This is a genomic window from Luteibacter sp. dw_328 (genome assembly GCF_018449605.1).
Taxonomy (GTDB): Bacteria; Pseudomonadota; Gammaproteobacteria; order Xanthomonadales; family Rhodanobacteraceae; genus Luteibacter.
Window position 1 is genome coordinate 173015 of sequence record NZ_JAAVUW010000006.1, and the last position, 114467, is coordinate 287481.

Below are 114467 nucleotides of genomic sequence, written 5' to 3' on the forward strand. Positions count from 1 at the left end.
CCTGCGCAGCGACACCGTCACCCGGCCCACCGACGCCATGCGCGAAGCGATGCTGCGCGCGCCCGTTGGCGACGACGTCTACGGTGAAGATCCCACGGTCAACGCCCTGCAGGAGCGTCTCGCCGGCGAGTTGGGGTTCGCCGCGGCGCTGTTCGTGCCGACGGGCACGCAAAGCAACCTGATCGCCCTGATGAGCCATTGCGAACGCGGCGACGAATACATCGTCGGCGCGGACGCGCATACCTATCGATTCGAAGGCGGCGGCGCCGCCGTTCTCGGCTCCATCCAGCCCCAGCCCATCCCGCAGGATGCCGACGGCAGCCTGCCCCTGGACAAGGTCGAGGCGGCGATCAAGCCCGTGGATCCGCACTTTGCACGGTCACGGCTGCTGGCGCTGGAAAATACCTGGCACGGCCGCACGCTCGAATTCGGCTACATGGCTCAGGCCCGCGAACTGGCCACCCGTCGCGGCCTCGGGTTGCATCTCGACGGCGCCCGGCTCTACAACGCCGCCATTGCCTATGGACGACCGGCGCGCGAGGTCGCTGCCGGCTTCGACAGCGTTTCGGTCTGCCTTTCGAAGGGACTCGGTGCACCCGTGGGCTCGGTATTGCTCGGCAACGCCGCACTCATCGAGCGTGCCCGTCGCTGGAAGAAGGTCACCGGCGGCGGCTGGCGCCAGGCCGGCATGCTCGCTGCCGCGGCGATGCATGCGCTGGATCATCACGTCGAACGGCTCGCCGACGATCATGCGCGTGCCGGCCGACTTGCCGAAGGCTTGCGTCGTATCGACGGCCTCACTGTCACGGCCTGTCACACGAACATGGTGTTCCTCGACGTGCCGGCAGCGCGCCTCAAGGACCTCGCCGCACATATGGCGGCCGCCGGCGTGCGCCTGAGCATCGGTTACCTTCCGTCGATCCGGCTGGTGACGCATCTGGACATCGACGATGCCGCCGTCGAGAAGACCATCGCGGCCTTTGCGTCGTTCTCGATGTAGGAGGCTTCAGCGCGGTGACATCAGCTTGCGCTGCAGCGAATACAGGATCGCGGCGTCGGTGGCATCGAGCGTATCGGTTTCCATCGCGCGGTAATGGCGATGGAAGGCGATGATCGCATTGCGGGGATTGCTCACGTCGTAACCCACCAGACGCATGGCCGCGAGCGTGTCGAAAGCCGGCGGTGCGGGGATGAGCGCCGCGTCCGGCCAGAGCCCGAATCCGTAGCGTGCCAGCGTCGCCCACGGAAACTGCACGCTGGGATCGTTCTTGCGGCCGGGGGCGATATCGCCGTGACCGACCACGGCATCACGCGGAATGCCCAGCCGGGAAGTGAGGTCCGCGAGCAGGTTCACCAGTGCCTGGATCTGCGGCTGGGTGAACGGCGAGTTGCCGTCGTTGTCGATCTCGATGCCGATGGACGACGAATTGATGTCGGTCATGCCGGCCCAGCGCGAGGCGCCGGCGTGCCAGGCGCGTGCGTTGTCATCCACGAGCTGGTCGATACGACCGTCCGCTTCGACCAGGTAATGCGCGCTGACGGGACCTTCGCTGTTGCGTGTGCTCAGCACGCGCAGCGCTGCCGTGGCGTCGCCGATGGACGTATGGTGAAGCACGATGAGCTGCGCCTTGCGCACATTGAAGTTCGGCGACGGTGTCCAGTGCGCAAGCGCGCTGCGTTGTGGTGCGACGGATGGCGCGGTGGCGCAACCCGTCATCGCGAGCAGGGCAAGGGCGACCGTCGCAAAGCGCGCTTGCCTGGCGACGGTGCTAGCCCGGTGTGTCATTCGACGCGGAAGTCGCTGCTGGTGATGACCCATTCGATCTCATCACCGACATCGCCGGCGTCTTCCCGGGAGGCGACGACGACCTGCAGGTCCACGCAGTCGTGTCCTTCGGAAAGCCACTGGGTCTTCTCCAGCGCCATGCCCGAGTTCTTCAGGGCGACACGCAAGTCGGGGAGGGTGGTGGCGACCAGCTCGATGCCTTCATGGACGAGGTTGCCGCCCATGACTTCGATATCGCAGAGTTTGTCGTCGAGGAAGCGCAGGCGGAGCCAGTCGTTGCCGTCGGGCGTGCTGTACTCGTCTTCGTCGTCCCACATGTTCTCGCCCCCGGCCTTCCAGCCGAGTGCGTCGCGAAGCTTCTTGCGTGGCATGCCGAAGAAGATGTCGGTGGTGTCGCGGCGGATGCCGCGACCGGGAACCAGTTCGCAATGTTCCATGGTGTCCTCGTCAGGTGGCGCGGGAGACCCGCCCGTAAAGCATGAAGGTGATGGGCGGCAAGCGAACAGGCGTCCGCGTCCGCGCCAGATCAGGGTTTATGGTCACGGCCAAGGTAGTCCTCGCTCTGCATCTCGATGAGACGCGATTCAGTGCGTCCGAACTCGGCGCGAACCTTGTTGCCATCGTACAGTTCGGTGATCGGCGCGGCGGCGGAAAGTACCAGCTTCACGTGCCGGTCGTAGAACTCGTCGACCAGCAGCACGAACCGTTTGGCTTCGTTCTCGGAGTACACGGTGAACTGCGGCACGTTCGAGACGATGACCGCGGGAAAGGTCCGCGCCAGTTCGATGTAATCGGCGACCGCGCGCGGTCCTTCGCACAGGGCGGCAAAATCGAACCAGACGATGTTCTCGGCACGCTTGCGCACGGGAACCTCGCGGTTGTTCAGCGCGATCGAACCGCCGTCCACGGTATCCCCCTGCGCCTGGCCGGTGAAGATACGCGCAAGCGAGCGCTCGGCTTCCGCCCCGGGCGGCACCATGTAGACCGATGCCTGGCTCAGCGCACGCAAGCGCCAGTCGCGTGGCGAGATCATTTCGTGCACAACGCACTGCGCCTCGATCGCGGCAATCGCGGGCAGGAAACGCGCGCGCTGCAGGCCATCCTTGTACAGGCCCGACGGCGGCGTATTCGACGTGGTGACGAGGGACACGCCGCGCGCGAACAAGCCATCGAGAAGGCCGGCAAGAATCATCGCGTCGCCGATGTCGGATACGAGGAACTCGTCCAGGCACAGTACGCGGCACTTCGCGGCGAGGCGCTCGGCCACTTCGTCGAGCGGGTTCTGCCGATCGCCAAGCTCACGCATCATCGCGTGGACCTCGAGCATGAAACGATGGAAGTGACGACGCAGGGCCAGCCCCGGCGCGAGGCTGGAGACAAACAGATCCATCAGGAAGGTCTTGCCGCGTCCGACGCTGCCCCAGAGATACAAGCCAGGGACTGCCTTGCGCGGCTCGCTGCCGAGCATATTTCTCAGTCGCCCGAAAAGACCGGCGGCCGGCGGCTCCGGCGTGCAGAGCGCGGCATGGAGGCGGTCGAACTCGGCGATGACGGGCAGCTGCGCGGGATCGGATTCCCAGCGGTGCCCGGCAATGCCGTCCCGGTAGCGTTCGCCCGGCGTCGATTCCGTACAGTTCATGCGGCGCGCGGTCCCGGCAGCCAGCCCTTCACGGCGTTCTTGATCGCACCGCGCAGATCCATCAGGCGGCGATGGAAGAAATGGCTGGTGTCTTCCATGCGCACCAGCTGCGGCCGCCGATTCTCCGGCAGGCTGTCGATCCAGGCGTAGACGGCCTGCGGGTCGACGATCTCGTCGGCGTCGCCCATGACGACCAGCCAGGGGCAGGTCGGCAGTTCGAGGGGGCCGAAGTCCCAGCCCCGGCCAGCGGCGGGGGGCGCGATGCCGATGAGTGCATCGGCTTTGAGTGGCACGGCGTTGCGCAGGGTGACGTAGCTGCCGAACGAAAACCCGGCAAGCCACAGTGCGGCGCCGGGACGCGTCTTGCGGGCCCAGGCGACGACGGCGGCGAGGTCGTCGCTTTCGCCGTTACCGCTGTCGAACTCGCCTTCGGATCCGCCGACGCTGCGGAAGTTGAAGATCACGGTATCGACGCCAGCCTCGCGCAGTGAGCGCTCGATCATCGTCACCACCTTGTTGCGCATGCTGCCGCCATCGGTGGACAACGGATGGCAGATGACGGCGATGGCGTTGCGGGCGACATCGGGGGCAGCGGCCCGGGCTTCGCATTCCAGCTTGCCCGCAGGGCCCGCGAGCGCGAAGCTGGCGGTCTCGTCCGGAAAATGCTCCGGCGCTTCAGATAAATGTTCGCTCATGCCCTTCATGATACCCGCGCCATGAACATCCTGGCCCACGCCCTGCTGGCGGGCGATGACGCGGCACTGCGGCTGGGCGGCGTCATGGGCGATTTCGTCCGTGGCACGCCCGATCTGTCGCTGCCGGCGCGGGTGCGCGATGGGATCTACCTGCACCGGGCCATCGACGTCTTCACCGACAGCCACGACGAGGTGCGCGCGGCCCGCGAGCGCCTGCCGGCACCGTTCCGTCGTTATGCCGGCATCCTGCTGGACATGTGGTTCGACCATTGCCTGGCAAGGGATTTCACGAAGTGGTCTGGTCGTCCCCTCGACGAGTTTTCGACCGCGTTGCGCGTCGAGATGCACGCGGCGACGCCGATCCTTCCTGACTCGCTCAAGCGCTTCCTCGGTTACATGGACGCCAACGACCTGCCGGCCGGCTATATCGAGCCCGAGGCGATCGGCAAGGCTCTGCGTGGCATCTCCCAACGCCTGTCGCGCGCCAACCCGGTGGCCGAGGCCATGCCGCTACTGCTAGCCGAGGACACGATGCTTCGCGGCACCTTCGAGAGGTTCTTCCCGCAGTTGAGGGATTTCGCCCGCGAGTGGGTCACGACTCGAGGCGAGCTTTTGTAGGAGCCGATTCATCGGCGATCCCGCGGCAGCGGGCCAGACCCAGGGCAGCGGGCCGCCCTGGGGCAAGCACCCATTCGCCGATGAATCGGCTCCTACAAAACGAAAACGCCGCCCGGAGGCGGCGTTTCGGCAGACAGGCAGCGCTGCCTTACTTCGCCTGGTCGACCATCCACTTCACCGTATTGCCGACCTGCTCGTCGGTCAGGGACGGATTGCCGCCCTTGGCCGGCATCTGGTTGCCGTCCGGGCCCTTGTAGCCCTCGATGGCGTGCTTGGTCAGCGTGGCGATGCCCTCGGCGATACGGGCGCCCCAGGCGGACTTGTCGCCGAGCTTCGGCGCGCCGGCCACGCCAGCGGTGTGGCAGCTGTGGCAGAGGTTGTCGTAGATGGTCTTGCCGTCGGTGCTGCCACCGTAGGCGACCTGCGACGCAGCGAGCTTGGTGGCGGCTTCCTGGGCCGCCAGCATGGCGGCACGGCCCGTGTCACCGGCATAGACCGCGCCGACGGGGGCGATCCGGGCCTCGGTCCGCTTGGCAACGGCGGGGTCCTGGTCTTTCGGGATGTTGCTGTAAATGAAGTATGCCAACACCATCAACAGGACGGTCAGGACACTGAGGCCGGCGCTCAGCATTGAGAACTGACGCAGGAAGTTCTGGTCGGACTTGCTCGGAGAACCGCTCACGCATTGACTCCACTGAATTTGGGTGTGCCGTCCCCCTCCCCGGGATCCGGCGTGCCTGCGGCCGCGATGCGGCGTCGAACCGGGCGAGTATAACGGAACCCTTGCTTGAGTCAGCGGTCTTGAGATCGGCGCTGGAACGGTTCATGGGAAAGGGGCTAAACATGCCGTCAGTCATGGGGGACCCCTGTCAACCGGCATTGTTCAATTCCGTTCCCCAACACCTAACATTGGCGCCGTCGATCCTTAACCTCCGGGGGGTATAACCCCCTTGGCGCACGGCGCGCCCGGTCGGAGCGGTGCCTTCGAGCGGTTATTCATCTGGGAGTTTTACATGTCGCGTTTCTGGAAAATCGCGCTGGCCGTCATTGTTGTCGTGCTGGTCGCGGGCTTCTTCATCGTCAGGAGCCACCATGCCAAGGGGGCCGATGCCGCCGCAGGCGCGCAGGCCAACGGTGAGGGGCAGGGCAAGGATCAACCGCCGGTACCGGTCACGGTCGTTCCGGTGGCCAGCCAGGATGTGCCGGTCTACCTCACGGCCCTCGGCACCGTCCAGGCGCGCAACACGGTTACCGTGCGCCCGCAGGTGGGTGGCCAGCTGATGAAGCTGAACTTCCAGGAAGGCCAGGAAGTGAAGAAGGGCGACGTCATCGCGGAAATCGATCCCCGCACGATCCAGTCCCAGTACGACCAGTCCGTGGCCAAGCTCAAGCAGGACCAGGCCCTCGCGGCCACGGCAAAGAACAACCTCGACCGCTCGACGAACCTCGTCAGCAAGGGCGGCCAGCAGTACGTGTCCAAGCAGGACCTGGACAACCTGAAGAACAGCCTCGACCAGGCCGTGGCGACCGCCAATGCCGACCAGGCCGCCATCCGCGCGGCGCAGGTGCAGCTGGGCTTCACCAAGGTCATCGCGCCGATCGACGGCCTCGCCGGCATCCGCTCGGTGGACGCCGGCAACATCGTGGCCACCACGGACGCGATCGTGACGCTCACCGAGCTGCACCCGATCTACGTCATGTTCTACCTGCCGGAGAAGAACCTGGACCTCGTCCGCGGTTCGACCACCGACGGCTCGCTGTCCGCGCTGGAAGTCTCCGCGCTCGATCGTGTCGACGCGCACGCCATCGCCATGGGCCACCTGGACGTGCTCGACAACACCATCGACACCAGCACCGGCACCTTCCGCCTGCGCTCGCTGTTCGACAACGAGAAGACCCAGCTGTGGCCGGGCCAGTTCGTCAACGTGCAGCTGAAGGTGCGCACGGTGAAGAACGGTCTCGTGGTGCCGGCACAGGCGGTGCAGCGTGGTCCGGACGGCGACTACGTGTATCTCGTGCAGGGCGACAACACGGTCAAGATGCAGACGGTGGAAACGGCCACCGAAGTCGGCGATAGCCACGTCATGCTGAGCAAGGGCGTGAAGGTGGGGGACAAGGTCGTCACCGAAGGCCAGTTCCGCCTGAAGCCGGGTTCGAAGATCCAGCCGCTGGCACCGGGTCAGGTGCCCGAGGCCCCCACCGCCGAAGAACTGCAGAAGTCGAAGACGGCCGGCAAGCAGGGTCGCTCGGGCGCCAAGCGCGGCGGTTGATCAAGCAGCGCGCGGCGCGTCCATGACGGACGCGTCGCCCACGGACCGCAAGGTCCAGACACCAGGACACAAACGTGGGCTTTTCGACACTCTTCATTCGCCGACCGATCGCGACTTCGCTGCTCATGGTGGCGGTGCTGTTGCTCGGCATCCTCGGCTACCGCCAGCTGCCGGTGTCGGCACTGCCGGAGATCAGTGCGCCGAGCATGGTCGTGACCACGCAGTACCCGGGTGCCAGCGCCACCACGATGGCCGCCCTGGTAACGACGCCGCTCGAGCGTAACTTCGGCCAGATTTCCGGCCTGACCTCGATGAGCTCGGATTCCTCGGCGGGCCTGTCGACGATCGTGCTGCAGTTCGCCATGGATCGCGATATCGACATCGCGGCGCAGGACGTGCAGGCGGCGATCAACCAGGCGCGTGGCACGCTGCCCAACAACCTGCCTTACCCGCCGGTTTACAACCGCGTGAATCCGGCCGATGCGCCGATCATGACGCTGATGCTCACCTCGGACAGCCTGCCGCTGCGCGACGTGAACAACTTCGCCGACTCGATCATTGCGCAGAAGCTGGCGCAGGTGCAGGGCGTGGGCCTGGTCTCGATCGCCGGCAATGTGCGTCCGGCCGTGCGTATCCAGATCAATCCCGCGCAGCTGGCCAACCTTGGCCTGACCATGGAAGACGTGCGCAGTTCGCTCACGCAGGCCAACGTCAACGCGCCCAAAGGCACGCTCAACGGCAAGACCCAGTCCTACAGCATCGGCACCAACGACCAGCTCGCCGATGCCGCCGAATACAAGGGCACCATTATTGCCTACAAGAATGGCGCCCCCGTGCGTCTTTCCGATGTAGCCAACGTGATCGACGGTGTCGAGAACGACCAGCTCGCCGCCTGGGCTAACGGCAAGCCTGCCGTGCTGCTCGACATCCGCCGTCAGCCCGGCGCGAACATCGTGCAGACCGTGCAGCAGATCCGGCAGACCATTCCGGACCTGCAGAAGGTGCTCCCGGCCGACGTGCACCTGAAGGTGTTCTCGGACCGCACCATCACCATCCGCGCCTCGGTCGAAGATGTCCAATACACCCTGATCCTGACGATTTTCCTGGTCGTGGCGGTGATCTTCGTCTTCCTGCGCCGCCTGTGGGCCACGGTGATCCCGTCGGTCGCCGTGCCGCTGTCGCTGGTGGGTACCTTCGGCGTGATGGCGTTCGCCGGCATGTCGCTGGACAATCTCTCGTTGATGGCGCTCGCGGTGGCCACGGGCTTCGTCGTCGACGATGCGATCGTGATGATCGAGAACATCGTCCGCTACATCGAGCAGGGTCACGACGCCAAGACCGCCGCGGAAATCGGCGCGAAGGAAATCGGCTTCACCGTGCTGTCGTTGACCGTCTCGCTGATCGCGGTGTTCCTGCCGCTGCTGCTGATGCCTGGCGTGACCGGTCGCCTGTTCCATGAGTTCGCCTGGGTGCTGACGATCGCCGTCGCCATTTCCATGCTGGTGTCGTTGACCCTCACGCCAATGATGTGCGCCTACCTGCTCAAGGCCGACGAACTGCCGGACGCGGAAGACGCGCACGAGCACGCTTCCGCCTCGGGCAAGCACACCACCTGGTCGCGCATCGTGGACGGCTACGGCAGCAGCCTGGATTGGGTGCTCGATCATCGTCCGCTGACCATGATCGTCGCCGCGCTCACCGTGGCGTTGACGGTCGTTCTGTACATCATCATCCCGAAGGGCCTCCTGCCTGAGCAGGACACGGGCCTGATCACGGCCGTGGTGCAGGCCGACCAGAACGTCGCCTTCCCGCAGATGGAGCAGCGCACCAAGGCTGTCGCCGACGCACTGGGACGGGATCCGGCCGTCGCCGGTGTCGCCGCCTTCATCGGTGCGGGCTCGATCAATCCCACGCTCAACCAGGGTCAGCTGTCGCTCGTGCTGAAGGACCGCGGCGACCGCGCGTCACTGGACGAACTGCTGCCGCGCCTGCAGAAGACCGTGGAGAACATCGCCGGCGTGGCCCTGTACCTGAAGCCCGTGCAGGACGTCACGCTCGACACCCAGGTATCGGCGACCGAGTACCAGTACTCGCTGTCGGACGTTAACTCGACCGAGCTTGCCGGCTACGCTCAGCAGATGACCTCCGCGCTGCGCAAGCGCAAGGAGTTGTCGGATGTCGACAACAACCTGGCCGACCAGGGCACGGCGCTGAAACTCACCATCGATCGTGACAGTGCCAGCCGCCTCGGCGTGCCGGTTCAGACCATCGACGACACCTTGTACGACGCGTTCGGCCAGCGCCAGATCTCGACCATCTTCACCCAGTTGAACCAGTACCGCGTGGTGATGGAAGTCTCGCCGGAATTCCGCACGAGCTCCGATCTGCTGAACAAGCTGACGGTGCGTGGCAATGGTAACGGCGCCCTCACGGGCTCCAACGCCACCAGCTTCGGCCAGCTGGCATCGAGCAACTCGGCCACGCCGGCCGGCATCGGTAATACCGGTAATGTCGGCTTCCAGGTCGGCGGTGGCGGCACGATTCCCATCACCGCGCTGGCCAGTTCCGTCGTCACGAGCGCGCCCCTGGTCGTCACGCATCTGCAGCAGCTGCCGGCAGTGACGATTTCGTTCAACCTCGCGCAGGGCAAGTCACTCTCCCAGGCGGTCGCGGCCATCCACGAGGTGGAGCAGCAGCTCAACTTCCCGCCGCAGGTGCGTGGGCAGTTCATCGGCAAAGCCGCGGAGTTCTCCTCGTCGGTTGGTGACGAAGTGCTCCTGCTGCTGGCCTCGATCATCGTCATCTACATCGTGCTGGGCGTGCTCTACGAGAGCTACATCCACCCGCTGACGATCATCTCCACGCTGCCCCCCGCAGGCGTCGGCGCCTTGCTCGCCCTGCTGATGTGCGGCATGACCCTGTCCGTCGATGGCATCGTCGGCATCGTGCTGCTCATCGGTATCGTGAAGAAGAACGCGATCATGATGATCGACTTCGCGATCGAGGCGAAACGTACCGGCCTGAACGCGCAGGAGGCCATCCGCCGCGCCTGCCTGCTGCGTTTCCGTCCGATCATGATGACCACTGCCGCCGCACTGCTCGGTGCGTTGCCGCTCGCGCTCGGTACCGGCATCGGCTCGGAGCTGCGCAAGCCGCTCGGCGTGTCCATCGTCGGTGGTCTGCTGCTCTCGCAGCTGGTCACCCTGTACACCACGCCAGTGATCTATCTCTATATGGAGCGATTCTCCGACTGGCTCGCGGAGCGCAAGGCGCGACGAGAGTTGTTGCTAGCCGATGCCCGGCCCGCTTCCTGATGGGAAGCGTCACCGGGGGAGATCGCACCACCCTCATTCGCCGGACGGTTCGCCGCCCGGCGAAACCTTTTTCCGGGATACGCGTTAAGACAGGGACGATCCGCGCGATCCAGTACGAGACAAGCCGTCCCACTGCATGAATATTTCCGGCCCGTTCATTCGCCGACCCATCGGCACGTCACTGCTCGCCATTGGCCTCTTCGTCGTCGGCATGATCTGTTACTCGCTGCTCGGCGTCGCAGCGCTGCCGAACATCCAGTTCCCGGCGATCTTCGTCCAGGCGCAGCAGTCAGGCGCCGATGCGAGCACGATGGCCTCCACCGTGGCCGCTCCCCTGGAACGCCATCTGGGCCAGGTGCCGGGCGTGGAGTCCATGCGTTCGAACAGTTCCGAGGGCAGCACCTTCGTGCTGTTGTTCTTCCAGAACGGGACCAACATCGACGCCGCCGCGCGTGACGTTCAGTCGGCAATCAACGCAGCGCAGCCGGACCTTCCGGCGGGGCTGCTCAATGCGCCTTCATACCAGAAGGCCAACCCCAACGACGATCCGGTGATCGTGCTGGCGTTGACGTCGGACACGGTCGCGCCGACCGAGCTCTACAACGTCGCCGACTCCATCCTCGCGCAGCGCCTTCGTCAGCAGGAAGGCATCGCCTCGGTCGACATCGCCGGCAGCGCCACGCCGGCCATTCGTGTCGATGTGAATCTGCGCGCGCTCAATGCGATGGGCCTTTCTCCCGATCAGCTTCGCAACGCGCTCACCGCCGCCAACGTCACCTCGCCGCAGGGCTTCCTCACCGACGGGTACAGCAACATCGCCGTGACCGCGACGGACTCCCTGCATACGGCGGAAGAGTTCGGTAAGCTGGTCATCGCCGTCAAGAACAGCGTGCCCATCCGCCTGTCCGATATCGCCAACGTCTACGACGGTCAGCAGGACGCCTACCAGGCGGCGTGGTTCAACGGTAAGCCCGGCATCCTGATGTACGTGTACCGCAAGTCGGACGCGAACGTCATCGAGACGGTCGACCGGATCAAGGCGCAGATTCCGACCATGCAGGCCTGGCTGCCTGCGGGCGTCAAGCTGCACTCGTTTTTCGATGGCACGCCAACCATTCGCGCGTCGTTGCATGAAGTGCAGGCGACCCTGCTGATCAGCCTCGGCATGGTGATCATGACGATGGCGTTGTTCCTGCGCCGTCTCGCGCCAACGCTCATCGCTGGCCTCGCCGTGCCGCTGTCGCTGGCTGGCGCGTTCGTGGTCATGTATTGCTTTGGTTACACGTTGAACAACCTGACCCTGCTGGCGCTGGTGATCGCCATCGGATTCGTCGTCGACGATGCCATCGTGGTGATCGAGAACGTCATCCGGCACATGGATGAGGGGATCTCCCGGTTCGACGCAGCCCTGCTCGGCGCACGCGAGATCGGTTTCACCATCGTATCGATCACCGCGTCACTGATCGCCGTCTTCATTCCCTTGTTGTTCGCCGGCGGCATCACCGGCATGTTCTTCAAGGAGTTCACCGTCACCCTGGTTGCCGCGATCGTCGTGTCGGCCCTGGTCTCGCTGACGCTCACGCCTTCGCTTTGCGGCCACTTCCTCACCGCACATAAGAACGACAAGCCGGAGTCGAAACTGGGCCGTGCGCTGGAGCGAGGCCAGGAGCGACTCATCGGTGTCTACCGTCGTGCGCTCGACTGGTCGCTGCGGCATGCGCTGCTGATGGCGCTCACGCCTCTCGTGCTGGTGGGAATCACCTTCGTGCTCGCAGGCATGGTCAAGGGTGGCTTCTTCCCGCCGCAGGACACGGGCCTGATGGCAGCGCGCGCGACGGCCAGCTCCACCGTCTCGTTCGGTGAAATGAAGGTGCGCCAGGCGCGCCTCACCGAGATGCTCCTCGCCGATCCGGACGTCAAGTCGGTGGGCTCACGTCTGGGCACCAGTCGTACCGGTTCGACCGGCTCGTTCAACATCGAGTTGAGGACCGTGGCGGATGGGCGTGAGGACACCACGTTCGATGCACTCGACCGTATCTCCGCCAAGGCCAATAAATACCCGGATCTCAACCTCCGCCTGCGTCCGATCCAGGACCTCCCCACCGGCGGCGGTGGCGGCACTTCGCAGGGTGGCCAGTATTCGGTCTCGCTCAAGGGCAACGACGTCGAAGAGCTGCAGGAGTGGCTGCCCAAGCTGGTCGATGCACTGAAGAAAAACAAGATGCTCAAGGACGTCGGCAGCGATATCGATGCGGCCGGCCTGCGCCAGAACATCGTGATCGATCGCGATACGGCGGGCCGTCTCGGCGTTTCGATCGGCGATATCGATGGCGCGCTGTACAACGCGTTCGGCCAGCGCGCGGTGTCGACGATCTACTCGGACATCAACCAGTACCGCGTGATCGTCAACGCCTTGCCGCAGATGGCGGCGACGCCGGAATCGCTGAACCAGATTTACGTCAAGGCCGCTTCCGGCGCCATGGTGCCGATGAACGCGGTCACCAAGCAGGTGCCGGGCCTTGCACCGACCCAGATCGTGCACGAGGACCAGTACACCAGCATGGGTGTGAGCTTCAATCTCGCCCCTGGCGTGAGCATGGGCGAGGCGATGGAGATCATCCAGAAGACCATCAGCGGCATGCGCATGCCGGGCGACATCCGCCTCGATGCCGGCAGCGACTTCCGGCGCTTCCAGCAGTCGCAGAGCGACATGCCGCTGCTGATCCTGGCCGCCATCATCGTGGTCTACCTGCTCATGGGCATGCTGTACGAGAGCCTGATTCATCCGGTGACCATTCTTTCCACGCTGCCCGCCGCCGGCGTGGGTGCCTTGGCCGCGCTGGTGATTACCGATACGGAGCTCTCCGTGGTGGCGATGATCGCGCTGGTCTTGCTCATCGGTATCGTGAAGAAAAACGCGATCATGATGATCGACTTCGCGCTGGTGGCCGAGCGTGAGCATCACCTGAGCTCGAAGGAAGCGATTCGCGAGGCCTGCCTCGTACGTTTCCGCCCGATCATGATGACCACCATGGTGGCGATCCTCGCGGCGCTGCCGCTTGCGATCGGCCTGGGCGAGGGCTCCGAACTACGCCGCCCGCTGGGTATCGCGATGATCGGTGGCCTGATCATCTCGCAGAGCCTGACCCTTCTTTCGACGCCGGCCCTGTACGTGATCTTCGCCTGCCTGTCGGAGCGCTGGAAAGCGCGCAAGGCCCGCCGCCGCGAGGCACGCCTGCTGCGACTGAGCGCCCGGTAGGAGCCGATTCATCGGCAACCAGTACATGTGGGAGCCGCTTCAGCGGCGAAAAGCCAACGGAGCGGGGAAGCTGCAAGGCAAATCGCCGACAAATCGGCTCCCACATAACTGCCATGCTGCGGGGCGGCTTTCCCGTTTCGAGCGGCCGCGCCACAATGGACCGGTTTCCCGCTCGCCGGTGCGCCCTTGAGGCTTGCGCCGGTGGGCCCCATGACCTGGCCCACTCAAGCATAAGGCTCGCCGAATCATGTCCAGCTCGCCCAAAATCATCTACACGCTTACCGACGAGGCACCGTTCCTCGCCACCGCTTCGTTCCTGCCGATCATCGAGGCCTTCGCCGGCACCGCCGGCGTGGCCGTCGAAACCCGCGATATCTCTCTCGCCGGCCGCATCCTCTCGCAATTTCCCGATTACCTCACGGATACGCAGAAGATCGGCGATCATCTGGCCGAGCTCGGCGCCCTGGCAACCACGCCGGACGCGAACATCATCAAGCTGCCGAACATCAGCGCCTCCGTGCCGCAGATGAAGGCCGCTATCCGTGAGTTGCAGTCGCAGGGCTACAAGCTTCCGGACTACGTGGATGCACCCGCAACCGACGAACAGAAAGACACCAACGCGCGCTATGGCAAGGCCATGGGCAGCGCCGTGAATCCCGTGCTTCGCGAAGGTAATTCCGATCGCCGCGCGCCGCTCTCGGTGAAGAACTTCGCTCGCAAGCATCCGCATCGCATGGGTAAGTGGTCGGGCGAATCGAAATCGCACGTCTCCCACATGGACGGTGGCGATTTCTACGGCAGCGAAAAGTCGGCCACGCTCGATAAGGCCGGCAACCTGCGCATCGAATTCACCGCCGTCGACGGCAGTGTGAAAGTGCTCAAGGACAAGGTCGCCGTGAAGGCCGGTGAGATCGTCGACGCCGCCGTGATGAGCAAGAAGGCGCTCGCCAGCTTCATCGATGCGCAGATCGCGGACGCGAAGGCCAAAGGCGTGCTGTTCTCGCTGCACCTGAAGGCCACCATGATGAAGGTCTCCGACCCGATCATGTTCGGTATCGCCGTGCGCGAGTTCTACAAGGATGTGCTGGGCAAGCATGCCGACGCCCTCAAGCAGATCGGCTTCGATGCCAACAACGGCATCGGCGATCTCTATGCCCGTCTCGACAAGCTCGATGCCACCACGCGCGCGGCCATCGAAGCCGACCTCAAGGCCGAATACGCCCACCGTCCGTCGCTGGCCATGGTCAACTCCGATAAGGGCATCACCAACCTGCACGTGCCCAGCGACGTCATCGTCGACGCCTCCATGCCGGCGATGATTCGCGACTCGGGTGGCATGTGGAACGGCGAAGGCAAGCTTCAGGACGCGAAGGCGGTCATCCCGGATCGCTCCTACGCCGGTGTTTACCAGGCGGTGATCGAGGACTGCATCGCGCATGGCGCCTTCGATCCGGCGACCATGGGCAGCGTGCCCAATGTCGGCCTCATGGCGCAGAAGGCCGAAGAATACGGTTCGCACGACAAGACATTCCAGATCCTGGCGGACGGCAAGGTACGCGTCCTCGCCGACGACGGCAGCATCGTTTTCGAACACGCCGTGGAAACAGGTGACATCTGGCGCATGTGCCAGACCAAGGACGCGCCGATCCAGGACTGGGTGAAGCTCGCGGTACAACGTGCCCGTCTGTCGGCGACGCCGGCGGTGTTCTGGCTGGACAAGCACCGCGCGCACGATGCGCAGGTGATTGCCAAGGTCGAGCGCTATCTCAAGGATCACGACACCAGCGGCCTCGACATCCGCGTTCTCGATCCGGTCGCTGCGACCAAGCTGTCGTTGGATCGCATCCGCAAGGGCGAGGACACCATCTCGGTCACCGGCAACGTGCTGCGCGATTACCTGACCGACCTGTTCCCGATCATGGAGCTGGGTACCTCGGCCAAGATGCTGTCCATCGTGCCGCTGATGGCGGGCGGCGGTCTGTTCGAAACCGGTGCGGGCGGTTCGGCGCCGAAGCACGTGCAGCAGTTCGTCGAAGAGGATTACCTCCGTTGGGATTCGCTCGGCGAGTTCCTCGCGCTGGCGGCGTCGCTCGAGCACCTGGGCGAGCGCTATGACAACAAGCATGCCCGCGTGCTGGCGAAGACGCTCGACATCGCCAACGGTCGCTTCCTGGACAGCAACAAGTCCCCGGCGCGCAAGGTCGGCGAGATCGACAACCGCGGCAGCCATTTCTACCTCGCCATGTACTGGGCCGAAGCGCTCGCCGCGCAGAACGACGATGCCGACCTGAAGGCGAAGTTCACCGTCGTAGCGAAGACGCTGGCCGACAACGAGGCAAAAATCATCGGCGAGCTCAACGGTGCCCAAGGCAAGCTGGTCGAGATCGGGGGTTACTACCACCCCGACATGGCGCTGGTCAGCGCCGCCATGCGGCCCAGCCCCACCTTCAACGCGGCACTCGATGTATTGAACGCATCGCGTTGATCGGGTCGGGCGGCCCGTCCTTTGACGGGCCGCCCACGGTCGAATCAACGTATCCGGGGTCGTATCAGCGCAAGCCCCACGTCGCGGGCGTCGCCTCGATGGCCCATTGGGCCATCAGCTCGTGCACCCGTGTTGTGGGATGCAGCGTGTCCCAGAAAACGTACCTGGAAGGATCGACGCAATCCGCGCGGCGTTTCTGCGCCTTGATGTACGAGGTTGAGCTCGGCGAGTCGATCGCCAGGCAGGAGTCCTTCGTATTGGTGATGCCGAAGCGTCCGGGCGTCGTCAACACGTCGTCGAAGTAGGCGCGAACGTTGACGATGCGGACGTCGGCAGGCGTCGTGGCGTTCACCCGTTCGACCAGCTGGACGAGGTGATGGTTGTAGTACTCCACCTTGCCCAGGACGCCGTTCGCATCCGTCCGGCCCAGGCGGAATACCGGGGCGACGGAGACGTTGGGCAGATTGACGACAAGGATCTTCCGCGCGCCCTTTTCGACAAGGCGACGCAGTGCGATTTCCTGGTCCTCGATGATCTTCGGCGCCGTTTTCGTGTCGTTGACGAAGTCGTTGCCGCTGATAAGGAAGGTGAACAGCGTGCGCGACGGGTCGTAGCCCTTTGCCTTGGTCGCATAGTTGAAAAAGCCGTCGATCTGCGTGCCGATCCCGTGGATGATGCCGAACTTGGCGTCCTTGGTCTGCGCGCCGCCGATGGCCCAGTTGTTCAGGGTGAGGCCGGTACGCGCCGCCATGTGCTCGATCCACGTCGGGCCGTTGCTGAAACGTCCGAGGTACCACGACGCACCGGGTAACTTCCACTGCGATTCGTTGAACATGTTGCCGGTGTCGCTGAGGCTGTCGCCGAACGAGACGATGCGTTCGACCGGTTTTCCCTTCGCAAGGTCGCCGTTGTACCAGATCTCGTAGTTGTAACTCTGCGCATTGTCCGCGGCACCGATCATGGCCAGGCCATTGGCGTCGGGTATCGTCGAAATCTTCTTCATGCAGGCAGTGCGCAGTGTCGCCGGCGCGGCGTCCGTGAAGAACATGCTGCGCGACTTGAGCATCGATGCGTTGTGCCATTGCCCGCGGAGAATGTGGTCGGCTGCAACGAAGCGCGTGGCGACGCCGGTCGGGTCCGACTTCAGGCGATAGTGGCAGCGTAGGCCGGTATTGATCTCGCTGAAGGGGCCGCCCTGAACGGCGGGCGCCTGCGGCGCGGCATGCGAGACAAGAGCGAAGCCGGCGAGAGCACAACCGGCGGCGTAAGCGAAGGCGCGTCCAATCGGGGACATGAGGAACTCCTGTGGGGATGGGGTGCCGGAAGACTCTCTTCCGACGCCGACATCGTGCCCCTGCGCCATGTGCTTGAATGTCGGCCATCGCTGGGGGATGGGCCGGGGTTCTCCTTCACATATCTAGGCTTTGAGGTGAGGCGCTATCGGTCGGAGACCGATAGCGCCTCTGCGGGAAGCAGCTCAAGCCGCGCTGGCGTCCCGGAGTTTCTTCAGTTCGTCGTCACCCAGCACGAGTGCCGCCGACTTTGCCAGTTCATCGAGTTGCTCCACGGTGGTCGCGCTGGCGATCGCCGCGCTGATCGCAGGCTGTGCCATCACCCAGGCCAGCGCCACCTGTGCCGGCTTCGCGGCGTGTGCCTCGGCCACCTCGTCGAGCGCAGCGAGCACGCGATGGCCGCGCTCGGTGAGGTACTTCTTCACCGAACCGCCGCGGGCCTTGCTCTTTTCCAGGTCCGCCTCGCTCCGATACTTGCCACTGAGGAAGCCGCTGGCCAGCGAGTAATAGCTGATGACGCCAACGTCTTCCTTGACGCACAACGGCTGCAGGCCTTCTTCGAAGCCGGCGCGATCCATCAGGTTATATTCCGGCTGCAGCGACTCGTAGCGCGACAGCCCCTTCGATCCGCTGGTAGAGAGTGCATCGGCAAGGCGGTTAGTACTGTAATTGGAGGCGCCGATCACGCGCACCTTGCCGGCCTTGACGAGGTCGTCGAAGGCACGCAGGGTTTCTTCCAGCGGCACTTTCGCGTCATCCTCGTGCGACTGGTACAGGTCGATGTGATCGGTTTTCAGGCGGCGCAGCGAATCTTCCACGGCTTCCTTGATATTGGTCGGCGCGAGGCCCGGATAGCGTGCCCACTTGCCCACCTTGGTGGCGATGACGACGCGGTCGCGCTTGCCACTCTTCTTCAGCCAGTTGCCGATGATGGTCTCGGACTCGCCGCCTTCGTTACCCGGCACCCAGGCTTCGTAGACATCCGCCGTGTCGATCAGGTTGAAGCCGTGGTCGACGAAGGCGTCGAGAAGCTCGAACGAGCGTGGCTCGTCCGCGCTCCAGCCGAACACGTTGCCGCCAAAGGCGAGCGGGGCGACCTGCAGGGATGAACGACCGAGGGGGCGAAGCTTCATGCGTCTCTCCGGGGAGGGCGGAAACCCCCATTTTGAGGCACACGAAGTTCAGACGATGTATCCGTCAGCAGGTGGCGCAGGCCGGACAGGCGGGAACCTCGTTCGATGCCTTACGCTCTGCCTTGCGGGGCGTCGGCACGGCTTCCGGTGCGCCCGCGCCGCGGTCGCCGGCGAGTTCCTCGCGGCCAAGGCGGAAGATGAGTTCGCGGTCGACGATGTGCCCGTGCATGAAGGCGAGGCCGGTAAAGATCGAAGCCATGACGTACTCCTTGCGGATGGAGTCGCAACCCCTTGCGACTATCGGTGTAGTTAAGGGTGCCCGTTCCGTAGCCCGCCAAAAAGCGATATGTTTGCAACCTGGACTTGAGGATTTTTCACATGTCTCGCTTGCCGCTCGGTCAGCTTCAGGGGTTCGTCCTGGTCGCCCGGACCGGCAAGCTGTCGCTCGCCGCCGAGCAGCTCAATCTCACGGTGAGTGCCCTCAGCCACCAGATTCGCAATCTCGAGGAGCGGCTCGACCGCTCGCTGTTCGATCGCGGTCCCCGGGGTGTCACGCTCACCGCCGATGGCAACAACCTGCTCGACTCGATCGGCCACCACTTCGACGGCATCGAGCACGCCCTCAATCGCTATGCGAGCCGTCACCAGGACACCGTGACCCTGAGCGTGCTGCCCTCGGTCGCATCGAGCTGGCTCGTGCCGCGTCTGCCGCGACTGGTCGGTGCCCACCCGGAGCTCGAGCTCAGCCTGGCCTCGTCCGTTTCCGTCGTCGATTTCGACCGCGAGCCGACGATCGACGTTGCCTTCCGCTATGGCCTGGGCTCCTGGCCGCGGACCAAGGCCGACAAGTTGTTCGCCGAATACATCGTGCCCATCGCCAGCCCGTCACTGGTGCGCAAGATGGGTGGCCTGCCGACTACCTCGCTGGAAGGCTGGCCCTTGCTCGGTGATCCCTCGGGACGCTGGAACGATTGGGCCGAAGCCTTCGGTATGCCCTTGCCCTCACGTTACGTCGCGCGCTTCGACAACACCGAACACCTGCAGCGCGCCGTGCTGGAGGGCATGGGCGTGGCCCTGGGGCGGCTTGTCATGGCGCGTTCGCTGATCGAATGCGGGGCGCTCACCGTGCTGTGCAAGGAGCGACTGCGTGTGGCCGAGGCGTATTACCTCGTCTATCCGAAACGGTCGGAGTCGCATACGGGGGTGGCCCGTTTCCGAGACTGGTTGCTGGGCGAGGCCCGGGAATATGAGGCAGGAATCACGGCCGGAGTGGCCTGATTCTTCTGTAGGAGCCGATTCATCGGCGATGGGGTTTGCGGCAACCTTGTTATCGCCGATGAATCGGCTCCTACAAAGAGTGGGTGAAGACCGCTCTTAGCGCTTGACCGATCCTCGCTGCGGCGCGACAATTCCCGGGCTACCGCTCAGCACTTCTCGCGCGGTGGCACCCTTCTTAGTTTACCCAGGCTTATGGACGTCTACCCTAGTCGACGCGCCGGCTTCCGCTCGCATCGGAGCCCGGCGCTGGCAAAACTCATCGCCCGCGGCGACCGCACCCGGTCTGTCGGCGCTTTCCTCCGCTAGGGAAAGTCCGGCTCTCCTCGTCGGAAGCTCGCGAGCTTCCGTTATTCGAGGATTGAGCCATGTACATCCAACTCGAAAAGACCGGTCCGCGCATGTTCGGCCGCCGTCTCGCTTTCGCTCTCGCCCGCCGTCGTGCCACCGAGGCCTCCCCGGCCAAGCGCACGATCACCGTTCCGCGCTCGCTTGACGCCACTGAAAGCAATCTGAAACAGGCTGGCGGCAAACTGCCGCAGGCATGAACAGCGACATAGACTCTACGGCGCGGCTTTCGCCGTCCGCCGTCACGATTACCCGGAAACCGAACGTCGGCTGCGCGCCGGCGCGTACGCCTTCAGCTGCCAGCTGAGAGCCGCTCGCGCCCGCCCGGAGACGTCGTCCGGAAAGGCAGTGAGCCATGAAGAAGCACATCTCGCAGGCGGCCGTCGCCGCCAAAGCCTTCACCAACGCCAGTGCCGACGCCTACCGTCCGGCCGATGAGCTGCTGCGTTCGCTGGACGCTCGACTGGACGGCCTGGACGAGGCGGCCATCGCCGAGCGGCTGGACCGCGACGGCATCAACGAAGTAGGCCACGAGAAGCCGCCGCACTGGTCGATCCAGCTGCTGCACGCCTTCCGCAACCCGTTCATCATCGTGCTGCTGGTGCTCGCCGTGGTCCAGCTGGTCACGGATTCCGATGACCTCACGGGCCCGGTGATCATCGCCGTGATGGTCGGTATCAGCGTCCTCCTCTCCTTCACCCAGGAGTTTCGCTCGTCGCGGGCCGCCGAGAAGCTCAAGGCCATGGTGCGCAACACCTCCACGGTGACCCGCCGCGCCGAGGACGGCCACGCCGAGCGTATCGAGGTGCCGGTCGAAGAACTGGTGGTAGGCGATATCGTCCATCTGGGCGCCGGCGACATGGTGCCGGCCGACCTGCGCCTGCTCGCGGCCAAAGACCTGTTCATCAGCCAGGCGATCCTTACCGGTGAATCCCTGCCGGTAGAGAAGGCCGCGCCGAACGCCACGACCGGCGCGGGTTCCGCCGACGGCCCGCTGGACCTGCCGACCGTCTGCTACATGGGCACCAACGTCGTCTCCGGCACGGCGACGGCGGTCGTGCTGGCCACCGGCGCGCGTACCTACCTCGGCTCCCTCGCGCACACCCTCTCGGGCGAGCGCGTGCAGACCAGCTTCGACCGGGGTATTTCCTCGGTCAGCTGGCTGCTGATCCGCTTCATGGCGGTGATGGTGCCGGTGGTTTTCCTGATCAACGGCTTCGATAAGCACGACTGGGTCGAGGCCTTCATGTTCGGCCTCTCGGTCGCCGTGGGCCTGACGCCGGAGATGCTTCCTCTGATCGTCACCGCGAATCTCGGCAAGGGCGCCATCGCCATGTCGAAGCGCAAGGTGGTGGTCAAGCGCCTCAACGCCATTCAGAACTTCGGCGCGATGGACGTGCTTTGCACGGACAAGACCGGCACGCTCACGCTGGACAAGATCGTGCTCGAGCGCCATGTGGATCTCAACGGCGACGACTCCGACGACGCCCTGGAATACGGGTACCTCAACAGCCGTTTCCAGACCGGTCTGCGCAACCTGATGGACAAGGCGGTGCTCACGCACCGCGACCTCGAGCCGATCGCCTCGCGCTTCCATGTGGTCGACGAGATTCCGTTCGACTTCCAGCGCCGGCGCATGTCGGTGGTGGTCTCGGACGGGCGCGGCGAACAGCTGCTCGTCTGCAAGGGTGCGGTCGAGGAGATGCTGCAGATCTGCAGCGAGGCACGCATCGGCGATGTCGTTGAGCCCATGACGTCGGAGAAGCGCGCCGAGATTCGCGCCATGACGAACGAGCTCAACGAAGACGGCCTGCGTGTGCTCATCGTGGCGATTCGTCGCGATCCCGCCGGCGAGCGGGCCTATGGCGTGGCCGACGAAACCGGCCTGACCGCGGTCGGCTGCCTGGCCTTCCTCGATCCGCCGAAGGACTCGGCTGCCACGGCCATCCGGGCACTCAATCACCACGGCGTCGCGGTGAAGGTCATCACCGGCGACAACGAAGCCGTGACACGGAAGATCTGCACCGAAGTCGGCCTCGATGTCACGGCGTCCGCCCTGGGTCGCGATATCGAGCAGCTCGACGACGACGCGCTCGATGCGATGGTCGAGAAGACCACGGTCTTCGCCAAGATGTCACCGGTGCAGAAGGCGCGCGTGGTCAAGGCGCTGCAGCGTCGCGGTCACACCGTCGGCTTCCTTGGTGACGGCATCAACGATGCACCGGCGCTACGCGAAGCGGATGTCGGCATTTCGGTCGATACCGCGACGGATATCGCCAAGGAGTCGGCGGACATCATCCTGCTCGAGAAGAACCTGATGGTGCTGGAGGAGGGTGTGATCGAAGGTCGCGTCACCTTCGGCAACATCATGAAGTACATCAAGATGACTGCCAGCTCGAACTTCGGCAACGTGTTCAGCGTGCTTGTCGCGAGCGCCTTCCTGCCGTTCCTGCCGATGCTGCCGTTGCAGATCCTCGTGCAGAACCTGCTGTACGACCTGTCCCAGCTGTCGATCCCGTTCGACCGCATGGACGAGGAATACCTGCGCCATCCGCGCAAGTGGGACGCCGGCGATATCGGTCGTTTCATGGTCTGGATCGGACCGGTCAGCTCGGTGTTCGACATCACCACGTTCTGGCTGATGTGGCATTACTTCGGTGCCAACGATGTTGCCCACCAGTCGCTGTTCCAGTCGGGCTGGTTCATCGAAGGCCTGCTCTCGCAGACCCTCGTGGTGCACATGATCCGCACGCGGCGGGTGCCGTTCCTGCAAAGCGTGGCCTCTGCCCCCGTGTTGGCGCTGACCGGCGCGATCATGGTCATCGGCATGCTGATTCCCTACTCGGGGCTCGGTGCGCGCATCGGCATGGTGCCGCTGCCGGGCATCTACTTCGCGTGGCTGGCGGTGACGTTGGTGAGCTACTGCGTACTCACCCAGCTGATGAAGACGATCTACATCCGCCGCTACGGACGTTGGTTGTAAGACTACGAAAAGGCATGGGCGTCGATGGACAGACGCCCATGCGCGAACGCGGTGTCATGTGTGCTCCCCAACCAAGGAGACACCACGATGCTTCGTAACACCCTTGCTGCCGCTCTGCTGTTCATTCCGGCCATCGCCATGGCACAGACCGAGACGGCACCGAAACCGGCACCGGCGCCCGCCGCCGAGCGCTATGTGGACGCGATGAACTGGCCGGCGTCGGAAGCCGGCATGGAACGCTTCGAGAAGCTCACCGAACACCTCTCCGGCGCGTTCAGCGCCATCTGCGGCGACACCTTCTGCGAAGGCGACTACGGCAATCTGCGGCCGATGGAGCTGCGCTGCTCGGTCGATTCCACCAAGGGCACGATGAAGCAGTGCCTGTGGACCTTCGCCGGCAGCTATACGCAGATCAACGGCAAATCCGGGGCCGTGCAGGTCAACGCCAAGCTGTTCAAGTGCAAGCTGGCCCTTGCCAAGGACACGCCGGTGGAATCGTTCTACGAGGCGCTGATGTCGTCGAAGGAACCGCTGGAGGTGAAACTCCCGATGACCCGCAAGACTGTCTTTGACGGCCTCAACGCCTGCCTGTAACCGGCTCATCGCAGTAACGGAACGCCCTGCCGCGAGTTCCCTTGCGGCAGGGCGTTTTTATTGGTCCTCTCGGGATACCCACCCACTGAGGTCTCCCGCATGCGCAACGCGCTCCCCGTCGCCGTGCTCCTGCTTTTCATCGCCGCGCCTTGCCTTGCCGACGAGTCGCCCAAGGCGCAGGTCCAGCAGGTGGTCGACAGCTTCCAGGTATCACTCAAGGCCAAGGACGCCAAAGCCCTCGGCGACCTCTTCCTGCCGGAGAGCAAGGCGTGGATCACCACCCTGGGCGAACCATCCTTCACCAACGTCAAGGCCAAGCACCCCGAGGTAACCCGCTACAAGGCGGGTAGCTGGCAGGAGTTCGCCGATTTCGTCGGCAAGGCCAAGGGAAGCGTCGAGGAACGTTTCCACAACGTACGCATCGAAACCGATGGTTCGGTGGCATCGGTCTATTTCGATTTCGAGTTCCTGATGGACGGCAAAGTCGGTAACCATGGCGCGGAGACCTGGCAGCTGGTCCGCACCGACAACGGCTGGAAGATCGCCGCCATGCTCTACTCCTCGAACTTCTGACCGATACAATCGGCGGTGGCAGTAGGGAAAGGGTCGTCATGCAGGAAGATCGGAACGTCACGGTATCGCCGGGCATGGCCTGGATCGCAGGCCTGCCGATTTTCGGCTGCATGGTGATCATGGGTTTTCCCTCGTCGGTCACCGACCCGAAGGCGCTGGCGTTCCGCCTGTTCTACACCTTGTCGTATCTTGCCTGGATCGTGCCGCTGGGCTGGATACAGCGTGTGCTGTGGCGGCGTGGCGCCAGCTGGTGGACGATGGCGGCGGTGCTGCTCCCGGTGAGCTATGCCATGTCCGTGCTCAACGCGGTGATCGCGCTGGAGAACCTGGCCAGCGCGGAGATGCGCGCGAAGGTCACCTGGGTGTGGATCTTTGGCGGTCTCGACGGTTGCTGGCTGGCCCTCATCGCGTTCTGCGGTTTGCAGGCGATGGTGTTGCATCGTGCCGCGTTGCGCGCCGAGGGCGAGCGCCTCGTACTCGCCGCGCAGGCGACACGCGACGCCGAACTGCGTGCGCTGAAGTACCAGCTGCAGCCGCATTTCCTGTTCAACACGCTCAACGCCATCTCCGCGCTGGTCAACGACGATCGCAAGCGCGACGCCAGCCGCATGATCGCCCGTCTCGGCGATTTCCTTCGCACCACGCTCGAAGAAACGCATGGGCACGAAGTAACCGTCGGTGACGAGGTGGTGTTCACCTCCGCCTATCTGGACATCGAGAAGGCGAGGCTGGGCGACCGCCTGCGCATCGACATTCATACCGGACCCGGCGCACTCGATGCGCTGGTGCCGCACCTTCTGCTCCAGCCGCTGGTCGAGAACGCGATCCGCCATGGCATCGCGCCGCGCGGGGAGGGAGGCACGGTGTCGATCCGCGTGCAGCGTGAAGCCGACATCCTGCGCGTTCAGGTGGAGAACGACAGGCTCGACGGGGTCGCGAGCGACGGGCACGGCGTTGGCCTAGCCAACGTACGCGCCCGTCTCAATGCCTTGCATCCGAATGCACACGGGTTCGAAGCGGGTCCTGTCGGCGCGCAATGGCGCGTGACGGTTGAATTGCCCTGGCGGTTGTCGTCGCAGCCGAAGGTGGCGGAATGATTCGCGTGGCCGTGGTCGACGATGAACCTCTGGCGCGCAGCGGCGTGCTCGCGCGTCTGCGCGCCGAGCCGGACGTCACCGTCGTGGCCGAATGCCGCGATGGTCACGCGCTGGCAGCGTTGCGTAAGGATGCGGTCGATGTAGCCTTCGTTGACGTTCAGATGCCCGGTTTGAGCGGGCTCGACGCACTGGCCGCGATCCCCGCCACTGAGCGCCCCTTAGCCATTCTGCTTACCGCTCACGACAGCTTCGCCTTGCGCGCCTTTGAACTGAACGCGATCGACTACCTGCTGAAACCGATCGATGACGAACGCTTCGCTGAATCGATCGATCGCGCGCGCCGGCAACTCGGGCGTGCGACGACGAGCCACTGGCCGGAACGCTTCGGCATCCGCATCGGCGCACGGTTAAGCTTCGTCGAGGCGGTGGACATCATCTGGATCGAAGCCGATGGGGACTACGCCGCGTTGCACGTGAACGGGCAGCGCCACCTCCTGCGCGAAACCCTGACCACCCTGTCGCGCAAGCTCGATCCGTCGCGCTTCCTGCGCGTGCATCGATCGGCCATCGTCCGCGTGGACCAGGTGGCGGAGTTCCAGCCCCGGCCCAATCGTGATGCTGTACTTCGGCTGCGCGACGGTACGACCCTGCGTGCGAGCCGCACCTATATCGACGCCTTGCTCGCCGCGCTTCATCAGGAGCGCTCGTAGCCTCGTCAGTCGCCATGGCACCGCGCCTTCGAATTGCCACTTTCCCGCCCCACGCCGCGCTCCGCTATCGCGCACATTCACCATGAACCATGCAAAGGAACGCCCATGTCCCGCCTTGCAGGACTCGACACCCTTCGTGCCGCCGCCATCGCGTGGGTCATCCTTTTCCACAGCTACCTGATCGGCGGCCTGGGTGAAGGCTACGGGTTGTTCCAATGGTCCGGCTGGATGGGCGTGGACCTGTTCTTCGTGCTCAGCGGTTACCTGATCGGAACGCAGGTGTTCAAGGCCTTGCAACGGACCGGGACGCTCGATTTCCCGGCCTTCTACAAGCGCCGTTTCGTCCGCATCCTCCCCGCGTTCTTCGTCGTGCTCGCACTGTACGAACTCTGGCCGGCGTGGCCCGAAACGAAGGGCATGCAGCCGCTATGGCAGTTCCTCACCTTCACCTTCAACCTTCAGTACACCAACGACGACAACTACGCGTTCTCGCATGTGTGGTCGCTCTGCGTCGAAGAGCATTTCTACCTGGTGTTTCCGTTCCTCGCCTACGCGCTGACGCGCAAGCCAGCCGCGTGGAAATTCGCCGTGGTCGCCGCCATCGTGGTCGTCGGCGGCATGCTGCTGCGTGCGTGGCTCTGGACACATTTCGTCGGGCCTGCCGGAAACAGCGTGGGTGGCGCGGCGGACGATCGCGGCCTGCGATACCTGCGCTATCTCTACTACCCGACCTGGGCGCGCCTTGATGGCCTGGTCGCCGGCGTCGCGCTGGCTGCCTGCGGTGTCTATCGCCCTACATGGTTCGCCTGGGCCCACGCGCGCGTGAACCTGCTGCTGGCGCTGGGCGTCGCGCTGCTCGCCGCTGCCATCGTGTTTTTTGACGCGGCACGTGCCGACTTCTGGCCTTGCGTCGCCGGCTATCCGTTGGTCGCTCTGGCGATGATGGCCTTCGTCGCCGCCGGCACCGGGGCCACGTGGTTCGCACGCTTGAAGATTCCCGGCGCGGGCTGGCTGGCATCGGCGTCGTACAGTTTGTATCTCAGCCATAAGGGCGTCTTCATGCTCGTCCAGGCGGCCCTCGTTGGCCGGCTGGCGGACGACGGCCTGCTGCGCTTCGCGATCTATGTCGTGGCGACGCTGGCAGGTGGTGCGGTCCTGCACTACGCGGTGGAACGGCCTTTCCTGCGTTGGCGGGACGCACAAACGAAGACGGCGCCCGAAGGCGCCGTCTTGTCGAACTGATGGGAAGCCTGAGCGTGGTGATGCTGAGGCAACCGGGCAATCGCCGATGAATCGGCTCCTACAGGAGCGGTTTCGGTATCAGTAACGCGGGACGGTCGGATCCACTTCGCGGGACCATGCGTCCATGCCGCCTTCGACATTGAACAGCTGCGTGAAGCCATGCGCGGCGAAGCGCTCGGCGGCGGCGCGGCTGGAGACGCCGTGGTGGCAGATGAAGGCGATGGGTGCGTCCTTCGGCAGCTGGGCCAGCGTTTCGTAGCCTTCCTCTTCGAGGATGCGCGCGCCCGCGAGTGGTGCGGCCATGACGCGGGCGTGGGCGGGGCGCACGTCGACGAGGGTGATGTCCCCGGCGGCGAGGCGGTCCTTCAGCTGGTGGACGTTGAGCGTGCCGATCTCGACAGCGCCGGGAAACTTCAGGCTGAGGCCTTCGCCCTGCACCGTGGTGACCCAGTCGATGACGACGCCCTTGGCGCGCGCGGCACTGCCCGGATCGAAGTGGACTTCGATACCGCTGGCGACTACGACGATGTCGAAATCACCCGCCGGGGCGAGCTGGAAGCCCGCGCTGTGGTCCGGACCGATTTCGAGGTGCAGCGCCATGCCCTGGGCATTGGCCATGCCACCACGGATGGCTTCGGCCGCCTTCTCGGTGATGGTGATTTCCGGCGGCGTGCGGTCCGGCGCGCTGGCGCCAAACAGGGTGTAGAGCTCACCGCTGGTGTACATCTGGCGGATGATGTCCGAACCACCGACCAGCTCGCCCTTCACGTAGAGCTGCGGAATGGTCGGCCACTGGCCGTATTCCTTGATGCCCTCGCGGATTTCCGGATCTTCCAGCACGTTGACCGTGTGGTAGGTCGGGATGATGTCGTTGAGCGTGTTCGTCGCCGCGGCCGAGAAGCCGCACATCGGCTGCTGGCGCGTGCCCTTCATGAAGAGCACCACCTGGTGCTCGGCGAGGAGAGTTTCGATGCGCTCGCGGGTGGGTGTATCGAGGGCCATGGGGTCACCGCGGAAAGAGAGGGGGCCATTTTACCGGCATCCGTGGCACATGGGCCCCCTTCGAGTCCGTTTCAACCCGCTAGTGACACTTCCGCCGTCAATTCCGTGAGATCGGCCCGGCAATCGACCAGCGGAGCGAAGCCGAGGACGGCCTCGGGCGAGGGCAGCACGGTCTCACGGCTGGCGCGACCCAGGTGGGTGCGGCGCTCGGTCCAGTGGATGAGCTCCATCGCCCCGGTGGCATCCTCGACGAGGGCGGTGCAATGCTCCACCCAGTCGCCGTCGTTCATGTAGAGGATGCCGTCCAGCGACCGAATATGGCCGAAATGGATGTGGCCGCAGATGTGCCCGTCGAAGCCTCGCTCGCGGGCGTCGGAGGCCACCCGCTGCTCATAGTCCCGGATGTAGGCGAGGGCGGCGCCGACGTGCGACTTCAGGATGATCGACAGGGGCATGTACGGCAGCTCGAGGCGCTTGCGCACCGCATGCACACGACGGTTCGCCCAGCAGATGAAACGATGCAGGTTGTCGCCCAGCCAGGCGATCCAGCTGCGACCGATATGCTCGGGGTCGTACTCGTCCCCGTGGCTCACCCGGTAACGGCGGCCATCGGCACCTTCGTGCACCGCGTCGAGTTCCACGCGTATACCCGCGATGGTCGAGCCGGCGAGACCGCGCATCTGGAAATCGTGGTTGCCCGGCAGGTAGGTCACCTTCGTGCCCTTCGCGGCGATGGCGACGAGCTCGGCGATGACCGCGCTATGGTCGGGATGCCACCAGTGGCGCTTGGCCAGCGCTTCCAGATCGACGATGTCGCCGACCAGGTACAGCTGCTCGCAATCGAGATTCTTGAGGAAGTCCAGGAGATAGGCTGCCTTGCAGTCCGGCGTGCCCAGATGCACGTCGGAGATGAAGGCGCTGCGGCAGGAGAGCTTGGCCATGACGTCGGTTTCCCGGGTTGTCCCGGGACATCAGTCTCGACCTGGCAGGTAACCGCGGCGTGGCGGGGGTGTTTCAGGTGTGTTGCGGTAGAGCATCGCCGCTGAAGCGGCTCCCACTAGTGAATCGGGGTCCCACAGGGGTCAGGTCGCGCCGGATTTGTGTGGGAGCCGATTCATCGGCGATCAGCGATGAAGCTCCCGCAATGCCGCCTGGGCCTCCGGCAAAATCACATCGACCCACGTCGCGTACTGCGCGGCCGACGGGTGCAGCCCATCCTCCACCAGCATCCCGGGCGTCGCACCCGCCGCGCGCGAGGCCGGCGTCACGTCCGCCCATCGCGCATGGGCGCGAATGGTCTCGTCATGCGCGATGGCGTTGAAGGTGTCGATGTCGCTGGCGATCGCCGCGCGATCCCGGCCTTCGGCAAAGGCGGTGACGCCCCAGTCGGGAATCGACACCACGATCACCCGGCGCGAATCGCCGGCCAGCGCGATAGCGCGATGAAGCAGGGTGAGGAATTGTTCGCGGTACTCGCTGGCGGAGCGGCCGCGGTATTGGTTGTTCACCCCGATCAGCAGGGTCACCAGGCCGACGCTGCCGCGAAGGGCGGCCTCGTCCATCGCGATCGACAACTCATCGGTCGTCCAGCCCGTGGTGGCGATGATGCGCGGATCGCCGACCATGACGCCACGCTCGCGCAGGCGCGCGACCAGTTGCACCGGCCATCGTCCCTGGACAGGCACGCCTTCGCCGATGGTGTACGAATCGCCGAGGGCGAGAAAGGTGGCTTCGGTCACGGCTCAGGCGACCGCGCTGGCCGCGGGCGTGGCCTCGTCTGCCATCCGGCCGAGCACGCGATCCATGCGCACGAACACCTCGGCCAGCTGGGCAGGCTCGGGCAGCAGGGTGAGTCGCAGATGACGGCTCGCCGAGAGGTTGAAGCTGGTGCCTGGTACGACCAGCACGCTCTCTTCCTCGAGCAGGCGGAGCGCGAAGGCGGTGTCGTCGAAATGGGCGATGGCATCCGCGCGGATCTGCGGAAAGGCATAGATGGCACCGCCCGGGGCGACCACGTCGAGGAACGGGCTGGCAGCGACATGGTCGAGCACCGTCTGTCGCGCCTGGTACAGACGGCCGCCGGGCGAGGTCAGGGCACCGATCGTCGGCGCGTCGAGCAAGGCCGGGCGCACGGCCCACTGCGCTGTCACGTTGGCGCACAGGCGCAGGGCGGCGAGCAGCTGGAGGGCATCCCGGTACTCGGCGGTGCGACGCGGGTCACCGGAGAGACTCATCCAGCCGACGCGATAGCCGCAGGCACGGTGCACCTTCGAAAGTCCGCCGAAGCTCACGCAGGGATGGTCACCGGCAATCGCCGCCAGCGGCTGGAACGGGGTGTCGTCGTAGAGGATCTCGTCGTAGATCTCGTCACAGAGCAACAGCAGCCCATGGCGCCGGGCGACCTCGACGATGCGTTCGAGGAGGGCCTTCGGGTAGACCGCGCCCGTGGGGTTGTTCGGGTTGATCAGCACCAGGGCGCGCGTGCGCGGGCCGATCAGGGATTCGATCTCGTCGGGGTCGGGGAGGTGATCATGCTCGGCAAGGCAGCGGTAGTAGCGCGGGCTGCCATCGTTGAGGATGGTCGCGGCGCTCCAGAGCGGATAGTCCGGGCTGGGCAGTAACACCTCGTCGCCTGGCTGGAGCAGGGCGCGCAGGGATATGTCGATGAGCTCGCTCACGCCGTTGCCGATGAAGACACGCTCGACATCGATGCCGACCGATCCGCGGGCCTTCTGCTGGGCCACGATGGCCTCGCGGGCCTCTTCCAGGCCCTGTTCGTGACCATAGGCTTCGCTATCGGTCAGATGGGCGCCTATCGCTTCGCGGAGATGGGGCGGGGTGGCAAAGCCGTAGCGGCCAGGGTTGCCGATGTTGAGCTTGATGATCGGCTGGCCGGCCGCTTCCATGTCGCGGGCACGCCGGGTGAGGGCGCCGCGGATTTCATAGCGCACTTCCGCCAGGTGCGCGCTGGGCTTGATCGAGGACACGTGCAGGACTTCCGGTGCTTGCCGCCGGGCGCGTTCCCGGCGGTCGTCGTCCGATCCTAACAGCGTACGAACGGGCTCGCGAGGCGGAAACAGGGTCGGAAGCGGGCATAATCACGACTATGACCGACTCATCGGACCTGGCGCGCCTGCGCCATATCGGCTGGCGCGACCCCGCCCTGCCCGACGATCCACGCCGCCTCGCACGCGTCGTGGCGCAGCATCGTGCCGGCTACGAAGTTCACGACGGCTCGGTGGCGTTCAATGCACAGCCTGCCGGGCACTTCCTAAAGCGTGGCCTCGATCCCTCGCTGCGACCGTCTGTCGGCGACTTCGTCCTGCTCGACCATGCCAATCATCCGGTGATCGAGGAGATCCTGCCTCGGCGGTCGGTCCTGACGCGTGCGGCGGCCGGCGAGCGCTACGAGCGCCAGATCATCGCGACCAATATTGACTACGTGCTGGTGATCACCGGTCTCGACGGCGATTTCAATCCGTCGCGCATCGAACGCTACCTCACGCTGGTCGAAGGCTCCGGCGCGCGTCCCGTCGTCTTGCTGACCAAGGCCGACACCGAGGTTGACGTCGAGGGTGCCGTCACTGCCCTGCGCGAACGGCTCCCCGATGATGCGGCGGTGCATGCGATCAACGCGAAAGACCCTAGCACCGTGGCCCTTCTGAGTGCCTATCTCGGCCCCGGATCCAGTGCCGTGCTGGTGGGTTCGTCGGGCGCAGGCAAGTCGACGCTGACCAATACGCTGCTGGGTTATGACCGCATGGCCACCGCCGCCGTGCGCTCGCACGATAGCCGCGGCAGGCACACGACGACCCACCGCGCACTGCTCAGTCTCCCAACGGGTGGTTGCCTGATCGACACGCCGGGGATGCGCGAGCTGAAACTTACCGGCGAAGAGAACCTGGACCTGTTCGCCGACATCGAAACCCTGTCGTCGCAGTGTCGCTTTGGCGATTGCGGACACAGCAACGAACCGGGCTGCGCCATCCAGGCTGCGCTTGCCTCGGGTGAGCTCTCGCCGCAACGCTGGCGCAACTATCTCAAGCTGCACGACGAACGCGAAGAGCAGGCCGCCACGCTGGAAGCACGCCTGAAACGGAAGGCCGGTCCAAAGCCTGTCGGCAAGCCCAAGCGTGGCGAATGGCGCCGCGGCGACGGCTGACTCACGGAGCGACAGCTCCCGACATACGCGGTGTGCGCCGATAACTAAGTTGCTTTCCTCATCGACAAAACGAGGAAGGCATCATGGCCGTGTATTCGTATGGGCGCAGCGCGCTCGCCCTGGCATTGTTCGGTGCGCTGGTCGTCCCGGCGCGGGGCACCCACTATCCCCACAGCGTCGTCGTGAACGACGGTGAGGCCTTTTCGCTGGACCCTGGCGACAGGATCACCATCGACGGACCCGGCGTCGGCCGCGCCGTCGAGGTCAGGCGACGCGGTTCGTTCGACGCGTACGACGTGGATATCATCAATCACAGCTCAGGCAATGCCGCGCGCCATGCGTACGGTCTGCTGGCTTTCGGCGAGGCAAGTGCGTTCGTTGGTGACAGCCGCATGGTTGGTAGCGGCACACGTTCCATCGGCGTCCATGCCCAGGATATCTCCAGGATCACCCTTCAAAATGTAGCGCTGACCATGAGCGCGGCGGATAGCATCGGGATCTCATCGCGTTCGGGTAGCCGGGTCACCGCGAATGGTGTGAGGTTGCGCGTCGATGGTGAGAACGCGATCGGGGTTCTCGCCGCGGGAACGGATACTCGTATCGTCGGCTCGGGACTTTCCATCGTCCACGCGGGGAAACGCGGCGGCGCGGGTAAGGCGTTCGAGGTGGCGGAGGCCATCGCCATCAGTGGTGGCGCAAACGTCGCACTCACCCACAGTTCCCTGCTGACAGAACAGCCTGCCGTGGACACGGTATCGATCCGGGGTGCCACGTCGATACTCGCCGTGGGCGACACGCGGATCATCGCCCAAGGTGTTGGCGCCTCCGCCATCGCCCTCGCGGGTGGCACGGTGACCGTCGACGGTGGCGAAGTGCGTGGCGCAGGTCACGCTATCCGCGCCGTGCATGGTGATCCAGGCGATGTCGCCGTCACCGTGAGCGGCGGTGCGCAGATCGCCGGTCGCATCGAGAACGCGGATCAGCTGCTGACCTTCTCCGCCGAGAACAGCCATGTGCACGGTGACATCGTCAGCACGGGAAGCGGCCCGCTACGTGTGAGGCTGGCCAATTCGTCGTGGATTGGCAGGGGCGAGCGCGTTGCCGAACTCACTGTCGCCGACGGCTCCTGGAAAGCGACCGGCGACAGTTCGGTGCAACACCTGGCCTTGCTCGGGCATGGACGGATCGCCTTCGACGAGGCCTCGCCAGCGAGCAGCCTGCATGTCGGCACGTTCGCCAACCCCGGCAACGGAGGTAGCGTGACCTTGCGGGCCCGGCTGGATGTCGGCGGCGCAGCCGGCCAACTCGCCGACCGGCTACTGGTCTCCGGAGACGCCACGGGATCCACGACTCTGCATATCGTCAACGCGGGGGGGTGCCGGTGCGGATACGTCGCCGCTGTCGCGCGAACCGCACGCCGGTGACGGGATCAGTGTTGTGCAGGTCGGTGGGCAGGCCGGCACGGATTCCTTCCAGCTTGCGGGTGGGTATGTGGCCGCCGGTCCCTGGCAATACGGCCTCGTTGCCTATGCACCGGGCTCGTCCGATGCACGGCAGCGTCTGGTCGTCGGCGAGGGCAACGACCACTGGGACTATCGGTTGCAGAGCAACCGTATCGATGCTTTCGGCAACCCGGTAAACGACGAAGCCTCCGTGCGCGGTGCCGCCACGCGGGCACGACTGGTGCCCCAGGGACCTGCCTATCTCGTGCTTGCCCATGCGCTCTTCGGCTACGGACGCGCGTCCATGGATGCCTGGCGTCCGGACGACCCGGCCGCGACGCGAGATCCGGCATGGCGCGTTCGTTCGTTCGGTGGTCATGCAGCCTACCGAAGCACCCTGCCGTTCCAGCGCTACGCCACCGACTACGTGCGATCGGATCGTGGCCTGCAGATAGCCGGCGACGTGCTCGCATGGTCATCGGGTGCCATGACGATGCGTGCTGGGCTGGGCCTCACCACGGGGTCGACGCGTATCGCACCACGCGATGTCGATGGCGTGAGTCGCGCGAGGGCCAACGCGCGCGGTATGGTGGCCACTTACGTGCTGGATACCGAAGATGGCTGGCATGCCACAGCGTCGTACGGGTATACGCATCATCGCATCGATGTGAACACGCCCCTGCGTGGCGAGGTACTAGGACGGTTTCGTGCCAACGCCAATGAAGCGTCGATCGGCAGTGGCTTCCGTTGGCATCCGGTCGAGCGCCTGGTACTCGAGCCTGCGGCTTCCCTGCTCTGGCAACGTCTCCGCTTTGTCAGTGCCACGGATCGCGATGGCCTGCTCGTACGGCCGGGTTCACCCAGCCGCGTGACCCTGCGCAGCGGCGCGCGAGCGTCCATGCGGTTCGAACCCAGGGGCGACGTGCTCGCCGCCTGGTCGCCGTACATCGACACCCGCTACGTCATCACACGCGGTTCGGGAGAGTCGGTCGATGTCTCGGGCGTCCGGCTGGCCACGGGCAGCGCGGGAAGAGCCACTGAACTCGCGGCGGGCGCGGCATGGCAGTTTCGCCATGACCTCACGGCGTATGTCGATGTCACCGCGCGTTCGCGGGTCGGCCACGGTGGCGAGTCCGGCATGAGCGCCCGCGCCGGCGTGATCTACCCGTTCTGAGAACCGGGACGACCGTGGTGGCCGGTCAGTACGTGACGGTCACCATGATGATGTCGCTGTAGATGGCCGCCCTGGCGGCGGCCTGTGCCGGAACCCGGCCGTACACCGTCATGGTCTGCTCACTGCCCGAGCCGGTGCCGGTTGCCGTGTCGGTGTTCAGCGTGCTTCCCCAATGCAGTGTGCGCTGGGAATCACGGTAGAGGTCATATGTCACGAAACCGCTGCCGGATGACATTCGCCGCGTGGTACCGAGGGCATTCTGTCCATTGTCGAGACCGACCTGATACGCCGCACGGTTGGTGCAGGTCATGCGCACCAGGGAGGTCTTGTCGGTGGCCGTCTTCAGCAATCCGGACACGCTGCCAAAATCCAGGTCGGTCGCCGTGCCCACGGTGCACTTCGCCGACACGGACGCCGTGATGCCCACCGAGGGTGCGGTCACGGTGATCGGACCACCCGTGCCGCCGGCCTGGCAGGTGGTCGGCGCCACACCCAGGCTGAGCAATGCCTCGTTGTAGCTGTAGGTCAGCGCATTGCTGGTGAGTGCACTGGCCAGGGTGGCGGCATAGCTACCGGGCGAGAGATTCGATTGAAGGGCAGGTACGCGGCCATAGATCGTCAGGTTTCCGGACACCGCCGCGCCGTTGGACAGGATGCCGATGCTCATGTTGAAGGTTCGTGCGGTGTAGGTGGCGTTGGCGACCGTGCCCCAGGCCGTCGTGCGCGTCGAATCCTTGTAGAGCTGGTACTGCATCCGGTCGCCACTGGGGTCGATCATCGTGCGTGGCGAGAGGTTGCCAAGGTCATCGGCACCCAGGCTGGCGCACGCCGTGACGTAGGTGCCGTAGAGGGCACCCAACAGGCCGTTATACGTGCAGCTGTAATTGAGTGTGGCGGTAGTGTCGACGAAGCTTCCCGTCGGGTCCACGGTGCCGAACGCCACGTTGGTGATGCTGGTGACCGTGCACGTCGTCGTCGCTTCGGCGCGTCGCGATCCGCACAGCGCCGCCAGGGTGATGAGCAGGAGCGCCAGCCATTTCATGGCACCGTCGTCCGGCAGACCAGCGGCCCGATCAGTGGCAGGTTACGTGCGCTGGCCGGGTAGGTGAGCGACGCGGCGCAGTGGTGGCCATCTGGCAGGCTGACGTGAAGATCCGTGCTTCCGTGGAGGTTGTCGAGGTAGACCATGCCGTCATAGCCGACATACGCAGGTGGCTCATCGTCGGCGTTGACCACGGAGCCCACGGGCAACGGCGTGCCGTTTTCGTCGACCAGGATCGCCGAGGCCGCTCGTACGCGCTTCACCGGAAAACGGACGACAACGCCGGAGCGGTCCGACGGCGCGACGATGCTCTCGACGCGCTGCACGCGATCGTCGGCAGGCAGGTCGAGCGGATCGATGGCGAGTCGGTTGTCCTGATAGGCATTGAGGCGGGACACCAGAAGCAGCCCGTTGCTGTCCGTGACTCCCGTACGTCGGTTCTCGAGCAGCACGGGAATATCCGGTGTGCCCTCGGTGCTGACCAGGGCGAAGGCATCGTCGATGCGCCGCGCGGCGAACGCATGGCCACCCATCAGTACGACAGCGCCGTTGGCATCCGCGTAGCTATACGACGAAGGCCCGACATTGCTCGCGCCCACCGTCAGCTGACCGCGGTTGCCGAGCCAACCCAGTTCGGCGAGGCCACCGCCGTCACTTCCGCTGCGCCCCTGGACATGCCAGCCGAACCCGCCGTCACCGTCGACCGGCCGGCTCGCGTCCACGGTCGCGAAGGTCTGGTCGCGGTCGCGTTGTGCCGAGACACTCCACGTGGCGAGCTGGTCGAGCGACATGGTGACGCCGAGGAAGATGCTACGGTCGCTGGACGCGTCCAGGTTCTGGTTGTAGCTGAGATTGACCGACACACCGCGGCCGAGATTGCGCAGCACGAACAAACCTGCATAGCGCGAGGCGGATTGCCCCGCGTAGCGCAGTCGAACGAAGTTCGCGCCGAAGCTGGATTCACGTACGTTGAAGCCGATGAGCGCACGGTCGCTTGCGCGGGGCGGCGGTGAACCATAATTGGAAGCGACGTCACGATAGCTGGCGTCGCTGCGCACGGTGTCCAGTGAGGCGTTCACATAACGCCCCGTCCAGGCATAGCCAAAACCATACTGCGAGCCGCCACTGCGCGAGCCCGCCATCGAGGCGTTGAGAACGCTGGCGCCCGCCGGATTCCATACCGCACCCACGCCGGCGGTGCCGCGGCCATCACCTGCTTCGGCATGCGTCTCAAGCGTCAAGGTATCGCTCACGCCGTGGCGCCAGGTGGCACTTCCGATCGGCGCGTTACCGTATTCGAACGACGCGATGCCGTATGCCTCGCGCACGGTACCCACTTCGACGGACCAGTCGTCCAGGCCACCGCGGAGCAGCTGACGCGCGGAATAGAAAGGGAACGTCACCGTGCTGCTGCGTCCGAGCGCATCGGTAAGGACCACCTGGGCCTGGCCGGACTGATCCACGCCCGGCACCGCGGTAAGCTGGAACGGGCCCGCCGGGACGCGACCGTTGTATTGGCGGATGCCGTCGACATATAGCTCCACCGCCGAGGGAGCGGTGGCCTGGCCGAAGAACTGCGGTAGCGGCGTAGTCACGCGATACGGCTGCAGCGCGAAATCGGTGCCGAAGCCGATACCGCCGATGCGCGTTGCGCGCGTCCAGGAGAGATAGCCCGTGAAGGTGTCACCGACCGTCAGGGCCAGCGACTGCGCGGGAAACGCGAGCCGCCACTGCGTGTCCAGGCGCACCGTGTCACCTTGCCAGCCCTGTCCGGGCGTCTGGTAGCGTCGAGTCAGTTCGGTGCTGCTCAATACACCGAGGCCGTCGCTGAAGGCGCGCAGTTCGGTCAGGGCGCTGACGTTGCCGACTCCACCGCCTTCGGCGGCATAGATATCGTAATTGAGCAGCACGCCGGTCCCGCTGGTGGGCGGCGTGGCGCTGCGTTCGGCCTTGTTGAGGATCTGCCGTGGGAGGTTGAGCTGGTCCAGAGGCGCATCCACGGTGACGCGTTGCTGGCCTACGTCGTAGGTGTAGTGAAGTCCGGGAATGTCGGGCAGGCAACGTTCGTCGTCACCCGGGGGAAGAGCGAAGCCGATGCCGCGCAGGTCGGTGGCCGTGGCGCAGAGTGCTTCACCGCGGCGAGTGAAGTGGACGAGGCGCTCGGTCGCGCTGCCATTGAGCACCACCTCGAGGTAAAGCTCTTCGCCCACCAGGCGCACGCGTGGCTGCACGGTCGCCGGCGGTGGCACCGGGTCGGCATCCTTCGCTGTGGCGTGCATGGTGGCGGCGTCCAGCACGAGGAGGCTAGCGGCCGTCCGGGTCCACGACCAGCGTCGACTCGGACGTTTCACCATTGATCCTCGCCTTGATCGCGCCATCCGTCGGCGAGGCGCCTTGTGGCAGATGCCAGCTCATGGTGCTGCCAGGCAGCGCGTAGCCCACCAGGCCGGCAAGCAGCACCGTGTGTTGTCCCTCCGCACCACGCCATACGACGTCGGCGATTTGCGCATGGCCGTTTCCTGCGTTGCTGACGCGCAACATCGGGCCGTCGGGTGCGTTGTCCCAGCTCGCCTGCAGCGCCACCTTCACGGGAGGGTCGCCCACGGGCGCCAGGAAGACGGGTAGGGAGTAGCGAAGGATGAACTTCAGCCCCGCGCGATCGCCTGCATCGATCGGCAGCTCGTCGACGATGACCCGGTACGACGCCTCGGTTGCCGGGGGCGCAGGCACCTGCCGGATAACGCGCACCATCTGCCGGTCGCCCGGAGCGATGGTGACCATGGGCGGGCTCACAACAAGATCGCGCGAGGGCTCGAGCACATCCTTGCCGTCGACTTGCGACCAGTGGAAAACGCGCACCTGTGCGTGTACAGGCTCGCTGCCTGTATTGGTCAGCCACAGTGCGTCCGCTTGCGCGGTGCTGGCCAGACGCAGGCCGATCGGTGAGACCTGCAGGCCGCTCGCCGGTGCCGGAGGCACGAGCAGGAACGCTGCGGCCAGCGCGCAGGCTATTGCCACGCGTCGTGGCCACGGGCACACCGTCAGTACGTGATCGTGGCGGTGATGACGTCGGCGTACGAACCCGCCGGGAAGTTCGTGGTGGGTACGCGACCGTAGACCGGTACCGTCTGGACCGTGCCCGTGCCCGTGCCGGCGTAGATGTTGCCACCGGTGCCGGTGGTGCTGCCCCAGATGTCCGCTGCCGTGCGCGTGGCCAGGCGGTACAGCTGGTAGGGTACCTGTGCGGTGCCGCTGCTCATCTTCCGGGTGTTCGCGTCTGTCCCGTTCTGCCCGTTGTCCAGTGAGATCGTGTACGGCGAGCTCGGCGTGCAATTGACGTTGAGGGCGCCCTGGTTGTCGACATTCGTCGCCGTGGACGGTTGCGTGCCGAAGTTCACGTCGGTGGGTGCGGTCGTGCTGATGTCGCACGCGGTGGTGATGGTGATGCGGACATTGAACGTGGTGGTGGCGGTCGCGGCCTGGGCGCCGCCCGACGTAAGGCCGAGGCCGATCAGTGCGGACGTGATGAGCAGACGGAAATTCATGGTGGATCTCCTGTGACGTGTGTCCGTCGGCTGCAAGGATCGGGGGAGTGAAGCCGTCACGCGTGTGAATTCCGGCGGTCGCTGCCGTATCGACTTAGCGATGCCGAATCAGCTTAGCGTTATGTCAAGGATGCTTGACATGGCCGGGCGTTCGGCCCAGGATGATGTCAAGCGTGCTTGACACGCTGCCTGGTCATCTGGAGGTTCGTCATGTCGTACCGCGTCGCTTTCCGACTCGCCGCGCTCGCTCCGGCCGCCCACCATGCGCACTGATTGGTGGACTGGCATGCGCCCGGTACACAGGCGCTATATGCGAGAGTTTTTTCCGGCCATGCTTGCTTACGTCATCGTTCTCCTCCTCTCGACGGAGTGGCTCAGGACCCTGGAAGGTACGGCTGCCCGTGCGGTTGTCACGCTGCTGCCGGTACTCCCGATCGCGTTCGTCATCCGAGCCATGGTTCGTGTGATCCGCGACCAGGACGAGTTCGAACGTCGAATCGACCTCGAAGCAGTTGCCCTGGCTGGGGGCATTGGGGGGTTCGGTTTCTTTACCTACGGCATGCTGCTTAGTGCAAAGGTCGTTGCCGCGCCGCCGGCAGAAGCGATCGCCATCTGGGTGCTTCCCGTGTTGATTGCCTGCTTCGGCGTATGCAAATGTGCTGTCCGGGTTCATTACCGCAGCCGATGAAAAACAGCGTTCGCGAACTACGTACCGCGCTGGGCTGGTCGCAGGCCGACCTCGGCGAAAGGCTCGATGTCTCCCGGCAGACGGTGAACGCGATCGAGACCGGCAAGTACGATCCGAGCCTGCCGCTCGCCTTCAAGATCGCGGCGCTCTTCGCGCTTTCGATCGAATCCATTTTTACGCCAGAGGCCTGACGGTATGAAACGCGCGCAACGTATCGCCATCCTTCTCGTTATCGTCGCGGGGGCTTTCGCCACCCGGCAGCTCATGCGTAAACCGGTCGCTGACGACGCGGAAAAGCCCGTCGCCGCCGTTCCCGCCGCCACGCGTCCGGCGCCGCCGCGCGTGTGGAAACTCGGTTCACTCGAGCTTCGCCCCTGCGAGCTGGCGCAACCTCATTCGGGAACCTCGGTGGCCGCCTGGTGTGCGCCGTTCGACGTGCCGGAGGATCGCGAGCACCCCGAGGCTCGCAAGCTCAAGATGCGCCTGGCCGTCATCCGCAGCAGCGCCCAGGTGCCCGCGGACGACATGGTCGCCTTCATCGCAGGTGGTCCGGGCCAGTCGGCAGTGGAGAGCTACCCGGCGATCGCGCCGGCCATGGCACCGCTGCTCGCCCATCGCAACGTGCTCCTGCTCGACCAGCGCGGTACCGGCGGCTCGCATCCGCTGAGCTGTCGTGACGACGAGCCCGGTGCGCCCGACGGCGCGCCGGCGGCGCATGGTTCCGAGACGGATGCGGTCCGCAAGGAAACCCGCCAGTGCCTCGATCAGCTCTCGCCGGATGCCGACGTGCGCTTCTACACCACGACGGACGCCGTCGCCGATCTCGAAGAGGCACGCCACGCGCTCGGCTCGCCGAAGTTCGATCTGCTCGGCGTGTCCTACGGCACACGCGTGGCCCAGCAGTACGCCATGCGTCATCCCGAGGGTCTACGCACGCTGATCCTCGACGGTATTGCGCCGAACCAGCTTGTCCTTGGCGAGGACTTCGCCGTGAACCTCGACGCCGCACTGAAAGCCCAGTTCGCTCGCTGCGATGCGGACAGCGCCTGCCATGCACGTTTCAGCGATCCTTACCAGACGCTGTTCCAGTTGCGCGACGCGCTGCGCGCCAATCCGCATAAGGTCAGCTTCCGCGATCCACAGAACTACGCTTCCGTGCAACGCGTGCTGAGCGAGCATGCCCTGGCCACGGTCGTCCGCATGTTTGCCTACTCACCGGAAACCGCGGCACTGCTGCCGCTCTCGATCGACGCCGCCGCGCATGGCGACGTCGGTCCCTTGCTGGGGCAGGCCAAGCTGCTCACGGGTGACCTGGGCGACACCATGGACGGCGGCATGCAGTACTCGGTCATCTGTTCCGAAGACGCGGACCTGCTCACGTCGCGCCCGCAGGACAAGGACACGATCCTCGGTGACGGCATGATCGAGGCGTTCCGCGCCGCCTGTTCGGTCTGGCCGCACGGCAAGCGTCCGGCGGATTTTCACCAGCCCTTGAAGAGTCCGGTGCCGGCCTTGCTGATGTCCGGTGAGTTCGATCCGGTCACGCCACCGCGCTACGGCGAACAGGTGCTCGAAGGCTTGCCCAACGGCCGCCACTTTGTCCTCAAGGGGCAGGGACACAACGTCGTCGCGCGCGGCTGCATGCCGCGCCTGCTCGATCAGTTCATCGACAGCGCCAACGCGAAGTCCCTCGACGCGCGTTGCCTCGATCGTCTCGCACCGCTGCCGGTGTTCGTCGGATTCAACGGAGCCACGCCATGATCGAAGTCAGGGACCTGCACAAGGCCTTCGGTGACGTACGCGCCGTCAACGGCGTGAGCTTCACCGCGCGCGATGGCGAGATTACCGGCCTGCTCGGTCCGAATGGCGCCGGCAAGACCACGACGCTGCGGATGCTTTATACCTTGATGAAGCCCGACGCCGGCCAGGTCCTCGTCGACGGCGTCGACGCCTATACCGATGCCCTTGCCGTGCGCCGCCGTCTCGGCGTACTGCCCGATGCTCGCGGCCTCTACAAGCGACTCACCGCCGCCGAGAACATCGATTACTTCGGCAAGCTGCATGGCATGGAGCCGGCACTGCTGGCGCAACGCCGCGAAGCCTTGATCGACGGCCTGGACATGCGCGACATCGCCACCCGCCGCACCGAAGGCTTCTCGCAGGGCCAGCGCGTGAAGACGGCCATTGCCCGCGCGCTCGTCCATGATCCTCGCAACGTGCTTCTCGACGAGCCCACGAACGGCCTGGACGTCATGGCGACGCGCGCCATGCGCCGATTCATGCGGCAATTGAAGGACGAGGGTCGCTGCGTGCTTTTCTCCAGTCACATCATGCAGGAGGTTGCCGCCCTCTGTGATCGCATCGTGGTGATCGCGCATGGCCGCGTCGTTGCCGACGAAACCCCTGCCGCACTTCTCGCGCAGACCGGAGAGAGCAGTCTCGAGGATGCCTTCGTGAAGATCATTGGTACCGACGAGGGCCTCGCCGCATGAGCGCCTTCACCGCCGTCTACTGGAAGGAAGTACGCGAGAACCTCCGCGACCGTCGCACGCTCATCAACGCCTTGGTGACCGGGCCGCTTCTCGGGCCGGTCATGTTCATCATGCTGATGAACGTGACGATCAACCGCGAGATCGCCAAGGCCGATCGCCCCATCGCCGTGCCCGTGATCGGTGCCGAGCTGGCGCCGAACCTCGTGGCGGCGCTGAAGAGTGCAGGCATCGATGCGCAGCCGGCGCTGGCCGATCCCGAGAACGCTGTCCGCGAACAGCGCACCGACATCGTCGTACGCATCTCGCCCGATTACGCGAAGGCCTGGAACAAGGGTCAGACGGTACAGGTGGAATTGATCTACGACTCGTCGCGACGGGATGCCTCCACGCCTGTGATGCGCGTGCGCAGCGTCGTCGAGAGCTACGGCCGGCGCGAGGGTGCCATGCGCCTGATCGCACGCGGGCTGTCGCCTTCCACGGCGTGGCCGGTGCAGGTGGCCGATCGCGACCAGGCCACCTCGCAGTCTCGCTCGGGACTGATGTTCTCCTTCCTGCCGTACTTCTTCGTTCTCACCGTGTTCCTCGGCGGCATGTACCTCGCCATCGACCTGACGGCGGGCGAGCGCGAGCGGCAATCGCTGGAGCCCTTGTTCGTCAATCCGGTCGCACGCTGGAAGATCCTTGCCGGCAAACTCGCGGCGATCTGCACGTTCTCGCTGGTCAGCCTGCTGCTTACCGTCGGCGCCTTCATGACGGCACCGTGGTTCATTCCGACCGAGAAGCTCGGCATCGCGCTGGATCTGGGCTGGCGTTTCAGCGGTCAGGTCATCGTGCTGATGCTGCCGCTGATCCTGCTGCTGGCCGCGTTGCAGTCGCTGGTCTCGGCCTTCGCCAAGAGCTATCGCGAAGCGCAGACGTATCTGTCGATCCTGATGATCATCCCGATCCTGCCGAGCGTGCTGCTCTCGGTGATTCCCGTGCGAGCCGAGCCGTGGATGTATACGGTTCCATTGCTCGCCCAGAACCTCGGCATCGTGCAGTTGCTGCGCGGCGATGGCGTGCCGGGCTGGCAGCTGGGCCTCTGCCTGGCCGGCGGCTTCGTGGCGGCGGTGTTGGCGGTGTGGGGCGCCGCCATGCTCTACCGTTCCGAACGTCTCGCCATCTCCGGCTAACCGGGAATCATCGCCACGTCAGGTCCACGCCGACCAGAAAGCTTCGGCCGGGAGCCGGTTCGTAATAGCGGCCGTTACCGTCGTTGACGATGACTGAGCCGATCACGTGCCGATCGGCAAGGTTGTCCACGCGGGCGAAGGTGTTCACGCGCCACGGGCCCTGGTCGAACACGTAGCCGCCGGAGAGACCGAACAAGGCATAGCCCGGCGCGGACTCCGTGCCGAGGTCGTTGACTGACGTCGATCCCATCGTCTGCACGTCGAAGGTGCCCTGCAAGCCACGATCGCCGCCGTACTTCAGTGCGGCGTAGCCGGTGGAGCGCGGTGCGCCCGGGATGCGTGTCCCGGCAGGTACCGGCGTGTTGGGCGCGCCGCAGCCGGTGGACACGCAGGTGAGGAACGGCGTGCGGAAGCTGGCCTGGAGGTGCGTATACGACGCAACGAAATGGACATCGCGGGCGAGTTCGGTGTTGAAGGACGCTTCGATGCCCTGGCGACGCGAACGCGCGATGTTCTGGTAAGTCGTCCTGCCCCCGATATTGGTCGCCACCGCCAGTTCGTTGTCGCTGTCCGCACGGAACAAGGCGATGCCCGCCTGTGTCTTGTCGGAGGGCTGCAGCTTGATGCCCACCTCTTCGTTATGCGAACGCGAGGGCTGCAGGTTGAATGCGAGGCCCGGGCCATTGTCGGCGCGGTAGCCGATTTCAGAGAACGTCGGCGTTTCGAAGCCACGGCCCCAGTTGGCGTACACGTGCGCCCAGGACGCCGCGCGCCAGAGCACGCCGAAGACAGGCGTGGTGGCACTGTACGACTGCGTGCCGCTGTCGTCGGGATTCCCCGCCACGATATAGCGGTCTGTCGAGCTGAAGTGCACGTCGCTGTGCCGTACGCCTCCCATGAGTGTCCAGTCCTCCGCCACACGCCATGTCGCTTGGGCGTACTGGTCGAAGTCGAACACACGGTCGATTTCGTCGCGGCGCAGGTCGCCGCGAACACCGAGGGTGTCTCCCTCGAAATTGTTGTAGCCAAGGCGATGCTGGTGCTGGTTGTCGTAAGCGATGCCCGTGGCTATCTCGAACGGACGTCCCGCCAGGGTGTTGCTCCAGGTCCAGCGCGCATCGCCACCGCCGTACTGGCTGGTGAGATCGACCACGCCGCCGGAATTGCCCGGCTGGGACACCTGCGTGGCCTTGGGAATGGAGAGGTACTGGGTGATGTCGCGCTGGCCGTAGTAGGTCATCACGCGCAGGCTGTTCGACTCGTCGATGCGCTGGTCGTAGATCAAACCGGCCTGCTGCTGGTTCGCCGACTTGCGCGTGTCGTAGGTGTCGGCCACCGAGGCGACCTGTCGCGGGTTGGCCTGGTACTGGGCCCGGGTCAGGCCGAGCGGATCCTGGGCGCCGGGGACGTCCACCGTGTTGAGCACGAGGGTGAGCTTGCGATCGTCGTCGATCTTCCAGCCGAGCTTTGCGTTACCGGACTCGCGCCGGGCTGCGCTGTGATCGCGATACCCGCTGGTGCGGAAGTGGCTGAGGTCCACGTTGTAGTCGACCGGACCCTCGACGCCGCGCGCATTGACCGAGGTGCGGAAGTTGCCGTTGCTGCCGCCGGCGATGCCGACGCGCAGTTCGGGCGGCTCGGTGCCGTCAGCGGTGAACAGCTGGACCACGCCACCCGAGGCATTGCCGTAGAGCGCGGAGAACGGCCCGCGCAATACTTCGACGCGGTCGGCCGAATCGAGGTTGAAGTGCGACACCTGTCCCTGGCCGTCGGGCATCGTGGCCGGGATGCCGTCGGTGTAAAGGCGGATGCCGCGGATACCGAAGGTCGAGCGCGCACCGAAACCACGAATGGATATCTGCTCGTCCTGCGCGTAGTTCTGCCGGTCGCGCGCGACGATGCCCGGGATGGTCTGCAGCCGCTCGGACAGGTTCACGTCGAGGCTGCCGTCCGGAGGTGTGGCCACCACGTCGATCGCCGCGGGGACGTCGTACGGCGTCTGGGCGGTCCGCGTGGCGGTCACCACGACAGGCGCGAGCTTTGGCGCGTCCTGCGCGGTGGCGGCGCCGGCCAGCGCAAGGAGAACGGCGCCAGTCAGCGGGCGTAGAGAGGGGAGTGTCATGCGGGGACCCTGCAGGAGATACGACATGATGCTCAAGAGAGTGTATGCGTTATCTCAAGACCGAAGCTTGTAGCGGGGATCGACCGGTTCGTCGCAAGCACCCATCGCCGCTGAAGCGGCTCCCACAGGGTCGTGCTAGCCTTCCCGCCCACATCCCCTCTACCCCGGTGACGCCATGAAGAAGCTCGCTCTCGCCTGCGCTGGTCTGTTCGGTCTGACCGTCTCGTTTGCTTCCCTGGCGGCCACCGAGGTCGATCAGCCGGCCCAGGCTACGCCGCCGGCCAGTGCCGGGCAGCTCACTGCCTCGCAGCTGGACAAGGCCATCGCCGGCAGCTGGCGTTCGCCGGCGAACAAGGCGCGCGATCAGTACCGTCACCCGAAGGAAATGCTGACCTTCTTCGGCATCCGCCCTGACATGACCGTGATTGAAATCTGGCCGTCCGGCGGCTGGTTCACCGAGATCCTCGCGCCGTTCCTGCATGACAACGGCCATTACATCGGTGTGATCGAAGACGGCTCGAAGGGCATGGCCGCGCTGCAGAAGAAGTTCTCCTTCGCGCCGGCGCAGTACGGCAACGCCAAGCTCGTCGAGGTGAACCACAAGGCGCCCGTGCTCGGTGCGCCGGGCTCGGCCGACATGGTGCTGACCTTCCGCAACGTCCACAACTGGGCCGCGGACGGTACGGCGGAGGCGATGTTCAAGTCGTTCTTCACCGTGCTCAAGCCCGGTGGCGTGCTCGGCGTGGAAGACCACCGTGCCGATGCGGGCAAGAAGCTCGACGACGTGGTCAACTCCGGCTACCTGCCGACCGAGTACGTGATCAAGCTCGCCACCGACGCCGGTTTCAAGCTCGATGCGCAGAGCGAGATCAACGCCAATCCGAAGGACGACCACAACCACCCGAAGGGCGTCTGGACGCTGCCGCCTTCGTACGACATGGGTGAGGTCGACAAGGCGAAGTGGACGGCCATCGGCGAGTCGGACCGCATGACCCTGCGCTTCGTGAAGCCTGCCACCGCCAAGTGACATGCTGGTCGCACTGAACAAACCCTTCGGTGTGCTCTGCCAGTTCACCGACGAAGCCGGCCGGCGCACGCTGGCCGACTTCGTTCCGCAGAAAGGCGTGTATGCGGCGGGACGGCTGGATCACGACAGCGAAGGGCTGCTCCTGCTGACCGACGACGGCAAGCTGCAGCATCGCCTTGCCAGTCCGACGCACAAGCAGCCGAAGACGTATGTCGTCATGGTCGAGGGGGTTCCTACCGAGGAAGCCCTCGAGCGGCTGCGTCGCGGCGTCACGCTCAACGATGGGCCGACGTTGCCTGCGGGCGTCGAAGCGATCGACGAACCCGAGTGGTTATGGCCGCGCGATCCGCCCGTGCGGTTTCGCAAGACAGTGCCTGATGCGTGGCTGCGTATCGTGCTGCGCGAGGGGCGCAACCGGCAGGTGCGGCGCATGACGGCCGCCGTTGGGTTGCCGACGCTCCGGCTGATTCGCGAGGCGGTGGGCGGCTATCGCCTGGATGGTTTGGGGTTGGGGCAAGTGCGCGTCATCGATGCGAACCCTGGTCGGTAGGAGCCGATTCATCGGCGATGGGTGCTCGCGGCAACCTTGCCCGCTGCCGCGGGATCGCCGATGAATCGGCTCCTACACAAAGGCCGTTCTTACCATTCGGCGACCGATCCATCCGGGTGCCGCCACAGCGGATTCCGCCAATCGGCCGCTTCACGGCTGCGCTCGATCACCAGTTCCTCGTTCACTTCGATACCGAGGCCGGGTCCGGTAAACGGCTGCGCGTAGCCGCCATCGTCGAGCTTCAGCGCGTCCTTGTTGAGCACGTAGTCGAGGACTTCGCCGCCCTTGTTGTAATGGATGCCCATGCTCTGTTCCTGCAGCGTGGCATTCCAGCTGACGAAGTCCACATGCAGGCAGGCCGCGAGCGCGATGGGACCGAGCGGGCAGTGCGGCGCGAGCGCCACATCGTACGCTTCGGCCATCGCGGCGATCTTCACGCATTCGGTGATGCCACCGGCGTGCGAGAGATCCGGCTGCAGGATGGAAATGCCACCACGTTCGAGCACGTGCTTGAACTCGTAGCGCGAGTACATGCGTTCGCCCGCGGCGATCGGAATCGAGGTCTGCTCGGCGATGCGCGGGTAGTACTCGGCCTGCTCGGCGAGGACGGGTTCTTCGATGAAAAGTGGGCGGAAGGGCTCCAGTTCTTTCACCAGCACCTTGGCCATCGGCGCCGAGACGCGGCCATGGAAATCCAGGCCGAACTCGATGGTGTTGCCGAAGGCCTCGCGAATTTCGGCCACGCGCGCGACGGCGGCGTCGACCGCCTTGCTCGAAGCGATGATGCTCAGCTCTTCGCAGCCGTTCATCTTGAACGTGTCGAAGCCGTGCGCCATGCGCTCGCGGATCTGCGCGATGACGTCGGCCGGACGATCACCGCCGACCCAGCAATAGGTTTTCATGCGGTCACGCACGCGGCCACCGAGCAGCTCGAACACCGGGGCATTCAGCACCTTGCCCTTGATGTCCCAGAGCGCCTGGTCGATACCGGCGATGGCGCTCATGAACACGGCGCCGCCACGATAGAAGCCACCGCGATACATCGCCTGCCAGAGGTCGTTGATGCGCGAAGGGTCCTTGCCGATGACGAACTCGGAGAGCTCCGACACGGCGGCTTCGACGGTGCGTGCGCGGCCTTCGATGACCGGCTCGCCCCAGCCGACGACACCCTCGTCGGTTTCGACCTTGAGGAACATCCAGCGGGGCGGGACACGGTAGGTGGTGAGCTTGGTGATCTTCATGGTCAGTTCGAGCGATAGGCTTTGACGAAAGCGGCGGCCTGTTCGCGGGTGCGCGAGACGGGCTGGCCGGGCTTGTACAGGTCGCCGCCCAGGCCCGCGCCGATGCAACCGGCATCGAGGAACTGGCCGAGATTCTCGGGTGTGACACCGCCCACAGCGAGCAGGGGCACATCCGGCGGCAACACCGCCCGGATCGCCTTGATGTACGACGGACCGAGATTGGACGACGGGAACAGCTTGAGCGACTGCGCACCGGCGGCCAGCGCGGCGAACGCTTCGCTCGGCGTCATGAAGCCGATGGCGGTGTAAAGACCGCGGCGCCGTGCATGACGGATGACGTCGGGATCGGTGTTCGGCGTGACCATGAGATGACCGCCCAGGTCGGCAACCTGGCCGGCGAGATCCACGCTGAGTACCGTACCCGCACCGACGAGCGCGCGATCACCGGCTGCGCGCACGGCCAGCGGGATGCTGGTCTGCCAGTCCGGCGAGTTGAGCGGGATCTCGATGGCGTCGAACCCGGCTTCGATCAGTGCTTCGACGTGCTCGACGACATCCCCGGGCGTGATGCCACGCAGGATGGCGATGAGCGGTAGCGCGGTGGGCCAGGCCATATCAGTTCTCGTGGTAAAGCTGTGAGCGGCCGCCGTCGATACGGATATCGGCGGCGTTGATGTAGCGCGCCTCGTCGGAAGCGAGGAAGAGTGCAGTGTAAGCAACTTCTTGCGGTTCGCCGATCCGCTTGTTCGGCAGGATATCCGTCTGGCGTTTCCGTTCCGCGGCGGGATCTGGCGCGGCAGCGAAGCCGGCCTCGGCGATGGCGGTGAGGATAAGGCCCGGCGAGATCGAATTCACGCGGATGCCGCGGGCGGCGTACTCGATGCCCAGTGCCTTGGTCAGGCCGATCAGGCCATGCTTGGCAACGGGATAGGGAAAACAGTGCGGAATGATCTTGTGGCCGTGCACGGATGCGATGTTCACGATGCTGCCGTGACCTACCTCGAGCATGCCCGGCAGGACGGCCCTGGCGCAATTCCAGGCGCCTTTGAGGTCCACGTCGAAGCAACGTGTCCACTCGTCCTCGGTAAGCGACAGCGGGTCGTTGAAGACGTTGATGCCGGCATTGTTGATGAGGACGTCGGGCGGGCCGAACCGTTCCGTGGCCGCGGCGACCATGCGGGCGATGGCTGCGGCGTCGGTCACGTCGGCCTCGAACAACATGGCGTCGTCCGTGTTCAGACCGGCCAGCGTGGCACGTGCCTGCGCGTTGTCCTCAAGCACGTTGAGCACCACTTTCGCGCCATGGGCGGCGAAGAGCTTTGCTGTTGCCGCACCGATGCCCTGCGTGGCGCCGGTGACGATGGCGACCTTTCCAGCCAGTCGCGGGAGGGGTGTCGTGCGCGGATCGGCTTGTGTCGCAGTGCTCATGCCTGGGTTCCTTGCCCGTAGCGGGCCTCTGGCAGCCCGCGCCCTCGCGCCGGCGTACCGATGAATATAGCGCCGTTCAGCGGTTCGGCACGGACGACAGCGTCGTCGAGGCCCTTGCTGGCTGACGTGATGACCAGGCGGTCGAGCGTGGGACCAATGAAGGCCACGCAGCTCGGCTGACGGGCAGGCAGCTCGATGGTCATGTCCACGCGTCCGTCCGGCGCATAGCGCAGCACGCGCGATCCACCCCACTGGGTGTTCCAGACGAAGCCTTCGGCATCGACCGTCGAGCCGTCGGGCTCGAGGCCCTTCTCAAGCTGGACGAACTCGCGAATGTGCTCCACCTCGCCACTGGCCGCGTCGTAGCGACAGGCCATGATCTTCGCCGTGGGCGAGTCGGTGAAGTACATCGTTTCACCGTCCGGGCTGAAGCAGATGCTGTTGGTGATGGCGGCCTTGGGCAGGGCGAGCCGGGCCAGCTTGCCCTCGCGCGAATACCGCCAGAACGAGGCGACCTGTTCCGGCCCGCGCTCGTTGAGCGTGCCGAAGATCAGGTTGCCGCCGCGATCGCAGCGACCGTCATTGGCGCGCGTACCCGGCAGCTCCGGCTCGATGTCCTCGAGCACCACCAGGGACCCGGCGACACGCGTGTCGAAGCGGGCGAGTTGCTTCTCGAGGGCGAGCAGCAGCACGCCGGGCTCGTCGGTCAGGGCGAAACAGCACAGGCGAGCGGGCAGGCTCGTCTCGGTCGTGGCCCCGGTGGTCGGGTCATACGTGTAGAGCCGCGACGCGCCGATGTCGGTCCAGCGGACCAGGCCCATCAAGTCGTCCCAGATCACGCCTTCGGCGTGGGCCTGTCGATGGGCGGAGAGGGGAATGAAGGTGTCTGTCATCAGCGGGATTGCCTGCGGTTCTTGAGCTGGTCCACCAGCACCGCAATCAGCAGGATCGTGCCGCGGACGAGGTACTGGTAGAAGGCGTCGATGTTCATGAGACTCATGGCATTTTGCACAGTCCCCATGATGAGGACGCCAACGAGCACACCGCTGATACTCGCACGGCCGCCCATGAGCGACACGCCGCCCAGCACGCAGGCCGAAATCACGTTCAACTCGAAGCCCTGGCCGGCGTTCGGCTGGCCGCTGGTCATGCGCGAGGCGAGGATGATGCCCGCCAGTGCCGCCACCAGGCCCTGGATCAGGAAGATGGCGATACGTACGCGGTCCACCGAGACACCGGCAAGGCGCGCCGCGTCCGGATTGCCGCCGATCGCCAGGGTATTGCGGCCGTAGATCGTCTTGTTCAGCAGGACACCGAAGACCACGAAGCAGGCCAGGGTGACCCAGACCGGTACAGGCAGGCCGAACAGCTCGGCGCTACCCAGGGTGAAGAAAGCTTCGCTGGTGACACCGACCGCCTGGCCCTGCGAGGTGATGAAGGCGAGGCCGCGGACGATTTCCATGGTTGCCAGCGTCGTGATCAGCGCGTTGATATTGAGCTTGGCGATCACCACGCCGTTGACGAAGCCGATCAGCGCACCGGCGACCAGGCTGGCGGCGATGCCCAGCGCGACACTGCCGGTGGCGTTGGAGACGATGGCGCAGCAGACGCCGGCGAAGGCGACGGTCGAGCCGACCGAAAGATCGAAGTCACGCGAAGCCAGGCAGAACATCATCGTGCAGGCGACCATGCCGATCTGCGAGACCGACAGGGCGAGGCCAACGATGTTGTCCCATGAGAAGAAGTACTGCACCGTGGCGCTCAGCACGCCGAACAGCACGATGAAGATGCCGATGAGGCTGTAATCGTCGACGACGCGCCAGAACATGGCGCGTCGTCGCGCGTCGGGCGTTTCGGCTTGCTTCGCGCCGATAGCGGCGGCGTTGGTCTCGGTCATGGCTCAGGTGTTCCTCATCGGGGTGGCGCTGGCGCCTTCGGGAAGCGCGGCGGCGAGCACGTCCGCCTCGTTCGCCTCGGTACGTTGGAACTGCGCGGTGATCCGGCCACGGCACATGGTGACGACGCGGTCGGACACACCGAGCACTTCGGGCAGTTCGCTGGAAATGACCACCACGGCCACGCCACGTTCGGCGAGTTCGTAGAGGACGTTATAGATCTCGTTCTTGGCGCCCACGTCGATGCCACGGGTGGGCTCGTCGACAATGAGCACACGCAGGTCTTTCTCAGCCAGCCAGCGCGAGAGCACGGCTTTCTGTTGGTTGCCGCCCGAGAGCAGGCGAATCTCCTGGCGTCGGTTCGGCGTACGAATGCGCAGGCGATCGATATAGGTGTCGGCGACTTTCGCCTCGTTACGGTCGTTGACGAACAGGCCCGCGACGAGGTGGTTGCGCCGCGCGCTGATGTTGATGTTCTCCGACACCGAGCGCACGCCGATGATGCCGTCTTCCTTGCGGTCTTCCGGGCAGAACACCAGGCCATGCTGGATCGAGTCGCGGATATGCGAGGCCTTGATCGCCTCACCGTCCACGTGCACCGCACCCGCGGTGCGCCGGTCCGCGCCATAGATCACGCGCATCACTTCGCTACGACCCGCACCGACGAGGCCGAAGAAGCCGACGATCTCACCCGCCTTCACCTCAAAACTGACCGGTGCCGGGACGGCACGTCCCGTCACGCCCTGCACGGCGAGACGCACCTTGCCGTGTTCGCGCGGTCGGTAACCGAAGATGTCACTGATCTCGCGGCCGACCATGCGCTGCACGAGCTGGTCGCGGGTGACGCCTTCGAGCGTGTCGAAGTCGGCCACCTTGCGGCCGTCGCGGAAGATCGTCGCTGCGTCGCAGAGTTCGAAGATCTCGTCGAGCCGATGCGAGATGTAGATCATCGCCTTGCCCTGCGCACGCAGGTCGCGCACGAGGCGGAAGAGGACTTCGGTCTCGCGGTGGGACAGCGAGCTGGTCGGTTCGTCGAGGGCGAGGATCTTCGCGTCGCGAAGGATCGCCTTGACGATCTCGACCATCTGGCGCTGGCCGATCGAAAGCTGCTTGAGCTTCGCGCGTGGATCGAGATCCACGCCGAGGGCATCGAGTTTCTCGCGGGTCCAGGCGAGCGCCTTGCGGCGGTCGACCAGGCCGAAACGTGTGGGTAGCCGGCCGATCAGCAGGTTCTCCATGACCGAGAGTTCCGGTACGTACTGGAGCTCCTGGTGGATCACTGCCACACCGGAGGCAATGGCGTCGGCGGCCTTGCGGAAATGCTTCGCCTGGCCGTCGATCGCCACCTCGCCCTCGTCGGGGATGTACTCCCCGCCGAGGATTTTCATCATCGTGGACTTGCCTGCCCCGTTCTCACCGAGCAGGCCGTGCACGCTACCGGCGCGCACGGCGAAGCTGACATCTCCGAGCGCACGCACGCCCGGAAAGGTCTTCCCGATATGCCGGAATTCCAGGCGTGGTGCGTCGGTCATCGTCAAAGACCCATTTCCTTACGGATTTCGGCGACATTGGCGCGGGTGGTGAGCATGCCGGTGGTCAGGGTGAGCGGCGGCGGAGCTTTGCCGTTCTTGACCCACTCGTACATGTTCACCGAGGTCTCATAACCATGACGCTTCGGGCTGATCAGCACGCTGCCGAAGAAACCCGTGGGTTCGGCCTTGGCGAACTCGTTAAGCGCCGACTTGCTGCCGCCGATGCCCACGCCGATCATGTTGTCGGCGCGGAAACCGCGACCTTCCGCGGCACGCACAGCACCGAGCACAGCTTCGTCGTTCAGGCCGAAAGCGATCCAGTGCTTGAACTTCGGGTTCTGCGTGATCGCGATGTTCGCCGCGTTGAACGCGTTCTCGGTATCGGTCTTGGCTTCGGGCGCGTTGATCACGTTGGCCTTGGGGAACCCGGCCGCGGTGAGCGCAGCCACGGCGCCATCGGTGCGGTCCTTGGCTGTGGGCAGCTGGTCGTAGGAGATGCGCAGCGCACCGGTCTCTTCCGGCTTCCAGCCACGCTTCTTCATTTCGGCGGCGATAGCCTGGCCGACCTGCTCACCAATCTTGCTCGCCGAGATGCCCATGTGCGGCACGGCTTCGATCGGCTTGCCGGAACCGTCGATAAGGCGGTCGTCGACCGTCATCAGCTTGAGGTTGTCGATTTTGGCTTTGGCCACGATGGACGGACCGAGCTTCACGTCCGGCGTGCAGATGATGAAACCCTGCGCGTGCTGAGCCTTCAGGTTGTCGATGGCGGTGAGCACCGTGCCACCATCGGGCGCGGCGATCTTGACCAGGGTGAAGCCCTTTTCCTTGGCGGCCTGCTCGGCGTACTTCCACTCGTCCTGGAACCAGGGTTCCTCGGCCTGCTTGACGACAAAACCGATCTTGACCGGCTCATCGGCCGCGAAGGCCGGTGCGGAGGCCATGGCCAGTGCCACGGCAAGGGCGCGTAGGCCCAGGGCAATCTTCATCTTCATGCGTTCCCTCCTCGAATGACTCGTTGTTTTCAGTCGACCAGGCCGCGACGACGGGCAACGGCAATGGCGCCGTATCCCGCAAGGTCGCGCTGTTCGTCATCGCCCAGCACCGTGACGGTGCCGGAGAAGAAATCGTCGCCCTCGACCAGCCGCGCGATCGCTTCGCGCAGGATGGGCTTGCCGCTGACGACGAAGCGTGTACCCGGACTCATCCGGATCGCGCTGGAATTCTTGAGCGTGAGCAGGTCGGAGCCAAGCACCGCGCCGAGCAGGAAGTTCGCGCGCGCGTTGGCGTCGTACACGGCGAACTGGTCGAGGATGCGCACGCTGAAGCAGGCGCGGCCCAGACCGATCTTGTTCGCCGAAGCAGCGCCAGCCAGCAGCATTTCAGGATCGATGCGCTTGGCGAAGCCTTCTTTCAGCGAGCCGGCAAGAATGGTGTCATGCGAGATCACGTGCAGCAGCTCACCCGCCAGCGTGGTCACGCAGCCATCGATGCGGCGGTCCTTGTCGATGCTGACGAACTTCGAATGCGAGCCCGGCAGCACCACCACTGTCGGTTCGTTGAGGCCGAGGCGCTCGACAAGGGCGAACGACTCGACCTCCTCGCCACGCATCATGTCCATCGCTTCGCAGTTGTGCAGGCCGATGTGCTCGACCGCGTTGCGTACGCCGGGAACGAACCAGATCGGCGCATGCCAGACGTTCTCGACACGGTGTTCGCGCATGGCCCTGGCCATATCATCGATCCCTGCCGGGGCCGGTACGTGCGGAATTTCGCACAGCCCGACATTCGAGGTGATCATGCCGGAGGCCACGGCAAGGCCGATATCGGTGCGTTCGAGCTGGGCCGAAACCAGCGCCTCGGCGATGGTTTCGCGGAGGCTATCCTCGAGTTTCTTCGTGCTGCCGGTGATCGCGGTATCGCGCACACCGACCTGCCGCGCGGCCTGCGCGACCACCTCGCCGTCGGTCCAGACGGTGACGCGGGTGTTGGTGGTACCGGTGTCGATGGTGAGGATGTTCATCGCGGGTCCGTTCGAAAGCGCCACGGATGATTGGCGGCACCTGTCGAGACAGGCAAACTAGAATTTCTCCGGGGCTTCCCCAAGTTTTTTTGAATGAGTCCGCAATGAAGCGCTCGTTACCTCTCAACGCCGTGCGAGTCTTCGAACTTGCAGCGCAACATTTGAGCTTCACCAAGGCCGGTGAAGAGCTCTCGTTGACGGCGGCTGCGGTCAGTGCGCAAGTCAAATTGCTTGAGGGGTACTTGGGCACAGCTCTTTTTGTGCGTAGCAACAATCGACTCTCGCTGACCGCCGCCGGGGAGAACTATTTCCCGCGAGTCCGCGACGTTTTTCGTGCACTGCAACACGCCACGGACCAGGTGATGGGCGAGCGCAATGCCTCGTTGAGGGTCTCCGTACCGCCGACCTTCGGTACGAAATGGCTGGTACCGAGGCTTTTCCGCTTCTTTTCGAGGCACCCCGATATCGCCGTCGAGGTCGTCACCGACGGGGCGGACGAGGCAAGTTGGGACCTCGCCATTGACGATCGCCTGAGCGAAGGGGGTGACCAGTCCATCCTGGCCACCAGTGGATATACCCCCGTCTGCGCGCCGTCCCTCGCCGAGCGCATCCACGGCCCGGCCGACCTCGCCGACCACCTGTTACTGCACGAGCGGCCCGGTCGTCGCGCCGCGTCGGCAGTCAGTTGGGAGCAGTGGTTCGAGCGCGCCGGCCTGGAGACCGCCGTGGTCTCGCGCGACATGGGCTTCGGCGACGGCACGATGATGCTGCAGGCGGCGATCGAAGGGCAGGGCGTGGCGCTGGCGCAGAACCTGCTCGTCGCCTACGACCTCGCCGCAGGTCGACTCGCCGAGCCGTTCCGGATCGATGTGCCGCTTCAGCACACCTACTACCTGGCGATCTCGCGCGACGCGGTATCGCGTGAAGAGACCATGGTGTTCCGCGAGTGGCTGTTCGCCGAAGTGGGCCAGGGCTCTCTGTAGGAGCCGATTCATCGGCGATTGTGGGAGCCGCTTCAGCGGCGATAGCCAGGCCGCCTCAACCCCATCGCCGGCATAGCCGGCTCCCACACAAAGCGGGCTCTCACAAAAGCCTCAGCAGTCCCGAGTCGCCTTCTTGCGGCGCCACCACAACGCGGCGAGCGCGATCAGCGCAGCGGCGATGGCCAGCCAGATGCCGGTCTGTCCACGGTGGATCCACATGGCCAGCCATTCGTGGTTATGCGCACCGAAATAACCCAGGTACACCCACAGCGGCACGCTGATCGCCGCGGCCAGTCCGTCGAGCAGAAGGAAGCGGAAGAAACCCACGCGGTGGGTGGCGCCGGCGGTGATGAACACGGCGGTGCGCATGCCCGGCAGAAAGCGGGCGACGAACATCATGCGGTTGCCGTAGCGCTCGAACTTCTCCTGCACCTTGGCGTAGCGTTCGGGAGTGAGCAGGCGGGCAACGAAGCGCCAGCGCAGGATGCGCGCGCCGAAATGGCGCCCGAGCAGGAACATCGTGGAATCGCCGACCAGCACGCCCGCCATGCCGACACCGACCATCGTATGGACGTCGCCGTAACCGAGGCCGGTGATGATGCCGCCAGCCACCAGGGTGATGTCTTCCGGCAGGGGCGCCCCTGCTCCGCAGAGCATCAGGGCGAGGAAAACAGCTGCGTAGCCGTTCTGCCCGAAAAGATCGACGAGGTGATTCAATAAATCCATCAGCGACGCGCAAGTCCGGTCCCGGCCGGTCCCTTCAGGGTACGAGGGTCGGATGATCCCACGGATCGCGTTAATCTCGCGGTGCAGCGCATCATTCGTCCACCGGGGTCGGTGCGGAGCGCGCAGCCAGCAGGACGCGTAGTTCGGCCTTTTCCGTATCGTCGAGAACGCCTTCGCGGCTACGGCCGATAAGGTACTCGCGGCGTTGTGTCACGGCCTGGCGTTGCATCTGGTCCAGCGAACCAAGGAACTCGACTCGCTGCATATCGGCGTCGCCCACCACCTCGGCCTGCATGAGCTTTTGCAGAGAGGCGTACTCGGGCCGGTCAAGAAAATACTCAACCAGCACGGCGGGATTGATCCCTGGCCGGGAGCGCGCCACGTCGATCAGTTCCGACAGCAGGTTCACGCCGGGACGGTCCAGGCGCAGGAAGGCGTACGGCGGCTCGACCTCATCGGCCAGCGCCGGCTGCGCCAGGAGCAGGGTGATCGCGCTACGAACCAGGCTGCGCTGCACGTTGGCCGGGCGTACCTGGTTCGAGCGATTCGGCGCCGGCTCGGGCTCGAGCACGGCCTTGGCGCCCGTACGCCGCTCCAGCTCCTGGCCCATGAGGTCGCGGAAGGCGCCGTCAGGCAGTTTGGCGATGAGCGGGCGGGCGCGTTCAGCGAGGCGGGCGCGGCCGTCCAGGCGGGTGACGTCGACGTCCCTGGCGAGCTCTTCGAAGAAGTACTCGGACATCGGCATCGACTCCTTCATGCGCTTCTCGAAGCCGTCCTTGCCTTCCTTGCGTACCAGTGTGTCGGGATCTTCGCCGTCGGGCAGGAACAGGAAGTGGGCCTGGCGGCCGTCGCGCATGCGCGGCAGCACGGATTCCAGTGCGCGCCACGCCGCTGCCTTGCCGGCGCGGTCGCCGTCGAAGCAGAAATAGACATCGGGCGCCGTACGGAAAAGCACTTCGGCATGTTCGGGCGTGGTCGCTGTGCCCAGTGTGGCGACGGCGATCGGCAGCCCCGCCTGGTGCAGGGCGATGACGTCCATGTAGCCCTCGACCACCATGATCCGGGTGACGGTCTGGTTCGCCTGTTTCACCTGCCACAGGGCGAACAGCTCCTTGCCCTTGTGAAAGAGGGGAGTCTCGGGCGAATTGAGATACTTGGGGCTCTGGTCCGACGACAACACGCGGCCGCCGAAGGCGATCACGCGGCCGCGGCGGTCGAGGATCGGGAACATCACCCGTTCACGGAACCGGTCATATTTGTTGCCGCGCTCGTTGCTGGCCACCATGCCGGCTTCATTGAGCAGCTGGCGCCGGCGATCGTTCGTGCCCAGGGCCTTCATCACGCCGTCGAAGCCCGCGGGTGCCCAGCCGATGCGGAAGCGTTTGACGATCTCGTCGTCGAGGCCGCGGCGGTCCACGTAGGACGTGGCCTCGGGGCTGTTCCCCAGCTCACGCTGGTAAAAGCTGGCGGCTTCGTCGAGCAGGGTATAGAGGTCGCTGCGATCTTCCCGCGGCTTGTCGTCGCGGTTGCCCTCATAGGGCACCTTCAGGCCCGCTGACTGAGCGAGCTCCTCGATCGCGTCGGGGAACTCGAGGCGGTCGTAGTCCATGAGGAACTTGATCGCACTGCCATGCGCGCCGCAGCCAAAGCAGTGGAAGAACTGCTTCTGCGGGCTCACGTAGAAGGAGGGCGAGCGCTCGTTGTGGAACGGGCAGCAGGCGGTCCACTCGCGTCCCGCCTTTTTCAGCGGGACGCGACGCTCGATCACGTCGACGATGTCGACGCGGGTCAGCAGTTCGTCGATGAAATTGTCGGGAATTCGGCCACGCATCAGTCGCCTAGGATGCCATGCATCCGCGTCCGAATGGAGACCGAATCACCGTTTAGAACGCCAGGTGGAAGACACCGATGACGGCCAGGATCGCGATCACGAACAGGATCAGGAAGATGGCGAAACAGACCTTGGCGATCGTCGCGGCGAAGCCGGACACGCGGCTGAAGCCTAGCGCGCCGGTAACCAGCGCGATGAGGCCGAAGATGATGGCGTACTTGAGCATGGGATTCCTCCGTCAGCGCCGGAGGAACGTCCGCCAGCCGCGCGGCGGAGAATGATGACAAGCGTGTGGCGCCCTTGTGAAAGCCGATGCTGGGGCACCTGATATCGGGTGGCATCTTTTGTGGGAGCCGATTCATCGGCGACTGGGTGCTCGCGACACCCTGGCCCGCTGCCGCGGGATCGCCGATGAATCGGCTCCTACATGGCGGTGGCTCGCTTACGCGAGCTTTGCCTTAACTTTCCCTGCCACGGCAGCCATGTCCGCACGACCCGCCGCCTTTTCCTTGATCAGCGCAACCACCTTGCCCATGTCGCGTGCCGTGGTGGCACCCGATTCGGCAATGGCGGCGGCGATGATGGCGTCCAGCTCGGCTTCGTCGAGCTTGGCCGGCAGGTAGGCGCCGATCACGCCCATCTCGTAACGCTCGATGGTGGACAGGTCGGTGCGACCCGCCTTATCGAACTGCTCGATGGAGTCGCGGCGCTGCTTCTGCATCTTTTCGAGCGCCGCCAGGACCTGGGCGTCGTCCAGCTCGATCCGCTCGTCGACTTCACGCTGCTGGATCTGGGCCTGGATCAGGCGGATCACGGCCAGGCGGTCCTTTTCACCGCTTTTCATGGCGGCTTTCATGTCTTCGGTGATCTTTGCCTTGAGACTCATGCGCTTTCTCCGGGACGACGAAAAGCCGGCTTTACCTTTCGGCAAAGCCGGCTCGGGATTTCCGCTCTGAATACACCGGGCAGCGCGCAGGGCGCCTGCCGAGGTACCATACCCGGTCGCGAAGGACCGGGATGGGCATCAGTACATGCGGGTCCGGCGCGTCGTGTCGCGGGACAGACGGCGCAGGTGACGCTTCACAGCAGCGGCGCGCTTGCGCTTACGCTCCTGGGTCGGCTTTTCATAAAATTCGCGCTTACGCGTTTCGGCCAGCACGCCAGCCTTCTCGCACGTACGCTTGAAGCGGCGGAGGGCAAGCTCGAAAGGCTCGTTCTCGCGGACTTTAACGCTCGGCATGGAAACTCCACTTGATTAAACTGACCCGGAGTACCCGGGCGAGCCGTGGATTATAACGTGATCGATTCGAAAATTTCAAAGCCTGTTTTGGGCGTGGAAACCTCCTGTGATGAAACAGGGGTGGCCCTGCTGCGCTGGGACCCTGAAAAGCCGGGCCGCGGCCTGCTTTCCCATGCCCTTTTCAGCCAGATCGCCCTGCACGCCCAATACGGCGGCGTGGTGCCCGAACTGGCCAGCCGGGACCATGTCCGCAAGCTGGTTCCCTTGGTACGTGAGGCTCTTAAGGAGGCCGGGCTGACCCCGGCCGACCTCGGCGGGGTCGCCTATACGGCCGGGCCCGGCCTGGTCGGGGCCCTCCTGGTGGGCGCCTCGGCGGCTCGCGCCATGGCCTGGGCGCTCGGCGTACCGGCCATCGGTGTCCACCATATGGAAGGTCACCTGCTGGCGCCCCTGCTCGAAGACGATCCGCCGGCAACCCCATTCGTGGCCCTGCTGGTCTCCGGTGGTCACTCGATGCTGGTCGAGGTCAAGGCGATTGGTGAGTACACCATCCTCGGCGACACCCTCGACGACGCCGCGGGCGAGGCCTTCGACAAGACGGCCAAGATGATGGGCCTTCCTTATCCGGGTGGTCCGGCCCTGGCCAAGCTTGCCGAGCAGGGCACCCCGGGCAAGTTCCGCTTCTCGCGCCCCATGGTCGACCGGCCGGGGCTGGATTTCAGCTTCTCCGGCCTGAAGACCCAGGTGCTGCTGGCCTGGAAGGCGAGCGACCAGAGCGACCAGACCCGCGCCGATGTCGCGCGGGCCTTCGAGGAAGCCATCGTCGACACGCTGGCGATCAAGTGCCGGCGTGCGCTCGAGGCGACCGGTGCGAAGCGCCTGGTGATCGCCGGCGGTGTCGGTGCGAACAAGCGTCTTCGCGAGCAACTGGCCGAAGCCGGGGCAAAGGACGGGTTCCGGGTGTATTTCCCGCGTCTGGCCTTCTGCACCGATAACGGCGCCATGATCGCCCTCGCCGGGGCGATCCGTCTGGCGTCCGGCCAGCATCAGGACGCCACGATCGAAGTGCATCCACGCTGGAGTCTGGAAAGCCTGCCCGCGGCCTGACAGGAGGGGCCTTACTTGCGCCGCTTTACTTGCGCGGCTCTACTTGCGCAATTCAAGTCGGTCGCGGACTCTGTAAGGCCCTCTTTAGCGCACCACGCCCCCTCCATGGATATCGTCTTCATCGAAGACCTGCGTATCGACGCGGTCATCGGCATCTACGACTGGGAACGCCGGATCCGGCAGACCCTGTCGTTCGATCTGGAAATGGCCTTCGACAACCGCCGGCCTGCCGCCAGCGATGACATCGCCGATACGCTCAACTACAAGTCGATCTCCAAGCGCCTGCAGTCGTATGTGGAAGCGTCGAGCTTCGGCCTGGTGGAGACCCTGGCGGAGCGCTGCGCCGACATCGTGCGCGAGGAGTTCGGCGTGGCCTGGCTGCGTTTGAAACTATCCAAACCCGGCGCCGTGCGCGGTGCCAAGGCGGTGGGTGTCCGCATCGAACGCGGCATCCGACCGGAATGACCGCAACCGGCCGTGCGTACCTGAGCCTCGGCTCCAACATCGACGCGGAGCGCTGGCTTGCCGCTGCCGTTGCCGAGCTTCGTGCCCGCTTCGGCAAGATCGATGTCTCGCCGGTATACCGCAGCGCCGCGGTCGGCTTCGACGGCCCCGACTTCCTCAATCTGGCCGTGGCCATCGACAGCGATCTCGCGCCCGAGGCGTTGAACGACTGGCTGCATGCGCTCGAAGATCGCCACGGTCGCATCCGCGGCGGTGCGCGCTTTGGCTCCCGCACGCTCGACGTGGACATCGTGCTTTACGACGATCTGGTCCTGAGCGGCAAGGGACATCTGAAGCTGCCGCGCGGGGAGCTGCGCCATGCCTTCGTGCTCAAGCCGATGGCGGACATCGCACCGTCCGTTCGCCATCCCGTCGATGGCCGGACCATGGCTGAGTTGTGGGCGGTTTTCCCGAAGGAACGCGAGCCGCTGACTGTCGATGATGCGTGCACCACGGCGGTCGGGGCTTCCCGCTAGGCGGTCCGCAGGCGAATGGCTCTGGCGAACTCCTGCCCCAAGGTGCTACAACGCGTTCCACCAAGGGGCCAAAGGGAATAGGGAAATGGGTAAGTTCGCACGCAGTTGGGCGCTCATGAAAGCGAGCGCCAACATCCTCCGTCAGGACAAGGAGCTGATGCTCTTTCCGCTGTTCGCGGGTCTGGCTTCGCTTGCCGTGATCGCCACCTTCGCGTGGCCGGTATTCACCCTCATCGCACATCACCGCGCTGGCTTCGAGGGCGAGCGTGGGCATGCCTCACCGATGTTCATGCTGGTGAGCTTCCTGTTCTACTTCGTCCAGTACACCGTGGTGATTTTCTTCAACACCGCGCTGGCGTCGGCCGCGATGATCCGCCTCGATGGCGGCAACCCGACCGTCGGCGACGGCATCCGCCTGGCCATGGGCAAGCTGCCGAACATCATCGGCTACGCGCTCATTGCCGCCACCGTGGGCATGATCCTTCGCGCGCTGCAGGAACGCTTCGGCATCATCGGTCGCATCGTCGTCGGCATGCTTGGTTTTGGCTGGACCGTGGCCACCTTCCTGGTCGTGCCGGTGCTCGCCGCGCAGGACGTCGGTCCCATCGACGCGATCAAGCGCAGCACGTCGCTGTTGCGGAGCACCTGGGGTGAAAACCTCATCGGTAACGCCGGCATCGGCGTGGCAGGCGGTCTGCTGACCTTTGGCCTGATCCTTATCAGCGCCATGCTCTTCTTCGGTGCCGTCGCGACACACTCCGTCGCGCTGATGTTCGTCGTCGGCGCCGCGGCTGTGATCGGCCTCGTCGCCCTCAGCCTGTTCCAGACCGCGATGCACGGCGTCTATTCCGCTGCGTTGTATCGCTTCGCCGAAGAAGGCGATCCGGGGCAGGGCTTCGATCGCGCCCTGCTGGAATCGGCGTTTCGCCCAAAGAAGTAATCGCCGGTACCTCTGGCGAACAAGGCCCCGACACACGTCGGGGCCTTGTCGTTTTGTAGGAGCTGATTCATCGGCGATCCGCGCCAAAGGCGCGGCCCGCTCGCGACACCCCTCAAATACTCAACGCCCTGCCACCATCCACCCGAATGACCTGCCCCGTCGTGTAATGCGCATCCAGCAACAACCAGCGCACCGCCTCGGCCACGTCGTCCGGCTCGCCTTTGCGCGCCAGCGGCGTCTTCGCGATCAGCGCTTCCGCAGCTTCTTCAGGCTTGCCTGATGCGGGCCAGAGAATGGCACCCGGCGCGACGGCATTCACGCGCACCTGCGGTGCGAGGTCTTTGGCGAGCGCCTGCGTCAGCATGACCAGCGCGGCCTTTGCCATCGAGTAGACGGTGTGCCCGGCAAGCGGTCGCTCGGCATAGATGTCGACGATGTTGACGATCGCCCCGCGCGCTCCACGCAGGGCTGGCGTCGCGGCTTGCGCGAGAAAGAACGGCGCGCGCGCGTTCGCGGCGAAGAGATCGTTCCAGTGTGCAGCGGTGGTTTCGCCGATCGGCGTCGGGTAGAACGCCGAGGCGTTGTTGACGAGGCCGTCGAGCCTGCCGAAGTGTTCGAGCACGGCGGCGATCAGTGCGCCAGGTGTGGCGTCGTCTTCAAGTGCACCCGGGAAAATAGCGGCACTGTCAGCCCGCGCGGCATTGAGTTCCCGGGCAAGCGCTTCGGCTTCGTCGGCCGAGCTCCTGAAGTGGATAGCGACGGCACAGCCGGCAGCATGCAGATGCCGCACGATGGCGGCACCGACGCGGCGCGCACCTCCGGTGACCAGGATGACCGGCTGCTTGTTCATCGCGACTCCCTTTTAATCCGCAGGGAGCTTGCCGCAAACAGGAGCGCGCGTCACGTTGCGGCTTTCGGTCTGCGCGTCGTGGATTTTTTGGCGGGAGCTCGGCGAGCGGTGGCTTTCTTGGCAGGAGCTCGGCCGGCTGTGGCTTTCTTCGTGGCTTTCTTTGCCGCTTTCTTCGGGGCCGGCTTAGCCGTGGTGGACGTCGCGACCTTGGTGCCTGCGGACTTGCGGGCGACGGCCTTCTTGGTGGTGGCGCGTTTTCGGATGGCGGCGGGAGTGGTTTTGCGGGCGGCCGACTTCGTGGCGGGATTATCGCCGGCAGAGCCGGCTCCTACCGAGCGCGTAGCGGCGACCTTGGTCGTTGAGGCTTCGGCCGCGCGCGGCCTTGCCTTTTTGTCGGGCTCGCTACCGTCGGGCTCGTCGTCGATGTGGATTTCGCCGCTGAAGAGGTCGATGGCGGTCTTCGCCACCTGGCCGGTGTCGTAGTAGGCATAGGCGCCCACGCCAAGTGCGCCGACGACAGGTAGCCAGCGGGAAATGCCTTTGCCGACGGCGCGCTTGGACACGCTCACGCCGATGCGTCCGGCCAGGCGCTGCAGCACGCTGGTGGCGGTGGTGCGGAAGACGAGGCGGTCGCCCACGCGGATGGCCACGTCACGGAAGGCCTGCGCAGCGGTGTGGCGAAACAGGCACCAGAGCATCTGCTCGCGGCCGAGCTTGGGGGTCTTGCCGTAAGCGGCGGCGATGTCGCTGACCAGTTGACCCTGGATGCGCCAGATGGCGACGAGTTCGGGCAGGACGGTCAACCAGCCGAACGGGCCGGGGGGCAGGGCGAGCGTGCCCGCCGTCAGGGCGGCCTTTTGCGCCGCGGAGGCAGCGAGACGGCGGCACTCTTCGGCGGCGTCACCTTTCACCCGGGGAATATCACTCGCGGGAATGCGGCTGACGAACTCGAGGATCGCCTTGGCGACGGGGCTTTCGCCTCGGTCGGCAGAGACGGGAACGATTTCCTTCGAGGTCGAAGCGGAAGCGTCCTTTTTGGACATCGGTCTCTCCAGGCATGCGATGGGAGACATCCTCGCGTGGGCCACGTGAGTCCGCCATGAAGCGAAAGGACCATGAAACCCCTCGCGCAGATAGTGACTTTCGACGGATTTCCCCGATCCTTCGACTTCGTTATGATACGTTATAACATCGCTACCCCAAGAAGAGTCCCCGATGACCCCCGCACGCCTCGCGCTCTGCATCGCCCTAGCCCTGTCCGCCGCTCCCGCGTTTGCGGACGACACGACCGATACCACTGACCCGCAGAAGGCCACGAACCTTGGCGCGGTCGACGTCAGCGCGCGACTCGACGAGGCGCGCAACAGTCTCTCCCCGGACACGGGAAGCAGCCAGTACGTCATGGACCGCCAGACGATCCAGGCGCTGCCGCTGGGCGACTCCACGCCGCTGAACCAGGTGATCCTGCAGGCGCCCGGCGTTGTCCAGGATTCCTACGGCCAACTGCACGTGCGCGGCGACCACGCCAACCTGCAGTACCGCATCAATGGCGTGCTCATCCCGGAAAGCATCGGCGGCTTCGGCCAGACGCTGGACGCCCGCATGATCGACAACGTGAAGCTGCTCACCGGCGCGCTCCCCGCGCAGTACGGCGAGCGCACCGCGGCCATTGTCGATATCACCACGCGCACCCCGACGGACGGCGTGGGCGGCACCGTCGGTATCACCGGGGGCCAGTTCGGCACGCTGAACCCGAACGCGACGCTCTTCGGGAAGTCCGGCGACTGGAGCTGGTTCCTGACGGCCAACTACCTCGAGAACGATGTCGGCATCGAGAATCCCACGTCCAGCCGCAAGCCGATCCACGACCACACCAACCAGGTGAAGGCGTTTGGCGATGTCTCCTACCTGATCAATAACGACACGCGCCTGAGCTTCATGTTCGGCGTCACCAATAATCGCTTCGAGATCCCGAACAATCCGGGCCAGACGCCCCAGTTCGGCTACCTCGACGTGACCAACTTCGATTCGGCGCAGTTGGACGAGCGCCAGCAGGAGAAGACGCGCTTCGGCGTCCTCAGCCTGCAGGGCAAGATGGGCTCGACCGCGTACCAGGTGTCGGCGGGCGAGCGTTACAGCAGCCTGGATTTCACGCCGGACGACATCGGCGACCTGATGTTCAACGGCATCGCCTCCGATGTGCGTCGCGCCAACCGCGCGTCGACCCTGCAGGCCGACTTCTCCACGCCGCTGGGCGACAATCACACGCTGCGCTACGGCCTGTACGGTTCATTCGAGCGTGCGTCGTCGAGCAACGATTCGCTGGTCTTCCCGGCCGATGCCGACGGCAACCAGACCTCGACCACGCCACTGAACATCCTCGATTCCAGCCGCATCCTGGCGCGCACCTATGCGGTGTACCTGCAGGATGAATGGAGCATCGGCGACAAGTGGACGGTGAATTACGGCGTTCGCGGCGATCGCTATGAAGCTTTCCGCACCGAGAGCCAGTTGAGCCCGCGCCTGGGCCTGGTCTACCAGCCGACCGACAGCACGACCATCCACGCGGGTTACTCGCGCTACTTCACGCCGCCGGCCAGCGAGCAGATCAGCCCGACCTCCATCGCGAAGTTCGCCGGCACGACGAATGCGCTGCCGGACAATGGCGACGATACGCCGTTGGCCGAGCGCTCCAGCTACTACGACGTGGGCATCTCGCAGAAGATCGGCGACAAGTGGACCGTGGGCCTGGACAGCTACTACCGCAAGGTCTCGCGTATCCAGGATGAAGGCCAGTTCGGTACGGCGCTCGTGTATTCGACCTTCAATTACGACCAGGGTCGCATCAAGGGCGACGAGCTTACGGTGAACTACACCGATGGCGCGCTCACCGCGTACTTCAACTTCGCGTACAACCGCTCGGTAGGCAAGCGGATCATCACGGGTCAGTACAATTTCAATCCCGACGATCTCGCTTACATCTACAACAACTACATCCACCTCGATCACGACCAGAAGTACACCTCGTCGGGCGGTATCAGCTACGCCTTCTCCGAGGGCACCCGCGTGGGTGCGGACTATCTGTTCGGTTCGGGCCTGCGTCGCGACGGCGCCGTGCCGAACGGCGATACGCTGCCGGGCTACTTCCAGCTCAATCTCAGCGTGGCGCACGACTTCGACCTGACCAGCGTCGGCAAGACCCATGCCCAGCTGGCCCTGGTCAACGCACTGGATCGCACCTATGAAATCCGCGATGGCTCCGGCATCGGTGTGGGCGCCCCGCAGTTCGGTCCGCGCCGTGGCGTGTTCCTGTCGTTGCAGCAGGATTTCTGATCGGCCCCGGATGCCGCGCCCCTGAAGCGGGGCGCGGCATCCGTTATCCTGATGGCATGAACGCCAAGCTTCCCGAACCCGGCGCCGACGAGCGCGCCCACTCCGATCATCTCGCCGCCCTCCTGCGCGAGGAGATCGCCTCCCACGGCCCGATGGCTTTTTCGCGTTTCATGGAGCGCTGCCTGTACACGCCGGGCCTGGGCTATTACAGCGCGGGCAAGGCCAAGTTTGGCGCGGACGGCGACTTCGTCACCGCTCCGGAAATCGGCACGCTCTTCGCCCGTTGCGTGGTCCGCGCCTTCGAGCCTGTCCTCGCCTCCCTGGGTCCCGACGCCGATTTCCTCGAGCTGGGCGGCGGTAGTGGCGCCTTCGCGGAAGCCGCCTTGCTGGCGCTCGACGCCGCGGGTCGGTTGCCGCGTCGTTTCATGATCCTCGAACCCAGCGCCGACCTGCGCGAACGACAGCGCGAGCGGTTGCATGCCGCCTTGCCGGCGGCGTTGTTTGCGCGCGCGGTATGGCTCGATGGGCCACCGGAGCAGGACTGGGACGGTGTGCTCTTCGCCAACGAAGTCATCGATGCGTTGCCGACCACGCGCTTTACGGTTCGTGATGGCGAGGTCTATGAAGAATACGTGGTCCTCGACGGCGACGGGCGCTTCCATCGGACGGACCGGCCGGCCGATGCACTGGTCAGTGGCGCCGTCCGCCATGTTGAGCGCGATCTCGGTCGGGACTTCGAGAACGGTTATCGCACGGAGATCCTCCCGCAGTTGCCTTACTGGATGCAGGCCGTGGCAGGCTCGCTTCGCCGTGGCGCGATGCTGTTCGCCGACTACGGTTACACGCGTGGCGAGTTCTACCTGCCGGAGCGCACGGACGGCACGCTGCGCGCGTTCTATCGCCATCGCATGCACGACGACGCGTTCTATTTACCCGGTCTGCAGGACCTCACGGCCTCGGTCGACTTCACCGGTCTTGCCGAAGCAGGCAATAACGCCGGCTTCGGTGTCGCCGCGTACATGCCGCAGGCCCCGTTCCTGATAGCCGCGGGCATGCAGGAGTTCTTCGAGAACGATTACCTGATGCTCACCGATGAAGCCGCGCGCTACAAGCTCGCCCAGGAAGTGAAGAAGCTGACCTTGCCCGAACAGATGGGCGAGCGGTTTCAGGTGATGTTATTTGCGAAGGATATCGAGGCCTCGGCCTTGCCCGAAGGCATCCTCGCCGCCGACCAGGGCTCCCGCCTCTAATCCCTGCGGACCCCGCTGTTGTAGGAGCCGATTCATCGGCGATCCCGCGGCAGCGGGCCAGTTTGTGTAGGAGCCGATTCATCGGCGATCCCGCGGCAGCGGGCCAGGGTTTGGCAAGCACCCATTCGCCGATGAATCGGCTCCTACAGGAGCGGGGTGGCGGCGGGCTTCGGGACGGATGCGATCGCGTGGGCCTGGGCTTTTTTCATGGCCTCGCCGATGGCGGGACCTTGCAGCCCCTTCTCGACGAACGGCTGCGAGGTAATCGCGGCGGCGGCCATGCGGCAGGCCCGTAGAAAATTCGCCTGCGGATAGGGCGCCTCTTCGCTACCCAGCCGCCCTTGCTTGTCGGCCATGCAGGCAAGAAGAAACGTTTCCAGACGCTCCGGCCGCCTTAGCGAACCGACGGCATCGAGCAGACGCAGGATGGTCGAGGGCTTGAGCTCGAACGCCATATGCGCGTTGAGATGGTGCTTGCAGACCAGTTCGGCCATCGACGCGTATTCCACCGGCACTTTCAATCGCGCCGAGATCGCCCGCACGGGTTCGACACCGCGCTGCTCGTGCATGATGTGCCTTGGCAGCACATCCGGCGGCGTCAAGGCCTTGCCCAGGTCGTGGGTGAGCGCACACCAGCCCACCAGCGCGTCGCCGGGCGCGAGCCGCGCGGCGGCGTCGAGCACCAGTTCGATGTGAATGCCGGTGTCCACTTCCGGATGAAACTCCGGTCGCTGCGGCACGCCGTAGAGCGCATCCACTTCCGGAAACAGCACGCGTAGCGCGCCGCTCTCGCGGAGCACCTGCAGGAAGACGGACGGCGCAGGTTCGCTCAGCGCCTTGCGCGTTTCCGCCCAGACCCGCTCCGGCACCAGATGGTCGATCTCGCCGTCGTCGACCATGCGTCGCATCAACGCCATGGTTTCATCGGCGACGCGAAAACCCAGCGGCGCATAACGGGCCGCGAAACGAGCCACGCGAAGCAAGCGCACCGGGTCCTCAACGAACGCCTGCGACACGTGGCGCAGCGTACGCGAGGCGATATCGGCGACGCCGCCGAAGGGATCGACCAGGCTTCCGTCCTCGTGCTGGGCGATCGCATTGATCGTCAGATCGCGACGTTCGAGATCCTGCTCCACGGTGACGCCCGGGTCGGCATGGAATGCAAAGCCGTGGTAGCCGCGCCCGGTCTTTCGCTCGGTGCGGGCAAGCGCATATTCCTCTTTGGTATCGCCGTGAAGGAAGACGGGGAAATCCTTCCCCACGGCCTTGTAACCGGCGGATAGCATGTCTTCGGGCGTAGCACCGACGACGACCCAGTCGCGATCGACCACCGGGCGGCCCAACAAGTGATCGCGGACGGCGCCGCCAACGAGATAGATGTCCATGGGAGGCTTCAGGGGCGGCGTCGCGCGCGTGCTTCGTCCAGCCGACGCTGGCGAATGGGTTGGCCGAGAAGGCGAGGCAGCCACGCGGAAAACGACTGCGGCACGATGCCGAGCTGGGCGAGCCCGTCGACCTTGCCGACCGAGTCGGTGCGCAGCGTGCGGAAGTTATCCGGCGTGAAAGGCTTGCCCGGCACGAACTGGGCGAACTGCGCCTGCAGCCGGCCCACCGCATCGGGCATGGGAATGATCCAGCGACGACGACCGCGCGCGTCGCGAATAGCGCGCACCACGTCGATCAGCGACCAGGTTTCGCGGCCGTAAAGTTCGAACGTGCGCAACACCGAGATCGTCGGATCGGCGACGGCCCGCGCCATGGCCTCGACCACATCGCCCACGTAGACAGGCGCGATCTTTGCGTTGGGGCGGGGCAGCGGCATCGCCGGGACGAACGCCAGGAGCTTGTCGAAGCGCGAGACCAGGCCGTCGTTCGGTCCGAAGATGGTGCTCGGCTGATAGATGGTCCAGTCGAGGGTGGAGGCCTTCACCAACGCTTCGGCTTCGCCTCGCGTACGCAGGTAGGACGAGAGCCCCTGACCTGCCTTGAGCGAACTCATCTGGTGGAAGCGGTGCACGCCGGTGTCGCGGCAGGCCTCCACCAGCAGGCGTGTCAGTCCTACATGCGCACGTTCGAACGTGTTGCGGCCGCTCTCATTCAGGATGCCGACGAGGTTGATGACAGCGTCGGCCCCGGCGATGTGACGGCGCAGGGTGGCAGGGTCGTAGACATCCGCGCTGGCCACCGTGACGTTGCGCCCGACGACGCTATGACGGCGGCCTTGCCGGTTGCGCGAGAGCAGGATCAGTTCATGGCCGTCCGCGGCAAGGCGCGGAATGAGGGCGCCGCCGACGAAGCCGGTGCCCCCGAGTATGACGATCCGTTGGGTTTTCATGGAGCCAGCCTATGCCCGCAAGGGGCTGGCGCCAAGCAGGTCATGGCTGGGCGTCCGGTGAGGCAGGTGCCGAAGACGCCGCAGCCGGCGCCGGCTGCATGACGGCGGGCGCCGCGGGAGCGGTGTCCAGCCCACGTCGTGCCACGGCGGCGGCAGGTGCGGGGCACGAGACCGGTTTGCGCAGGGCGCCGGAAGAAGGCAGCGAATAAGCCGCGCCGATCCGGGTCATCCGCGAGCTGATCGGCAACGCATTGCCCGTCAGACGCCAGTCGTAGATCACTGCGAAGGCCATCACGCGAGCGACGTATTCGCGCGTTTCCTTGTAGGGAATGCTCACGACGAACAGGTCGGGATCCAGTGTGCCGCGTGCAGTGAGCCACTGGTCGACCTTGTTCGGGCCTGCGTTATACGCCGCGCTGGCCAGCCAGGGGGCGCCGTTATAACGCGCCGCCATCTGCGAGAGGTAGCGCGTGCCGAGCACGATGTTGGTACTCGGATCGTAAAGGCTGTCGCCGCCGGACCACGAAAGCCCGTTCCGTTTGGCCACGAGGGAGGCCGTTCCCGGAAGCAGCTGCATCAGGCCGCGGGCATCCGCGCCCGAGCGCGCATCCGTCATCCATGCGCTTTCAGCGCGGATGATCGCGTAAGCCCAGGGCGCCTCGATACCCGCCTGGCTGGCCTGCTCGACCACGCCGTCCTGTCGGGCGAGCGGAAAACGCTGTTCGTAGAGGCGCAGGGCATCGCCGGACGACAAGCCGAAGACACCGCGGTCGTACCAGCCCTTGCGGAAGGCGAGGTCGGCGGCGAGACGCTGGGTGTCGGCGTCGCGGCCGGCGAGGGCGGCCGTCCATTCGCGCCGACCCTGCTTCTGCAGGCCCACGGCGTAAAGCTCGAAGGCGCGGTCGAGACCCGGTTCGGCCAGCAGCGCCGCCTCGCGACGCTCGTCGGTCGCCATGGTGGCGGGACAGATGGCATACGCGGTGTCGATACGGTCGGCGGCGAGAAAGCCGAAGTAGGTCGCTTCCTGGGACACCGATTGGTACAGCGCTTTGGCTTCACCCTGACGACCGAGCTTGCTGAGGACCAGGGCGCGGAAGTAACGCCATTCACCGTCGTCCTTCTGGGATTCGCCCAGCGCATCCAGCGCGGCGAGCGCCGCGGTCCAGTCCTGCCGTGCAAGCGCCACCCGCACGCGCCATTCGCGCGTGGCGTCGGTCTGTGCGCCAGGCGGTAGGGCGGCCAGTCGGTCCAGTGCGGATTCGTCGAAGTCCGTGGCATGGAACAGCGCCAGTGCATTCTCGATCGCGCCGCGTTGTTGCTCGCTCAGCGTGAAGTGCGAGGACAGCGAGTTCCACGCGCTATCGGCGACGGTGGACTGTTTGCGCGCCATGCGCTGCAAGGCGAGCGTGACGGCCTGCCGATGACGCGGCGTATCGGGCCAGTTCGCGGCGTCGCTTAGCGCAGTGGTCGGATCGTTGAGGGCCTGGGCGATGCGTTGGGCCGCGATCGTGTCGTCAGCGGGCAGCCATGGCGCCAGCGCGGCAACGGTGCCGCCCTTGCCGGCATCCGCGGCAATCTGGATGCGCGTCCACACACGCTCGGGCGTCAGCAGTCCCTGGTCGTGGGCGGCCGACAAGACCGGATCGCAGGCATTCGGCAGGCTGGCCTTCTTCCACAGGTCGGCAAGATCGCGTTCGAAGACGAGTGGCTCGCCACGCGATAGCTTCGCCTGCAAGGAAAAACAGGTCAGCGCATCACCAAGGCCCGCCTGATACATGGCACTGAAGGTCGTCCAGTCCTTGCGACGTGCCAGTTCACTGAGAAAATCCTTGCGCAGGTCGGCGGCGGGAATCATCCCGGGGTAGCGCGCCAGGTAAGCATCTACCGGGGCACGGTCGAGGGTGCGCAGGTCGTGTTCCAGCGATGCCGCTTCCAGATAAGGAAAGAGCACATAGCCCTCCAGGCCCGTCGCTTGCGAGCGCCAGGCATCACCCCCTTGTTGGGCGACGGCATAGGCCTGCCGGAAGCGGGCGCGCTCGGCGTCGGTGCCACTGGCCAAGGCGGACAGGCTGACGGCGAGCCCGCAGACGGCGAGGGCGAGTCCGCCCAGCAGGCGGAGGGAGCGATCGACGCGTCGTGCTGCCGGGGCGAGTGCCATCGGGTCTTCCTTTACGGGATACGGGGGATGTACTGCCTGATTGTAGGGGAAGGCGGTGCGCAGGTCGGATGAACGAAGGCATCCGTCTGGAATCGCCCTGACGCCTTGGGCCCGTTAAGCTAGCGGGATGCCGCCCATCACGCCCTACGCGCGCCTCGCGCGCCCCCTCGCATGGATCGCCCTCATCGCCGCCGCGCTCTTTGGTGCAGGCTACTGGTGGACGCTCGGCCGCCCGATTCCGCTGCCGGATTCGCCCACGGCGAGGATCGCCTGCGTCTCGTATGCGCCCTTCCGGCTGAAGGGCGAGAACCCGATGGACCCCCATGCCTTCGTCTCGCGCGAACGCGTTGAGGAGGACCTCAAGGCCCTGTCCACGCGCTTCGACTGCGTGCGCACGTACGCGATGAACCAGGGTCTGGAAGCGGTGCCGGACCTTGCGGGGCGCTACGGCATGAAGGTGTTGATGGGTGTGTGGCTGGGTCGCGATCCGGTCGCGAACGAACAGCAGATCAAACTCGCGCTGGATGCGGCGCGTCGCGATCACGACACGCTGCGCGGCATCGTCGTCGGCAACGAAGTGCTGCTGCGAGGCGAGTTGTCGCCGAAAGCCCTCGGCGCCTACATCGCACGCGTGAATGCGGCGACCGACGTCCCGGTGACCTATGCCGATGTCTGGGAGTTCTGGAAAAAACACCCGGAACTGGCGAAGGACACCGACTACATCACGATCCACATCCTGCCGTATTGGGAAGACGAACCCGTAGCACCGGCCGACGCCGTGCATCACGTCGCCGATGTGTACCAGGCCATGAAAAAGGAGTTTCCTGGCAAGTCGATCATGATCGGCGAGACCGGCTGGCCGAGTCAGGGGCGCACGCGCCGCGACGCGAGCGCGAGTCTGGTCAACGAGGCGCGCTACATGCGCGAGTTCCTCAACTACGCCGCCACCGTCGACATGCCCTACAACGTCATCGAGGCCTTCGACCAGCCGTGGAAGCGTGACCTCGAGGGCACCGTCGGTGGTTACTGGGGCATCTTCGATGCCGATGCCAAACCCAAGTTCGCGATGCAGGGTCCGATCGTCGAAGAGCCCCGCTGGACCTGGGCCATCGGCGCTGGTGGTGTCGGCGCGCTGCTGTTTCTCGTCGTGGGCGCGGTGCGGCGCCGCTGGCATGGCGCATCGGGCTGGCTCGCTCTGGTTCTCGCCGGTTTCGCCACCGGCACGGCGCTGGCGGCCCACGCACGCCTTCTTCTTTTCTCCGCTCGCAACAACGTGGAATGGGCGACGGGTGTGATCGTCGGCGTTCTGGCGCTGCTGACCGCGCTGTCGTTGTCCCGCGCCGTGGCATCACGTCTGGCCTCGCCGGTGAACCCCGCCGCGATCGCGCCACGTCCTGTCGAACGCCGTCGCCTGGGCATCGTCTGGTCTGACGCGTTTACCCCGCAACGGTTTTTCTGGATGTTCGTACTGGCGCTCTACGGCATCCTGATGGTGTTCAACGGTCGCTATCGCGATTTCCCGATCGGCCTGTTCGCCTTGCCGTGCGTGGGGTTCCTGCTGCTTGCGGTCCTGCGCACGCGAGAGGACATCCTCATGCCGCTGGTCGAAGAACGACTGCTGGGCATCTGGATTGCCGGTCTCGGTATCGCGGTGGTGGTACAGGAACTCGGCGCGAACGCCGTGTCCTGGGGCTGGATGCTGCTCAACCTGGCCCTGGCCTTGCCCGTATTGATGGCCTGGTACCGGGCGCGGCGCGACTAGCCCGTCAGGCTTCGGCGGTAACCTGCTGACGGTCGTACTGCACGCGCACCAGTCGCAGTGCGCCGATCAGCAGCGCCAGTGCGCCGCCCTCGTAACAGTAGAGCTGCAGTGCGATCACGCCGAAACTCGCGGCGAGCACGGCTGCGGCCGTATTGCGCCAGAATAAGGCGACGAGTGCCATGAGCACCGCCGCATAGCCGTAGCCATAACTAAGGAAGCCCTGCACGACGAGGGTACGCGTCGCGCACCACCACGGGCCCTCAGCGCTGTCGCAGGCGTGCGCCATGTCCGAGGGCTCGATGAAGCCATAGCGAAGCCACGCCGCGCCGGCGGCGACCAGAACGATGATGGCCCAGGGCAGGGCGGCGCGAAGGCTGGGTTTCATGGCGCGTGTTACCTCGGTCGGGATGCGCCGGCTGCCTCGGCAAGAGCGAGGGGCAGGCGGATTTCGGCGGCAAGAGGCAGATGATCGGAGAAGGCACGGGGTAATGTCCACGTGCGTTCGAGCTTGATGTCCGCCGAGGTCAGGATATGGTCGAGCGCGCGGCGCGGCTTCCAGCTGGGAAACGTGAGTGTGTTGACGGTCGGCATCTGCAGCGCCGTCTTGTCGAAGAGCACGCGCATCTCGGGACTGTTCGGCTCGGTATTGAGATCGCCCATCAGCACCGCGTGCGGATAAGGCGCAAGCAATTCGGCGATGAAGGCGAGCTGGCCCATGCGTGCCTGCGCGCCGAGTGAAAGATGGGCCACGACCATCACCAGCGCATCCGGGCCCTCGCCAAATCTTACGAACAGCGCACCACGGCCCTTGATTCGGCCGGGCAATGGGTAATCGATGACTTCGGCCGGTTCGATGCGGCTGAGCAGGCCGTTCGCCGAGTGGGCGACGCGGGCCATTGGCCGGTTCGGCTGGTGGCTCCAGAACGGCATGCCCGCCGCTTCGGCGATGTAACGGGTCTGGTTGAGGAAGCCGGAACGGAGGCTCCCCGCGTCGGCTTCCTGCAGGCCGACCACGTCGAATTCATGGAGAAGCTCGGCCAGCGAATCGAGATTGGCCAGCTTCGATCGGCCGGGTAGCACGGCGTTGACGCTACGCGTGACGTAGTCGCTGTAACGCTGGACGCTGGCGCCGGCGAGGATGTTGCAGCTCAGCAGGCGCAGGGTGCGCTCGGGAGCGGAGGACGGATTCGGCGAGGAGCGGGTCATGGGTTTCGCGATGGTTACCACGTCGGGCCGTGACTGCCGAGGATGCCCCCCGCCGTGTGAACGGGGGGCATCGGCATCGGCTCAGTGACTTACTTGCCGCCCTTGAGTTCCTTGTTGACCAGGAACAGGGTCATGGCGTTGAGTTCGTCGAAGTCCTTGAACTGTGCGGGACGGTACTTGCCATTGACGATGATCGACGGTGTGCCGTCCACGCCCCAGGCCTGGATCAGCTTGGTATCGGCGATGATGCGGTCATGCGTTTCCTTGCTGTCGGCGATGGCAAGGAACTTGGCCTTGTCGACGCCGGCATTCGCGGCATACCAGTCCGCGAGCTCGTCCAGCGTGCGCAGCGGATAGTGCTCGTCGTGAATGGCGTGGAACAGCGCGGCGTGCGTCTTGGGCAACACGCCCAGCTTCTGTGCGGCGTAGAACGACTGCGCATACGGCAGCCATGCATCGTTGAAAGCCGCCGGGATGGCATGGAAGACCACACCCTTCGGCAATGTCTTCTGCAGTTCTTCGACCTTCGGTTCGTAGTGCGAGCAATGGATGCAGCCGTACGAGAACACTTCGACGACTTCGACCTTGCCGTCCTTCGGATCGAGGCGCACCGGCGCGGCGATGGTGGCGTACTGATCGTCGGTAAAGCTGGGCGCGGCCCCGGCGGCGGCCGGATTGGCACCACCCGCCGAGCAGGCGGTGGCCAGGGTCAGGCCGACGAACAGGAACGAGAGGCGCTTGAACATGAAAATCTCCGGGAGAGGTCGAGAACGCGGTTACTTACCCGCGGCTTCCTTGCTGACGAGCCACTGGGTGAGCTCGACGGCCTGCGGATAGCCACCGGCGCTGGTAGGCGACAGGCGGTACTTGCCGTTGACGATGATCGCCGGCGTCCCATCGACCTCGTAAGCCCGCACGAGTTCATCCGCGCGCTTCATCTTCGTAGTGATGGTGAAGGACTTGGCCGTGGCGACGAACTCCTCCGGCTTCACGCCGTACTTCGCGTAGAACTTCGCGACATCGTCGATGGTCGGCCACGCGGACTCGGGCTTGCGCCGGTTGGAGGTGCTGTCCAGGATGCCCAGCTCGCCGCTCTTGTTCACCGCGTCGAACATGGCGTCGTGGCTCTGCTTCTCGATGCCGAGCGCCTGGGCGGTGAGGAAGGCGCGCTGCATCAGCGGCCAGTTCTCGTCGGGGCGGAAGGAGGCCGGGGTATAGGTCATGACCGCGCCACGGGGCAGGTCCTTGGCCATCTGCTCGACGAGGCCGTTGAACTGGTAGCAGAACGGGCAGCCGTACGAGAACACCTCGGTGACTTCGATCTTGCCCGGCGTGCTGGTCGGCTGGGCGGGATCGATACGGAAGTAGTTCTTGCCTTCGACCCATTTGCCGTCATCGACGAAGGGCTTGGGGGCGGGACGGTTGGCGTCGTCGGCGTCCGCCGTCGGGGCGGCGGCGGGGGCGGCTACGCCGGCGGTGCTGCCGGAAGCGGCGGGCGCGGCCGTCGAAGCCGTTGCGGGCGTCGGTGCCGACGCGGGGGGAGTCGGCGTCGTGGCGGCAGCTGCGGGGGAAGTCGTGGTGGGTGCAGCGGTATCGTTGTTACCGGAGCCGCAGGCCGCCAGACCGATCAGGGCGGCGCAGAGCAAGGGAAGGCGCAGTCGCATCGGGATTCCTTTTCTAACCTTCTAAACGAGAACGGGCCCGAAGGGGCCCGTTCGATCTTCCAACTTTAACGCCATCAGCGTGTCGCGGGTGCGTCCGCCGCTTCGTTTGTGTGCAGGCCTTCGATATAGCTGGCCAGCGCAGCGATGTCTTTCTCGTCCAGTTTCTGTGCGATCGAGGGCATGATCTTGGCGTGGGCATCGTCGCCCCAGGCGGTACCGTCGTGCCAGGACTTCAGCGTGGCTTCGATGTACTTCGCGTGCTGACTGGTCAGCTGCGGGTACATGGCGCCCGGATTGCCGCGGCCATCCGGACCATGGCAGGCCATGCAGGCGGGAATGCCTCGCGCGGTATCGCCTTCGCGATAAAGCGTCTGGCCCTGATCGACCAGGGCCTTGTCGGCGACGCCGGGCAGCGGCTTCTGCTTGGCGAAATACGCGCCGATGTCGTGCATGTCCTGCGGCGTGAGCGGCGCGGCCATGCCCATCATGATCGGGTTCTGGCGCTTGCCTGCCTTGAAGTCCGTGAGCTGGCGAACGATGTACTGCTCGCTCTGCCCCGCGAGGCGCGGGTACTGGGCATCGGTAGAGTTGCCGTCCAGCCCGTGGCAGGCACCGCAAGCGGCGGCCTTGCCCTGGCCGGTGGCGGCATCGCCTGGCTTGACCGCGGCCGTCGCGTCGCCGCCGGGAGCGCCGGGCGCGACCGTGGCCGTTTCGTTCGTCGGCATGCCCGGCGTCGCCGGATCGGTCGCCGGATTCGCCCCTGGCTTCGCCGCGGTGGTCGCCGGCGCCGGCGCGGCGGCCGGTTTGGCGGGTGCTGCGGTCTGGGCCGCGGCTACGTTCATGACGAGCATCGCGGTGATGGCAGCGGCGGCGTGCCGAAACTTCATAAGTCTCTCCAAGGGGGATGCTTCTGGATCGGGCGCGCTTCCCCACGCGCCGCAACCAAAAGATTATGAGGGGCTCGGGAGAGCCGGGTCAAACCGCATCAGCGCGCGACGGGGCGCGGTATCGCATACACTGCCCGACCATCGTTTTTCCCGCCCGGCGGGCTATCCCCTCATGTCTTCCAATCCGCTGAACGGCGCCACCTTCGTACTGGCCGCCCACGAAATCGTCCAGCTGCCCTTCGATCAGGGTGCCGAGGTGGCCTTCGCCGGGCGCTCCAACGCCGGCAAGTCCAGCGCGTTGAACGCGCTGACCGGCCACAACGCGCTGGCGCGCACCTCCAAGACGCCGGGGCGCACGCAGCTGATGGTGGTGTTCGACCTGCCGCGGTTGAAAGTGGAAGGGGCCGAGCCGCTCGACAGCCGGCTGGTCGACCTGCCCGGCTACGGCTACGCAAAAGTGCCCGAGGCCATGCGCAAGCATTGGCGCGGCGAGATCGATGCCTATCTGAAGATGCGCCGCAGCTTGCGTGGCATCGTGCTTATCGTGGATATCCGCCATGAGCTGAAGGAATTCGATGCCACGATGCTTCAGTTCTGCGCCGACACCCAGCTGCCCTGCCATGTGCTGCTGACCAAGGCCGACAAGATCTCGCGCAGCCAGGCCCAGAAAGCGCTGGATGCCATGCGCAAGCATTTCCGCGACACCAACGTGCCGGGTACGGCGCAGGTGTTTTCCTCGAGCGCCACCAAGACCGGCGTCGAAGAGGCCCGTGCACGGGTCATGGAGCTACTGGCAACACCGCGACCGCACGAGCTCTGACCCGCCCCTCATCGGCTTGAACGCCCTGGCTCAGGCCAGGGTCGCCATGAAGACACGGCAAAGCGCTTCCATGCCCTTGCGGTCTTCGTCGTCGAAGCGGGCGACGGACGGGCTGTCCACATCCCACACGCCAAGCAGGCTGCCGTCGGCCTTGACCAGCGGCACCACGATCTCCGAATTGGACGCTGCGTCGCAGGCGATGTGGCCGGCGAACTCGTGGACGTCCCGGATCAGCTGGGTTTCGCGCGTCTGCGCGGCGGTGCCGCAGACGCCGCGGCCGATCGCGATGCGGATGCACGCCGGCTTGCCCTGGAACGGACCGACCACCAGTTCCTTGCCGTCGAAAAGATAGAAGCCCGCCCAGTTGATGTCCGGTACGGCGTCGAACACCAGGGCCGAGAAGTTCGCCGCGTTGGCGATCATGTCCGGTTCGCCGGCGAGCAGGCCCCGGGCTTGCTGGACCAGCTCCGCGTACAGCGTGGCTTTGTCGTCGGTGGCGATGGCCTTGGCTTCGAACATGACGTTATCCGGTGAATTCGGTATCTGGGACCGTGTATGGTGCCACGTCCCCGCCCCCGCAAGGCTCCAGGCCTCATGTCACGACACTTCTTCGTGGCCGGTACCGACACCGGCATCGGCAAGACCCACGGCGCGCAGACCCTCGTCTACGCCTTTCGCGAGACAGGTGAACGCGTGGCCGGCATGAAGCCGATCGCCAGCGGATCCGCCCGGCACCCGGAGGGCCTGCGTAACCAGGACGCGCTCGACCTGCAGGCGGCGAGCTCACCGGCGCCGCCGTACGATCGGGTCAATCCCATCGCGCTCGAGGAGGCGGTCGCGCCGCACCTGGCCGCCGCGCGTGCGGGGCAACCGATCGTGTGGCCGCCGCTCGACGCGGGTTTCGAGGCGCTCGCCCGCGACTACGACCGGGTGATCGTCGAAGGGGTGGGTGGCTGGATGGTTCCGCTGGGTGAAGGCATGTCGACCGAAGACATCCCGCGCCGCTGGAACCTGCCTGTCATCCTCGTGGTCGGCATTCGCCTGGGCTGCATCAGTCACGCACGCCTCACCGCGAGGGCCATCGTGGCGGATGGCTGCCGGCTCGCGGGCTGGATCGCCAACGTCATCGAATCGGACATGCCGCTGCGCGAGGAGAACATCGCGACATTGCGCGATCTGCTGCCTGCGCCGTGCCTGGGCGTGCTTCCGCATCGCGTGGCACCGCGCGAAGCGGCGCTTTTGCTCGACCTCGACGCGCTCGGCTGACGGCAAATTCACGCGCCCCGGAATAACTAGATTCCCATGACGACCTATTTCCTCTCCGTAAAAGACATGAGCAAGGCCAAGGGCCCCGACCCCGAGCTTTCCTTCGAGGGCATCGGCCCGGAAAAACTGGCCGCCGACATCGCCGACGCCATGCGCAGCGACAGCCTTTTCCAGCGCTGGCGCGCCAAGCAACCCGAGCCGGACGAGGTCGATCCGGGCCTCGGCGTCACGGACGGAAGCGCCTCAGCGAAGGGCGAGCTGTCGAACGACCGTACGGACGTGCAGTTGACGACGAACCTGCCCATGCGCATCGTCAAGCATCGCCTGAACCTGCTGATCGGTTCGAGTTGGGAGCTGCGCGACACCCGCTGACCCCTGACCAGGCCCCTGACCGATGGCCGTTGTCCTTGACAGCCTCGCGCCGCTAGAGTGGCCGCTTTGCCCACGTCAGGGATTCGTTGCCCATGCTGAAGGTCCGTAGCCTCGTGATCGCCACCTCGATCGCCCTTACCGCTGCCTGCTCCTCGTCGAACGACGCCGACAAGGCTGTCGCACCGGCGCCGGCAGGCTCCGCGCCTGCGTCGGCCGCGACCACGGCGGCGGTTGCCGCCACGCCGGCGGCGCACGTCAATCCGTTGTTGACCCAGAGCGAGCTGCCGTTCCAGGCACCGCCCTTCGACAAGATCGTGGATGCCGACTTCCAGCCGGCGATCGAAGAAGGCATGAAGCAGCAGCTGGCCGAGGTCGAGGCCATTGCGAATTCGGCAGACGCACCGAGCTTCGACAACACCATCGTCGCCCTGGAAAAGTCGGGCGTCCTGCTCAAGCGCGCCCAGAACGTGTTCAGCGCACTCACGGGTGCCAACACGAACGACACCCTCCAGAAGGTCGACGAAGACGAGTCGCCGAAGCTCGCCGCTCATAGCGACGCGATTTATCTCAATGACAAGCTCTTCAAGCGGGTCGAGGCCCTGTACGAGAAGCGGGCGTCACTGAAGCTCGACCCGGAATCCGGCCGCCTGCTTCAGGTGACCTACGACGATTTCGTGCACGCCGGAGCCAAGCTGTCCGAGGCCGACAAGACCAAGCTGAAGGACCTAAACAAGGAAGAGTCCACCCTCAGCACCAAGTTCACCAACGTGTTGCTCGCCGCGACCAAGGCCGGTGCGCTGGTGGTCGACGACAAGAAGGCGCTCGACGGCATGTCGGACGCGGATATCGAAGCCGCGACGGCCGCTGCGAAGGACCGCAAGCTCGACGGCAAATATGTTGTCACGCTGCAGAACACCACGCAGCAGCCGGCCCTGCAGGGCATGAACGACCGCGACACGCGCGAGAAGCTGTTCAAGGCATCGTGGGAGCGCGCCGAGCACGGCGACGCCAACGACACGCGCGAGATCATCACCCGTATCGCCCAGGTCCGCGCCGACCGCGCGAAGCTGCTCGGCTTCCCGAACTACGCCGCCTGGAAACTCGACGACCAGATGGCGAAGACGCCGGCGGCTGCCGAGAAGTTCATGGAGCGTCTCGTGCCGGCCGCCGTCGCCCGCGCGACCGCGGAGTCCAGGGACATCCAGCAGGTGATCGACCAGGACAAGGGCGGTTTCCAGGTCCAGGCATGGGACTGGGATCATTATGCGGAGAAGGTCCGCAAGGCGAAGTACGACCTTGACGAAGCGCAGATCAAGCCGTACTTCGAGCTGGACAACGTGCTGCAGAACGGTGTGTTCTACGCGGCCAACCAGCTCTACGGGCTGACCTTCAAGGAGCGCAAGGACATCCCGGTGTATCAGGCGGATGTGCGCGTATTCGAAGTGTTCGACAAGGACGGCACCTCCATGGCGCTGTTCTATTGCGACTACTTCAAGCGTGACAACAAGAACGGCGGCGCGTGGATGAGCAACTTCGTCGACCAGTCGAAGCTGTTCGGTACCAAGCCGGTGGTCTACAACGTCGCTAACTTCACCAAGCCGGCGGCTGGCCAGCCCGCGTTGCTCTCGTTCGACGATGTCACCACCATGTTCCACGAGTTCGGTCACGCGCTGCACGGCATGTTCGCCAACACGCAGTACGCGTCGTTGTCCGGCGCGAACACCGCCCGCGACTTCGTCGAGTTCCCGTCGCAGTTCAACGAGCAGTGGGCGTCGGACCCGAAGGTCTTCGCCAACTACGCCAAGCACTACCAGACCGGCGCGGCCATGCCGGACGAACTCGTTGCCAAGATCAAGAAGGCGAGCAGCTTCAACCAGGGCTATGCGATGAGCGAACTCATCTCGGCAGCCCTGCTCGACATGCAATGGCACATGATTGCCCCGGGTGCGCCGAAGCAGGATGTCGATGCCTTCGAGGCGAACGCGCTCAAGAAGGCCGGCTTCACCCTCGCGCAGGTGCCGCCGCGTTACCGCTCCAGCTACTTCCAGCACATCTGGGGCAACGGCTACGCCGCGGGTTACTACGCTTACCTGTGGACGCAGATGCTCGATTCCGACGCCTTCGAGTGGTTCAAGGAGCACGGTGGCCTGACCCGCGAGAACGGGCAGATCTTCCGCGACAAGATCCTCTCGCGCGGCAATACCGAGGAACTCGGCAAGCTCTATCGCGACTTCCGCGGCAAGGAGCCGAGCATCGAGCCGATGCTTAAGGATCGTGGGTTGAAGTAATGGCATGGAAGACGGGGACACTTGAGTGTCCCCCGTCTGGTAACGCCAACGTCAGAGAATGAGTTCGAAGTTGTCGATCAATTCGCCATCGAAGACCCAGAGAATGATGCCCCAGATCTTCTCGTCCTCATCGGGCACGATACCGACTGACTGACCGGGGTGCTGGATAGGTGGACTGACGCCGTCCTTCCAGTTGTCGTGGTACTCCGGATCGGCAATTTTCTCGGGCGAATACAAGAAGTTCGGCATCTCCTGATGCGGATGGCCCCAATGGGCTCCGAACTTGACCTGGCGGTAGGGTTTGTCGAACACGAGTGCCAGTCCTGCCGCGTATACGGAGGTGTTGCCGAGCGCGATGCCAGAGACATAAGGTTTGTCCGTGCCCACTCTCAGCACCGCAAACGGGCCCTCGGGCAGCACGTATGCCGTAACCCCTGGCGCCAGGTCCGCATGCACCGACCCTTCGGCCCATTCGCCGGGGGACAGACTATTGAAGTCGATGATCGTGCTTCGTGCCTGTGTACGGATCTGCCGACCCGTGTCGCGACCTTTGTTGGAAAATTTGGGAAATCCCATGACTTGCTCCTTGTCTGATGAATCCTGGCCGCGCATGGCGAATTCGCGATGCTCCTGGCCAGCTCTTTTACCGGCACTCCTTCTCGGCGAAAGGATCGCCGTCACGCCGCCCGTGCCGGAAAGGCGGCTCTGTTCGCGATCTCGCTAAGGCGTAAGACTGATCCGCGAGATCTGCAACAAACCACCGCGCCAAAGGATCCCCTGCACTTCGTTGAGCGGATCGGCGTGGTAATCCAGGTTCATCGAAAATCCCCCGGCGTCACCATGCATCCTCTGCAAGGGCTGGCAGATATTGAACGAGTGGAGTTCGGCAAGCCCTGGTGCTTTCGCACTGGGCGATCTGAGGTACGTGATGCGCGACTCCGCGGCCCCGTTGGGGATGCGTATGTCACAGCGCACGTGGCCATAGGCACGGCGAAAGATCAAGCGACACTCGTTGTTCCTGCCGCGCGTACCTGTCACCACCACGCTGCCCTTGTCCGTCTCCTCGATGATGACATCGCTGACGGCCACGATCATCGTGTTGTTCAACTGCAGCATGGAGCCGGCCTTTACCGTGCCGGGGGGAGCATTCTCGAAAGACTCGTCCCATTTGCATGGCGCGAGCGCGCCCAGTTCGGGTCGCTTATACCCTTCTTGCTCGCTCGTCATGAACGCTTGCAGTTGCTTGTTGTTCCACGACGGTCTGGGGCCCGACGACTTCCCTGGCACGGGCGTCGGTGCGGGTTCGGCTCGGATTGCGGGTGACGCAGGTGTAGCGGACATCTGCAACATCATGTCGCGGCCCTCCAGGATGGATGGGCGCCGAGTTCCGGTCGGCGCGATGTTCGCTAAGCAGGCATCAAAATGGACCCGTCCGCAATATAACTTTCGTTATAGGTGTCAGCCGTCGGCGGCGTTGCGAACCTGTGCCGTGCGGCGGCGGTACCGCATGTAGAGGCGCTTCATGAGATAGAGCACCTGTCCGCCGAACCCCTTGTCCTGCGCCTGGAGGAGCTGGCTGTTCTCCGCATAAAGCATCTTGGAGAGGTTGTCCCGCGACGCAATCATCTCGCGCAGTGCGAACACATCGGCTTCGGTCAGTGTGTAACCCGGTGCCAGATGGTCGGGGAGCTGCCGGTTGACGTAATGGGTCGTGTGACGGGGCGCGGTTTCTTCCGCCAGCCGGTCCTTCGTGTAGAAGTACAGCGCGATGGACTTGCGCGAAAGCCCAGGGCGGTCGGCGGGGAAGGCGATCCGGTCGAAGCCGTGCCAGCTGGTCTCGGTGGTCTCGAAGATCACGCAGCGATTCAACAACGGTGCGACGCGCACCGCTGGCTGTGGGTCGGCATACGGGTCCTTGTAAAGATCGAGCAGCCCGCCCCACGCGTCGTCCCACTCGGGATTCAGGTACACGATGAGATTCAGTCGTCGGTGCCATCGCTCGCTGGGGTGGAAATTGAAATCGATGTGCGGGCTGAGTGGTTGCCCGTCGCGATTCTCGTGCGTACCACCGCCCAGGTAGAACGGGTCGTACAACAAGCCCTCGATACCGGTGACACGGCCGAGGTAAGTCAGGAACGCCGGTGTCTGAATGATTTCGTCGAGCCGCCGGTAAGCAGGCCCGAGCTGCGGCATGGCGTCCACGGTGGATTTACCACCCGGACGGCCGTCGTCACCGATGAAGTTGCCGCGCTCGAAGGCGGGGAACTCACGCACCAGCTCGGCAAGGAAGGCGGTGTCGAGGAACCCGTCGATGACGACATGGCGGAAGGGCTGGGCAGTGGCGAACGCCTCCGCGTGTCGTTCGGCCAGGCCCAGCGCCGCGGTATCGATGATGGCTTCGTGGTCCACTGATGAGTTCCTGCCCTGGATGCTCTCGGGATTCTAGTGCAAGAACTTTCCGAGCGAGAAACTCTTGCGAAAAAAAGGCCGCGCTTCTTGCGGAGCGCGGCCCGGATCATGCGAAACGGGTTTTACTCGCCGATCGTCAACAGCGACGCATTGCCACCCGCCGCCGTGGTGTTGATCGTGAGCGTGCGCTCACCGGCGAAGCGGAGCAGGTAGTGCGGGCCGCCGGCCTTCGGACCGGTGCCGGAGAGGCCTTCACCGCCGAACGGCTGCACGCCGACCACCGCACCGATCTGATTGCGGTTGACGTAGCAGTTGCCCACACGCGCGCGGCTCTGGATGTAATCGATGGTGTCGTCGATGCGGCTGTGGATGCCGAGCGTGAGACCGAAGCCAGTGGCGTTGATTTGCTCGACCACCTTGTCCAACTCCGAGCCCTTCCAGCGGATCACGTGCAGCACGGGGCCGAACACTTCGCGGGTGAGCACGTCGAGCGACGGGATCTCGTAAGCACGCGGCCCGAAGAACGTACCGTTCGCGGTGGCGTCGTTGAGCGGCACTTCGCCGATCTTCTTCGCTTCCTTGTCCATGCGTGCAGCATGGTCGACGAGGATCTGCAGTGCGTCGTTATCGATCACCGGGCCGACGTCGGTCGAGAGCAGGCCGGGATCGCCGATCTTCAGCTCGGCCATGGCGCCGGCGAGCATCGCGGTGACCTTGTCGGCGATATCTTCCTGCACGAACAGCACGCGTGCCGCCGAGCAACGCTGGCCTGCGGATTGGAAGGCCGAAGCGATCACATCCTTGACGATCTGTTCGGGCAGCGCCGACGAGTCGGCGATCATCGCGTTCTGGCCGCCGGTCTCGGCGATCAGCGCGGCGATGGGCGCGTTACGCGCGGCCAGGGCACGGTTGATCGCCCAGGCGGTGTCGGTCGAGCCGGTGAAGGCCACGCCGGCCACGCGCGGGTCACGCGTGAGCGCGGCACCGACGGTGGCACCGTCGCCCGGCATGTACTGCAGAATGTCGGTCGGTACGCCCGCGGCGTGCAGCAGCTTCACCGCGGCATAGCCGATCAGTGCGGTCTGCTCGGCCGGCTTGGCGATGACGGCATTACCGGCGGCGAGCGCCGCGGCGACCTGGCCGAGGAAGATCGCCAGCGGGAAGTTCCAGGGGCTGATGCAGACGAAGACGCCGCGGCCGTTGAGGAACAGCTGGTTGCTCTCGCCGGTGGGGCCGGGCAGCTGCTCGGGCTGACCGAACAGGCGGCGCGCCATGGTGGCGTAGTAGCGGAGGAAGTCCGCGGCTTCGCGGATTTCCGCGATGGCGTCGGGCAGGCTCTTGCCAGCTTCGCGCACGCACAGCGCGATGAACTCGGCGCGGTTGTGCTCGAGCTGTTCGGCGGCGTGCTCGAGGATCGCAGCGCGGCTGGCAGCCGGCAGGCGGTCCCACGCGGGCTGGGCCTTCACCGCGGCGGTCAGGGCACGATCGACCAGTGCCGGGTCCGTGTTCTCGACCGTGCCGACGATGCGGCGACGATCCGACGGATCGGTCACCTCGACCTTCGTGCCACCCGTGGCGCCACCGGCGACCAGCGGGGCGGCGGTCCACGGACCACTGTGGCGGTTGACGGCGTCGGCGAGCTCGTGGAGCTCGTTGTCGTTAGCGAAGTTCATGCCCATGGAATTCTTCCGAAGTTCACCGTACAGATTGACCGGCAGGGGGATGCGGGGATGGGGAATGGAGGCGAAGGCGCGCACCGTCTCGCACGGGTCGGCGACGAGGTCGCGCACCGGTACGCTCTCGTCGACCACGCGGTTGACGAAGCTGGTGTTGGCGCCGTTCTCGAGCAGGCGGCGCACGAGATAGGGCAGGAGGTCTTCATGCGTACCGACCGGCGCATAGACACGGCACGGTACGTTGAGCTTGTCCTTGCCGATCACTTCGGCATAGAGGTCCGCGCCCATGCCGTGCAGGCGCTGGTTTTCGTACGGACGGCCCTGCGCCAGGTGGTTGATCGCGGCGATCGTATGCGCGTTGTGCGTGGCGAACTGCGGGTACACCGCGTCGCCGCCGGCGGCGAACAGGCGGCGTGCGCAGGCGAGGTAGGAAACGTCGGTGTTCGGCTTGCGCGTATACACCGGGTAGCCGGTCAGGCCATTTTCCTGCGAGCGCTTGATCTCGGCGTCCCAGTAGGCGCCCTTGACCAGTCGCACGAACCAGCGACGGCCGGTGGCGCGGGCCTTCTCGGTGACCCAGTCGATGACGAAGGGCGCGCGCTTCTGGTACGCCTGGATCACGATGCCGAGACCGTTCCAGCCCTCCAGCGACGCGTGCTCGAAGACATCGCCGATGATGTCCAGCGAGAGCTCGAGGCGATCGGTCTCTTCGGCGTCGACCGAGAGCGCGATGCCGTTCTTGTAGGCCAGCTGCGACAGCTCGAGCAGCTTGGCGCCGAGCTCGATGCGCGCGCGGGCGCGGTTGGCCACTTCGTAGCGCGGATGCAGCGCCGAGAGCTTCACCGAGATCGACGGGGCTTCGAGATTGCTCTTGAACGGGCCGCGGGCACCGAGCGCGTTGATCGCGTCACGGTAGTCCTGCTGGTAGCGCTCGGCGGTTTCCTGGGTGAGCGCCGACTCGCCGAGCATGTCGTACGAGTAACGGTAGACCGCGTGTTCCTTCTCGGCGGAACGGTCCAGCGCTTCCTTGATGGTGCGGCCCATGACGAACTGGTGGCCCATGATGCGCATGGCCTGGCGCACGGCCAGGCGCACGACGGGCTCGCCTGCGCGACCGACCAGGCGGCGCAGCGCGGAGGTGAAGTCGTGGCGGGTCTCTTCGGCGAGGTTCACCAGGTGGCCGGTGAGCATCAGGCCCCAGGTGGACGCGTTGACGAACAGCGACTCACTCTGGCCCAGGTGCTTCTTCCAGTCGGCCTCACCGAGCTTGTCGCGGATGAGCTTGTCCGCCGTCGCCTTGTCCGGAATGCGAAGCAGGGCCTCGGCTACGCACATCAGCAGGACGCCTTCCTCGGAGGAGAGGTCGTACTGGCGCATGAAGGACTCGACCGCGCTCTGGTCCTTGGCTCGCGCGCGGACGCGCGTGACCAGGCCGGCAGCGACGTCGATGACGTGTTCGCGCTCGGTGGGCGGCAGGGTGGCCTGGACCAGCAGGTCGTTGACGGCCTCGGTTTCGTCGCGCAGCCAGGCGGCCGTGATACGCGCGCGCGCCGGCTCGGCGCCAGTCGGGAGTTCGGGGAGGAGGATCGATGGGTTCACGGGGGAGTGGGGTGCGTGAGGAGACCGCCCATTGTAGGGGAGCGGGGCCCTGGGTGTGTGTTGCATAGCGGAAGGGTGCCCTGCGGCGTGCGGCCTGCGACAACACGTCCCTTCCCAACCTTGCCGCTTCTTGACCAGCGCCCTATCATCCCTCGGGTTCCAGGCACGCTGGACTTTCCATGAACGTGCTTCGACCGACCGTCGCGGGTCAGCCGCGCGTGTTGTGGCTCAGGCCCAACCGTGCGCTGGACAAGCTTGGTCTGCGTCGACTGATCATGGGTCTGGCGGCGATAGCCCTGGCGACGGCGTCGTTTGGCGCGTGGCAGGGGAATGTCTTCGCTCCCGTGTTCGCCCTGATCGAAACCTTCGTCGTGGGGTTCGCGCTTGGCGCGGCCTGGAAGGCCGGCGACAGGGGTGAACGTATCGCCATCGGGCTGGATACGCTGGAAGTGAGGGTGGTGCCCGGACGCCGGGTGCAGCGCTTCCAGACGTATTGGGTCAGGGTGGGTCTGGCGCCGGGGGACGGACGCCAGCGTCTGTTGCTCAAGTCGCATGGCAACGAGCTCGAAATCGGCGCCTTTCTCGGGGAAGAGGAACGGGTCGAGGTGTCAAGGAAACTCATGGTGCTGCTGGCCGAAGTCTCGAGCCAGACGCGCAGGTAGGTTCATTAAAGGTGCAAGACATGACATCTGGCGGCATCGGACGATCGGTTTCGGCGTGGGCGGCAGGCGCGATGGCGCTGTTCGGCGGGGAGGCGTGGGCCAATCCCGTTCCTAACCAGATGAACATGACCCAGGGTGTGAGCGAGTGGTCGCCTTACGCCATGCACATGGTGGCCCTGTGGGTCTGCGTGGTCATCGGCGTCATTGTCTTCGGCGCCATGTTCATCGCGATGTTCCGTTTCCGGAAATCGCGCGGGGCTGTCGCCGAGAAGTGGGCGCACAGCACGAAACTGGAAATCGTCTGGACGGTCGTCCCGGTCATCATCCTGATCTTCCTGGCCAACCTCGCCACGGGGGGCCTGACCACGTTCGCCGACACCACCGGCGCCGACATGACGATCAAGATCACCGGCTACCAGTGGAAGTGGCGCTACGACTACGTCGACTACAAGGGCAAGGGCGTCGACAAGGTCGGCTTCGTGTCCAAGCTGGAGGAGTCCTCGGACCGTACCCGCCAGCTCAAGTCCAACCTCGACCCGGACAAGATCCAGGTCGACGGCTACAACACCTATCTGCTCGATGTCGACAAGCCCCTCGTGGTGCCGGTCGGGGTCAAGATTCGCTTCATCATCGTCGGCGGCGACGTCATCCACTCCTGGTGGGTGCCGGCGCTTGGCTGGAAGATGGACGCGATCCCGGGCATCGCCAATGCGGCCTGGACCAAGATCAAGGAGCCCGGTGTCTATCGCGGCCAGTGCGCCGAACTGTGCGGCCAGGACCACGGCTTCATGCCGATCGTCGTGAAGGCCGTGCCGAAGGCCGAGTTCGAACAATGGCTGGCGACCCAGGAAGACGAGGCCAAGATCCAGAAGGCCGCGCAGACCGCCCAGAACGCTCCCGCCCCGGTCCCCCAGGGTTAACCGAACAGTCTTTTGCAGGTAGAGGTGCAAGGCCATGGCGCACGCAGCCACCCACGACCACGATCACCACGGAGCCCCGAAGGGCTTCTTCCAGCGATGGGTGATGTCCACGAACCACAAGGACATCGGCACGCTGTACCTGATCTTCTCGCTGACGATGTTCTTCATCGGCGGCGCTTTCGCGATGGTTATCCGCGCGGAGTTGTTCAAGCCGGGCATGCAGCTCGTGCAGCCGTATTTCTTCAATGAAATGACGACGATGCACGCCCTGGTGATGATCTTCGGCGCGATCATGCCGGCCTTCGTCGGCCTGGCGAACTGGATGGTTCCGCTGATGGTCGGCGCGCCGGACATGGCGCTGCCGCGCATGAACAACCTGTCGTTCTGGATTCTGCCGTTCGCCTTCTTCATGCTGCTGTCCACCCTGTTCATGCCGGGCGGCGGCCCCGCCGGCGGCTGGACGATGTACCCGCCGCTGTCGCTGCAGGGCGAGTCGGTGGCTTACGTGATCTTCGCGATCCACCTGATGGGCATCAGCTCGATCATGGGCGCGATCAACATCATCGCGACCATCCTCAACATGCGCGCGCCGGGCATGGACCTGCTGAAAATGCCGGTCTTCGTCTGGAGCTGGCTGATCACGGCGTTCCTGCTGATCGCGGTGATGCCGGTGCTTGCCGGCGCAGTCACCATGTTGCTGACCGACAAGTACTTCCACACCAACTTCTTCAACGCCGCCGGCGGCGGTGACCCGGTCCTGTTCCAGCACATCTTCTGGTTCTTCGGGCACCCCGAGGTCTACATCATGATCCTGCCGGCCTTCGGGATCATCTCGGAAATCATCCCGACCTTCGCCCGCAAGCCGATCTTCGGCTACCGCGCGATGGTGTTCGCGATCGCTTCCATCGCCTTCCTGTCGTTCATCGTCTGGGCGCACCACATGTTTGCCGTGGGCCTGCCGATGGGCGCGGAGATCTTCTTCATGTACGCGACGATGCTGATCGCGGTGCCCACGGGCGTGAAGGTCTTCAACTGGGTGTCGACCATGTGGGGCGGCTCGATGACCTTCGAGACCCCGATGCTGTTCTCGATCGCCTTCGTGATCCTGTTCACCATCGGCGGCTTCTCCGGCCTGATGCTGGCCCTGGCGCCGGCCGACTTCCAGTACCACGACACCTACTTCGTGGTCGCGCACTTCCACTACGTGCTGGTAACCGGCGCCGCGTTCTCGATCATGGCCGCCGCGTATTACTGGATCCCGAAGTGGTCGGGCCACATGTACAGCGAAACCTGGGGCAAGATCCACTTCTGGTCCAGCGTGATCTCGGTCAACGTGCTGTTCTTCCCGCAGCACTTCCTCGGATTGGCGGGCATGCCCCGACGCATCCCGGATTACAACGTCGCCTTTGCCAACTTCAACATGATCAGCTCCATCGGCGGCTTCTGGTTCGGCGCCTCGCAGCTGATCTTCCTCGGCGTGATCATCCACTGCGTCTTCTTCTCGAAGAAGAAAGCGGCGGACCGCTCGTGGGAAGGCGCCAAGGGCCTGGAGTGGACCGTGCCGTCGCCGGCACCGTTCCACACCTTCGACGTGCCGCCGGTCATCCACGACGACGAGCTCGCCCACGGCAACACGGACCACTGATCGATGCAGGACATGACGGACATCGAGATGACGGCGCGCCGCAAGCGCGCCCGCGTTACCGCACTCATCGCGGGCGGCTTCGCGGTGGCGGTGTTCCTACTCTCGATCGTGCAGATGCTGAAGGTCTGAGCGGCTAAACCAAGCGACATCCACGGGAAACCACCATGGGTCACCAGCAACAAGACGTCTATTACGTACCGAGCAAGAGCTACTGGCCCATCGTGGCGGCGGTCTCCATGTTCGTCACCGTGTACGGTGCCGCGCATTGGCTGAACTCGCAGCCCGGCGACAGCAGCGCCTTCGGCAAGCCGATGTTCTGGGTCGGCTTCGCCATGATCCTGGGCATGTTCTTCGGCTGGTTCCGTTCGGTCATCCGCGAATCGATGGCGGGAAGCTACAACGGCCAGGTGGATCGCTCGTTCCGCATGGGCATGATGTGGTTCATCTTCTCCGAAGTGATGTTCTTCGGTGCTTTCTTCGGTGCGCTGTTCTACGCCCGCATCTTCTCTGTGCCCTGGTTGGGCGGTGAAGGCCATGGTGTCCTTACCCACCAGTTCGTCTGGCAGGGTTACGAGGCTTCGTGGGGCGCGAACGGTGGCGGTGGTCCGCAGAAGATCGGCGGCTCGTTCCAGACCATCGCGGCCTGGGGCCTGCCTTTGCTCAATACGCTGATCCTGCTGTCGTCCGGCGTGACCATCACCATCGCGCACCATGCGCTGAAGGCTGGTCACCGCAAGGCGCTGCTGATCGGTCTCGGTGCGACGGTGCTGCTCGGTTGCGGCTTCCTGTGGTTCCAGGCCCACGAGTACGCCGAAGCATACGAGCACTTCAACCTCACGCTGGGCAGCGGCGTCTACGGCGCCACGTTCTTCATGCTCACCGGCTTCCACGGCCTGCACGTGACGCTGGGCACGATCATGCTGGCGATCATCTGGATCCGCTGCGCCAAGGGCCATTTCACCAAGGACGACCACTTCGGTTTTGAAGCCGTCGCCTGGTACTGGCATTTCGTCGACGTGGTGTGGCTGGCGCTGTTCCTGTTTGTTTACGTGCTTTGACCTGACGTAAGCGACAGCCGTGTGAATCGAAAAACCCGCCGTGAGGCGGGTTTTTTTTTGGCTGAAGCTCTTTTTGGGAGCCGCCGCCTTCCCGCCGTGTTGAGCCGCGCCCACTGACCTTGCGCCTTGCGGGTCCGGATCCTTCCAGACGCGCAATTCGCGCGATCTGAGGAGGGATCATGGAACACACCATCCTGAGGGGTACGCCATTGACGCATGTGCGTCATTGGCGTACCTTCGTCGCGTGATCTTCGTCGGCAAAAGTGCCGGGGCGCGGGTGATTTACTACCACTTCGTTCCCCGCTCTCACATGGCGATGTTGCTGATATTCGCAAAGCGCGAGCGGGAAGACCTTTTCAGCAGAGCATCGGAAGGCACTCCGAAAGATCATCGAGACCTGGAAGCGACACTATGAGCAAGTTTTTTGAAGACCTGATGGAGAGCGTCCAGGAAATGGACGAGATCCTTCGCGGCGAACGGCAGGCATCCCGTGTGTTCTGGGTCGACCCGGCAGCTATCAAGGAGCTCAGGGAAACGACCGGCCTTTCGCAATCGAAGTTCGCTCTTCTTCTTGATGTCGACGTGGGCACGCTGCGAAACTGGGAGCAGGGCAGGCGGGCGCCGACGGGTCCGGCTCGGGCGCTTCTGCGTGCCATTCGTAAAGACCCCAAGCACGTGCTTGCTGCCCTGGCCTGACTTACCCGTGGGCAAGTGAGCCTATTCGCTCGTCGAGCGAGCCACCGATTCGTCGCTGCGTTCACGTGTCAGCTGCCAGATACCGACGACAACAAGAATTCCGTCCATGCCGGCGATCCACACGCCGAAGATGACGCGCTGATACATCGCAGGCGCGAGGCCCGCGTATCCGATGAGGAACAAGGCCATGAACAGGACGCAGGCGTAGGGTCGACGGCCGCGGGTAAGGAAGGCGCCGGCGGCCATCGCGGCAGTAGCACCCCAACCGACGAGCAGGGCTGGCGATGCGTCGTGAAAGCTTTTCAGGGCAGCCGCGAAGCGGCTTGGAAAGATGCCGAACAGGCCTTCAAGGCCGGTCATGACGACGGTGACGGCCAGCCAGCCGACAGGAATCAGCGCGAGAAAAAGCGCGGTTGGTAATGGTTTGCGTGGTACTGACATCATCCCTGTTTCCCCCTTATCGCTACCCCACGGCACCAAATGCCGCACCGCGCCTTGGCCCCCCGGCCGGGCGCGTTAGAATTGGCCGACCCCATGGGGGTGCAGCCAGCCCATGAAGATGCCCAGCGCGACCATGGCGATGAGCAGCAACGACAGACCAATGCGACGGGTGAGCGCCCACACCGTGCGCTTGCTCTGGCCTTTGTCGGTCATCATGAAGAACAGGGCCTGGCCAAGGTTGAAAAGCACAACCAACAGCAGGATCACCAGCGCGTACTTATAGATGGTTTCCACGTGACCCTTCCGCCTGATATCGACAATCCGAGTATAGCGGTGGCCACGGGGCGTCTGGCATGACCTTCTTGCGTCGTCCGACGTGGTTCGCTGTCGCACTTACCGTGGTGGGCGTGCTGGCCTTCGTGCGCCTGGGTGTCTGGCAGCTGGATCGCGCCGACGAGAAGGACGAGCTGCTGCGGCGCTACGCCGCATCCGCCGCCGCGGCCGTGGAGGACTTCGGCATGATTGCCGACGCACCTCCGGTGGATCGCTACCCTCGTGTGGCGTTGCATGGCCAGTTCGTGCCTGGCCACACCTACATCCTCGACGACCAGACCCATGCGGGCCAGGTCGGCATCCATGTTTACGTGCCGTTCTCGCCGCACGGACACGTGCCGTACGTGCTGGTGGACCTCGGATTCCTGGCCAAGGAGGCCGGCGCCAACCCGCGACTGCCGCCGTTGCCCAAGGGCGAAACGACGATTCGCGGGCTGTACGTGCCGTCGCCCGGTGTCGGTGTTCGCCTGGGCGGCGATCGCCTGCCGGAACAGCACGGTGCGGAAAAATCGATGGTGTATGTCGACATAAAGGAGATCGGCGCCGACGTCGGCCGCGCGCTGTATCCTCGCGTGTTGCTGCTCGATGCCGATCCGGCCAGCATCTATACGCGCGACTGGACGCCTGGCTTCATGCCGCCGGCGCGGCATCGCGCCTATGCATTCCAGTGGTTCACCTTCGCGCTCGCCGCGGTGGTGATCTTCGTCCTCCTGCATCGCCAGCGACGCCCGAAGCGGCCCGAGCAACCATGACCGATCCGAACGTCTCCACCAAGAACATCCGTAGCAGCCGCATCAAGCTGATCCTGATCATGCTGGTGTTCCTTGCGCCCATCATCGCTGCGGGGCTGCTTACGCTCAGCGGCTGGCAGCCGGAAGGGAAGGGCAACGGCCGGCCGATCGTGCCTCAGCGCAGCGTCAACGACGTGCGTATCGACGTGGACGGCAAGCCCTGGGTGTGGCGAGACAGTGAGCCACGCCTGACCCTGATCGCCCTGCCGGGTCCCGGCTGCGCCGACCATTGCCTGCAGACCCTGGCGCTGATGCGCAACGCGCGCATCGTGCTCAACGCCAATGCGGATCGCCTGCGCCTGCTCTATCTGGGAACGCCGCCGACCGCGCCGGGTGCCGATGGCGTCATGCCTTCCTGGAAGGTGGGCGGTGATATCGCCGATGCCTTCGGAGAATTTCGTTCGACCGAGCCGGACAGTGTCTCCGCCGTGCTTATCGAGTCCAACGGCACCGCGTTGTCTTACTATCCCGCCGGTTTCGACCCGAGCGGCCTGCGCAAGGACATGCAGAAGGTGATCCGCTGATGCCCCCGCGTACCGTGAAAATCCTGCGCACGCTCGGGCTTCTCGCTGCACTGTTCGCCTTCTGCATCGTAATGTTCGGCGCCTTCGTCCGTCTTTCCAATGCCGGGCTTTCCTGTCCGGATTGGCCGACCTGCTACGGCAAGGCCTCGTGGCCCGGCCACGCGCAGGACATCGCGCAGGCGAACGAAGCGTTCCCGGATCGCCCCTACGAAACGCACAAGGCCTGGCGAGAGCAGGTCCATCGTTTCCTCGCCGGTGGCCTGGGCTTCATGGTGCTGGCCATCGCGCTGATCTCGGCCTGGCGCCGACGCGTGGCGGTGGTCGCGGTACTGCTCGCCGCCGCGTTCGCGGTGGTGGGCGTCGTGATGTACATGCGCGGCGAGCATGTCGTCTCCTCGTTCCTTTCCGCTTTCGCGATTGCCTTGCCGCTGATCGCCGCGGCAACGCTCGACCGACCGGGTGCGTGGAAGATCGGCATCGCGGCGCTGGCGGTGATCATCTTCCAGGCCATGCTCGGCATGTGGACGGTGACCCTGTTGCTGAAGCCGATCGTGGTGATGGGCCATCTGCTCGGGGGCCTTGCTACGTTCGCCCTGCTAGCGTGGGCTGCACTGCGCTGGTGGCGCGTAGGAACGCCGGACGACCGCTTCGCCGCACTGCGTGCGCCCATCGCGATCGGCATCGTCGTGCTGGTCTGCCAGATCGCCCTGGGCGGATGGACGAGCTCGAACTACGCGGCGCTCGCCTGCGGCACGGATTTTCCGAAGTGCCTCGGTCAGTGGTGGCCGCAGACCGATTTTCCACAGGCCTTCGTACTCTGGCGTGGCATCGGCGTGAATTATGAAGGCGGCGTGCTCGATATGGCGGCACGCAGTTCAATCCAGCTCGCGCATCGCATCGGTGCGCTGGTGACGTTCTGTTACCTGGCGTGGCTCTCGCACAAGCTGGCGCGCGCCGGTCTGCGCAGGATCGGTATCGCGGTCGGCGTGGTTCTGATCGCGCAAGTCCTTCTTGGTGTCGGCAATGTCCACCTCGGACTGCCGCTGCCCGTGGCGACGGCGCACAATGGCGTGGCGGCCCTGCTTCTCTTCACCCTGCTCGCGGCCCTGGCCAGCACGCAGCGCCTGCCTGCGACGACGGAGTCCCTGTGAGCAAGATCGCCCAATACTACGAACTGACCAAGCCGCGCGTCGTCGCGCTGCTGGTTTTCTGTGCGGTTATCGGCATGTTCCTCGCCGTCGATGCCTCCGGCCAGCGCGTGTTGCCGACCTGGCATGCGGCGGTCTTCGGTACGCTCGGCATCTGGCTGGCGTCGGCGTCCGCGGCGGCATTCAACCACCTCATCGACCAGCGCATCGACAAGCTGATGGCGCGCACCTCGCACCGTCCCCTTGCCACGGGTCAACTCACGCCGATGCAGGTGTTCATCTTCGCGATGTCGCTCGGCATCGTGTCGATGCTGGTGCTCGTGTTCCTGGTGAACATGCTCACCGCCGTGCTGACCTTCTTCTCGCTGATCGGCTACGCGGTGATCTACACGGCGTACCTCAAGCGTGCGACACCGCAGAACATCGTGATCGGTGGTCTCGCTGGTGCGGCGCCGCCCATGCTCGGCTGGACGGCGGTGACCGCTTCGCTGCATCCGTATGCGCTGCAGCTGTTGCTCATCATTTTCGTCTGGACGCCGCCGCACTTCTGGGCCCTGGCGATCTTCCGCGTCGATGACTACTCGCGTGCGCAGGTGCCGATGCTGCCGGTGACCCATGGCGTGGTCTACACGCGCTGGCACATCCTGTTTTATACGATCCTGCTTTGCGTGGTGACGTTGCTGCCTTTCTTCACCGGCATGAGCGGGCTCATTTACCTGTTCGGCGCGGTGATCCTCGGCGCGGGCTTCCTCTGGTACGCCATCCGCATGCTCAACCCGCCGGACGAGCTGTTTGCGATGAAAATGTTCAACTATTCCATCGTGTACCTGATGGTCTTGTTTGCCTTCCTGCTGGCGGACCACTGGCTGGTGGATCCGATGGTGCAGCCGGCGTTTAGGCTGGAGCCGGTGGTCTGACTTCAATGCCCGTGTAGGAGCCGATTCATCGGCGATCCTACAGCGCGCTGCGCAACCACTCGGCCACAGCCCCCGGATGCTCCAGGTGCAAATGATGCCCCCCGTCCATCCGCGTGACGGTGATGTCATCCACGCAATCGATCCGTACCTGCAACGCCTCCGGTTCCAGATACGGCGGATGCGGTCGCGCCAGTAACAGCGACGTCGGCGCCGCAAGGCCGAGCAACAGCGACATCACCTGCGTCTCGGCGAGGCGGATGGCCGTCGGCTTCGACAGGCGCGGATCGCTGCGCCAGCTGTAGCCACCCTCTACCTCCCGTAATCCGCGTTCGACGATATGCCGGGCCAGCGAGCTGTCCAGCCCACTGGCCAGCGCCCGCGCCCGGGCTGCATCGTCGATAGACGGGAATACGCGCAGCGGACGGCTGCCCTCGTCCTTGATGGCCAATGCGTCGCGAAAGCGCTCGAGCGTGCGGGATCCGTCGTCACCGAGAGGGCCAAGGCCTTCGATCAGCGCCAGGGCGCGAATGCGCTCCGGCGCGGCGATCGCGACCATGGTCGCCACGCCCGCACCGAGCGAATGGCCGAGCAGATGAAACCGGGGCAGGGCGAGCGAATCGACCGCTGCCAGCACCGCCCGGGTGTAGTCGACGTGCTGATAAATCGTGCCTTCCGGCAGATGGTCGGAATGACCGTGGCCTGGCAGGTCCAGGGCGATGACATGGAAGCGCTCAGCCAACAACGGCGCCAGCAGGGCAAAGCTCGCGGCGTTATCAAGCCACCCATGGAGGAGCACGAGCGGCGGCGCATCCGGCTCACCCCAGGTCAGCCCGGAAAGCTCCAGCCCGGAGATGGAAGTCCGCAACTCACGCATCGTCGCGGACCTGTCGAGCGCGATCTCGGCTGGCGGCAAGCCGGCGCGCCGCCTCGGCAGCGTCGTAGTCCGCAGCGAACTCGGGCCAGCCCTGCGCATGCCTCAGCACCAGGTCGGCGATCGTCCCGACATGGGCGGGCGTCGCATTGAGGCAGGGAATGTAGTTCAGTGTTTCGCCGCCGGCCTCTTTGAAGAAGTCGGCGTTCTGCATGGCGATTTCCTCGAGCGTCTCCAGGCAATCCACCGCGAAACCGGGGCTGATGACGTCGATCCGCTTGATGCCATTGGCGCCAAAGACTTTGACCGTCTCATCCGTGTAGGGGTGCAGCCAGCGCTCACGACCCACGCGCGACTGGAAGCTGAGCGGTGCCTCGACCTCGGACAGTCCCAGGGCTTCGCGCAGCAGGCGCGCCGTGGCGTGACACTGGCAGAAATACGGATCACCGTTACGCACGTAGCGTTCGGGAATGCCGTGGAAGCTCATGAGTAATTTCTCGCCGCGACCGTGTCGATCCCAGTGGGCCCGCACGCTATCGGCCAGCGCGGCGATATAGCCCGGCTCCGCATGGTAGTCGTTGATCTGGCGCAGCTCCGGCGGCCAGCGGAGGCCTTTCACCGCATCCGCCACCGCGTCGAAGACACTCCCGGTCGAGGTGGCCGAGTACTGGGGGTAAAGCGGCAGCACGAGCAGTCGCCTGACGCCTTCGCGCTGCAACTGCGCAATGGTTTCCGCCACGGCGGGCTTGCCGTAGCGCATGGCGAGCGCCACGCGGATCGGGCCGGGCCGACGACGACCCAGTTCGGCCTGCAAGGCGGCGGCGAGCGCTTCGCTACCTACCCTTAGCGGCGAACCCTGCTCCGTCCAGATCCGCGCATAAGCGTGTGCCGACCGCTTCGGTCGCACGCGCAGAATCACACCGTGCAGGATGGCCAGCCAGAGCAGGCGCGGGTATTCGATGACACGCGGGTCACCGAGGAACTGCGCCAGATAGGGCCGTACAGCAGCGGCGGTAGGCGCTTCAGGTGTACCGAGATTAACCAGCAGCACACCGACCTGGGGCAGGTGGTCATGGGAATACCCGGCAAGGCCGGTATAGTTTGGCGTACCTGGCATCGGCGTCGGGCACTCGCGGGAATTCCCGCAGTCTGCCATAGCGCGGTGTAACGCCGAAGCCGTCATGTGTATGAAAGGAGCCACGCGATGACCCCACGTCTTTCCCGCCTGCTTGTTCTCGGCCTTCTTGCCTTGCTGCCGGTCTCGGCAGTCCAGGCCGCCGACCCGCCGAAGGAGCAGGCAGAGAATGCGGTGCGCGTGCTCAAGGAAATCATGGACGATGCCCCGGACAAGCAGTTGCCGGCCGACCTCCTCAAGAACGCGAGGGCCATTGCCGTCCTCCCCGACATGGTCAAGGGCGGCTTCGTCTTCTCGGGGGCCAAGGGCGAAGGCCTGATCTCGATCAAGAGCCCCGATGGCACCTGGTCCAACCCCAACTTCATCTCCATGGCGGGTGCCGGGGTAGGCTTCCAGATCGGGATCCAGTCGGCCGACGTGATCCTGGTCTTCCGTACCGATCGGGGCGTGCAGGGCATCATCGACGGTAAGTTCACCCTGGGCGCCAACGCCTCCGCCGCCGCCGGCCCGGTGGGCCGCTCAGCCACGGCGGCCACCGATGGCCAGCTCAAGGCCGAGATCTACACCTATTCGCGCGCGCGCGGCCTGTTCGCCGGCGTGGCCCTCGATGGCACCCACTTCAGCATCGATGACGACACCAACAAGGAGGTCTACGGCCCGGGTATCACCCCCCGCCGCATCTTCGAGACAGGCGGTATCACCAACGCTCCAGCCTATGTCGTCAATTTCCGTGACACGCTGGAGGAGTACACTAACCGCTGAATCTGAACCATCCGGCGTCACGCAAGGGCGCTGGTCCGTCCCATCGGTGCCCTGGCGGGCGCCTGCGAGGTTTTCATGAGCATTACCCATATCGTCCTCTTGCTTCTCGTCGTCGTGCTGATCTTCGGCACGAAGAAGCTGCGCAACATCGGCTCGGACCTGGGCGGTGCCATGCGCGACTTCAAGAAGGGCATGGATGGCGACGAAGAGGCCAAGGCGGCCCGCGAGCGTGAAGACAAGCTGCGCGCGGATCCCCCGGTAACGGGTCAGGTCCCGCCGACCCACACCGAATCCACCGAGCCGCGCGACCGCGCTCCGTGATCCCGGCGGCGCCATGATCGAGATCAGCTTCGGTAAATTGCTGCTGCTCGCGGTAGTGGCGCTCATCGTCCTCGGCCCCGAGAAGCTTCCGCACGCCGCGCGTACCGCGGGCTTGCTCCTGCGGCGCATGCGCAACGGCTGGGATAACGTCAAGGCCGAGGTCGAACGCGAAATCCAGGCTGAGGAAATCAAGCGCACGCTGCGCGAGACGGCCGAAAGCGCCCGTTCCGCGCATGACAGCATGCGCGACGAGATCCGCGGCGCCGGCAAGGACATCCGCGACACCGGTGACCGCGTCCGCGACACCTTTACCGAAACGCAGACAGCGCGTATCGAAGGCCGCGAGGCCGACCCGGCGCGCGACATGCTGCCACTGGCCCACGGTGTGACGACGCCACCTGCGCCGACTACGGATGAACCGCATGACCGCAGCTGACCCCGGTCCGTCCGCCGACGACGCGATCGAAGAGGGCCTGTTTTCCCACCTGATCGAACTGCGCTCCCGACTTCTTCGCGCCGTCGTCGTCCTGCTGCTGGTGCTGCTGGCCCTCGTGCCGGTGGCCAACCATCTCTACGCCGAACTGGCCAGGCCGCTGGTCGAGCGCATGCCCCAGGGCGCGCACCTGATCGCGACCGAAGTGGCCAGCCCGTTCGTGACGCCGCTGAAGCTCGCCTTCTTCGTGGCGCTGTTCATCAGCATGCCGATGATCCTGTACCAGCTGTGGGCCTTCGTCAGTCCCGGTCTGTACAAGCATGAGAAGCGTCTGGCGCGGCCGCTGCTGGTGGCGTCGCTGGTGCTGTTCTACACCGGCTGCGCGTTCGCCTACTTCGTGGTCATGCCGGCGGCCTTCAAGTTCCTCAACGCCGTCACCCCCGAAGGCGTGGAGATGATGACGGACATCACGCATTACCTCGACTTCGTGATGCTGATGTTCTTCGCCTTCGGACTCTGCTTCGAAGTGCCGGTGGCCGTGGTCATCCTGGCGGCGATCGGCGTCGTCGACGCCCAGAAGCTCAGCAAGGGCCGGGGCTACGCCATCGTCGGCGCCTTCGCCATCTCCGCCTTCATCACTCCACCGGATTTGTTGTCCATGGTGATGCTGGCCGTGCCTATGTGCCTGCTGTACGAAGTGGGCCTGCTGTCGGTGCGCTTCCTGCTGAAACCACCCGAAGGGGAGTAACTCATGGGTGTGTCGAATTAATCATCAGGAAATGCTGCGTCACTTCGCATAGGTTTCGAAGCTACACATGACGTCAGGTTCGTCCTTCTCGGGATTAATCAGAACGCCGCGGGCTTTCCTGCAGATTTCCTCTATCCCTTGACGGTCGGCCTTCGTGTATTCGGCGTCCTCGTCTTCGGTGTGGATGATCAGCTTCCAGTTCAGCGGCAAACAGTAGTCGGGGTCCGGGGAGATTCTCGACGAACTTGTGCCTCCATCCCAGCGACGCAGAGCTTTGTTCGCTTTATCGGCGGTGTCTTTGCACGCCTGGACTGGCGTCTTGGTCGGATTGGCTGGCTTTTTTAGATGACATGTGGCGATGATCGTCTGATTGGGGTGTGATCCTGTTCTTTCAGATAGCGTTCCGCCTGTTTCGGTGCACAGGTTTGTCAGCTGATCCTTCACTTCCTCGTAGTCAGAGACTTCAGCAAAGCTTGCCCTCCAACTCGGTGCGGAGCAGTCTGCCGGATTGTAGTGGTCGCTCCCCACGTCCTCGTCCGCGCTCGCATCGGTCGTCTCGATTCCTTTCCCGCTCAAATATTCCTTCGCCGCATCCTTGGATGTCTGGCAAACCTGGATGGGTGTCTTAGCGGCCTCGGCTCTTCCCGAAGGGATAGCAGCTATGCACACGATAGCGATCCATGCACCCAGACAAGAGGGGGTTGAAAACCGATAGATGGGGTGGCGGGTATCCATGCCATGTTCTCCTTGAGTTATACGGTGCCCTCGGCCGCATCCGTAACAACTTCAGGGAGCGGCCGATGGCCTCACGCTGGACCGGTCATCGCCTGATGCCAATCCCGACGAGTAGCGACTGCACCACCTTTCCCGTCTGTCCTACTTCCTGGAGAACCAATTGCCCCGTGTAGGACTTCCCCTGAGGAAGATCGGGATTGTCCGAGGCGAGGTATTCAATGGATAGAACACTTTCGCCTGAGTTGTCGGCTGCTCCACCTTTGGCAATGGCGGAATGGTTTATGCCGAAGGCCGCTTCGCCTGCCCAGGTCAGTGTTCCTCTGAGCTTGAGGGAGTATTTGCGGCCATTGTCGTCGACGACCGTCGTGCTGAGCAGGGTAGGCGCTGGAGGGGAGGCGGCTAACGATGTCGGACCTTCATCGTCGGAGATCGCGAGGTAACCCGGACGGGAGCCGATTCCTGGTGTGGCTGGCGATATGTGGAGAACGGGCTTCTTCCCATCTACAAATTGAGCCGTAATCCGCGGAATGTCGAGCGAAAGCGTTGGGAACTCCACGGCAGACGCTTCATCGTCGCCGCCATGCAGGGCAACTTTGAGCACGATCCGCAATTCGGTCTTGGTGCCGAGTCCGTTGAGGTAGACGTAAGGAAGCGTAACGCTCAGTCCCGCACTGACTTCATCCTTCGTGACGGTTCTTGGCGAAGGAAACAGGTCCAGGTCATTTTTGGAACCATTCTGCTTCGTTCCCTGGCAGCGTAACCAGATGCGCTGACCTTCCTGGATAGTGGGCCACGCCGCTACGGTAAGTTTGCCGCCGTTCGTTATGTCCCGGCAGTCGAGCGCATTGCGCGCGAGGACCTCGGCAAGCACCGGGCGAGGAAGGTTCGCGATGTTTGCGGTGCTGCCAGACGGTGGTGGCTTTGGGTCGGCAACGGGAGCGGGCTTCGGTGCCACAGCCGGTTTTGGGGTTGGAACCGGCGAGGGTACGGGTTTCGGAGCAGGCTCAGGGTTAGATGCCGGAGGCGGCTTTGGAGCAGGAGCCAGCGGAGTGGTTGGAGCCGCGTACGTGAAGTTCACCTCGAGCCGAATGGACTCCCGCACCCTCGCTCGCATCCCCGGCACGGCCCAGCTCATGAGCTGGACCGTGGTAAGTCCCCGGTACGTACCGAACGGCAGGTTCGGGTTGTGTTCGGGCCTGACGACGGCGAGCAGTCTTGTGGAATTCAGATGGTCCCGGCCCTTCGCCTCCGAGGGGTTGTCCCACCCTGTATTGATGGCGTGGACGTCTTCCGTGAAAACCCGGCGAGATAGCCGGCATCGGACGATCCGTTTCTCTTCGTTTGTGTCCACCAGCCGGACATTCAGGAACTTCGCGGTGCCATCCAACGAGAGCGACGTGGGCCCTTCCTCGGCGGACGTCGCGACGTAGCCGTAGTCGCATGGCAACGAAGGATCGGGAAGGGATTCCAGTTCGGAAACCTCATCCATCTGCACGCGCAACGTGGAGCACTTCGGGATATCGAGCGTGAGTTCCGGAAACATCGTCGCCGTGCTCGATGCGCCGCTTCCGTCGAGTGACGCCTTGAATACGACCCTTACCTGCGCGTAGTCACCGAGCTCTTCCAGATAAGCATGTGGGATGGTTGCCTCGATGCCTTGCAAGACCTCGTCAAGAGTGACGGGTTTGCTGGACCCTCGCAGCGAGCGGGGCACGGAGGTGCCATCCGCTCTTGTTCCCAAACACTGTAGCCAGATCCGCTGGCCGTTACGAATAGAGGGCCAGGGCGCGATCGTAAGGGCCGCACCGTTGGGAACGTCGCGTCGATCAATGGCGTTCAGGCCCCGAGCGTCCAGCGCACGCGGGGTCGGGTAGACGGTGGCGTCGACAGGAACGTCGGTTGCAAGGTCTTCTTTAACGGTCTGAGCGGGGGGCGACACGTCCCCTGTGGTCTTGCCAGGTAGTGACGCGAGCAAGTCGTCCACTTTCTCCTTGAACTCGATACCACCCCAGGCGGCGGAGTAGTCGAGGCGAATCTCTATATCGGCGATCTGGCCGCGGATGCTCGCGTCGTCAAGAAGATCGAGCTTCCAGGACGAGACGGCGCCGGCACCCTCGAACATGCCATAGCGTCCATCCGCGAATTCGTTGCGCAGCGCGATGGTTTCCAGTGGATCGGCGCCCGGTCGGGGCGACGCGTGCGAGAGCACGATCTGCTGGTCGCCACGCAGGTCGCGCAGGACCGCTTCCGCACTACCCTTGGTCGGGTCGTAGAGCGACTCCACGCCCATGGGATCGGGTCGATACAGGAGCGCGCTGGACGTTTGCGTGAGTACGGCGCGGATCTCCGTATCGGCGTTCAGCTTCGGAGTGGGCACCTTTGGGCTTCCCTCCGTCGGCACCAGGACGACCGCGAGATACCGTATCTGGCGAAGGTAGTGACCGGGAAAGTCCTTGTCGAAGAGCTCTTCAGTCAAATGGAAGGATAGCTTTCCATCTGACAGGGCAGTTTTCCATGCCGCCTCTCCCAGCTCCTTCTTGAGCGAAATCGTCTTGTGAATGCTCAGGCGCCGCACATGGCGCCGCAGGAAGGCGCCCTGCATGATGTGAAGATCGTTCTGCAAGGCCTCGCCCGCGAACATGCCGCGTCGTGCCCCATCCCATGCATCGAGCCGCACGTGCTGGCTATCGAAGTCGCCGGTTTCATAACGATAGCTTGCCTCGGCGTCCAGGCAGAGGGCGAAAGCGGACTGGTAGGCCGAGGCGAACAGCTCGCCGAGGCGGCCCAGCATCCACGTGTACGTGGATGCGGTGGCGAACCCGGTGGTCTGCACCTCGTATTCGCTGCGTAACGTGTTGCGGCGCATGATCGCTTCGTTAAGTTCGATCGTTGCCGACTCGGCACGCGACGTCTGCTCCTCCATCTGCGAGGCAAGGATGGTGAGATCGTGCTCGGCCTGGGCCTTGTCGTGCGTCCACTCCTCGTTACGGCGCTCGTAGGCGGCTTCAACCCGGAGATCTTCGGCAAGCAGGCGGCTGGCTTCGGAAGTGGCGCCTAGCGCATCGCTGATCGCCTGGGGTACTCCCGCGGGGTCGGCGTTACCGACGGCCATACCGAGGATCCTCGGGATCGTTTTCAGTCCACCTTGTGCGCCGATGGGTACCAGGCGCGCGAGCTGCAAAGCTATACCAAAAGCGGCTGTCGTCGTGCCGGCGACCTCGATCGCGCTACGAGGGAACGCAAGCTGCCCCGTCAGATACTTAATCCGCGTCTGTGTGGCCTGTTGGCTCAACTGCAGCGTATTGCGTTCGCGCCTGGCGGTTTCGACCGCTCTGCGCTTGAGAGAGATATCGAAGTCGGCCAGGGCCACCAGGTTCTTCAGCTGTTCGACTTCCAGCGCGTTGTCCGCTTCGTGTTCGTAGATCCGGAACAGATACCGGCCCAGATCGGTCAGGCGTTCCACCGCCGATAGCGCCATGGCCACCACTTCACGAAAACGATAGGCGGGCATGGTGTGGAGCGAAAGCAAGCGCAAGCCACTCGTCGATCCGCGACGACCGCCACTCCAGCTGTCTTCCGCATCTTCGTCGCCGTAACCCAGGTAGGGGATAAGCACGCCGTCGATGGTGCGCCCGTGACGGAGATTCTCGAGGCGGCCCAGTAACAACGCGCGACGTTCCAGTAATACTCGATCGACGGGCTGGACAAACGCGTCACGCGGCACTGAGCCCAGTTTCATCGGTGCCCACGGGCGCGTTTCAGCGGGTTCCTGGAGCGTCCCGATGAGCTGCAGCGCTTTTTGGTAGCAAAGGTTCGCGTCACGCAGGGTGTCGGGGCTCAGTCGCCGGAACTGTTCGTCGCCTTCTTTGCGCCACAGGTCGACCAGGAACGCGTGGATGGCTTTACGGAAGTAGATGGCGTTCGCGTAGCCCGCCAGCTCCGGTGCGGCACCGGTGTCGCTGGCCCCATCGAGGGGATAAACCAACGGCAGGCAGTTCCAGAAAGGAATCGGCGCCGACGTTTTGGTCGCGCTCCCGCGGTAGGGGTCGAAAAGATAGCGACGGCACCAGTGCCACGCCTCTTCGTAGTGGCCTTTCTCGCGCAGGCTCCAGGCAACCAGCCAGGGCACCTGGAAGAACAGTTCCCAGAAGTACAGTCCGTTGGCGCCGCGGAAGTCCACGAACCCACCACTGCCGCCGGCACGCAGGGCGGGTTCGGGTAGCGTCTGCGCATCGATCGACAGCGCAGCGTCCACCGAGCGCGTCGCACGGGCGACGAGCTGCTTGCCGAACAAGGTGTTCAGACGGATCGGTGGCTGGCGGGACTCGTCCAGATCGAGGTATTGCGCCTGCGCGCGGTTGCGGCGCACACGAGCGGTGGGTACGAGGTCGTCTGCGCTCAGGGTGGCCGCCTCGATGAGGTTGACGAGGGCATACGGCGCGGTGAGACGGGTCCACTCGTCGTAGGCGTCGTCGACGGTCTTCGTCGTCGGATCGTCCGAGGCACTGAGGACCAGACGGAAGGTGTAATCCGTCTCGTCGATATTCACGGGGATGCTTGCGACGATACGCTTCGTCCCACGAGTGTGAGCGTCCAACATCACGGTCTTGATAACCACATCGGTGCTACTACCGCCGACGAGTTTGTCCAGCGTTGTCATGAGTTCGCGGTAGCTGGCCTGTTCGCTTGCGGCAAAACGGACTAGCGCGCTGCGAACCTCGGCAGGTAACGCCGCGCGAGTCGTCTCGGGAAGTGATGCGCCCAACTGATCGACCATAAGACCGATGAAGGCTTTATGCAGCGCTTTCCTGTGGGTTGCATGCGTAGCCTGCAGGAACGGTAACTCGCCAGAGAGCGCGCTTTTGTCGGAGGTGCCAAACTCAATCTCCTCGTCGCGAAGCGCCTGATAGTAGTCGCTGGCTGGGATGCGCCATGTGTCGGTGAGTAGCGGCAGCCAAGCGCCCAGGGCGGCCTGGTTGGTCGTTGCGAGTGCGTGGAGCGTATCCAGCGCTTCCGATGGGACGGTCGGGTAACGCTTTTTGAGGCTCTCCAGGTCGACCGAATCGGACGCAGATGTCGCGGGCGATTGCGCGTTGCCGACGCGGATGAGTTCGGCTTTCACCGAAATCGGATCGTCCTGCTGTGGGGCGCCACTGAGTGTGCAGGGAATGTCGAGATCGGGTCCCACTGGCGAAGCTCCTGCGTAGGTACCGATATGCAGTGTCGACACTCCGCTGCCATCCGCCTCGACGAGGCTGGTTACTAGCGGTAAGGCTCTACTCTCCAATAAATCGAGAAGTGTCGTTCTTATCTCCAGTGACTTGGCCTCAACATCGAGTCCCGGGATTATTTCCTCGATGTAGCCGATCGCGGTAGCCTCCCGATCTTTGGCGAGTTTGCCGAACGTCGATTCATGGATGATCTTTATATCGATGCTATCGAAATGGATCTTCGTGCTGTCCCACGAGTCAGGGGCGATATGCGATTTCAGTGCATACTCGGCAACTACACCGAAGTCCTTCTTTACTCTCGGTCCTTGCGCTTCATATTCGACGAACTTTCTCACACGGATGACATAATCGATGGAGATAAGCTCAATGTCATTGATGGTTTCGACCGGTTTCCGCGATCCCTGCTTCGGCAACCACACGTCGTCAAAGATGCCAGTAATCTCGATCTGTTTTCCGTCAGCTGTCAGTGAAGCGCTGAGGCCGGCGCTCTCCGGGCCTTTCATCAAGAGTTTGTCCGCCAGCGCCTTGACCCTCGTGTCGTCTGGCTTGCTTACCTGATCGCCGTTGGTCTTCAATTCGTACTTCGCGCCGATGTAAGGATGCTGCACGACACGCGGATCCCGGAAGAGGCTGTACCAGTTGCGGACGAGTCGCTTCTCCAGCTCGCCGCCCGCCTTCTCGCCGTCCAGATGTTTCTCGTCGATAAGCAGCAGGTCACGCACCGCCAGGTAGTAGTCCTTCTTCGCCGTCCAGTCTTTCGCCTCGTCCGGTATCGTCTGTTTTGTGCTGTCGAAAAGCATCGCGACCAGGTAGGGCTCGGCTTCGCGTTGGCCCTTGCGGTTTTCCATGACGATGAGGCCGGGTCGGAAGCTGCGAGTGAAGAGCTTCCGCTCGGGCATGTCCGCAGCCGACAACGGATCGGTACTCGACGAGGGCGCGGGGTTCGGTCGCGTGCCGTCATCCATGTACCCATCGAGCTTCAGGAGGGTGTTCGATGCACTCCAGTTGTCATTGGTATCCAGGTAGCTGTAGCAGACGCGTAACGCGTAGTACGGACTGACCTTGGTCTCGTTGTCGAAGGAGAGTGCGGTGCTGTCTCGCTCCACCCAGACGATATATTTTCTGCCGTCGACGATGAGTGGCCGAATCGTCTCGATGCTGTCCCGGGAATCGTCTTCGTCGTAGCGAGCGACGGTCAATGCGGTTGTCGCGGCGCGGACGGCTTTCATGTCGGCGGCGGCGATGGCTGCGGCGGCGTCGGCCGCCGCTTGGGCAGCCGCCCTGTCGGTAGCGATGTCGACAGCATTGAGGAGTTCTTTGGCCGTTTTCTTGCTTTCGTTGCTCTTTTCGATTTCGTCTGTCAGCGCCTTTTCGATCGTCCCCAAGGATGGTCTCGGTATCCTGGTTTGTGTCAGTGTCCCGTTGATCGGCAAGTCGATCTTCTTCCAGCCGCTCCAGGCGAGCATGCCGGTTTGATTGTCGTTCGCCTTGACGTTCATCCGACCGGATTGCCAGAAATAGTCGTAAGGCTCGATGTTCCTGCGGCCGATCAGGTTGAGTTCGTCCTCGGCCGGGTTGGTGCCGTCGTGATAGGCGGAAATCACCTGAATGTTGCTGACCTGCTCGAAATCGGCGAGGTATCTCAGCAAGGTGGTGTCGATGTCGGTGGGGCGCGCCTGGCCCTGGGCCAGTTGTGTCTCCAGATCGAAGAAGGCGCTGGTCTTGTGCTCGCGGTTTGCCGGGTGGATGTGGTTTTCCGGGTAGGCCCTGCGTTCCCTGTCTCGTCGCCAGTCGACGTAGCGGGCGCGACGGGCACTCCACTGCTGGCGTTCTTCCTCGGAATCCACCCGCGGGTCCAGGTGCTTTTCGAGGCCGCTGAGTAACCGGTGGATATACAACTGGAGGCTGTCGATGGCTGCGGCCAGTCGTGTCGTTTCGGGTTCGGGACCAACTTCCAGATCGGTCAACAGCCAAGTTGAAAGTTCATTCTTATTGGCGAACTTCCTGCCGTCCGTGTCGCTTGCCCGCCCCAGGAGCCAGGCGATCATGGCATCGCACCACGCCCGGTTGTGCATCCCCACGATGACGTTCCGCTCGGAGGCTTCGCACGTGGCAAGTAGCAAGTGTCCGGCGGCCTCCATGTCGGCGGTAGCACTTTCCGGTTCAAGACGCGCCAGCGCGAGCAAGGCGTCGACGGATATCGTCGTGCGTTCGGCGAGCGCTTGCAGGCGAAGCAACCACGCGATGTGACTGCTGGTGGTCAGGCGGCCTGCCGTTCCATCGGCAAGCCTGCCTGCCACGGCCGTCACGACGGATTTGTCGCTGCGCAGGAGTTCGGCCACGCGCGCTGCGGACTCGCCTTTAATGGTGTCGGGGGCTGTCGCAAGGTAAGCGAGTAGCGCGTCGCGTGCCAATTCGTTCTCGATGCCGGAGCGTGCGGCGACGGCGCTTATCGTCGCGTTCCATTCGGCAAGGCGATGAGCGAGGATCAGGCCGACCTCCTGGATATCCGACTCGCTCAGGTCGAAGCGCTCGCGATGGGTGCGGATCGCATCGATCGTTGGCGCATCGACGGCCAGCAGCGCGACCAGTGGCGCCCGCTGGCGCAGCGTCTTCAGCCACGCCGAGGCGCTTTCGTCGGGCGCGTGCCTGTTCCTGAGGAGTCCCAGCACTGCTGTGGGTGTAGCGCCGGCCCATCGGGCCAGGGAGGCTCGCACGAGTGGGTCATCGACCTCGGGAAGCAAGGACTCGAGGATGGTCTCCAACAGGTTACGCTGGCCTTCGAGCAACTCGGTAAGTCGTTGCTTGACGCGCGCTCGGGTTCGCTCGAACTTCTGCCTGGTGGCTACCCGGCGACCGGCTGTCGTATCCATCGACGGTTTGAGCGCGGTATCGATCATCATGTCCAACGTGTCGCCGTCCAGGTCGAACACGGTTTCCTTGAACACCCCGCCGCTGTCGATCAGTGACGACAGCAGTTCGGTCGGGGAACGTTTGGCGTCCTTTGCAAAGGGCATTTCAAGGAACGTGTCTTGCAGGCGGTCGTCAGTCGCGGCGTGCTTCAGCAGGGGGAGCTCTGGAATGCGGCGGACCAGGTCGGTCGCTCGCGTCCCTTGATCGCCGAGCACGGTGGTGAGCGTCATGGCGTCGAGGCGGTGACGACGAAGCCATTCGGAGAGGTTCATCAGCGTGACGATCGCATCGATGATATCCGGCGCATTCTCTGTATCACCGCGGGCGAGCTTGGCTTCCCCGGCGAGCTGCGCAAACAGGGTGGGCTGCGCCTGCTTGAACAGACGCAGCAGCGCCAGGCCTCTCGTCTCGTCGAGGCCAAGCCAGCGTGGCACCACGACGAGGCGTGGCAGGCGGACACGAATGACAGGCTGCGGACGGGCTCGCGAATGTTCCTCGCCTTGGTTACCCATCCAACCATGGTGGAGAGGGTGTCGATACCGACAGCCATGCCTGCGCAAAGGCGCTGCATCGTCGGATCGCTGCTGGCCTTGCTGAACGGTTTGCCGTCCATGGTGAGCAGTGCGCCGGAACCGGCAAGGTCGCTGCTGCCGGCACCGGGGCGAAACAGCGTGTCGTAGTGGGAAGTGTCGCGTCCGGTGGCATAAGGAGATATCTCATGCAGGACGGCCGCATAGGCATTCAGGTCCACCCGGCGGCTGTCGCGGAGATGACAGTACAAGCCAAGCGCGCGCAAGGCATGGACGTCGATCTGGAAGCCGTCGTCCAGGCGCTGGGCGGCGAAGATGGCCTGGAGCAAACGATCGAGCGCCGCAAAGGGCAGGCCGGTACCGGCATGTAGTCGGAGCATCGCATCGATGCGATGGATGTGCCCCGTGGTGAGGTTTTCGATGCGTGTGGCTTTGCCTGTTTCGCGTCCGGAGACCAGTCTTAGCGCGGGCGACTGGCCGTCATTGACGAAGTGCGCACCGAACGTGCTGCTATCGGGGTCCTCATCGGGTTTGCCCTCCTTGCTGATCGTCACCGAGGTGTGGCTAACGTCGTCCGAAGATCTGGCGACGCCATTGACGGCGAGCAACTGACGCAGGCGTTTGCGGTTGAGGCCAGTCAATGACAGGAACGTTACCGAATCGGCGAGGCCGGCGACCGTGCTGTCCGCCGGCCATCCCATCCGCGTCCACAAGGCACGGTCGCTGGTTGCCTGAGTTGCCTGTAGCGCTCTGAGTTGAGCCGGTGCCAGGCCCGTGCACAGGGTGAGCGCGTTGCGCATCGAGGCGTTGACGATGGTTCGATGGGAGAAGTTGGGGTAGTCCTCATCGGTCTGGCGCAGCAGCTGCCAGGGATGCTGGCGCTTGCTTCGTAGCACCTGAGCCACCAGGGCCCAGGCGCGATCGAAGGGCAGGTTTGCTGGTGATGTCGCGGCGGCCAGCACCACCGCTGCGTTCCCATGGCCGCTGTCGGTGGACTTCACCATGGCTTCGAGGTATTCAACCGCCAGAGCCAGGCGGGGCACGCGCCGGTTCAGTGCCGGCTCGTCCAGAAGTAGGTCGGGTATATCTCGACGTCGGCTTGCCAGAGGGCTCTCGGGCGGCTCGCCGACCTTCGCTTCAAGCCTGCGTGCGGTGACCAGGAGTGAATCCGCGTACGCGAACGGGCCGAAGCGGCTTTCGAATGCTTCGTCCGGACAGAGGTCGATGCCCTGATCGCCGAACAGGCTCGGGTAGTCGGCAGCGAACGTATTGGGTGCCGGCATGGTGGCCAGGGGCGCGGGCTTAGACATGGCGAATCCTTTCGCTTTGTACCAGGTAGGCTTCGCATGACCGACCATGGACGGGTCGGTCATGCGGTTGACGTACGTCCCAGGCTAACCTTGCGTTTTATTCTGGAAGATGTAGTTGGCAGCTTCCCTGATTGTCCCCAGAGTCGTTATCTTGGCAGGCCACGACAGGTCGTAAACCTGCTTGAGCTTGGTCGCAATGTTCTCGAGTGCCTTGCTGTCGCTCGGACAGACATCCAGCTGCATATCGGCTGTGACGACATGGCCGCATTTCTCGTCTTCGTCAATCGCTGAGGCATACTTAAGAATTCTGGCTAGAATTTCTTGTTCGCTATCACCACTCATGGGTGTTGCTCCTTTGAAATGTGGATGACTTCCGTCTCGAGGGGCTCATCGTGGGAGGAGCCCATCTCAAGTTTGTCGTGCGCTCAACATCCGACGCCATACCCCCTTGGTTGTAGGTGCGATTGGGGAAATTGAGCGCTTGCTTCTACTTGTCATCCAGTTGCCGATTCAGCGCCCACGACAGCGCGCAACCTCGATTGCCGGCTTGCCTGAAACCAGTAGATGGGATGTCAGCGGCCCGGATTACTAGGGCAATGTCTTTGTCTTTGCGGGGTCGATGCCCCAGCTTAGAAGCGGTGAGTCCGAGCGTTCTGCGATATAGGTAGCCACGGCGTCGAGGCCTTCGGCAACCAGTTTCTTTGCATCGCTGGGGACTTCGACACCGTACTTGGCACAGATGTCGATAGCGGCCTCACTCGCCTCTGCCGATGAGCACGGCTCGGTGATCTTTGCCCAGTTGTCTTCCGAG

At 64.6% G+C, this 114467-nt stretch carries 105 protein-coding genes (2 of these 105 running past the window's edge); 51 read left to right on the forward strand and 54 right to left on the reverse strand.

Annotated features, from left to right (window positions below; translation table 11 throughout):
• A protein-coding gene (gene ltaE / locus HB634_RS15735; RefSeq protein WP_213949231.1) for a low-specificity L-threonine aldolase crosses the window boundary here: on the forward strand, positions 1-1000 show its 3' portion. It extends 14 nt beyond the left edge of the window; only the last 1000 of its 1014 coding nucleotides appear in the window; its start codon lies off the left edge, out of view; the stop codon is at positions 998-1000.
• A 6-nt stretch (positions 1001-1006) separates the two neighbouring features.
• Here the strand turns inward: ltaE and HB634_RS15740 are convergent, their stop codons facing one another.
• From HB634_RS15740 to HB634_RS15755, 4 genes are all read right to left on the reverse strand, one after another.
• Positions 1007-1786: an N-acetylmuramoyl-L-alanine amidase gene (locus HB634_RS15740; RefSeq protein WP_213949232.1), complete on the reverse strand. Its 780-nt coding sequence runs from the start codon at positions 1784-1786 to the stop codon at positions 1007-1009.
• Positions 1783-2223, reverse strand: a complete 441-nt coding sequence (locus tag HB634_RS15745; RefSeq protein WP_213949233.1) for a hypothetical protein — start codon at positions 2221-2223, stop codon at positions 1783-1785. The genes HB634_RS15740 and HB634_RS15745 overlap by 4 nt, the downstream gene beginning before the upstream one ends.
• Before the next feature lie 89 nt (positions 2224-2312).
• On the reverse strand, positions 2313-3425 hold the full coding sequence (gene zapE / locus HB634_RS15750) for a cell division protein ZapE (RefSeq protein ID WP_213949234.1): 1113 nt from the start codon (positions 3423-3425) through the stop codon (positions 2313-2315).
• The gene (locus tag HB634_RS15755; protein ID WP_213949235.1) at positions 3422-4120 is read right to left on the reverse strand and encodes an alpha/beta hydrolase; all 699 of its coding nucleotides are present in this window, start codon (positions 4118-4120) and stop codon (positions 3422-3424) included. Before HB634_RS15755 ends, zapE begins: the two co-directional genes overlap by 4 nt.
• 21 nt (positions 4121-4141) lie before the next feature.
• Between HB634_RS15755 and HB634_RS15760 the strand changes: the two genes are divergently transcribed.
• Positions 4142-4738 carry an ACP phosphodiesterase gene (locus tag HB634_RS15760; protein ID WP_063570935.1) on the forward strand — a complete coding sequence of 199 codons (597 nt, stop codon included), beginning with the start codon at positions 4142-4144 and terminating at the stop codon, positions 4736-4738.
• A 148-nt stretch (positions 4739-4886) separates the two neighbouring features.
• On the opposite strand, the gene HB634_RS15765 is transcribed toward HB634_RS15760, so the two are convergent.
• On the reverse strand, positions 4887-5369 hold the full coding sequence (locus HB634_RS15765; RefSeq protein ID WP_063570942.1) for a c-type cytochrome: 483 nt from the start codon (positions 5367-5369) through the stop codon (positions 4887-4889).
• Positions 5370-5751: 382 nt separating this feature from the next.
• On the opposite strand from HB634_RS15765, the gene HB634_RS15770 reads away from it, so the two are divergent.
• From HB634_RS15770 to HB634_RS15785, 4 genes are all read left to right on the forward strand, one after another.
• The gene (locus HB634_RS15770) at positions 5752-7008 is read left to right on the forward strand and encodes an efflux RND transporter periplasmic adaptor subunit (RefSeq protein WP_213949236.1); all 1257 of its coding nucleotides are present in this window, start codon (positions 5752-5754) and stop codon (positions 7006-7008) included.
• 74 nt (positions 7009-7082) lie between these two features.
• Positions 7083-10322: an efflux RND transporter permease subunit gene (locus tag HB634_RS15775; RefSeq protein WP_213949237.1), complete on the forward strand. Its 3240-nt coding sequence runs from the start codon at positions 7083-7085 to the stop codon at positions 10320-10322.
• 136 nt (positions 10323-10458) lie between these two features.
• Positions 10459-13581, forward strand: a complete 3123-nt coding sequence (locus tag HB634_RS15780; RefSeq protein ID WP_213949238.1) for an efflux RND transporter permease subunit — start codon at positions 10459-10461, stop codon at positions 13579-13581.
• Positions 13582-13828: 247 nt separating this feature from the next.
• Positions 13829-16066 carry an NADP-dependent isocitrate dehydrogenase gene (locus HB634_RS15785; protein ID WP_213949239.1) on the forward strand — a complete coding sequence of 746 codons (2238 nt, stop codon included), beginning with the start codon at positions 13829-13831 and terminating at the stop codon, positions 16064-16066.
• 64 nt (positions 16067-16130) lie between these two features.
• Here the strand turns inward: HB634_RS15785 and HB634_RS15790 are convergent, their stop codons facing one another.
• The 3 genes from HB634_RS15790 to HB634_RS15800 form a co-directional block, all read right to left on the reverse strand.
• Entirely contained in the window at positions 16131-17360 is a 1230-nt protein-coding gene (locus HB634_RS15790) for an SGNH/GDSL hydrolase family protein (RefSeq protein ID WP_213949240.1), read from the reverse strand.
• A 183-nt stretch (positions 17361-17543) separates the two neighbouring features.
• On the reverse strand, positions 17544-18491 hold the full coding sequence (locus tag HB634_RS15795) for an aldo/keto reductase (protein ID WP_063573936.1): 948 nt from the start codon (positions 18489-18491) through the stop codon (positions 17544-17546).
• A gap of 64 nt (positions 18492-18555) precedes the next feature.
• Positions 18556-18750, reverse strand: a complete 195-nt coding sequence (locus tag HB634_RS15800) for a hypothetical protein (protein ID WP_063573935.1) — start codon at positions 18748-18750, stop codon at positions 18556-18558.
• A 119-nt stretch (positions 18751-18869) separates the two neighbouring features.
• Here HB634_RS15800 and HB634_RS15805 point away from each other — a divergent pair, with 119 nt between their 5' ends.
• The 8 genes from HB634_RS15805 to HB634_RS15840 all read left to right on the forward strand — a co-directional run bounded on the left by HB634_RS15805 (position 18870) and on the right by HB634_RS15840 (position 27313).
• Positions 18870-19769, forward strand: a complete 900-nt coding sequence (locus HB634_RS15805; RefSeq protein ID WP_213949241.1) for a LysR substrate-binding domain-containing protein — start codon at positions 18870-18872, stop codon at positions 19767-19769.
• 365 nt (positions 19770-20134) lie between these two features.
• Entirely contained in the window at positions 20135-20314 is a 180-nt protein-coding gene (locus HB634_RS15810) for a hypothetical protein (RefSeq protein ID WP_063571155.1), read from the forward strand.
• 155 nt (positions 20315-20469) lie between these two features.
• The gene (gene mgtA / locus HB634_RS15815; RefSeq protein ID WP_063571153.1) at positions 20470-23097 is read left to right on the forward strand and encodes a magnesium-translocating P-type ATPase; all 2628 of its coding nucleotides are present in this window, start codon (positions 20470-20472) and stop codon (positions 23095-23097) included.
• Between the two features lie 87 nt (positions 23098-23184).
• A complete protein-coding gene (locus tag HB634_RS15820) occupies positions 23185-23691 on the forward strand; it encodes a hypothetical protein (protein WP_213949242.1) in 507 nt (168 codons plus the stop codon).
• Between the two features lie 99 nt (positions 23692-23790).
• Complete coding sequence (locus HB634_RS15825; protein ID WP_213949243.1) at positions 23791-24264, forward strand: nuclear transport factor 2 family protein; 474 nt, start codon at positions 23791-23793, stop codon at positions 24262-24264.
• A gap of 38 nt (positions 24265-24302) precedes the next feature.
• Complete coding sequence (locus HB634_RS15830; protein ID WP_213949244.1) at positions 24303-25361, forward strand: histidine kinase; 1059 nt, start codon at positions 24303-24305, stop codon at positions 25359-25361.
• On the forward strand, positions 25358-26071 hold the full coding sequence (locus tag HB634_RS15835) for a LytTR family DNA-binding domain-containing protein (RefSeq protein ID WP_213949245.1): 714 nt from the start codon (positions 25358-25360) through the stop codon (positions 26069-26071). The genes HB634_RS15830 and HB634_RS15835 overlap by 4 nt, the downstream gene beginning before the upstream one ends.
• 105 nt (positions 26072-26176) lie before the next feature.
• Positions 26177-27313 (forward strand): acyltransferase, encoded by a 1137-nt coding sequence (locus HB634_RS15840; protein ID WP_213949247.1) that lies wholly within the window; start codon positions 26177-26179, stop codon positions 27311-27313.
• A gap of 78 nt (positions 27314-27391) precedes the next feature.
• On the opposite strand, the gene grxD is transcribed toward HB634_RS15840, so the two are convergent.
• The 4 genes from grxD to HB634_RS15860 all read right to left on the reverse strand — a co-directional run bounded on the left by grxD (position 27392) and on the right by HB634_RS15860 (position 31302).
• The gene (gene grxD / locus HB634_RS15845; RefSeq protein ID WP_213949248.1) at positions 27392-28315 is read right to left on the reverse strand and encodes a Grx4 family monothiol glutaredoxin; all 924 of its coding nucleotides are present in this window, start codon (positions 28313-28315) and stop codon (positions 27392-27394) included.
• A gap of 71 nt (positions 28316-28386) precedes the next feature.
• On the reverse strand, positions 28387-29256 hold the full coding sequence (locus HB634_RS15850; RefSeq protein WP_063573480.1) for a UDP-2,3-diacylglucosamine diphosphatase: 870 nt from the start codon (positions 29254-29256) through the stop codon (positions 28387-28389).
• Between the two features lie 183 nt (positions 29257-29439).
• On the reverse strand, positions 29440-30054 hold the full coding sequence (locus HB634_RS15855) for a GDSL-type esterase/lipase family protein (RefSeq protein WP_213949249.1): 615 nt from the start codon (positions 30052-30054) through the stop codon (positions 29440-29442).
• Positions 30055-30057: 3 nt separating this feature from the next.
• Entirely contained in the window at positions 30058-31302 is a 1245-nt protein-coding gene (locus HB634_RS15860; protein ID WP_213949250.1) for an aminotransferase class I/II-fold pyridoxal phosphate-dependent enzyme, read from the reverse strand.
• Positions 31303-31421: 119 nt separating this feature from the next.
• On the opposite strand from HB634_RS15860, the gene rsgA reads away from it, so the two are divergent.
• From rsgA to HB634_RS15875, 3 genes are all read left to right on the forward strand, one after another.
• Positions 31422-32477, forward strand: a complete 1056-nt coding sequence (gene rsgA / locus HB634_RS15865) for a ribosome small subunit-dependent GTPase A (RefSeq protein ID WP_063571767.1) — start codon at positions 31422-31424, stop codon at positions 32475-32477.
• Between the two features lie 83 nt (positions 32478-32560).
• Complete coding sequence (locus HB634_RS15870; protein ID WP_213949251.1) at positions 32561-33901, forward strand: hypothetical protein; 1341 nt, start codon at positions 32561-32563, stop codon at positions 33899-33901.
• A gap of 13 nt (positions 33902-33914) precedes the next feature.
• Positions 33915-35093 (forward strand): autotransporter outer membrane beta-barrel domain-containing protein, encoded by a 1179-nt coding sequence (locus HB634_RS15875; protein ID WP_213949252.1) that lies wholly within the window; start codon positions 33915-33917, stop codon positions 35091-35093.
• 25 nt (positions 35094-35118) lie between these two features.
• Here HB634_RS15875 and HB634_RS15880 read toward each other — a convergent pair whose 3' ends face one another.
• From HB634_RS15880 to HB634_RS15895, 4 genes are read right to left on the reverse strand one after another with little or no spacing between them, the layout of a single operon-like run.
• Positions 35119-36135, reverse strand: a complete 1017-nt coding sequence (locus tag HB634_RS15880; RefSeq protein ID WP_213949253.1) for a spore coat protein U domain-containing protein — start codon at positions 36133-36135, stop codon at positions 35119-35121.
• Positions 36132-38489, reverse strand: coding sequence for a fimbria/pilus outer membrane usher protein (locus HB634_RS15885; protein WP_213949254.1), 2358 nt, complete (start codon positions 38487-38489; stop codon positions 36132-36134). Before HB634_RS15885 ends, HB634_RS15880 begins: the two co-directional genes overlap by 4 nt.
• The gene (locus tag HB634_RS15890) at positions 38440-39153 is read right to left on the reverse strand and encodes a molecular chaperone (protein ID WP_213949255.1); all 714 of its coding nucleotides are present in this window, start codon (positions 39151-39153) and stop codon (positions 38440-38442) included. The genes HB634_RS15885 and HB634_RS15890 overlap by 50 nt, the downstream gene beginning before the upstream one ends.
• Before the next feature lie 23 nt (positions 39154-39176).
• Positions 39177-39680 (reverse strand): spore coat U domain-containing protein, encoded by a 504-nt coding sequence (locus HB634_RS15895; protein ID WP_063571762.1) that lies wholly within the window; start codon positions 39678-39680, stop codon positions 39177-39179.
• Positions 39681-39966: 286 nt separating this feature from the next.
• Here HB634_RS15895 and HB634_RS15900 point away from each other — a divergent pair, with 286 nt between their 5' ends.
• From HB634_RS15900 to HB634_RS15920, 5 genes are read left to right on the forward strand one after another with little or no spacing between them, the layout of a single operon-like run.
• Positions 39967-40368, forward strand: a complete 402-nt coding sequence (locus tag HB634_RS15900; protein WP_213949256.1) for a hypothetical protein — start codon at positions 39967-39969, stop codon at positions 40366-40368.
• Entirely contained in the window at positions 40365-40559 is a 195-nt protein-coding gene (locus HB634_RS15905) for a helix-turn-helix transcriptional regulator (protein ID WP_213949257.1), read from the forward strand. The genes HB634_RS15900 and HB634_RS15905 overlap by 4 nt, the downstream gene beginning before the upstream one ends.
• Before the next feature lie 4 nt (positions 40560-40563).
• Positions 40564-42129, forward strand: coding sequence for an alpha/beta hydrolase (locus HB634_RS15910; protein ID WP_213949258.1), 1566 nt, complete (start codon positions 40564-40566; stop codon positions 42127-42129).
• On the forward strand, positions 42126-42860 hold the full coding sequence (locus HB634_RS15915) for an ATP-binding cassette domain-containing protein (RefSeq protein ID WP_063572755.1): 735 nt from the start codon (positions 42126-42128) through the stop codon (positions 42858-42860). Before HB634_RS15910 ends, HB634_RS15915 begins: the two co-directional genes overlap by 4 nt.
• Positions 42857-44032, forward strand: a complete 1176-nt coding sequence (locus tag HB634_RS15920) for an ABC transporter permease (RefSeq protein WP_213949259.1) — start codon at positions 42857-42859, stop codon at positions 44030-44032. The genes HB634_RS15915 and HB634_RS15920 overlap by 4 nt, the downstream gene beginning before the upstream one ends.
• 7 nt (positions 44033-44039) lie before the next feature.
• Here HB634_RS15920 and HB634_RS15925 read toward each other — a convergent pair whose 3' ends face one another.
• Positions 44040-46154, reverse strand: coding sequence for a TonB-dependent receptor (locus HB634_RS15925; protein WP_213949260.1), 2115 nt, complete (start codon positions 46152-46154; stop codon positions 44040-44042).
• Positions 46155-46329: 175 nt separating this feature from the next.
• Here HB634_RS15925 and HB634_RS15930 point away from each other — a divergent pair, with 175 nt between their 5' ends.
• Positions 46330-47181 (forward strand): methyltransferase, encoded by an 852-nt coding sequence (locus tag HB634_RS15930; protein ID WP_213949261.1) that lies wholly within the window; start codon positions 46330-46332, stop codon positions 47179-47181.
• Position 47182: 1 nt separating this feature from the next.
• Positions 47183-47731, forward strand: coding sequence for a pseudouridine synthase (locus HB634_RS15935; RefSeq protein ID WP_213949262.1), 549 nt, complete (start codon positions 47183-47185; stop codon positions 47729-47731).
• 89 nt (positions 47732-47820) lie between these two features.
• Here HB634_RS15935 and dgoD read toward each other — a convergent pair whose 3' ends face one another.
• From dgoD to HB634_RS15975, 8 genes are read right to left on the reverse strand one after another with little or no spacing between them, the layout of a single operon-like run.
• Positions 47821-48972: a galactonate dehydratase gene (dgoD, locus tag HB634_RS15940; protein WP_213949264.1), complete on the reverse strand. Its 1152-nt coding sequence runs from the start codon at positions 48970-48972 to the stop codon at positions 47821-47823.
• A 2-nt stretch (positions 48973-48974) separates the two neighbouring features.
• Positions 48975-49586, reverse strand: coding sequence for a 2-dehydro-3-deoxy-6-phosphogalactonate aldolase (locus HB634_RS15945; protein ID WP_063571171.1), 612 nt, complete (start codon positions 49584-49586; stop codon positions 48975-48977).
• A 1-nt stretch (position 49587) separates the two neighbouring features.
• Positions 49588-50400, reverse strand: coding sequence for an SDR family oxidoreductase (locus HB634_RS15950; protein ID WP_063571170.1), 813 nt, complete (start codon positions 50398-50400; stop codon positions 49588-49590).
• Positions 50397-51293 carry an SMP-30/gluconolactonase/LRE family protein gene (locus tag HB634_RS15955; protein WP_213949265.1) on the reverse strand — a complete coding sequence of 299 codons (897 nt, stop codon included), beginning with the start codon at positions 51291-51293 and terminating at the stop codon, positions 50397-50399. Before HB634_RS15955 ends, HB634_RS15950 begins: the two co-directional genes overlap by 4 nt.
• On the reverse strand, positions 51293-52297 hold the full coding sequence (gene araH, locus HB634_RS15960) for an L-arabinose ABC transporter permease AraH (RefSeq protein ID WP_213949266.1): 1005 nt from the start codon (positions 52295-52297) through the stop codon (positions 51293-51295). Before araH ends, HB634_RS15955 begins: the two co-directional genes overlap by 1 nt.
• A 3-nt stretch (positions 52298-52300) precedes the next feature.
• A complete protein-coding gene (gene araG / locus HB634_RS15965) occupies positions 52301-53827 on the reverse strand; it encodes an L-arabinose ABC transporter ATP-binding protein AraG (RefSeq protein ID WP_063571168.1) in 1527 nt (508 codons plus the stop codon).
• 2 nt (positions 53828-53829) lie between these two features.
• Positions 53830-54822: an arabinose ABC transporter substrate-binding protein gene (locus HB634_RS15970; protein ID WP_063571167.1), complete on the reverse strand. Its 993-nt coding sequence runs from the start codon at positions 54820-54822 to the stop codon at positions 53830-53832.
• Between the two features lie 29 nt (positions 54823-54851).
• Positions 54852-55850 carry a 2-dehydro-3-deoxygalactonokinase gene (locus tag HB634_RS15975; protein ID WP_213949267.1) on the reverse strand — a complete coding sequence of 333 codons (999 nt, stop codon included), beginning with the start codon at positions 55848-55850 and terminating at the stop codon, positions 54852-54854.
• A gap of 104 nt (positions 55851-55954) precedes the next feature.
• On the opposite strand from HB634_RS15975, the gene HB634_RS15980 reads away from it, so the two are divergent.
• Positions 55955-56833, forward strand: a complete 879-nt coding sequence (locus tag HB634_RS15980) for a LysR substrate-binding domain-containing protein (protein WP_063571165.1) — start codon at positions 55955-55957, stop codon at positions 56831-56833.
• Positions 56834-56944: 111 nt separating this feature from the next.
• Here HB634_RS15980 and HB634_RS15985 read toward each other — a convergent pair whose 3' ends face one another.
• The 5 genes from HB634_RS15985 to rpsU form a co-directional block, all read right to left on the reverse strand.
• Complete coding sequence (locus tag HB634_RS15985; protein ID WP_063571164.1) at positions 56945-57559, reverse strand: DedA family protein; 615 nt, start codon at positions 57557-57559, stop codon at positions 56945-56947.
• Between the two features lie 91 nt (positions 57560-57650).
• On the reverse strand, positions 57651-59390 hold the full coding sequence (dnaG, locus tag HB634_RS15990; protein ID WP_213949268.1) for a DNA primase: 1740 nt from the start codon (positions 59388-59390) through the stop codon (positions 57651-57653).
• Positions 59391-59442: 52 nt separating this feature from the next.
• Positions 59443-59616 (reverse strand): DUF1328 domain-containing protein, encoded by a 174-nt coding sequence (locus HB634_RS15995; protein ID WP_082878955.1) that lies wholly within the window; start codon positions 59614-59616, stop codon positions 59443-59445.
• A gap of 216 nt (positions 59617-59832) precedes the next feature.
• A complete protein-coding gene (locus HB634_RS16000) occupies positions 59833-60276 on the reverse strand; it encodes a GatB/YqeY domain-containing protein (protein WP_213949269.1) in 444 nt (147 codons plus the stop codon).
• 138 nt (positions 60277-60414) lie between these two features.
• Entirely contained in the window at positions 60415-60630 is a 216-nt protein-coding gene (gene rpsU / locus HB634_RS16005) for a 30S ribosomal protein S21 (RefSeq protein ID WP_029213735.1), read from the reverse strand.
• A gap of 57 nt (positions 60631-60687) precedes the next feature.
• Between rpsU and tsaD the strand changes: the two genes are divergently transcribed.
• The 4 genes from tsaD (at position 60688) to HB634_RS16025 (ending at position 63657) form a co-directional block, all read left to right on the forward strand.
• Positions 60688-61737: a tRNA (adenosine(37)-N6)-threonylcarbamoyltransferase complex transferase subunit TsaD gene (tsaD, locus tag HB634_RS16010; protein ID WP_213949270.1), complete on the forward strand. Its 1050-nt coding sequence runs from the start codon at positions 60688-60690 to the stop codon at positions 61735-61737.
• Between the two features lie 105 nt (positions 61738-61842).
• Complete coding sequence (gene folB / locus HB634_RS16015) at positions 61843-62202, forward strand: dihydroneopterin aldolase (RefSeq protein ID WP_213949271.1); 360 nt, start codon at positions 61843-61845, stop codon at positions 62200-62202.
• The gene (gene folK, locus HB634_RS16020; RefSeq protein ID WP_213949272.1) at positions 62199-62717 is read left to right on the forward strand and encodes a 2-amino-4-hydroxy-6-hydroxymethyldihydropteridine diphosphokinase; all 519 of its coding nucleotides are present in this window, start codon (positions 62199-62201) and stop codon (positions 62715-62717) included. Before folB ends, folK begins: the two co-directional genes overlap by 4 nt.
• Positions 62718-62802: 85 nt before the next feature.
• On the forward strand, positions 62803-63657 hold the full coding sequence (locus HB634_RS16025) for a DUF6159 family protein (protein WP_213949273.1): 855 nt from the start codon (positions 62803-62805) through the stop codon (positions 63655-63657).
• Between the two features lie 112 nt (positions 63658-63769).
• Here the strand turns inward: HB634_RS16025 and HB634_RS16030 are convergent, their stop codons facing one another.
• Both HB634_RS16030 and HB634_RS22915 read right to left on the reverse strand, forming a co-directional pair.
• A complete protein-coding gene (locus tag HB634_RS16030; RefSeq protein WP_063571466.1) occupies positions 63770-64507 on the reverse strand; it encodes a pteridine reductase in 738 nt (245 codons plus the stop codon).
• 50 nt (positions 64508-64557) lie between these two features.
• Entirely contained in the window at positions 64558-65550 is a 993-nt protein-coding gene (locus HB634_RS22915; protein WP_255548636.1) for a hypothetical protein, read from the reverse strand.
• Between the two features lie 172 nt (positions 65551-65722).
• Here HB634_RS22915 and HB634_RS16040 point away from each other — a divergent pair, with 172 nt between their 5' ends.
• Together HB634_RS16040 and HB634_RS16045 are read left to right on the forward strand one after the other, a co-directional pair.
• Entirely contained in the window at positions 65723-67840 is a 2118-nt protein-coding gene (locus tag HB634_RS16040) for a TonB-dependent receptor (RefSeq protein ID WP_213949274.1), read from the forward strand.
• Positions 67841-67896: 56 nt separating this feature from the next.
• Positions 67897-69090 (forward strand): SAM-dependent methyltransferase, encoded by a 1194-nt coding sequence (locus tag HB634_RS16045; RefSeq protein ID WP_213949275.1) that lies wholly within the window; start codon positions 67897-67899, stop codon positions 69088-69090.
• 143 nt (positions 69091-69233) lie between these two features.
• On the opposite strand, the gene HB634_RS16050 is transcribed toward HB634_RS16045, so the two are convergent.
• The 3 genes from HB634_RS16050 to HB634_RS16060 are packed head-to-tail and all read right to left on the reverse strand — an operon-like array spanning position 69234 to position 73583.
• Positions 69234-70475, reverse strand: a complete 1242-nt coding sequence (locus tag HB634_RS16050; RefSeq protein WP_213949277.1) for a multifunctional CCA addition/repair protein — start codon at positions 70473-70475, stop codon at positions 69234-69236.
• Positions 70476-70483: 8 nt separating this feature from the next.
• Positions 70484-71425, reverse strand: a complete 942-nt coding sequence (locus HB634_RS16055) for a complex I NDUFA9 subunit family protein (protein ID WP_063571461.1) — start codon at positions 71423-71425, stop codon at positions 70484-70486.
• A 40-nt stretch (positions 71426-71465) separates the two neighbouring features.
• Positions 71466-73583, reverse strand: a complete 2118-nt coding sequence (locus HB634_RS16060; RefSeq protein WP_213949278.1) for a transglycosylase SLT domain-containing protein — start codon at positions 73581-73583, stop codon at positions 71466-71468.
• A gap of 127 nt (positions 73584-73710) precedes the next feature.
• Between HB634_RS16060 and HB634_RS16065 the strand changes: the two genes are divergently transcribed.
• On the forward strand, positions 73711-75345 hold the full coding sequence (locus HB634_RS16065; RefSeq protein WP_213949279.1) for a glycosyl hydrolase family 17 protein: 1635 nt from the start codon (positions 73711-73713) through the stop codon (positions 75343-75345).
• Between the two features lie 4 nt (positions 75346-75349).
• Here the strand turns inward: HB634_RS16065 and HB634_RS16070 are convergent, their stop codons facing one another.
• The 5 genes from HB634_RS16070 to HB634_RS16090 form a co-directional block, all read right to left on the reverse strand.
• On the reverse strand, positions 75350-75730 hold the full coding sequence (locus tag HB634_RS16070; RefSeq protein WP_213949280.1) for a hypothetical protein: 381 nt from the start codon (positions 75728-75730) through the stop codon (positions 75350-75352).
• Between the two features lie 8 nt (positions 75731-75738).
• Positions 75739-76551: an endonuclease/exonuclease/phosphatase family protein gene (locus HB634_RS16075; RefSeq protein WP_063573255.1), complete on the reverse strand. Its 813-nt coding sequence runs from the start codon at positions 76549-76551 to the stop codon at positions 75739-75741.
• A gap of 89 nt (positions 76552-76640) precedes the next feature.
• Complete coding sequence (locus tag HB634_RS16080; RefSeq protein ID WP_063573254.1) at positions 76641-77297, reverse strand: thiol:disulfide interchange protein DsbA/DsbL; 657 nt, start codon at positions 77295-77297, stop codon at positions 76641-76643.
• Positions 77298-77327: 30 nt separating this feature from the next.
• On the reverse strand, positions 77328-78215 hold the full coding sequence (locus HB634_RS16085; RefSeq protein WP_213949281.1) for a thiol:disulfide interchange protein DsbA/DsbL: 888 nt from the start codon (positions 78213-78215) through the stop codon (positions 77328-77330).
• A 74-nt stretch (positions 78216-78289) separates the two neighbouring features.
• On the reverse strand, positions 78290-79102 hold the full coding sequence (locus HB634_RS16090) for a c-type cytochrome (RefSeq protein WP_255548638.1): 813 nt from the start codon (positions 79100-79102) through the stop codon (positions 78290-78292).
• Positions 79103-79274: 172 nt separating this feature from the next.
• Here HB634_RS16090 and yihA point away from each other — a divergent pair, with 172 nt between their 5' ends.
• Positions 79275-79922, forward strand: a complete 648-nt coding sequence (gene yihA / locus HB634_RS16095; RefSeq protein WP_213949414.1) for a ribosome biogenesis GTP-binding protein YihA/YsxC — start codon at positions 79275-79277, stop codon at positions 79920-79922.
• 30 nt (positions 79923-79952) lie between these two features.
• Here yihA and HB634_RS16100 read toward each other — a convergent pair whose 3' ends face one another.
• The gene (locus HB634_RS16100; protein ID WP_213949282.1) at positions 79953-80441 is read right to left on the reverse strand and encodes a GAF domain-containing protein; all 489 of its coding nucleotides are present in this window, start codon (positions 80439-80441) and stop codon (positions 79953-79955) included.
• 75 nt (positions 80442-80516) lie between these two features.
• Here HB634_RS16100 and bioD point away from each other — a divergent pair, with 75 nt between their 5' ends.
• The 3 genes from bioD to dcp all read left to right on the forward strand — a co-directional run bounded on the left by bioD (position 80517) and on the right by dcp (position 83848).
• Entirely contained in the window at positions 80517-81188 is a 672-nt protein-coding gene (gene bioD, locus HB634_RS16105) for a dethiobiotin synthase (RefSeq protein ID WP_213949284.1), read from the forward strand.
• Positions 81189-81224: 36 nt separating this feature from the next.
• A complete protein-coding gene (locus HB634_RS16110) occupies positions 81225-81560 on the forward strand; it encodes a hypothetical protein (RefSeq protein ID WP_213949286.1) in 336 nt (111 codons plus the stop codon).
• Between the two features lie 92 nt (positions 81561-81652).
• The gene (dcp, locus tag HB634_RS16115; protein WP_213949288.1) at positions 81653-83848 is read left to right on the forward strand and encodes a peptidyl-dipeptidase Dcp; all 2196 of its coding nucleotides are present in this window, start codon (positions 81653-81655) and stop codon (positions 83846-83848) included.
• A gap of 51 nt (positions 83849-83899) precedes the next feature.
• On the opposite strand, the gene HB634_RS16120 is transcribed toward dcp, so the two are convergent.
• From HB634_RS16120 to putA, 4 genes are all read right to left on the reverse strand, one after another.
• A complete protein-coding gene (locus tag HB634_RS16120) occupies positions 83900-84424 on the reverse strand; it encodes a hypothetical protein (RefSeq protein WP_063572623.1) in 525 nt (174 codons plus the stop codon).
• A 144-nt stretch (positions 84425-84568) separates the two neighbouring features.
• Positions 84569-85201 (reverse strand): hypothetical protein, encoded by a 633-nt coding sequence (locus tag HB634_RS16125; RefSeq protein WP_213949290.1) that lies wholly within the window; start codon positions 85199-85201, stop codon positions 84569-84571.
• 105 nt (positions 85202-85306) lie between these two features.
• Entirely contained in the window at positions 85307-86257 is a 951-nt protein-coding gene (locus tag HB634_RS16130; protein ID WP_063572625.1) for a 2OG-Fe(II) oxygenase, read from the reverse strand.
• A 122-nt stretch (positions 86258-86379) separates the two neighbouring features.
• Entirely contained in the window at positions 86380-89532 is a 3153-nt protein-coding gene (gene putA, locus HB634_RS16135; RefSeq protein ID WP_213949292.1) for a bifunctional proline dehydrogenase/L-glutamate gamma-semialdehyde dehydrogenase PutA, read from the reverse strand.
• 179 nt (positions 89533-89711) lie between these two features.
• On the opposite strand from putA, the gene HB634_RS16140 reads away from it, so the two are divergent.
• The 6 genes from HB634_RS16140 to nadS all read left to right on the forward strand — a co-directional run bounded on the left by HB634_RS16140 (position 89712) and on the right by nadS (position 94513).
• On the forward strand, positions 89712-90194 hold the full coding sequence (locus HB634_RS16140; protein ID WP_213949294.1) for a DUF2244 domain-containing protein: 483 nt from the start codon (positions 89712-89714) through the stop codon (positions 90192-90194).
• Positions 90195-90214: 20 nt separating this feature from the next.
• Entirely contained in the window at positions 90215-91114 is a 900-nt protein-coding gene (gene coxB / locus HB634_RS16145) for a cytochrome c oxidase subunit II (protein WP_213949296.1), read from the forward strand.
• A 34-nt stretch (positions 91115-91148) separates the two neighbouring features.
• Entirely contained in the window at positions 91149-92759 is a 1611-nt protein-coding gene (gene ctaD / locus HB634_RS16150) for a cytochrome c oxidase subunit I (protein WP_063573036.1), read from the forward strand.
• 3 nt (positions 92760-92762) lie between these two features.
• A complete protein-coding gene (locus HB634_RS22920) occupies positions 92763-92888 on the forward strand; it encodes a hypothetical protein (protein ID WP_255548639.1) in 126 nt (41 codons plus the stop codon).
• Between the two features lie 35 nt (positions 92889-92923).
• Positions 92924-93817: a cytochrome c oxidase subunit 3 gene (locus tag HB634_RS16155; RefSeq protein ID WP_063573035.1), complete on the forward strand. Its 894-nt coding sequence runs from the start codon at positions 92924-92926 to the stop codon at positions 93815-93817.
• 411 nt (positions 93818-94228) lie between these two features.
• Positions 94229-94513: a NadS family protein gene (gene nadS, locus HB634_RS16160; RefSeq protein ID WP_046967931.1), complete on the forward strand. Its 285-nt coding sequence runs from the start codon at positions 94229-94231 to the stop codon at positions 94511-94513.
• A gap of 21 nt (positions 94514-94534) precedes the next feature.
• Here the strand turns inward: nadS and HB634_RS16165 are convergent, their stop codons facing one another.
• Positions 94535-94957, reverse strand: coding sequence for a hypothetical protein (locus HB634_RS16165; RefSeq protein ID WP_213949298.1), 423 nt, complete (start codon positions 94955-94957; stop codon positions 94535-94537).
• A 72-nt stretch (positions 94958-95029) separates the two neighbouring features.
• Positions 95030-95248: a twin transmembrane helix small protein gene (locus HB634_RS16170; protein WP_036139356.1), complete on the reverse strand. Its 219-nt coding sequence runs from the start codon at positions 95246-95248 to the stop codon at positions 95030-95032.
• A 59-nt stretch (positions 95249-95307) separates the two neighbouring features.
• Between HB634_RS16170 and HB634_RS16175 the strand changes: the two genes are divergently transcribed.
• The 4 genes from HB634_RS16175 to cyoE are packed head-to-tail and all read left to right on the forward strand — an operon-like array spanning position 95308 to position 98667.
• Positions 95308-96039 carry an SURF1 family protein gene (locus HB634_RS16175; RefSeq protein ID WP_063571444.1) on the forward strand — a complete coding sequence of 244 codons (732 nt, stop codon included), beginning with the start codon at positions 95308-95310 and terminating at the stop codon, positions 96037-96039.
• Positions 96036-96602, forward strand: a complete 567-nt coding sequence (locus HB634_RS16180) for a hypothetical protein (RefSeq protein ID WP_063571445.1) — start codon at positions 96036-96038, stop codon at positions 96600-96602. The genes HB634_RS16175 and HB634_RS16180 overlap by 4 nt, the downstream gene beginning before the upstream one ends.
• Complete coding sequence (locus HB634_RS16185; protein WP_213949300.1) at positions 96602-97753, forward strand: COX15/CtaA family protein; 1152 nt, start codon at positions 96602-96604, stop codon at positions 97751-97753. Before HB634_RS16180 ends, HB634_RS16185 begins: the two co-directional genes overlap by 1 nt.
• The gene (gene cyoE, locus HB634_RS16190) at positions 97750-98667 is read left to right on the forward strand and encodes a heme o synthase (protein WP_213949302.1); all 918 of its coding nucleotides are present in this window, start codon (positions 97750-97752) and stop codon (positions 98665-98667) included. Before HB634_RS16185 ends, cyoE begins: the two co-directional genes overlap by 4 nt.
• 37 nt (positions 98668-98704) lie before the next feature.
• Here the strand turns inward: cyoE and HB634_RS16195 are convergent, their stop codons facing one another.
• Both HB634_RS16195 and hemH read right to left on the reverse strand, forming a co-directional pair.
• Positions 98705-99580: an alpha/beta hydrolase gene (locus HB634_RS16195; RefSeq protein WP_345777508.1), complete on the reverse strand. Its 876-nt coding sequence runs from the start codon at positions 99578-99580 to the stop codon at positions 98705-98707.
• Complete coding sequence (gene hemH, locus HB634_RS16200) at positions 99534-100655, reverse strand: ferrochelatase (protein WP_213949304.1); 1122 nt, start codon at positions 100653-100655, stop codon at positions 99534-99536. Before hemH ends, HB634_RS16195 begins: the two co-directional genes overlap by 47 nt.
• Before the next feature lie 87 nt (positions 100656-100742).
• Here hemH and HB634_RS16205 point away from each other — a divergent pair, with 87 nt between their 5' ends.
• From HB634_RS16205 to tatC, 4 genes are all read left to right on the forward strand, one after another.
• A complete protein-coding gene (locus HB634_RS16205; protein WP_213949306.1) occupies positions 100743-101435 on the forward strand; it encodes a lipid-binding SYLF domain-containing protein in 693 nt (230 codons plus the stop codon).
• Positions 101436-101510: 75 nt separating this feature from the next.
• On the forward strand, positions 101511-101756 hold the full coding sequence (tatA, locus tag HB634_RS16210) for a twin-arginine translocase TatA/TatE family subunit (protein ID WP_063570436.1): 246 nt from the start codon (positions 101511-101513) through the stop codon (positions 101754-101756).
• Positions 101757-101769: 13 nt separating this feature from the next.
• Positions 101770-102192, forward strand: coding sequence for a Sec-independent protein translocase protein TatB (tatB, locus tag HB634_RS16215; RefSeq protein WP_063570437.1), 423 nt, complete (start codon positions 101770-101772; stop codon positions 102190-102192).
• Positions 102179-102937 carry a twin-arginine translocase subunit TatC gene (tatC, locus tag HB634_RS16220; protein ID WP_213949308.1) on the forward strand — a complete coding sequence of 253 codons (759 nt, stop codon included), beginning with the start codon at positions 102179-102181 and terminating at the stop codon, positions 102935-102937. Before tatB ends, tatC begins: the two co-directional genes overlap by 14 nt.
• A 39-nt stretch (positions 102938-102976) precedes the next feature.
• Here the strand turns inward: tatC and HB634_RS16225 are convergent, their stop codons facing one another.
• The gene (locus HB634_RS16225) at positions 102977-103672 is read right to left on the reverse strand and encodes a hypothetical protein (protein ID WP_213949310.1); all 696 of its coding nucleotides are present in this window, start codon (positions 103670-103672) and stop codon (positions 102977-102979) included.
• Positions 103673-103757: 85 nt separating this feature from the next.
• Positions 103758-111245: a neuraminidase-like domain-containing protein gene (locus HB634_RS16230; protein WP_213949312.1), complete on the reverse strand. Its 7488-nt coding sequence runs from the start codon at positions 111243-111245 to the stop codon at positions 103758-103760.
• 135 nt (positions 111246-111380) lie between these two features.
• Between HB634_RS16230 and HB634_RS16235 the strand changes: the two genes are divergently transcribed.
• The gene (locus HB634_RS16235; protein ID WP_213949315.1) at positions 111381-111872 is read left to right on the forward strand and encodes a hypothetical protein; all 492 of its coding nucleotides are present in this window, start codon (positions 111381-111383) and stop codon (positions 111870-111872) included.
• Between the two features lie 215 nt (positions 111873-112087).
• Here HB634_RS16235 and HB634_RS16240 read toward each other — a convergent pair whose 3' ends face one another.
• The 3 genes from HB634_RS16240 to HB634_RS16250 form a co-directional block, all read right to left on the reverse strand.
• A complete protein-coding gene (locus tag HB634_RS16240; protein ID WP_213949317.1) occupies positions 112088-113656 on the reverse strand; it encodes a Tc toxin subunit A in 1569 nt (522 codons plus the stop codon).
• Between the two features lie 84 nt (positions 113657-113740).
• Positions 113741-113998, reverse strand: a complete 258-nt coding sequence (locus tag HB634_RS16245; protein WP_063571190.1) for a hypothetical protein — start codon at positions 113996-113998, stop codon at positions 113741-113743.
• Positions 113999-114244: 246 nt separating this feature from the next.
• Positions 114245-114467, reverse strand: the 3' portion of a protein-coding gene (locus HB634_RS16250; RefSeq protein ID WP_213949319.1) for a hypothetical protein. Its footprint extends 83 nt past the window's final position; only the last 223 of its 306 coding nucleotides appear in the window; its start codon lies off the right edge, out of view; it ends in the stop codon at positions 114245-114247.

Coding starts and splice junctions, on each gene's coding strand:
- rpsU (WP_029213735.1), bottom strand. CDS start 60,630: ATGCCGAGCGTTAAAGTCCGCGAGAACGAGCCTTTCGAGCTTGCCCTC.
- HB634_RS15910 (WP_213949258.1), top strand. CDS start 40,564: ATGAAACGCGCGCAACGTATCGCCATCCTTCTCGTTATCGTCGCGGGG.
- HB634_RS15900 (WP_213949256.1), top strand. CDS start 39,967: ATGCGCCCGGTACACAGGCGCTATATGCGAGAGTTTTTTCCGGCCATG.
- HB634_RS16060 (WP_213949278.1), bottom strand. CDS start 73,583: ATGGCACTCGCCCCGGCAGCACGACGCGTCGATCGCTCCCTCCGCCTG.
- araH (WP_213949266.1), bottom strand. CDS start 52,297: ATGACCGAGACCAACGCCGCCGCTATCGGCGCGAAGCAAGCCGAAACG.
- HB634_RS16155 (WP_063573035.1), top strand. CDS start 92,924: ATGGGTCACCAGCAACAAGACGTCTATTACGTACCGAGCAAGAGCTAC.
- HB634_RS15830 (WP_213949244.1), top strand. CDS start 24,303: ATGCAGGAAGATCGGAACGTCACGGTATCGCCGGGCATGGCCTGGATC.
- HB634_RS15835 (WP_213949245.1), top strand. CDS start 25,358: ATGATTCGCGTGGCCGTGGTCGACGATGAACCTCTGGCGCGCAGCGGC.
- HB634_RS15955 (WP_213949265.1), bottom strand. CDS start 51,293: ATGACAGACACCTTCATTCCCCTCTCCGCCCATCGACAGGCCCACGCC.
- HB634_RS16080 (WP_063573254.1), bottom strand. CDS start 77,297: ATGTTCAAGCGCCTCTCGTTCCTGTTCGTCGGCCTGACCCTGGCCACC.
- HB634_RS15985 (WP_063571164.1), bottom strand. CDS start 57,559: ATGGATTTATTGAATCACCTCGTCGATCTTTTCGGGCAGAACGGCTAC.
- HB634_RS16000 (WP_213949269.1), bottom strand. CDS start 60,276: ATGAGTCTCAAGGCAAAGATCACCGAAGACATGAAAGCCGCCATGAAA.
- folB (WP_213949271.1), top strand. CDS start 61,843: ATGGATATCGTCTTCATCGAAGACCTGCGTATCGACGCGGTCATCGGC.
- HB634_RS15970 (WP_063571167.1), bottom strand. CDS start 54,822: ATGAAGATGAAGATTGCCCTGGGCCTACGCGCCCTTGCCGTGGCACTG.
- HB634_RS15780 (WP_213949238.1), top strand. CDS start 10,459: ATGAATATTTCCGGCCCGTTCATTCGCCGACCCATCGGCACGTCACTG.
- HB634_RS15885 (WP_213949254.1), bottom strand. CDS start 38,489: ATGGTGAAACGTCCGAGTCGACGCTGGTCGTGGACCCGGACGGCCGCT.
- dgoD (WP_213949264.1), bottom strand. CDS start 48,972: ATGAAGATCACCAAGCTCACCACCTACCGTGTCCCGCCCCGCTGGATG.
- HB634_RS16090 (WP_255548638.1), bottom strand. CDS start 79,102: ATGAAGTTTCGGCACGCCGCCGCTGCCATCACCGCGATGCTCGTCATG.
- coxB (WP_213949296.1), top strand. CDS start 90,215: ATGACATCTGGCGGCATCGGACGATCGGTTTCGGCGTGGGCGGCAGGC.
- HB634_RS15950 (WP_063571170.1), bottom strand. CDS start 50,400: ATGAGCACTGCGACACAAGCCGATCCGCGCACGACACCCCTCCCGCGA.
- HB634_RS16185 (WP_213949300.1), top strand. CDS start 96,602: ATGCCCCCGCGTACCGTGAAAATCCTGCGCACGCTCGGGCTTCTCGCT.
- HB634_RS16025 (WP_213949273.1), top strand. CDS start 62,803: ATGGGTAAGTTCGCACGCAGTTGGGCGCTCATGAAAGCGAGCGCCAAC.
- HB634_RS16120 (WP_063572623.1), bottom strand. CDS start 84,424: ATGGGATTTCCCAAATTTTCCAACAAAGGTCGCGACACGGGTCGGCAG.
- dcp (WP_213949288.1), top strand. CDS start 81,653: ATGCTGAAGGTCCGTAGCCTCGTGATCGCCACCTCGATCGCCCTTACC.
- HB634_RS22915 (WP_255548636.1), bottom strand. CDS start 65,550: ATGTCCAAAAAGGACGCTTCCGCTTCGACCTCGAAGGAAATCGTTCCC.
- HB634_RS16085 (WP_213949281.1), bottom strand. CDS start 78,215: ATGCGACTGCGCCTTCCCTTGCTCTGCGCCGCCCTGATCGGTCTGGCG.
- folK (WP_213949272.1), top strand. CDS start 62,199: ATGACCGCAACCGGCCGTGCGTACCTGAGCCTCGGCTCCAACATCGAC.
- HB634_RS15850 (WP_063573480.1), bottom strand. CDS start 29,256: ATGGCCAAGCTCTCCTGCCGCAGCGCCTTCATCTCCGACGTGCATCTG.
- HB634_RS16065 (WP_213949279.1), top strand. CDS start 73,711: ATGCCGCCCATCACGCCCTACGCGCGCCTCGCGCGCCCCCTCGCATGG.
- grxD (WP_213949248.1), bottom strand. CDS start 28,315: ATGGCCCTCGATACACCCACCCGCGAGCGCATCGAAACTCTCCTCGCC.
- HB634_RS15945 (WP_063571171.1), bottom strand. CDS start 49,586: ATGGCCTGGCCCACCGCGCTACCGCTCATCGCCATCCTGCGTGGCATC.
- rsgA (WP_063571767.1), top strand. CDS start 31,422: ATGACCGACTCATCGGACCTGGCGCGCCTGCGCCATATCGGCTGGCGC.
- HB634_RS15980 (WP_063571165.1), top strand. CDS start 55,955: ATGAAGCGCTCGTTACCTCTCAACGCCGTGCGAGTCTTCGAACTTGCA.
- HB634_RS16235 (WP_213949315.1), top strand. CDS start 111,381: ATGAGCGAGGATCAGGCCGACCTCCTGGATATCCGACTCGCTCAGGTC.
- yihA (WP_213949414.1), top strand. CDS start 79,275: ATGTCTTCCAATCCGCTGAACGGCGCCACCTTCGTACTGGCCGCCCAC.
- HB634_RS15785 (WP_213949239.1), top strand. CDS start 13,829: ATGTCCAGCTCGCCCAAAATCATCTACACGCTTACCGACGAGGCACCG.
- zapE (WP_213949234.1), bottom strand. CDS start 3,425: ATGAACTGTACGGAATCGACGCCGGGCGAACGCTACCGGGACGGCATT.
- HB634_RS16140 (WP_213949294.1), top strand. CDS start 89,712: ATGAACGTGCTTCGACCGACCGTCGCGGGTCAGCCGCGCGTGTTGTGG.
- HB634_RS15820 (WP_213949242.1), top strand. CDS start 23,185: ATGCTTCGTAACACCCTTGCTGCCGCTCTGCTGTTCATTCCGGCCATC.
- HB634_RS16075 (WP_063573255.1), bottom strand. CDS start 76,551: ATGACCCGCTCCTCGCCGAATCCGTCCTCCGCTCCCGAGCGCACCCTG.
- HB634_RS15790 (WP_213949240.1), bottom strand. CDS start 17,360: ATGTCCCCGATTGGACGCGCCTTCGCTTACGCCGCCGGTTGTGCTCTC.
- HB634_RS16125 (WP_213949290.1), bottom strand. CDS start 85,201: ATGATGTTGCAGATGTCCGCTACACCTGCGTCACCCGCAATCCGAGCC.
- HB634_RS15870 (WP_213949251.1), top strand. CDS start 32,561: ATGGCCGTGTATTCGTATGGGCGCAGCGCGCTCGCCCTGGCATTGTTC.
- HB634_RS15805 (WP_213949241.1), top strand. CDS start 18,870: ATGTCTCGCTTGCCGCTCGGTCAGCTTCAGGGGTTCGTCCTGGTCGCC.
- HB634_RS15920 (WP_213949259.1), top strand. CDS start 42,857: ATGAGCGCCTTCACCGCCGTCTACTGGAAGGAAGTACGCGAGAACCTC.
- HB634_RS15800 (WP_063573935.1), bottom strand. CDS start 18,750: ATGGCTTCGATCTTTACCGGCCTCGCCTTCATGCACGGGCACATCGTC.
- HB634_RS22920 (WP_255548639.1), top strand. CDS start 92,763: ATGCAGGACATGACGGACATCGAGATGACGGCGCGCCGCAAGCGCGCC.
- HB634_RS15755 (WP_213949235.1), bottom strand. CDS start 4,120: ATGAGCGAACATTTATCTGAAGCGCCGGAGCATTTTCCGGACGAGACC.
- HB634_RS16040 (WP_213949274.1), top strand. CDS start 65,723: ATGACCCCCGCACGCCTCGCGCTCTGCATCGCCCTAGCCCTGTCCGCC.
- tatA (WP_063570436.1), top strand. CDS start 101,511: ATGAGCATTACCCATATCGTCCTCTTGCTTCTCGTCGTCGTGCTGATC.
- HB634_RS16225 (WP_213949310.1), bottom strand. CDS start 103,672: ATGGATACCCGCCACCCCATCTATCGGTTTTCAACCCCCTCTTGTCTG.
- HB634_RS16030 (WP_063571466.1), bottom strand. CDS start 64,507: ATGAACAAGCAGCCGGTCATCCTGGTCACCGGAGGTGCGCGCCGCGTC.
- HB634_RS15935 (WP_213949262.1), top strand. CDS start 47,183: ATGCTGGTCGCACTGAACAAACCCTTCGGTGTGCTCTGCCAGTTCACC.
- HB634_RS15760 (WP_063570935.1), top strand. CDS start 4,142: ATGAACATCCTGGCCCACGCCCTGCTGGCGGGCGATGACGCGGCACTG.
- HB634_RS16045 (WP_213949275.1), top strand. CDS start 67,897: ATGAACGCCAAGCTTCCCGAACCCGGCGCCGACGAGCGCGCCCACTCC.
- bioD (WP_213949284.1), top strand. CDS start 80,517: ATGTCACGACACTTCTTCGTGGCCGGTACCGACACCGGCATCGGCAAG.
- HB634_RS15745 (WP_213949233.1), bottom strand. CDS start 2,223: ATGGAACATTGCGAACTGGTTCCCGGTCGCGGCATCCGCCGCGACACC.
- HB634_RS15915 (WP_063572755.1), top strand. CDS start 42,126: ATGATCGAAGTCAGGGACCTGCACAAGGCCTTCGGTGACGTACGCGCC.
- HB634_RS16180 (WP_063571445.1), top strand. CDS start 96,036: ATGACCGATCCGAACGTCTCCACCAAGAACATCCGTAGCAGCCGCATC.
- hemH (WP_213949304.1), bottom strand. CDS start 100,655: ATGCCAGGTACGCCAAACTATACCGGCCTTGCCGGGTATTCCCATGAC.
- HB634_RS16240 (WP_213949317.1), bottom strand. CDS start 113,656: ATGTCTAAGCCCGCGCCCCTGGCCACCATGCCGGCACCCAATACGTTC.
- HB634_RS16050 (WP_213949277.1), bottom strand. CDS start 70,475: ATGGACATCTATCTCGTTGGCGGCGCCGTCCGCGATCACTTGTTGGGC.
- HB634_RS15810 (WP_063571155.1), top strand. CDS start 20,135: ATGTACATCCAACTCGAAAAGACCGGTCCGCGCATGTTCGGCCGCCGT.
- ctaD (WP_063573036.1), top strand. CDS start 91,149: ATGGCGCACGCAGCCACCCACGACCACGATCACCACGGAGCCCCGAAG.
- HB634_RS16165 (WP_213949298.1), bottom strand. CDS start 94,957: ATGATGTCAGTACCACGCAAACCATTACCAACCGCGCTTTTTCTCGCG.
- HB634_RS16070 (WP_213949280.1), bottom strand. CDS start 75,730: ATGAAACCCAGCCTTCGCGCCGCCCTGCCCTGGGCCATCATCGTTCTG.
- HB634_RS15930 (WP_213949261.1), top strand. CDS start 46,330: ATGAAGAAGCTCGCTCTCGCCTGCGCTGGTCTGTTCGGTCTGACCGTC.
- tatB (WP_063570437.1), top strand. CDS start 101,770: ATGATCGAGATCAGCTTCGGTAAATTGCTGCTGCTCGCGGTAGTGGCG.
- araG (WP_063571168.1), bottom strand. CDS start 53,827: ATGACCGACGCACCACGCCTGGAATTCCGGCATATCGGGAAGACCTTT.
- HB634_RS15905 (WP_213949257.1), top strand. CDS start 40,365: ATGAAAAACAGCGTTCGCGAACTACGTACCGCGCTGGGCTGGTCGCAG.
- HB634_RS15975 (WP_213949267.1), bottom strand. CDS start 55,850: ATGAACATCCTCACCATCGACACCGGTACCACCAACACCCGCGTCACC.
- HB634_RS16245 (WP_063571190.1), bottom strand. CDS start 113,998: ATGAGTGGTGATAGCGAACAAGAAATTCTAGCCAGAATTCTTAAGTAT.
- HB634_RS15895 (WP_063571762.1), bottom strand. CDS start 39,680: ATGAATTTCCGTCTGCTCATCACGTCCGCACTGATCGGCCTCGGCCTT.
- HB634_RS15825 (WP_213949243.1), top strand. CDS start 23,791: ATGCGCAACGCGCTCCCCGTCGCCGTGCTCCTGCTTTTCATCGCCGCG.
- HB634_RS15840 (WP_213949247.1), top strand. CDS start 26,177: ATGTCCCGCCTTGCAGGACTCGACACCCTTCGTGCCGCCGCCATCGCG.
- HB634_RS15770 (WP_213949236.1), top strand. CDS start 5,752: ATGTCGCGTTTCTGGAAAATCGCGCTGGCCGTCATTGTTGTCGTGCTG.
- HB634_RS15765 (WP_063570942.1), bottom strand. CDS start 5,369: ATGCTGAGCGCCGGCCTCAGTGTCCTGACCGTCCTGTTGATGGTGTTG.
- nadS (WP_046967931.1), top strand. CDS start 94,229: ATGAGCAAGTTTTTTGAAGACCTGATGGAGAGCGTCCAGGAAATGGAC.
- HB634_RS16110 (WP_213949286.1), top strand. CDS start 81,225: ATGACGACCTATTTCCTCTCCGTAAAAGACATGAGCAAGGCCAAGGGC.
- HB634_RS15925 (WP_213949260.1), bottom strand. CDS start 46,154: ATGACACTCCCCTCTCTACGCCCGCTGACTGGCGCCGTTCTCCTTGCG.
- HB634_RS15795 (WP_063573936.1), bottom strand. CDS start 18,491: ATGAAGCTTCGCCCCCTCGGTCGTTCATCCCTGCAGGTCGCCCCGCTC.
- tatC (WP_213949308.1), top strand. CDS start 102,179: ATGACCGCAGCTGACCCCGGTCCGTCCGCCGACGACGCGATCGAAGAG.
- HB634_RS16055 (WP_063571461.1), bottom strand. CDS start 71,425: ATGAAAACCCAACGGATCGTCATACTCGGGGGCACCGGCTTCGTCGGC.
- HB634_RS15880 (WP_213949253.1), bottom strand. CDS start 36,135: ATGAAATGGCTGGCGCTCCTGCTCATCACCCTGGCGGCGCTGTGCGGA.
- HB634_RS16100 (WP_213949282.1), bottom strand. CDS start 80,441: ATGTTCGAAGCCAAGGCCATCGCCACCGACGACAAAGCCACGCTGTAC.
- dnaG (WP_213949268.1), bottom strand. CDS start 59,390: ATGCGTGGCCGAATTCCCGACAATTTCATCGACGAACTGCTGACCCGC.
- HB634_RS15995 (WP_082878955.1), bottom strand. CDS start 59,616: ATGCTCAAGTACGCCATCATCTTCGGCCTCATCGCGCTGGTTACCGGC.
- mgtA (WP_063571153.1), top strand. CDS start 20,470: ATGAAGAAGCACATCTCGCAGGCGGCCGTCGCCGCCAAAGCCTTCACC.
- HB634_RS16205 (WP_213949306.1), top strand. CDS start 100,743: ATGACCCCACGTCTTTCCCGCCTGCTTGTTCTCGGCCTTCTTGCCTTG.
- HB634_RS15740 (WP_213949232.1), bottom strand. CDS start 1,786: ATGACACACCGGGCTAGCACCGTCGCCAGGCAAGCGCGCTTTGCGACG.
- HB634_RS16175 (WP_063571444.1), top strand. CDS start 95,308: ATGACCTTCTTGCGTCGTCCGACGTGGTTCGCTGTCGCACTTACCGTG.